This is a genomic window from Staphylococcus durrellii, from assembly GCF_015594545.1.
Classification (GTDB): Bacteria; Bacillota; Bacilli; order Staphylococcales; family Staphylococcaceae; genus Staphylococcus; species Staphylococcus durrellii.
Genome location: NZ_JADIIO010000001.1, coordinates 1,441,787 through 1,557,129, shown reverse-complemented (window position 1 = coordinate 1,557,129; position 115,343 = coordinate 1,441,787). Strand labels below are relative to the sequence as shown.

101 protein-coding genes and 2 pseudogenes (2 of these 103 running past the window's edge) are annotated in these 115,343 nt (G+C 32.5%); 89 read left to right on the top strand and 14 right to left on the bottom strand.

From position 1 onward, the window contains the following. Nucleotides 1–252: the 5' portion of a YfhO family protein gene (locus ISP02_RS07520; RefSeq protein ID WP_195720966.1), read on the bottom strand. Its footprint begins 2,340 nt before the window's first position; 252 of the gene's 2,592 nt are visible here — the first part of the coding sequence; the start codon lies at nt 250–252; its stop codon lies beyond the left edge, outside the window. Between the two features lie 237 nt (nt 253–489). On the opposite strand from ISP02_RS07520, the gene ylqF reads away from it, so the two are divergent. The 26 genes from ylqF to ISP02_RS07390 all read left to right on the top strand — a co-directional run bounded on the left by ylqF (nt 490) and on the right by ISP02_RS07390 (nt 31,757). Beyond that, entirely contained in the window at nt 490–1,362 is an 873-nt protein-coding gene (gene ylqF, locus ISP02_RS07515; protein WP_195720965.1) for a ribosome biogenesis GTPase YlqF, read from the top strand. Next, a complete protein-coding gene (locus ISP02_RS07510; protein WP_195720964.1) occupies nt 1,355–2,134 on the top strand; it encodes a ribonuclease HII in 780 nt (259 codons plus the stop codon). Before ylqF ends, ISP02_RS07510 begins: the two co-directional genes overlap by 8 nt. A 99-nt stretch (nt 2,135–2,233) precedes the next feature. Further along, a complete protein-coding gene (gene sucC, locus ISP02_RS07505) occupies nt 2,234–3,400 on the top strand; it encodes an ADP-forming succinate--CoA ligase subunit beta (RefSeq protein ID WP_195720963.1) in 1,167 nt (388 codons plus the stop codon). Nucleotides 3,401–3,421: 21 nt separating this feature from the next. After that, entirely contained in the window at nt 3,422–4,330 is a 909-nt protein-coding gene (sucD, locus tag ISP02_RS07500; protein WP_195720962.1) for a succinate--CoA ligase subunit alpha, read from the top strand. Between the two features lie 188 nt (nt 4,331–4,518). Beyond that, a complete protein-coding gene (locus ISP02_RS07495) occupies nt 4,519–5,397 on the top strand; it encodes a DNA-processing protein DprA (protein ID WP_195720961.1) in 879 nt (292 codons plus the stop codon). Between the two features lie 174 nt (nt 5,398–5,571). Beyond that, nucleotides 5,572–7,656 carry a type I DNA topoisomerase gene (topA, locus tag ISP02_RS07490; protein ID WP_195720960.1) on the top strand — a complete coding sequence of 695 codons (2,085 nt, stop codon included), beginning with the start codon at nt 5,572–5,574 and terminating at the stop codon, nt 7,654–7,656. Between the two features lie 157 nt (nt 7,657–7,813). Continuing rightward, on the top strand, nt 7,814–9,121 hold the full coding sequence (gene trmFO, locus ISP02_RS07485) for an FADH(2)-oxidizing methylenetetrahydrofolate--tRNA-(uracil(54)-C(5))-methyltransferase TrmFO (RefSeq protein ID WP_195720959.1): 1,308 nt from the start codon (nt 7,814–7,816) through the stop codon (nt 9,119–9,121). A 118-nt stretch (nt 9,122–9,239) separates the two neighbouring features. Next, complete coding sequence (gene xerC, locus ISP02_RS07480; RefSeq protein WP_195720958.1) at nt 9,240–10,130, top strand: tyrosine recombinase XerC; 891 nt, start codon at nt 9,240–9,242, stop codon at nt 10,128–10,130. A 1-nt stretch (nt 10,131) separates the two neighbouring features. Next, a complete protein-coding gene (gene hslV / locus ISP02_RS07475; protein ID WP_195720957.1) occupies nt 10,132–10,674 on the top strand; it encodes an ATP-dependent protease subunit HslV in 543 nt (180 codons plus the stop codon). An 87-nt stretch (nt 10,675–10,761) separates the two neighbouring features. After that, nucleotides 10,762–12,165: an ATP-dependent protease ATPase subunit HslU gene (gene hslU / locus ISP02_RS07470; RefSeq protein ID WP_195720956.1), complete on the top strand. Its 1,404-nt coding sequence runs from the start codon at nt 10,762–10,764 to the stop codon at nt 12,163–12,165. A 24-nt stretch (nt 12,166–12,189) separates the two neighbouring features. Then, a complete protein-coding gene (gene codY / locus ISP02_RS07465) occupies nt 12,190–12,963 on the top strand; it encodes a GTP-sensing pleiotropic transcriptional regulator CodY (RefSeq protein WP_195720955.1) in 774 nt (257 codons plus the stop codon). Between the two features lie 230 nt (nt 12,964–13,193). Further along, nucleotides 13,194–13,988 carry a 30S ribosomal protein S2 gene (gene rpsB, locus ISP02_RS07460; protein ID WP_195720954.1) on the top strand — a complete coding sequence of 265 codons (795 nt, stop codon included), beginning with the start codon at nt 13,194–13,196 and terminating at the stop codon, nt 13,986–13,988. A gap of 90 nt (nt 13,989–14,078) precedes the next feature. After that, complete coding sequence (gene tsf, locus ISP02_RS07455) at nt 14,079–14,957, top strand: translation elongation factor Ts (RefSeq protein WP_195720953.1); 879 nt, start codon at nt 14,079–14,081, stop codon at nt 14,955–14,957. Between the two features lie 136 nt (nt 14,958–15,093). Then, complete coding sequence (gene pyrH, locus ISP02_RS07450; protein WP_195720952.1) at nt 15,094–15,816, top strand: UMP kinase; 723 nt, start codon at nt 15,094–15,096, stop codon at nt 15,814–15,816. Nucleotides 15,817–15,831: 15 nt separating this feature from the next. Beyond that, complete coding sequence (gene frr, locus ISP02_RS07445; protein WP_195720951.1) at nt 15,832–16,386, top strand: ribosome recycling factor; 555 nt, start codon at nt 15,832–15,834, stop codon at nt 16,384–16,386. 259 nt (nt 16,387–16,645) lie between these two features. Further along, nucleotides 16,646–17,410 carry an isoprenyl transferase gene (locus ISP02_RS07440; protein ID WP_195720950.1) on the top strand — a complete coding sequence of 255 codons (765 nt, stop codon included), beginning with the start codon at nt 16,646–16,648 and terminating at the stop codon, nt 17,408–17,410. A gap of 15 nt (nt 17,411–17,425) precedes the next feature. Then, a complete protein-coding gene (locus ISP02_RS07435; RefSeq protein ID WP_195720949.1) occupies nt 17,426–18,208 on the top strand; it encodes a phosphatidate cytidylyltransferase in 783 nt (260 codons plus the stop codon). Nucleotides 18,209–18,517: 309 nt separating this feature from the next. Continuing rightward, nucleotides 18,518–19,801, top strand: coding sequence for an RIP metalloprotease RseP (gene rseP / locus ISP02_RS07430; protein WP_195720948.1), 1,284 nt, complete (start codon nt 18,518–18,520; stop codon nt 19,799–19,801). Nucleotides 19,802–19,821: 20 nt separating this feature from the next. After that, nucleotides 19,822–21,525, top strand: a complete 1,704-nt coding sequence (locus tag ISP02_RS07425) for a proline--tRNA ligase (RefSeq protein ID WP_195720947.1) — start codon at nt 19,822–19,824, stop codon at nt 21,523–21,525. A gap of 193 nt (nt 21,526–21,718) precedes the next feature. Continuing rightward, entirely contained in the window at nt 21,719–26,035 is a 4,317-nt protein-coding gene (locus tag ISP02_RS07420) for a PolC-type DNA polymerase III (RefSeq protein ID WP_195720946.1), read from the top strand. Nucleotides 26,036–26,227: 192 nt separating this feature from the next. Further along, entirely contained in the window at nt 26,228–26,695 is a 468-nt protein-coding gene (gene rimP / locus ISP02_RS07415; protein ID WP_195720945.1) for a ribosome maturation factor RimP, read from the top strand. A gap of 20 nt (nt 26,696–26,715) precedes the next feature. Next, nucleotides 26,716–27,846: a transcription termination factor NusA gene (gene nusA, locus ISP02_RS07410; RefSeq protein WP_195720944.1), complete on the top strand. Its 1,131-nt coding sequence runs from the start codon at nt 26,716–26,718 to the stop codon at nt 27,844–27,846. 23 nt (nt 27,847–27,869) lie between these two features. Further along, nucleotides 27,870–28,154: an RNase P modulator RnpM gene (gene rnpM / locus ISP02_RS07405; RefSeq protein ID WP_195720943.1), complete on the top strand. Its 285-nt coding sequence runs from the start codon at nt 27,870–27,872 to the stop codon at nt 28,152–28,154. Beyond that, nucleotides 28,151–28,468, top strand: a complete 318-nt coding sequence (locus ISP02_RS07400) for a L7Ae/L30e/S12e/Gadd45 family ribosomal protein (RefSeq protein ID WP_195720942.1) — start codon at nt 28,151–28,153, stop codon at nt 28,466–28,468. Before rnpM ends, ISP02_RS07400 begins: the two co-directional genes overlap by 4 nt. Nucleotides 28,469–28,472: 4 nt before the next feature. Beyond that, entirely contained in the window at nt 28,473–30,611 is a 2,139-nt protein-coding gene (gene infB, locus ISP02_RS07395) for a translation initiation factor IF-2 (protein ID WP_195720941.1), read from the top strand. 162 nt (nt 30,612–30,773) lie between these two features. After that, nucleotides 30,774–31,757 carry a hypothetical protein gene (locus ISP02_RS07390; protein ID WP_195720940.1) on the top strand — a complete coding sequence of 328 codons (984 nt, stop codon included), beginning with the start codon at nt 30,774–30,776 and terminating at the stop codon, nt 31,755–31,757. Nucleotides 31,758–31,827: 70 nt separating this feature from the next. Here ISP02_RS07390 and ISP02_RS07385 read toward each other — a convergent pair whose 3' ends face one another. Then, entirely contained in the window at nt 31,828–32,694 is an 867-nt protein-coding gene (locus tag ISP02_RS07385) for a hypothetical protein (protein ID WP_195720939.1), read from the bottom strand. 368 nt (nt 32,695–33,062) lie between these two features. Between ISP02_RS07385 and rbfA the strand changes: the two genes are divergently transcribed. The 18 genes and pseudogenes from rbfA to rny all read left to right on the top strand — a co-directional run bounded on the left by rbfA (nt 33,063) and on the right by rny (nt 53,357). Further along, nucleotides 33,063–33,407 (top strand): 30S ribosome-binding factor RbfA, encoded by a 345-nt coding sequence (rbfA, locus tag ISP02_RS07380; protein ID WP_195720938.1) that lies wholly within the window; start codon nt 33,063–33,065, stop codon nt 33,405–33,407. Between the two features lie 82 nt (nt 33,408–33,489). Continuing rightward, on the top strand, nt 33,490–34,407 hold the full coding sequence (gene truB, locus ISP02_RS07375) for a tRNA pseudouridine(55) synthase TruB (protein ID WP_195720937.1): 918 nt from the start codon (nt 33,490–33,492) through the stop codon (nt 34,405–34,407). A 12-nt stretch (nt 34,408–34,419) separates the two neighbouring features. Beyond that, the gene (locus ISP02_RS07370; protein WP_195720936.1) at nt 34,420–35,391 is read left to right on the top strand and encodes a bifunctional riboflavin kinase/FAD synthetase; all 972 of its coding nucleotides are present in this window, start codon (nt 34,420–34,422) and stop codon (nt 35,389–35,391) included. 109 nt (nt 35,392–35,500) lie between these two features. Further along, nucleotides 35,501–35,770 carry a 30S ribosomal protein S15 gene (gene rpsO / locus ISP02_RS07365; protein WP_195720935.1) on the top strand — a complete coding sequence of 90 codons (270 nt, stop codon included), beginning with the start codon at nt 35,501–35,503 and terminating at the stop codon, nt 35,768–35,770. Between the two features lie 313 nt (nt 35,771–36,083). Continuing rightward, nucleotides 36,084–38,183: a polyribonucleotide nucleotidyltransferase gene (pnp, locus tag ISP02_RS07360; protein WP_195720934.1), complete on the top strand. Its 2,100-nt coding sequence runs from the start codon at nt 36,084–36,086 to the stop codon at nt 38,181–38,183. A 225-nt stretch (nt 38,184–38,408) separates the two neighbouring features. Next, nucleotides 38,409–40,082 carry a ribonuclease J2 gene (rnjB, locus tag ISP02_RS07355; RefSeq protein ID WP_195720933.1) on the top strand — a complete coding sequence of 558 codons (1,674 nt, stop codon included), beginning with the start codon at nt 38,409–38,411 and terminating at the stop codon, nt 40,080–40,082. 242 nt (nt 40,083–40,324) lie between these two features. After that, nucleotides 40,325–41,138, top strand: a pseudogene (locus ISP02_RS13265) (DNA translocase FtsK 4TM domain-containing protein); the annotation flags it as partial. A gap of 140 nt (nt 41,139–41,278) precedes the next feature. Continuing rightward, a pseudogene (locus tag ISP02_RS13260) lies at nt 41,279–42,730 on the top strand (DNA translocase FtsK); the annotation flags it as partial. Nucleotides 42,731–42,732: 2 nt separating this feature from the next. Continuing rightward, nucleotides 42,733–43,446, top strand: coding sequence for a GntR family transcriptional regulator (locus ISP02_RS07345; protein WP_195720931.1), 714 nt, complete (start codon nt 42,733–42,735; stop codon nt 43,444–43,446). 25 nt (nt 43,447–43,471) lie between these two features. Further along, nucleotides 43,472–44,740 (top strand): EF-P 5-aminopentanol modification-associated protein YfmF, encoded by a 1,269-nt coding sequence (gene yfmF, locus ISP02_RS07340; protein WP_235980497.1) that lies wholly within the window; start codon nt 43,472–43,474, stop codon nt 44,738–44,740. Continuing rightward, nucleotides 44,740–46,026 carry an EF-P 5-aminopentanol modification-associated protein YfmH gene (gene yfmH / locus ISP02_RS07335; RefSeq protein ID WP_195720930.1) on the top strand — a complete coding sequence of 429 codons (1,287 nt, stop codon included), beginning with the start codon at nt 44,740–44,742 and terminating at the stop codon, nt 46,024–46,026. Before yfmF ends, yfmH begins: the two co-directional genes overlap by 1 nt. A 2-nt stretch (nt 46,027–46,028) precedes the next feature. Continuing rightward, nucleotides 46,029–46,733 (top strand): elongation factor P 5-aminopentanone reductase, encoded by a 705-nt coding sequence (gene ymfI, locus ISP02_RS07330; protein WP_195720929.1) that lies wholly within the window; start codon nt 46,029–46,031, stop codon nt 46,731–46,733. Nucleotides 46,734–46,880: 147 nt separating this feature from the next. Beyond that, on the top strand, nt 46,881–47,720 hold the full coding sequence (locus ISP02_RS07325; RefSeq protein WP_195720928.1) for a DUF3388 domain-containing protein: 840 nt from the start codon (nt 46,881–46,883) through the stop codon (nt 47,718–47,720). A gap of 30 nt (nt 47,721–47,750) precedes the next feature. Continuing rightward, nucleotides 47,751–48,146 carry a helix-turn-helix domain-containing protein gene (locus tag ISP02_RS07320; RefSeq protein WP_195720927.1) on the top strand — a complete coding sequence of 132 codons (396 nt, stop codon included), beginning with the start codon at nt 47,751–47,753 and terminating at the stop codon, nt 48,144–48,146. 42 nt (nt 48,147–48,188) lie between these two features. Beyond that, the gene (pgsA, locus tag ISP02_RS07315) at nt 48,189–48,767 is read left to right on the top strand and encodes a CDP-diacylglycerol--glycerol-3-phosphate 3-phosphatidyltransferase (RefSeq protein WP_195720926.1); all 579 of its coding nucleotides are present in this window, start codon (nt 48,189–48,191) and stop codon (nt 48,765–48,767) included. 220 nt (nt 48,768–48,987) lie between these two features. Continuing rightward, complete coding sequence (locus ISP02_RS07310; RefSeq protein ID WP_195720925.1) at nt 48,988–50,133, top strand: CinA family nicotinamide mononucleotide deamidase-related protein; 1,146 nt, start codon at nt 48,988–48,990, stop codon at nt 50,131–50,133. A gap of 168 nt (nt 50,134–50,301) precedes the next feature. Further along, entirely contained in the window at nt 50,302–51,354 is a 1,053-nt protein-coding gene (gene recA, locus ISP02_RS07305) for a recombinase RecA (RefSeq protein ID WP_195720924.1), read from the top strand. Between the two features lie 443 nt (nt 51,355–51,797). Continuing rightward, complete coding sequence (gene rny, locus ISP02_RS07300) at nt 51,798–53,357, top strand: ribonuclease Y (RefSeq protein WP_195720923.1); 1,560 nt, start codon at nt 51,798–51,800, stop codon at nt 53,355–53,357. Nucleotides 53,358–53,423: 66 nt separating this feature from the next. Here the strand turns inward: rny and ISP02_RS07295 are convergent, their stop codons facing one another. Further along, a complete protein-coding gene (locus ISP02_RS07295) occupies nt 53,424–53,639 on the bottom strand; it encodes a hypothetical protein (protein ID WP_195720922.1) in 216 nt (71 codons plus the stop codon). A 159-nt stretch (nt 53,640–53,798) separates the two neighbouring features. Between ISP02_RS07295 and ISP02_RS07290 the strand changes: the two genes are divergently transcribed. From ISP02_RS07290 to hfq, 17 genes are all read left to right on the top strand, one after another. Beyond that, on the top strand, nt 53,799–54,590 hold the full coding sequence (locus ISP02_RS07290; protein WP_195720921.1) for a TIGR00282 family metallophosphoesterase: 792 nt from the start codon (nt 53,799–53,801) through the stop codon (nt 54,588–54,590). Nucleotides 54,591–54,701: 111 nt separating this feature from the next. Then, nucleotides 54,702–56,462 carry a 2-oxoacid:acceptor oxidoreductase subunit alpha gene (locus tag ISP02_RS07285; protein WP_195720920.1) on the top strand — a complete coding sequence of 587 codons (1,761 nt, stop codon included), beginning with the start codon at nt 54,702–54,704 and terminating at the stop codon, nt 56,460–56,462. Beyond that, nucleotides 56,463–57,329: a 2-oxoacid:ferredoxin oxidoreductase subunit beta gene (locus tag ISP02_RS07280; RefSeq protein WP_195720919.1), complete on the top strand. Its 867-nt coding sequence runs from the start codon at nt 56,463–56,465 to the stop codon at nt 57,327–57,329. Nucleotides 57,330–57,418: 89 nt separating this feature from the next. Next, nucleotides 57,419–58,045: a poly-gamma-glutamate hydrolase family protein gene (locus ISP02_RS07275; protein ID WP_195720918.1), complete on the top strand. Its 627-nt coding sequence runs from the start codon at nt 57,419–57,421 to the stop codon at nt 58,043–58,045. A gap of 120 nt (nt 58,046–58,165) precedes the next feature. After that, nucleotides 58,166–58,462 carry a thiamine-binding protein gene (locus tag ISP02_RS07270; RefSeq protein WP_195720917.1) on the top strand — a complete coding sequence of 99 codons (297 nt, stop codon included), beginning with the start codon at nt 58,166–58,168 and terminating at the stop codon, nt 58,460–58,462. A 243-nt stretch (nt 58,463–58,705) separates the two neighbouring features. Beyond that, nucleotides 58,706–60,262, top strand: a complete 1,557-nt coding sequence (gene miaB, locus ISP02_RS07265; RefSeq protein ID WP_195720916.1) for a tRNA (N6-isopentenyl adenosine(37)-C2)-methylthiotransferase MiaB — start codon at nt 58,706–58,708, stop codon at nt 60,260–60,262. Then, nucleotides 60,262–60,624: a RicAFT regulatory complex protein RicA family protein gene (locus ISP02_RS07260; RefSeq protein WP_195720915.1), complete on the top strand. Its 363-nt coding sequence runs from the start codon at nt 60,262–60,264 to the stop codon at nt 60,622–60,624. The genes miaB and ISP02_RS07260 overlap by 1 nt, the downstream gene beginning before the upstream one ends. A 38-nt stretch (nt 60,625–60,662) precedes the next feature. Further along, nucleotides 60,663–61,154: an energy coupling factor transporter S component ThiW gene (gene thiW, locus ISP02_RS07255; protein ID WP_195720914.1), complete on the top strand. Its 492-nt coding sequence runs from the start codon at nt 60,663–60,665 to the stop codon at nt 61,152–61,154. A 259-nt stretch (nt 61,155–61,413) separates the two neighbouring features. After that, complete coding sequence (mutS, locus tag ISP02_RS07250) at nt 61,414–64,011, top strand: DNA mismatch repair protein MutS (protein ID WP_195720913.1); 2,598 nt, start codon at nt 61,414–61,416, stop codon at nt 64,009–64,011. 12 nt (nt 64,012–64,023) lie between these two features. Further along, on the top strand, nt 64,024–65,934 hold the full coding sequence (gene mutL / locus ISP02_RS07245) for a DNA mismatch repair endonuclease MutL (protein WP_195720912.1): 1,911 nt from the start codon (nt 64,024–64,026) through the stop codon (nt 65,932–65,934). Nucleotides 65,935–65,946: 12 nt separating this feature from the next. Continuing rightward, nucleotides 65,947–66,480 (top strand): glycerol-3-phosphate responsive antiterminator, encoded by a 534-nt coding sequence (locus ISP02_RS07240; RefSeq protein ID WP_195720911.1) that lies wholly within the window; start codon nt 65,947–65,949, stop codon nt 66,478–66,480. Between the two features lie 580 nt (nt 66,481–67,060). Continuing rightward, entirely contained in the window at nt 67,061–67,879 is an 819-nt protein-coding gene (locus tag ISP02_RS07235; protein WP_195720910.1) for an MIP/aquaporin family protein, read from the top strand. Between the two features lie 150 nt (nt 67,880–68,029). Beyond that, the gene (gene glpK / locus ISP02_RS07230) at nt 68,030–69,532 is read left to right on the top strand and encodes a glycerol kinase GlpK (protein WP_195720909.1); all 1,503 of its coding nucleotides are present in this window, start codon (nt 68,030–68,032) and stop codon (nt 69,530–69,532) included. A 142-nt stretch (nt 69,533–69,674) separates the two neighbouring features. Next, nucleotides 69,675–71,348: a glycerol-3-phosphate dehydrogenase/oxidase gene (locus tag ISP02_RS07225; RefSeq protein WP_195720908.1), complete on the top strand. Its 1,674-nt coding sequence runs from the start codon at nt 69,675–69,677 to the stop codon at nt 71,346–71,348. Nucleotides 71,349–71,640: 292 nt separating this feature from the next. After that, nucleotides 71,641–72,582, top strand: coding sequence for an alpha/beta hydrolase (locus ISP02_RS07220; protein WP_195720907.1), 942 nt, complete (start codon nt 71,641–71,643; stop codon nt 72,580–72,582). Between the two features lie 5 nt (nt 72,583–72,587). Next, nucleotides 72,588–73,532, top strand: a complete 945-nt coding sequence (gene miaA / locus ISP02_RS07215; RefSeq protein ID WP_195720906.1) for a tRNA (adenosine(37)-N6)-dimethylallyltransferase MiaA — start codon at nt 72,588–72,590, stop codon at nt 73,530–73,532. A gap of 4 nt (nt 73,533–73,536) precedes the next feature. Then, entirely contained in the window at nt 73,537–73,746 is a 210-nt protein-coding gene (gene hfq, locus ISP02_RS07210) for an RNA chaperone Hfq (protein ID WP_195720905.1), read from the top strand. 111 nt (nt 73,747–73,857) lie between these two features. Here hfq and ISP02_RS07205 read toward each other — a convergent pair whose 3' ends face one another. Beyond that, the gene (locus tag ISP02_RS07205; protein ID WP_195720904.1) at nt 73,858–74,331 is read right to left on the bottom strand and encodes a glutathione peroxidase; all 474 of its coding nucleotides are present in this window, start codon (nt 74,329–74,331) and stop codon (nt 73,858–73,860) included. 107 nt (nt 74,332–74,438) lie between these two features. Here ISP02_RS07205 and hflX point away from each other — a divergent pair, with 107 nt between their 5' ends. From hflX to ISP02_RS07180, 5 genes are all read left to right on the top strand, one after another. After that, nucleotides 74,439–75,695: a GTPase HflX gene (gene hflX / locus ISP02_RS07200; protein WP_195720903.1), complete on the top strand. Its 1,257-nt coding sequence runs from the start codon at nt 74,439–74,441 to the stop codon at nt 75,693–75,695. Then, entirely contained in the window at nt 75,692–76,930 is a 1,239-nt protein-coding gene (locus ISP02_RS07195; RefSeq protein ID WP_195720902.1) for a methionine gamma-lyase family protein, read from the top strand. Before hflX ends, ISP02_RS07195 begins: the two co-directional genes overlap by 4 nt. 251 nt (nt 76,931–77,181) lie before the next feature. Next, nucleotides 77,182–77,550: a MerR family transcriptional regulator gene (locus ISP02_RS07190; RefSeq protein WP_195720901.1), complete on the top strand. Its 369-nt coding sequence runs from the start codon at nt 77,182–77,184 to the stop codon at nt 77,548–77,550. A 22-nt stretch (nt 77,551–77,572) separates the two neighbouring features. Further along, nucleotides 77,573–78,913 (top strand): type I glutamate--ammonia ligase, encoded by a 1,341-nt coding sequence (glnA, locus tag ISP02_RS07185; protein ID WP_195720900.1) that lies wholly within the window; start codon nt 77,573–77,575, stop codon nt 78,911–78,913. A gap of 1,504 nt (nt 78,914–80,417) precedes the next feature. Beyond that, nucleotides 80,418–83,780, top strand: coding sequence for a YSIRK-type signal peptide-containing protein (locus tag ISP02_RS07180; RefSeq protein WP_195720899.1), 3,363 nt, complete (start codon nt 80,418–80,420; stop codon nt 83,778–83,780). 86 nt (nt 83,781–83,866) lie between these two features. On the opposite strand, the gene ISP02_RS07175 is transcribed toward ISP02_RS07180, so the two are convergent. After that, nucleotides 83,867–84,352 carry a DUF4231 domain-containing protein gene (locus ISP02_RS07175; RefSeq protein ID WP_195720898.1) on the bottom strand — a complete coding sequence of 162 codons (486 nt, stop codon included), beginning with the start codon at nt 84,350–84,352 and terminating at the stop codon, nt 83,867–83,869. A gap of 724 nt (nt 84,353–85,076) precedes the next feature. Here ISP02_RS07175 and ISP02_RS07170 point away from each other — a divergent pair. After that, nucleotides 85,077–85,271, top strand: coding sequence for a hypothetical protein (locus tag ISP02_RS07170; RefSeq protein WP_195720897.1), 195 nt, complete (start codon nt 85,077–85,079; stop codon nt 85,269–85,271). A 724-nt stretch (nt 85,272–85,995) separates the two neighbouring features. Here ISP02_RS07170 and ISP02_RS07165 read toward each other — a convergent pair. Together ISP02_RS07165 and ISP02_RS07160 are read right to left on the bottom strand one after the other, a co-directional pair. Beyond that, on the bottom strand, nt 85,996–86,154 hold the full coding sequence (locus ISP02_RS07165; RefSeq protein WP_195720896.1) for a hypothetical protein: 159 nt from the start codon (nt 86,152–86,154) through the stop codon (nt 85,996–85,998). Nucleotides 86,155–86,347: 193 nt separating this feature from the next. Then, nucleotides 86,348–86,539 (bottom strand): hypothetical protein, encoded by a 192-nt coding sequence (locus ISP02_RS07160; protein WP_048794008.1) that lies wholly within the window; start codon nt 86,537–86,539, stop codon nt 86,348–86,350. Between the two features lie 192 nt (nt 86,540–86,731). Here ISP02_RS07160 and nucI point away from each other — a divergent pair, with 192 nt between their 5' ends. Next, complete coding sequence (gene nucI / locus ISP02_RS07155; RefSeq protein WP_195720895.1) at nt 86,732–87,274, top strand: thermonuclease NucI; 543 nt, start codon at nt 86,732–86,734, stop codon at nt 87,272–87,274. Between the two features lie 92 nt (nt 87,275–87,366). Here the strand turns inward: nucI and ISP02_RS07150 are convergent, their stop codons facing one another. Continuing rightward, nucleotides 87,367–88,236 carry a hypothetical protein gene (locus tag ISP02_RS07150; protein WP_195720894.1) on the bottom strand — a complete coding sequence of 290 codons (870 nt, stop codon included), beginning with the start codon at nt 88,234–88,236 and terminating at the stop codon, nt 87,367–87,369. Nucleotides 88,237–88,530: 294 nt separating this feature from the next. On the opposite strand from ISP02_RS07150, the gene ISP02_RS07145 reads away from it, so the two are divergent. Then, on the top strand, nt 88,531–88,989 hold the full coding sequence (locus ISP02_RS07145; RefSeq protein ID WP_195720893.1) for a sugar phosphate isomerase family: 459 nt from the start codon (nt 88,531–88,533) through the stop codon (nt 88,987–88,989). A gap of 63 nt (nt 88,990–89,052) precedes the next feature. Continuing rightward, nucleotides 89,053–89,685 (top strand): hypothetical protein, encoded by a 633-nt coding sequence (locus ISP02_RS07140; RefSeq protein ID WP_195720892.1) that lies wholly within the window; start codon nt 89,053–89,055, stop codon nt 89,683–89,685. A 62-nt stretch (nt 89,686–89,747) separates the two neighbouring features. Here ISP02_RS07140 and ISP02_RS07135 read toward each other — a convergent pair whose 3' ends face one another. Then, on the bottom strand, nt 89,748–91,115 hold the full coding sequence (locus ISP02_RS07135) for an aspartate kinase (RefSeq protein ID WP_195720891.1): 1,368 nt from the start codon (nt 91,113–91,115) through the stop codon (nt 89,748–89,750). A 191-nt stretch (nt 91,116–91,306) separates the two neighbouring features. Here ISP02_RS07135 and ISP02_RS07130 point away from each other — a divergent pair, with 191 nt between their 5' ends. The 4 genes from ISP02_RS07130 to ISP02_RS07115 are packed head-to-tail and all read left to right on the top strand — an operon-like array spanning nt 91,307 to nt 95,425. Further along, nucleotides 91,307–92,587 (top strand): homoserine dehydrogenase, encoded by a 1,281-nt coding sequence (locus ISP02_RS07130; protein WP_195720890.1) that lies wholly within the window; start codon nt 91,307–91,309, stop codon nt 92,585–92,587. A gap of 5 nt (nt 92,588–92,592) precedes the next feature. Further along, a complete protein-coding gene (gene thrC / locus ISP02_RS07125) occupies nt 92,593–93,654 on the top strand; it encodes a threonine synthase (protein WP_195720889.1) in 1,062 nt (353 codons plus the stop codon). A 1-nt stretch (nt 93,655) separates the two neighbouring features. Beyond that, a complete protein-coding gene (thrB, locus tag ISP02_RS07120; RefSeq protein ID WP_195720888.1) occupies nt 93,656–94,576 on the top strand; it encodes a homoserine kinase in 921 nt (306 codons plus the stop codon). 45 nt (nt 94,577–94,621) lie between these two features. Then, nucleotides 94,622–95,425, top strand: a complete 804-nt coding sequence (locus tag ISP02_RS07115; protein ID WP_195720887.1) for a Cof-type HAD-IIB family hydrolase — start codon at nt 94,622–94,624, stop codon at nt 95,423–95,425. Between the two features lie 44 nt (nt 95,426–95,469). Here ISP02_RS07115 and ISP02_RS07110 read toward each other — a convergent pair whose 3' ends face one another. Beyond that, the gene (locus tag ISP02_RS07110; RefSeq protein WP_195720886.1) at nt 95,470–95,784 is read right to left on the bottom strand and encodes a hypothetical protein; all 315 of its coding nucleotides are present in this window, start codon (nt 95,782–95,784) and stop codon (nt 95,470–95,472) included. Between the two features lie 106 nt (nt 95,785–95,890). Further along, nucleotides 95,891–97,330: an amino acid permease gene (locus tag ISP02_RS07105; RefSeq protein ID WP_195720885.1), complete on the bottom strand. Its 1,440-nt coding sequence runs from the start codon at nt 97,328–97,330 to the stop codon at nt 95,891–95,893. A gap of 217 nt (nt 97,331–97,547) precedes the next feature. Here ISP02_RS07105 and ISP02_RS07100 point away from each other — a divergent pair, with 217 nt between their 5' ends. Next, the gene (locus tag ISP02_RS07100) at nt 97,548–99,035 is read left to right on the top strand and encodes a catalase (protein ID WP_195720884.1); all 1,488 of its coding nucleotides are present in this window, start codon (nt 97,548–97,550) and stop codon (nt 99,033–99,035) included. A 193-nt stretch (nt 99,036–99,228) separates the two neighbouring features. On the opposite strand, the gene rpmG is transcribed toward ISP02_RS07100, so the two are convergent. Then, on the bottom strand, nt 99,229–99,378 hold the full coding sequence (gene rpmG, locus ISP02_RS07095) for a 50S ribosomal protein L33 (protein ID WP_195718211.1): 150 nt from the start codon (nt 99,376–99,378) through the stop codon (nt 99,229–99,231). A 220-nt stretch (nt 99,379–99,598) separates the two neighbouring features. Between rpmG and rpsN the strand changes: the two genes are divergently transcribed. From rpsN to ISP02_RS07080, 3 genes are all read left to right on the top strand, one after another. After that, complete coding sequence (rpsN, locus tag ISP02_RS07090) at nt 99,599–99,868, top strand: 30S ribosomal protein S14 (protein ID WP_195720883.1); 270 nt, start codon at nt 99,599–99,601, stop codon at nt 99,866–99,868. 189 nt (nt 99,869–100,057) lie between these two features. After that, complete coding sequence (guaC, locus tag ISP02_RS07085) at nt 100,058–101,035, top strand: GMP reductase (RefSeq protein ID WP_195720882.1); 978 nt, start codon at nt 100,058–100,060, stop codon at nt 101,033–101,035. A 10-nt stretch (nt 101,036–101,045) separates the two neighbouring features. Then, nucleotides 101,046–102,068, top strand: a complete 1,023-nt coding sequence (locus ISP02_RS07080) for a CAP domain-containing protein (RefSeq protein ID WP_195720881.1) — start codon at nt 101,046–101,048, stop codon at nt 102,066–102,068. A gap of 206 nt (nt 102,069–102,274) precedes the next feature. Here the strand turns inward: ISP02_RS07080 and lexA are convergent, their stop codons facing one another. Then, a complete protein-coding gene (lexA, locus tag ISP02_RS07075) occupies nt 102,275–102,898 on the bottom strand; it encodes a transcriptional repressor LexA (protein WP_195720880.1) in 624 nt (207 codons plus the stop codon). A gap of 141 nt (nt 102,899–103,039) precedes the next feature. On the opposite strand from lexA, the gene sosA reads away from it, so the two are divergent. The 9 genes from sosA to sbcC all read left to right on the top strand — a co-directional run bounded on the left by sosA (nt 103,040) and on the right by sbcC (nt 112,317). Beyond that, on the top strand, nt 103,040–103,285 hold the full coding sequence (gene sosA, locus ISP02_RS07070) for a DNA damage-induced cell division inhibitor SosA (RefSeq protein WP_195720879.1): 246 nt from the start codon (nt 103,040–103,042) through the stop codon (nt 103,283–103,285). Nucleotides 103,286–103,387: 102 nt separating this feature from the next. Beyond that, entirely contained in the window at nt 103,388–103,654 is a 267-nt protein-coding gene (locus tag ISP02_RS07065) for a DUF896 domain-containing protein (protein ID WP_195720878.1), read from the top strand. A gap of 78 nt (nt 103,655–103,732) precedes the next feature. Next, nucleotides 103,733–105,721 (top strand): transketolase, encoded by a 1,989-nt coding sequence (tkt, locus tag ISP02_RS07060; protein ID WP_195720877.1) that lies wholly within the window; start codon nt 103,733–103,735, stop codon nt 105,719–105,721. A 218-nt stretch (nt 105,722–105,939) separates the two neighbouring features. Next, nucleotides 105,940–106,179, top strand: a complete 240-nt coding sequence (locus tag ISP02_RS07055) for a YneF family protein (protein WP_048793989.1) — start codon at nt 105,940–105,942, stop codon at nt 106,177–106,179. Nucleotides 106,180–106,318: 139 nt separating this feature from the next. Then, nucleotides 106,319–106,996, top strand: a complete 678-nt coding sequence (locus tag ISP02_RS07050) for a hypothetical protein (protein WP_195720876.1) — start codon at nt 106,319–106,321, stop codon at nt 106,994–106,996. Between the two features lie 214 nt (nt 106,997–107,210). After that, nucleotides 107,211–107,384, top strand: a complete 174-nt coding sequence (locus ISP02_RS07045; protein ID WP_195720875.1) for a hypothetical protein — start codon at nt 107,211–107,213, stop codon at nt 107,382–107,384. A gap of 194 nt (nt 107,385–107,578) precedes the next feature. After that, a complete protein-coding gene (locus tag ISP02_RS07040) occupies nt 107,579–108,046 on the top strand; it encodes a CcdC family protein (protein WP_195720874.1) in 468 nt (155 codons plus the stop codon). A gap of 110 nt (nt 108,047–108,156) precedes the next feature. Then, the gene (gene sbcD / locus ISP02_RS07035) at nt 108,157–109,287 is read left to right on the top strand and encodes an exonuclease subunit SbcD (RefSeq protein ID WP_195720873.1); all 1,131 of its coding nucleotides are present in this window, start codon (nt 108,157–108,159) and stop codon (nt 109,285–109,287) included. Beyond that, the gene (sbcC, locus tag ISP02_RS07030) at nt 109,288–112,317 is read left to right on the top strand and encodes an exonuclease subunit SbcC (protein ID WP_195720872.1); all 3,030 of its coding nucleotides are present in this window, start codon (nt 109,288–109,290) and stop codon (nt 112,315–112,317) included. A 495-nt stretch (nt 112,318–112,812) separates the two neighbouring features. On the opposite strand, the gene mscL is transcribed toward sbcC, so the two are convergent. After that, nucleotides 112,813–113,166 (bottom strand): large conductance mechanosensitive channel protein MscL, encoded by a 354-nt coding sequence (mscL, locus tag ISP02_RS07025; RefSeq protein ID WP_195720871.1) that lies wholly within the window; start codon nt 113,164–113,166, stop codon nt 112,813–112,815. A gap of 228 nt (nt 113,167–113,394) precedes the next feature. On the opposite strand from mscL, the gene ISP02_RS07020 reads away from it, so the two are divergent. Beyond that, the gene (locus ISP02_RS07020; protein WP_208455778.1) at nt 113,395–115,032 is read left to right on the top strand and encodes a glycine betaine uptake BCCT transporter; all 1,638 of its coding nucleotides are present in this window, start codon (nt 113,395–113,397) and stop codon (nt 115,030–115,032) included. A gap of 248 nt (nt 115,033–115,280) precedes the next feature. After that, nucleotides 115,281–115,343 carry the start of an aconitate hydratase AcnA gene (gene acnA / locus ISP02_RS07015; RefSeq protein ID WP_195720870.1) on the top strand. It continues 2,640 nt past the right edge of the window, so the window shows 63 of its 2,703 coding nt (coding positions 1–63); the start codon lies at nt 115,281–115,283; its stop codon lies beyond the right edge, outside the window.

Genomic DNA, 115,343 nt, shown 5'->3' with positions numbered 1-115,343 from the left:
TAATATATTAGTAGAAAAGTAATAACTTAAGTCTGTGAAAAAATCGCCACCCAAACCAAAATCAGTGGCATAAAACCATGATCCCTGACTCCAATGATCGTATAAAAACATTTGAATAGGGATCATCTGTTCCAAACCGTCGTTTGGTCCTGTAAAAAGTATGCCATCGTGCATGTATCTATATATTATATAACTATGGCCGATAAGTGCTATGGCAATAAATGCAACTAAGTACAGTACTTTTCGTTTCATATTGATACTCCTGACAAAATTTAATAAATACTAGGGATATTGAATGCTGTTAACAATGTCATGCATTAAGTTGATAAAATTAAGACAAGTGCATTTATGGTCTTACTAAACTTAAAATACTTATAGAAATGGTATCATATTATAGTGATACATATTAAAATAAAATAGAAACTTGTAGTATAAAAATTATTTTACAAATAAACAAATGGAAATATAAATTAAGAAAAGGTGAAAGTTATGGTAATTCAATGGTACCCAGGTCATATGGCTAAAGCCAAGAGACAGGTGACTGAACAATTAAAAAAAGTCGATGTCGTTTTTGAGCTTGTAGATGCGCGTATCCCATACAGTTCAAGAAACCCAATGATTGATGAAGTGATACAGCAAAAGCCAAGAGTAGTTATATTAAATAAAAAAGATATGGCAAATTTAGCAGAATTAGAAAAATGGGAAACTTATTTTACAGAACAAGGCTTTTATCCAGTTGCAGTCGATGCAAAGCATGGTAAAAATCTTAAACAAGTAGAACAAGCAGCCATTAAAGCTACTGAAGAAAAATTTGCTAGAGAGCGCAGTAAAGGTTTAAAACCCAGAGCTATTCGAGCAATGATAGTTGGCATACCTAATGTAGGAAAGTCGACATTAATTAATAAATTAGCAAATAGAGCTATAGCTAAAACCGGAAATACGCCTGGTGTAACAAAGCAACAACAATGGATAAAAATAGGCAAATCATTACAATTATTAGACACGCCAGGCATATTATGGCCAAAATTTGAAGATCAATTAGTAGGTAAGAAATTAAGTATTACGGGTGCAATTAAAGATAGTATCGTGCATTTAGATGAAGTAGCAATATATGGCTTAGAATTTTTAAGACAACACGATTATGAAAATTTGGTTAAGCACTACAATGTTGATATAGCACAGGATGGAGACAATATTACTTGGTTTGAAGCAATTGGACGAAGACGTGGTATGTTGCAAAGAGGGAATGAAGTAGACTATGAAGCAGTTATAGAGTTAATTATAAACGAAATTAGAAACGCTAAAATTGGCACTTACACTTTTGATATTTTTGAAGAAATTGAGCGTGATTATCTTGGCTAAAAAAAGTATTGCTGAGATTAAAACACTATTGCATCAATATATGACGGAAGAACAATTAGATCAATGTGAATATGCAAACGATGGACGTAAAGGCGTACAAAATGCAATTGCTTCTCGTAAAAAACAACTTCAAAAAGAACGTACGTTAGTCGCTCAATATGAGACGATGTCGAGGTTTGAAAATGAGATTTTGGCAACTCAACCGCATGCTTTGATCTGTGGTATTGATGAAGTGGGAAGAGGTCCATTGGCAGGGCCAGTCGTTACCTGTGCAGTTATTTTAAATAAAGAACATAATTTTATAGGTTTAAATGATTCAAAAAAATTATCAGCAAGTAAACGTAACGAGATGGAGCATAAACTTAAAGCTGAAGTGCAAGATTATGCTTTCGGTATTGCATCGGTAGAAGAAATTGATCAATTCAACATATATCAAGCCACAAAATTAGCTATGTCTCGTGCAGTCGCAAATTTAACTCAAACCCCTACACATTTACTAGTCGATGCTATGGAACTGGATATCGATATACCACAGCAATCACTAATTAAAGGTGATGCTCGTAGTGTGTCAATTGCAGCTGCTAGTGTGTTGGCTAAGGAATATAGAGATGACTATATGCGCCAACTTGGATCGGTCTATCCAGGTTATGCATTTGATAAAAATGTAGGATACGGTACTAAAGATCATTTAGATGGAATTGAACGATACGGTATTACAAATGAGCATAGAAAAACTTTTGAACCAATTAAATCTATAGTTAACAATTCTTAAAAAATTAAATAAATTATAAATAACGAGCGTCAAACAGTTTACAATAGCGCTTACATTTTTTATAATTGAAATGCACTTAACCTAAGAGGAGGATGGAGAATGAATATCCACGAGTATCAAGGCAAAAATATCTTTCGTTCCATGGGCGTAGCTGTCCCAGAAGGACGCGTAGCATTTACTGCAGATGAAGCAGTGGAGAAAGCTAAAGAATTAAATTCAGATGTATATGTGGTGAAAGCACAAATCCACGCTGGTGGTAGAGGTAAAGCTGGCGGTGTTAAAATTGCTAAATCACTTTCTGAAGTAGAAAGTTACGCAAATGAGTTATTAGGAAAACAGTTAGTAACTCATCAAACTGGCCCAGAAGGGAAAGAAGTAAAACGCCTTTATATTGAAGAAGGCTGCGATATTCAAAAAGAATATTATGTAGGATTTGTTATCGATAGAGCAACAGATCGTATTACGTTGATGGCTTCAGAAGAAGGCGGTACTGAAATTGAAGAAGTAGCTGCTAAAACACCAGAAAAGATCTTTAAAGAAACTATTGATCCGGTAACTGGTTTAGCACCTTATCAAGCGAGAAGAATCGCTTTTAATATTAATATTCCTAAGGAATCTATTAATAAAGCTGCTAAATTTTTAATTTCTTTATATAACGTATTTGTTGAAAAAGATTGCTCAATCGTTGAAATCAACCCACTAGTAACTACTGGTGACGGTGAAGTTTTAGCATTAGATGCTAAACTTAATTTCGATGACAATGCAATGTTTAGACATAAAGATATCCAAGAATTACGCGATTTAGAAGAAGAAGATCCAAAAGAAATTGAAGCTTCTAAATATGATTTATCATACATAGCATTAGATGGTGACATCGGTTGTATGGTAAACGGTGCAGGCTTAGCAATGGCTACAATGGACACAATTAACCATTTTGGCGGAAATCCAGCTAACTTCCTAGACGTAGGGGGCGGTGCTACTAAAGAAAAAGTTACTGAAGCATTTAAAATCATCTTAGGAGATGACAATGTTAAAGGTATCTTTGTAAATATTTTCGGTGGAATCATGAAATGTGATGTTATCGCTGAAGGTATCGTAGCTGCAGTTAAAGAAGTAGAACTAACTTTACCATTAGTTGTGCGTTTAGAAGGTACAAATGTTAAAGAAGGTAAAGCGATTCTTAAAGAATCTGGATTAGCTATCGAACCAGCCGCTACTATGGCTGAAGGTGCACAAAAAATTGTAAAGCTTGTTAAAGAAGCGTAAGGAAAGGATGGGAGCACTAAGATGAGTGTATTTATAGATAAAAATACAAAAGTAATTGTACAAGGTATCACAGGGTCTACTGCCCTTTTTCATACTAAACAAATGTTAGAATATGGCACACAAATTGTTGCTGGTGTAACACCAGGTAAAGGTGGACAAGTTGTAGAAGGTGTACCTGTATTTAACACAGTGGATGAAGCAAAAGAAGAAACAGGTGCAAATGTATCAGTAATATATGTTCCAGCACCATTCGCAGCGGATGCTATTCTAGAATGTGTCGATGCAGAACTAGACATGGCTATCTGCATTACTGAGCATATTCCAGTTGTAGATATGGTGAAAGTAAAACGTTATTCAGAAGGTAAAAAGACTCGTGTAGTTGGACCAAACTGTCCAGGTGTTATTACTGCTGACGAATGTAAGATTGGTATTATGCCAGGTTACATCCACAAAAAGGGTCACGTAGGTGTTGTTTCACGTTCAGGTACATTAACTTACGAAGCGGTTCACCAATTGACTGAAGAAGGCATTGGTCAAACAACTGCTGTAGGTATCGGAGGCGATCCAGTTAACGGTACTAACTTTATCGATGTGTTAAAAGCATTTAATGAAGATGATGAAACGCATGCGGTAGTTATGATTGGTGAAATCGGTGGTACAGCAGAAGAGGAAGCTGCTGAGTGGATTAAAGCCAACATGAACAAACCTGTAGTAGGTTTCGTTGGTGGTCAAACTGCACCTCCAGGAAAACGTATGGGCCACGCTGGCGCTATAATCTCTGGTGGTAAAGGTACTGCTGAAGAAAAAATCAAAACACTTAATGATTGTGGCGTAAAAACTGCTGATACGCCGTCTGAAATTGGAACTACTTTAATTGAAGCGGCTAAAGAAGCAGGTATTTATGAACAATTACTAACTGTAAAACAATAATATATAATGTTGAGCACAAATTCTGGTTTTGCCAGAATTTGTGCATTTTTATATGCATGCACGCTTACTATTTTTTGAAGTTATGCGCTAAATATTACTCCTTACATTTTAATAACAATTAAGATATGGAAATGTAATAAGGTTGCTTCATTTTTCATTTTATAATGGCTATATAAGGAGGTACGCATATGGCGCAATTTACCTATTTAAAATTATTAGCCGCAGGTTTTACAACACTTCAAATATATAAACTTACAGCCTTTTCACCACATTTTTTAGAATCATCAAGACATGAACAATGCGCTATATTAAATCATTTTGTTCAATTTCAAAGCAATAAAGCACTTAGTACTGCTTGTAACCAATTTAGCAAATTATATACAGAAAAAATAATAGATGATTTGTCAAAAGCTAAAGTTAAATTTATAGCTGTAAATCATGTACACTATTCATCGCTATTACGTGAAATTACATATCCACCATTAATTTTATATTATAGAGGTAATATTAAATTGCTTAATCAAAAAGCGATACTTGGTGTTATTGGCTCAAGAAATGCAACATCGTATACTGAGCAATCTTTACACTATTTGTATCCATCATTTAAACAACACAAGCTATGTATTGTCTCGGGGTTAGCGAAAGGAGCAGATCATAGTGCATTAAAATTAGCACTAAAGTATCATCTGCCCACGATTGCAATTTTGGGATTTGGACATTGTAAACATTATCCGAGGGAAACGCATAAAACGAGAAGTCAAATTGAACAAGATGGATTAGTAATCAGTGAATACCCACCATATACCAATATTAAAAAGTACCATTTCCCTCAACGTAATAGATTGATTAGTGGTATTGCTAAAGGGGTATTAATTACAGAATCCGAAGCGCATTCAGGTACTCAAATAACGATAAATTGTGCATTAGATCAAAATAGAGAAGTGTACGTGATTTCTGGTAGAATATTTGATCGCATGACTAAAGGCAATATGTTAGCCGCACAGCAAGGCGCTAAAATTGTAATGAAACCAGAAGACATAACAGAAGATTTTAAGATGACGATATAATTTGATTAAAATGCTATTTTGCCAACTATACATTGTCTATAAAAATATAGATTTATAGTTACTCATATTTAGTTAAACTTGAGTAATATGATATGTTGTAAAAATAAAGATGAAAATTAAAAACATTGACAAAGTCAAATTAGACCGTTTATTATTTATCTTTGTAAATTAGATATGCAAGGGGGAACTACTTTGGCAGAAAACTTAGTCATAGTTGAATCGCCTGCAAAAGCTAAAACTATTGAAAAATATTTAGGTAAAAAATATAAAGTTATTGCCTCAATGGGTCATGTTAGAGACTTACCTAGAAGTCAAATGGGTGTAGATGAGGAAAACGATTATGAACCGAAATATATAACAATTCGCGGCAAAGGGCCTGTAGTCAAAGACTTAAAAAAACATGCTAAGAAAGCAAAGAACATTTACTTAGCTAGTGACCCTGACCGTGAAGGTGAAGCGATTGCTTGGCATTTAGCTAACTTGTTAGACTTGGAAGACACAAGCGAAAATAGAGTAGTATTTAATGAAATAACTAAAGATGCAGTAAAAGATAGCTTTAAACACCCACGTGGTATTGAAATGGAACTTGTTGATGCACAACAAGCTAGACGTGTATTGGACCGATTAGTTGGTTATAACATCTCACCAGTACTGTGGAAGAAAGTAAAAAAAGGTTTGTCAGCAGGACGTGTTCAATCTGTTGCATTAAGACTTGTTATTGATCGTGAAAATGAAATCAGAAATTTCAAACCCGAGGAGTATTGGAAAATTGAAGGGGAATTTAGACATAAAAAATCTAAATTTAATGCCAAGTTTCTTCATTTAAAAAACAAACCATTTAAGTTAACTAATAAAGATGATGTAGAAAAAATTACTACACAATTAGATGGCGATCAGTTTGAAGTAACAAAGGTTACTACTAAAGAAAAAACACGTTATCCATCTAATCCTTTTACAACTTCTACATTACAACAAGAAGCTGCACGTAAATTAAATTTTAAAGCACGTAAAACGATGATGTTAGCGCAACAATTATATGAAGGTATAGATTTGAAAAAACAAGGTACTGTAGGTTTGATAACTTATATGCGTACTGACTCAACTAGAATATCAGACCAGGCTAAAGCTGAAGCAAAAAGTTATATCGAAGAGACTTATGGTAAATCTTATACTTCAAATCGTAAGGCGAAAGGCCAAGGTGACCAAGATGCCCACGAAGCCGTAAGGCCAACAAGTACATTACGTACGCCTAGCCAAATGAAAGATTATTTAACGCGAGACCAATACCGTCTTTATAAATTAATATGGGAACGTTTTGTGGCTAGTCAAATGGCGCCGGCTATTTTGGATACTGTAGCAATGGATCTAACTCAAAATGATTTGAAATTCCGTGCTAATGGTCAAACTATTAAATTTAAAGGTTTTATGACACTTTACGTTGAAGCAAAAGATGACAGTGACGACAGTCAAGATAATAAATTACCTAAAATAAGCGAAGGAGAAATGGTTACAGCGACAAATATTGAACCGTCTCAACATTTTACGCAACCGCCTCCACGTTATACAGAAGCTCGCTTAGTCAAAACCTTAGAGGAATTAAAAATCGGTCGTCCATCAACTTATGCACCAACAATCGATACGATTCAAAAACGTAATTATGTTAAAAATGAAAGTAAACGGTTCGTACCGACTGAACTTGGAGAAATTGTTCACGAACAAGTTAAAGAATATTTCCCTGAAATTATTGACGTCGACTTCACTGCTAATATGGAAACATTATTAGATAAAGTTGCTGAAGGAGAAGTCGCATGGAAAAAAGTTATTAGAGATTTCTTTAGCAGTTTCAAACAGGATGTTGAACGTGCAGAAGAAGAAATGGAAAAAATTGAAATCAAGGATGAACCTGCTGGGGAAGATTGTGAACTCTGTGGCGCACCAATGGTTATTAAAATGGGACGTTACGGTAAGTTTATGGCATGTTCAAATTTTCCTGACTGTAGAAACACGAAAGCAATTGTTAAATCTATTGGTGTGACATGCCCTAAATGTAAAGAGGGAGAAGTCGTAGAACGTAAATCTAAGAAAAATAGATTGTTTTATGGTTGCTCTAAGTATCCAGACTGTGATTTCATTAGTTGGGATAAACCAGTAGGTAGAGATTGTCCAAAATGTAATGAATACTTGGTCGAACGTAAAAAAGGTAAAACAAGCCAAGTGGTTTGTTCAAACTGTGACTATAAAGAAGAAGAGCAAAAATAAATATATATTGTTACAAGCTATCGTTTTAATGTTAAAATAATATTATCACTAATGAAGTAATCGATAACGATATAAATTAAAGCAACTAACGGCAAAAATATAGTGTCTTGCTATTTAACTTGTCGTAGTTGCTATTTTAATGTAATGGAGGAAATAAATGATGCAAACAGTTAACGTGGTAGGCGCAGGATTAGCTGGATCTGAGGCAGCATATCAACTTGCACAAAGAGGCGTAAAAGTGAACTTAATCGAAATGAGACCAGTTAAACAGACGCCTGCGCATCATACAGATAAATTCGCTGAGCTAGTTTGTTCTAATTCGTTAAGAGGTAATGCCTTAACAAATGCTGTTGGTGTTTTAAAAGAAGAAATGAGACGCTTAGACTCTTTAATTATTAAAGCAGCAGATAGTGCAAGGGTACCAGCTGGGGGTGCTTTAGCTGTTGATAGACATGATTTTGCGGGTTATATAACTGAAACTTTAAGAAATCATCCCAATGTATCGGTGCTCAACCAAGAAGTTAACAGTATACCTGAAGGTTATACAATTATTGCAACAGGCCCTCTTACTACTGATAGTTTGGCCAAAGAAATTGTAGACGTAACTGGTAAAGATCAACTTTATTTCTATGATGCAGCTGCACCTATTATAGAAAAAGATACGATTGATATGGATAAAGTTTATTTGAAATCAAGATATGATAAAGGCGAAGCTGCATACTTAAACTGTCCAATGACTGAAGAAGAATTTAATCGTTTTTATGACGCAGTTATAGAGGCGGAAGTAGCTCCTACCAATGACTTTGAAAAAGAAAAATATTTTGAAGGTTGTATGCCATTCGAAGTCATGGCTGAGCGTGGTAGAAAGACATTGTTATTCGGTCCAATGAAACCTGTAGGACTTGAAGATCCCAAAACGGATAAAAGACCATACGCAGTTGTTCAATTAAGGCAAGATGATGCAGCCGGAACTTTATATAATATAGTAGGATTCCAAACACATTTAAAATGGGGCGCACAAAAAGATGTAATTCGTCTTATTCCTGGCTTAGAAAATGTAGAAATCGTACGTTATGGAGTAATGCATAGAAACACATTTATCAATTCGCCAGATGTACTAACTGAAACATACGCATTAAAAAATAGAGAAAATTTATATTTTGCAGGCCAAATGACTGGCGTGGAAGGCTATGTAGAAAGTGCCGCAAGTGGTTTAATTGCTGGGATAAACGTTGCACACAAATTAAAAAACAAAGCAGAAGTGATTTTCCCAAGAGAGACTATGTTAGGCAGTATGGCTTACTATATTTCTCATGCTAAAAATGAAAAAAACTTTCAACCTATGAATGCTAACTTTGGTTTATTGCCAGCTTTAGAACAAAGAATTAAAGATAAAAAAGAGCGTTATGAAATATTAGCTAATAGGGCGTTATCATATTTAGATAACTATAAAAAAACATTATAATTTAAAGGTGAAGTACTATTCTTCGGAAAATTTTGATAATTGAACACAATTTAATAGTTATTTTTAGCAGTCCCCTCCAACAATGTGCTACAATGCAAAATGATGGAGGGGTTTTCTAGTGGAACAAATACAAGAAGCGTATCTATATATGCTCAAAGTTGAACGTCAATTTTCTAATCATACACTAAAGTCTTATTACGATGATATGCATCAATTTAATGACTTTTTACAACAGGAACATTTAGATTTAAAGTCATTTGAGTATAAAGACGCTCGTAACTTTTTAAGTTTTTTATATTCGAAAAGCTTGAAAAGAACGACAGTTTCTCGTAAAATTTCTACGCTGAGAAGTTTTTATGAATATTGGATGACTCAAGATGAAAATGTTGTTAACCCATTTGTTCAGCTAGTTCATCCAAAAAAAGAACAATATTTACCTCACTTTTTTTACGAAGAAGAAATGGAAGCTTTATTTAAAACGGTAACTACAGATCCTAAAAAAGGATTAAGAGATAGAGTGATATTAGAGTTGTTGTATGCAACTGGTATACGTGTTTCTGAATTAGTTCATATCAAAGAACAAGATTTAGACATGAAATCTCCCGGAGTTAAAGTTTTAGGTAAGGGTAATAAAGAAAGATTTATTCCATTTGGAGAATTTTGTAAACAAAGTATCGAAGCGTATTTGTCACAATTTAAACCTAAGTTACAAAGTAATCACAATTTCTTATTAGTTAATATGAAAGGTGCCCCGATTACTGAGAGAGGCGTACGGTTTGTATTAAATGATGTAGTTAAACGTACATCTGGGGTTACTGATATTCATCCCCATAAAATACGGCATACATTTGCTACTCATATGTTAAATGAAGGTGCAGATTTAAGAACGGTTCAATCATTGTTAGGGCATGTGAATTTATCGACTACTGGTCGCTATACACACGTTTCTAATGAACAGTTAAGAAAAGTATATTTAAATGCACACCCACGTGCGAAAAAGGAGAATTAAAATGAGTACATCAATTCATGCAACGACAATATTTGCAGTTCAACATGATGGACATTGTGCGATGGCAGGAGATGGCCAAGTTACCTTGGGCGAACAAGTAATTATGAAACAAACGGCGAGAAAAGTAAGAAGGTTGTATGAGGGTAAAGTATTAGCTGGTTTTGCGGGCAGTGTTGCCGATGCTTTCACGTTGTTTGAAAAATTTGAAACTAAATTACAACAGTTTGGTGGAAATCTAGAACGCGCAGCAGTGGAACTAGCACAAGAATGGCGCGGAGATAAACAACTACGTCAACTGGAAGCAATGTTAATCGTTATGGATCAGTCGTCTATCCTAGTTGTTAGTGGTACGGGTGAAGTTATTGCACCTGACGATAACTTAATAGCTATAGGTTCCGGAGGCAATTACGCCTTGAGTGCGGGCAGAGCATTAAAAAAGCATGCGACAAATCTTAGCGCCAAAGAAATGGCGTACGAAAGTTTAAAAGTTGCGGCAGATATTTGCGTATTTACAAATGATCAAATTATTGTAGAAGAACTATAAAAAGCAAATTAAAAGATAGATTATAATTGTTATAGTAAAAATCAATATGTATAGCTTATTGTATTTGAGATGGAGGGTATAATTACTATGGTTGAAAATGGCATAAAACTCACGCCGAAGGACATAGTTTCAAAATTAAACGAATATATTGTCGGACAAGCAGACGCAAAGCGTAAAGTTGCGATTGCGTTAAGAAACAGATATAGAAGAAGTTTGTTATCTGAAGAAGTAAAACAAGAAATCGCACCAAAGAATATACTGATGATTGGTCCTACAGGCGTTGGTAAAACAGAAATAGCAAGACGTATGGCTAAAATAGTAGGTGCCCCTTTTATTAAAGTAGAAGCTACTAAATTTACCGAAGTAGGTTACGTGGGTCGCGATGTTGAAAGCATGGTTAGAGATTTAGTTGATATAGCAGTAAGATTAGTTAAAGAAGAGAAAAAAGTTTTAGTTAAAGATGACGCTGAGAAAAAAGCAAATGAAAAACTAGTAAAACTATTAGTACCAAGTATGAAGAAAAAAGCAAATCAATCTTCTAACCCATTAGAATCTATACTTGGTGGCAATATGCCAAACTTCGGTCAAAATCAAGATGAGGAAGAGGAAGCACCAACTGAAGAAGTTAAAACTAAACGTTCAGAAATTAAACAACAACTATTAGCTGGTAAATTAGAAGAAGAAAAGGTTCGTATTAAAGTTGAACAAGATCCTGGCGCAATGGGTATGTTAGGTACGAATCAAAATCAACAAATGCAAGATATGATGAATCAATTAATGCCTAAGAAAAAAGTTGAACGTGAGGTTCCAGTTAAAACAGCTCGAAAAATATTAACTGATGAATTTGCAGATGAGTTAATAGACCAAGAGACTGCTAACCAAGAAGCAATTCAACTTGCGGAAGAAATGGGTATTATATTTATCGATGAAATTGATAAAGTAGCAACAAATAATCAAAACTCTGGTCAAGATGTTTCGCGACAAGGGGTACAAAGAGATATTCTACCTATTGTTGAAGGTGGCATGGTTCAAACAAAATATGGTACTGTAAATACTGAACATATGCTGTTTATAGGTGCAGGTGCTTTCCATGTATCTAAACCAAGCGACTTAATCCCAGAACTTCAAGGACGATTCCCAATTCGTGTCGAATTGGAAAGTCTATCAGTAGAAGATTTCGTAAGCATTTTGACAGAACCAAAATTATCACTAATAAAACAGTATGAAGCGCTACTATTAACTGAAGACGTCACAGTTAAATTTACTGATGATGCGGTTAAACGTTTAGCAGAAATTGCATACCAAGTGAACCAAGATACTGATAATATAGGTGCAAGACGTTTACACACAATATTAGAAAAAATGCTAGAAGATTTATCTTACGAAGCTCCTAATATGCCGAGCGCAGTTGTAGACATTACACCACAGTATGTCGATGACAAACTAAAATCAATATCAATGAACAAAGATCTAAGCGCATTTATATTATAAAATCAACTATAAAGGAGAGACAAAATGAGTTTATTATCAAAGACAAGAGAATTAAATATACTGTTACAAAAGCATAAAGGTATTGCTGTAGACTTTAAAGATGTGGCCCAAACTATTAGTAGCGTTACCGTGACTAATGTTTTTATCGTTTCGAGAAAAGGTAAAATTTTAGGCTCTAATTTAAATGAATTATTAAAAAACCAGCGTATTATTCAAATGCTAGAAAATCGTCACATTCCTAGTGAATACACTGAAAAACTTATGGATGTCAAAGAAACACAATCTAACATAGAAATTAGCGACGTTCTTACAGTTTTTCCACCTGAAAATGAAGAACTATTTAAAGATAGCAGAACTACAATTTTCCCTATCTTAGGTGGGGGAGAACGATTAGGTACTCTAGTATTAGGACGCGTTCATGATGATTTTTCCGAAAATGATTTAGTGCTAGGTGAATATGCCGCAACTGTTATTGGAATGGAAATTTTACGTGAAAAACATAATGAAGTTGAACAAGAAGCACGTGATAAAGCAGCAATTAATATGGCTATAAATTCACTTTCATATTCTGAAAGTGAAGCTATTGATCATATCTTTGAAGAACTAGGTGGTAAAGAAGGATTACTTATTGCTTCAAAAGTTGCAGACAGAGTTGGCATTACAAGATCTGTAATCGTTAACGCACTTAGAAAGCTAGAAAGTGCCGGTGTAATTGAATCTCGTTCGTTAGGCATGAAAGGTACATTTATTAAAGTTAAAAAAGAAAAGTTCCTTGATGAATTAAGCAACATTAAATAATCTTTAGATAGTAAAAAAGCGACAGTAGTAAATTTCGACTTGTCGTTTTTTTTATGACAAAATTCACTGAAATTAATTTATTGCGAAGTCACTATAATTGTGGTATATTAGTAAACGGCTATTGAGCCAATACACACACGAAGAGTGGAAGTATAAAGGGTGCGAAATTTTAATTTCGTGTTTATATGAGCTTTTTGTGGAGGTAAAAAAACCATTAGGAGGATTTAATTATGGCAGTAATTTCAATGAAACAATTACTAGAAGCAGGTGTTCACTTCGGTCACCAAACACGCCGTTGGAACCCAAAAATGAAAAGATACATTTTCACTGAAAGAAATGGTATCTATATTATCGACCTACAAAAAACAGTTAAAAAAGTAGAAGAAGCTTATAACTTCATTAAACAAGTTTCTGAAGATGGCGGACGCGTTTTATTTGTTGGTACTAAAAAACAAGCACAAGAATCAGTTAAAGCTGAAGCAGAACGTGCTGGTCAATTTTATGTTAACCAAAGATGGTTAGGTGGAATCTTAACTAACTACAAAACAATCTCTAAACGTATCAAGCGTATCTCTGAAATCGAAAAAATGGAAGAAGATGGCTTATTCGAAGTATTACCTAAAAAAGAAGTTGTAGAACTTAAAAAAGAATACGACCGTTTAATCAAATTCTTAGGCGGTATTCGTGATATGAAAACGATGCCTCAAGCATTATTTGTAGTTGACCCTCGTAAAGAGCGTAACGCAATTGCTGAAGCACGTAAATTAAACATCCCTATCGTAGGTATTGTGGATACAAACTGTGATCCTGATGAAATTGATTACGTTATCCCAGCAAACGATGACGCTATTCGTGCAGTTAAATTGTTAACTGGTAAAATGGCAGACGCAGTCTTAGAAGGTCAACAAGGTGTATCTAATGAAGAAGTAGCAGCAGAACAAAACATTAATCTTGAAGAATCAACTGAAACTGAAGCTACTGAATCAGCATCAACTGAAGAAAACACTTCTGTTGAATCAAACTAAGAATAATGTAAAATGGGTGATAAGATAATGAGGCTTATCACTCTTTTTTAAAATAAATAATAAATTTATGGAATAATGGAGGAATATTAAATGGCAATTTCAGCTAAACTTGTTAAAGAATTACGTGAAAAAACTGGCGCTGGTATGATGGATTGTAAAAAAGCGTTAACTGAGACAGATGGTGACATCGATAAAGCAATCGATTATCTACGTGAAAAAGGTATTTCAAAAGCTGCTAAAAAAGCAGACCGTATTGCAGCAGAAGGTTTAGTACATGCAGAACAAATAGGAAATGACGCAGCAATCGTAGAAATCAACTCAGAAACTGACTTCGTTGCGCGTAACGAAGGTTTCCAAGAATTAGTTAAAGAAATTGCGATTCAGGTTCTTGAAACTAAAGTAAATTCAGTAGAAGAATTATTGGAAACTAAATTAGCTGATGGTAAAACTGTCGATGAACGTATGAAAGAATCAATTGCTACAATTGGTGAAAAATTAAGCATCCGTCGTTTTGCAGTTAGAACTAAAACAGATAACGACGCTTTTGGTATTTATAAACATATGGGTGGACGTATTGGTGTGCTATCTGTTGTTGAAGGTACTACAGATGAAGAAGCAGCTAAAGACGTTGCTATGCATATCGCAGCAATTAACCCTAAATATGTTTCTTCAGACCAAGTAAATGATGAAGAAATTGCTCACGAAAAAGAAGTACTTAAACAACAAGCATTAAATGAAGGTAAACCAGAAAATATCGTTGAAAAAATGGTAGAAGGTCGTTTACGTAAATATTTACAAGAAATTTGTGCAGTTGACCAAAACTTTGTTAAAGATCCAGATCAAACAGTTGAAGCTTATTTAAAATCTAAAGGTGGAAAACTTGTTGACTTCGTACGCTATGAAGTAGGCGAAGGTATGGAGAAACGCGAAGAAAACTTCGCTGATGAAGTTAAAGGACAAATGAAATAATTTTTCATAAGTGTTGAACAAGAAAGAAGACACCTTTTGTGCCTCAGTATAAAAGATAAACTTTTGTATAGGTCCAACTAACGTGTCTTCTTTACTTGTATCATTTACATATATTTTCAATAGAGAGGATAAGACGATGGCTGATACTTCAAAATTCAAACGTGTTGTTTTAAAATTAAGTGGCGAGGCACTTGCAGGAGATAAAGGTAGTGGTATAAACCCTATCATTATTAAAAGTGTTGCTAAACAAGTAGCTGAAGTTGCAAAAATGGATTGTGAAATTGCTGTAATTGTTGGCGGTGGCAATATTTGGAGAGGTAAAACAGGTGCTGATTTAGGTATGGACCGTGGTACTGCTGATTACATGGGTATGTTAGCAACTGTAATGAATGCATTGGCATTACAAGATAGCTTAGAACAACTGGATTGTGATACACGTGTCTTAACTTCAATTGAAATGAAACAAGTGGCAGAACCTTATATAAGACGTCGTGCGATTAGACATTTAGAGAAGAAAAGAGTAGTTATTTTTGCTGCTGGTATTGGTAACCCATATTTCTCTACAGATACTACAGCTGCTTTACGTGCAGCAGAAGTTGAAGCAGATGTTATCTTAATGGGTAAAAACAATGTAGATGGTGTTTATTCTGCCGATCCTAAAGTAGATGAAAATGCAATAAAATATGAACATTTAACACATATTCAAATGTTACAAGAAGGTTTACAAGTAATGGATTCTACTGCATCATCATTCTGTATGGATAATAATATTCCTTTAAATGTATTCTCGATTATGGAAGAAGGAAATATTAAACGTGCAGTGATGGGTGAAAAAATAGGTACGTTAATTACTAAATAATTAGAGGTGTAAAATATGAGTGACATAATTAATGATACGAAGAGTAAAATGAAAAAATCTATCGATAATTTTTCAAGAGAATTAGCAAACATTAGTGCTGGTCGTGCTAATTCAAATCTATTAAATGGAGTTACTGTTGATTACTACGGTGCACCTACTCCTGTGCAACAATTAGCAAGTATCAATGTTCCTGAAGCTCGTTTATTAGTAATATCTCCATACGATAAAAGCTCTGTTGGAAATATTGAAAAAGCAATTAATGCAGCTAACTTAGGTGTAAATCCTTCAAGTGATGGAGAAGTGATTAGAATTGCTGTTCCTGCGCTTACAGAAGAACGTCGTAAAGAACTAGTTAAAGAAGTTAAAAAAATTAGTGAAAATGCTAAAGTAGCAGTAAGAAATGTTCGTCGTGACAGTAATGATGCGTTGAAAAAACAAGAAAAAGACGGAAACATTACTGAAGATGACTTAAGATCACAAACGGATGATATACAAAAACTTACTGACGATTCTATTAAGGAAATCGATAATTTACTTGAGGAAAAAGAACAAGATATTTTATCAGTATAATGATGGTAAGACTGTGCTATAAGTAATTTGTACATTTCATGACGTTTTTATTGAGACTAACATATTTGTTAATATGAGGTATTAAAGCTTGTGTTAAAGTAATTAGTTTTTTATGATGATATGGACTGTATCAAATAAGACTTTGGTACAGTTTTTTCTTTGTTTATGTAATGTACAGATTTAGTATGGTAAAATGGTAGATAATTGTATAATGAACCTATTATAATATACAGAGATGATCATGCTCGGAGGAAATACCATGTTTAAAAACCTTAAAAAGAAGAATAAAACACCTTCTAATCAAGAAAAAAATGATTTGGATATACATAACATACCTCAACATGTTGCAATCATAATGGATGGCAATGGTCGCTGGGCAAAACAAAGAAAACTGCCGAGAATAAAAGGTCATTATCAAGGTATGCAAACCGTAAAAACAATCACTAAAGCTGCGAGCGATATGGGATTAAAATATTTAACACTTTATGCATTTTCTACTGAAAATTGGTCGAGACCTGAAAATGAAGTAAATTATATCATGAGTTTACCGGTTAATTTTTTAAAAACATTTTTACCCGAACTTATTGAAAATAATGTTAAAGTTGAAACGATAGGTATTTTAGATAATTTACCTAAGTCTACACTTAAGGCTATAGCAAAAGCGAAGGCTGATACTCAAAATAATACAGGTATGAAATTAATTTTTGCGATTAATTATGGTGGTCGTGCAGAAATTGTACATAGTGTAAGATCTCTCTATGAAGAGTTATTAGCTGAGGGTGCAAGTTCTGAAAAAATTGATGAAAGTCTAATATCGGAACATTTATTCACTCATAATTATCCTGATCCAGATTTATTGATAAGAACTTCGGGAGAGCAACGCATTAGTAATTTCTTAATTTGGCAAGTTTCATATAGTGAATTTATCTTTAATGAAAAATTTTGGCCTGATTTTGATAAAGATGAACTAACAAAATGTATAAAAATTTATCAGTCACGCCAGCGACGTTTTGGCGGGCTATAAAGTTAGGAGAATAGTATGAAAGTTAGAACTTTAACTGCAATAATAGCTCTGATTATCTTCCTTCCCATATTACTTAAGGGCGGATTAATACTAATGCTATTTTCATATTTGCTTGCCTTTATTGGCTTGAAAGAATTGTTAAATATGAACATGATTAAGTTTATGTCAGTTCCTGGACTTATTTCTGCACTTGGTATATTGATTATCATGTTGCCTCAAGACGCTGGTGCATGGGTAGATGATTTTCAACTTAAATCTCTAATAGCCATTAGCTTTATATTATTAAGTTATACCGTATTATCTAAAAATAGATTTAGTTTTATGGATGCCGCCTTTTGTTTAATGGCTGTTGCTTATGTAGGTATTGGTTTTATGTATTTATATGCAACACGTTCTGAAGGTTTACACTATATCTTATATGCTTTTCTAGTAGTATGGTTAACAGATACAGGAGCGTATATTTTCGGGCGTTTAATAGGAAAACACAAATTATGGCCAGTTATTAGCCCTAATAAAACTATAGAAGGCTTTATTGGTGGACTAATTTGTAGTTTATTAGTACCAATTATTATGTTGTTCTTTGTCGACTTTAATATCGCTGTTTGGTTATTACTAATTTGGACAGTAGTATTAAGTGCATTTGGTCAACTTGGTGATTTGGTGGAGTCAGGTTTTAAACGTCATTTTGGTGTTAAAGACTCTGGCAGAATACTGCCTGGACATGGTGGTATATTGGATCGCTTTGATAGCTTCATGTTTGTATTACCTTTGGTTAATATTTTACTCATTCAAATGTAATTATGTGACCAATTTATTACTACCAGCATGAACATACAAAAATGCTTCACGATTGTATAATGGAATAAAGTTGTCGAGTAGGAGTTAATGAGGTAAAATAACTACATCATTTGAGTGGTTATTTATTTCTTAACTCCTTTTCACAAGCTTAAATAAATTAACCTTAATAACACTAATGGAATGCTGCAAACACATAATAAGATGTAAAAGAAATAAGTGACTCGTTTTAACAATATAACTATTGTTAATCTTAACAACTGACTTTTACATTTTATGCGACTAAATTAATCAAACACGAGGTGTATATAATTGAGCTTCTTAGTAACAATATTTGCTTTTATTATTGTCTTTGGCGTACTAGTATCTGTACATGAGTATGGACATATGTTTTTCGCTAAACGCGCAGGAATCATGTGTCCGGAATTTGCGATAGGTATGGGTCCTAAAATTTTTAGTTTTAGAAAGAATGAGACGCTCTACACAATTCGCTTATTACCTGTAGGTGGATACGTGCGTATGGCTGGCGATGGTTTAGAAGAGCCACCAGTTAAACCAGGCATGCATGTCAAAATTAAATTAAATAATCAAAATGAAATTACGCATATTATTTTAGATGATCAACATAAATTTCAACAAATCGAGGCTATCGAAGTAAAACAATGTGACTTTAAAGAGGGTTTATTTATTGAGGGTGTTGCTTCAGATGAGGAAAGACATCATTATGCTATTGCCCATAAAGCATACTTTGTAGAAAATGGAAGTCTAATTCAAATTGCACCTAAAAATAGACAATTCACTTATAAAAAACCTTACCAAAAGTTTTTAACATTGTTTGCTGGTCCATTATTTAACTTCTTACTGACTTTAGTTCTCTTTATTGGTTTAGCATATTATCAAGGAACACCAACTACGACGATTGGTCAGGTTGCTGATAATTATCCAGCACAGAAAGCTGGACTACAAACAGGAGACAAAATCGTAAAAATCGGTGATCAAAAAATTAATGATAAGCAACAAATCAATGGCGAGTTAAATAAAATTAAAGACAACAAAACAAAAGTGACGATTAAACGTGATGGTAAAACTAAAACAGTTGACGTTACGCCTAAAAAGTATGAACAAAAGCTAACAAAAACAAAGACTCAAACTTCATATATATTAGGTTTTCAACCTAAAAACGAACATAGTGCATTTAAACCATTAGTAAGTGGTTTTGAACAAACGCTTCATGCAGGTAAATTTATATTTACAGCAATTGTTGGTATGATTGCTAGTATTTTCACTGGGCAATTCTCGTTTGATATGTTAAATGGTCCTGTCGGTATTTATCATAATGTCGATGCAGTTGTTAAAACTGGTATTATAAACTTAATTAGTTGGACGGCTTTATTGAGTGTTAACTTAGGATTAATGAACTTATTACCGATTCCTGCATTAGATGGCGGACGTATATTATTTGTTATATATGAGGCAATATTTAGAAAACCAGTAAATAAAAAAGTTGAATCAGCAATTATTGCAGTAGGGGCTATTTTCGTTCTTATTATCATGGTCTTAGTAACATGGAATGATATTCAACGCTATTTCTTATAACTAGAGAGGAGTAAAAGTGTATGAAACAATCTAAGGTCTTTATACCAACAATGAAAGAGGTGCCTGCTGGCGCGGAAGCACTTAGCCATAGATTATTATTAAAAGCAGGGCTTATTAAACAAAGTACCAGTGGTATTTATAGTTATTTACCACTTGCAACACGTGTATTAAATAATATAGAAGTAATTATACGTGAAGAAATGGAAAATATAGATGCAGTAGAAATTTTAATGCCTGCACTGCAACAAGCAGAGTTGTGGGAAGAATCTGGCCGTTGGGGGTCTTACGGTGCTGAATTAATGCGTTTAACTGACCGTCATGGACGTGAATTTGCACTTGGACCTACTCATGAAGAGGTCGTTACATCTATCGTTAGAGACGAACTTAAATCATATAAACAATTGCCATTAACTCTATTCCAAATTCAATCCAAATATCGTGATGAAAAACGCCCTCGATTTGGCTTATTACGTGGTAGAGAGTTTATTATGAAAGATGCTTATTCTTTCCATGTTGATGAAGAATCCCTAGATGCAACATACCAAGATATGTACAATGCCTATAAGAAAATTTTTGAACGTACTGGTATTAATGCACGGCCAGTTTTAGCTGATTCAGGGGCTATTGGTGGTAATCATACGCATGAATTTATGGCATTAAGTGAAATTGGGGAAGACACTATTGTGTATAGTGAGAACAGCGACTACGCGGCAAATATTGAGAAAGCTGAAGTGGTTTACGAACCAAATGAAAACCATCAACCAATTGAAGCGTTAGCAAAAATTGAAACGCCTAACGTACATACGGCACAAGAATTAGCTGATTTCTTAAATAGACCATTAGATGAAATAACTAAATCTATGATATTTAAAGTTGATGGCGAATTTATTATGATTTTAGTACGCGGTCATCACGAAATAAATGACGTAAAATTAAAATCTTACTTTGAAACGGATAACATCGATCTTGCTACGCAATCAGAGATCATCAATTTATTAGGTGCAAATCCTGGATCTTTAGGTCCAATCTTTGATAAAGATATTAAAATATACGCAGACAACGCATTACAAGATTTAAATAATATTGTTGTCGGTGCCAATGAAGATGGTTACCATTTAGTAAATGCTAACGTAGATAGAGACTTTAACATTGATGCTTATGGAGATTTTAGATTTATTTTAGAAGGTGAACCACTTGCAGATGGTTCTGGTGAAGCACACTTTGCAGAAGGTATTGAAGTTGGACAAGTATTTAAACTAGGCACAAAATATTCAGAAGCTATGAATGCGACGATTTTAGATAATCAAGGTAAAGCCAAACCATTACTTATGGGTTGTTACGGTATAGGTGTATCTAGAACTTTAAGTGCAGTAGTTGAACAAAACAATGACGAAAATGGTATTATATGGCCAAAAGCAATCGCACCATTTGACTTACATATCATTACATTAAATCCTAAAAAAGATGAACAACGTGAATTAGGAGACCAACTATATGCATTATTAAACAAATCTTTTGATGTGTTATACGATGACCGTAAAGAACGCGCAGGTGTTAAATTTAATGACGCTGATTTAATTGGTTTACCAGTGAGAATTGTGATCGGTAAAAATGCAGCGGAAGGTATTGTAGAAGTTAAAAGAAGAGATACAGGAGAAAGTGAAGACGTTCGCGTAGATGATTTAGTAGATTATACTAAGGCATTGTATGAAAAAGTTAAATAACAAGGCAAGCATGACTATTAATATTTTGTTATAATATGATAGTATTTTATCTGCTGCTGACAAATGCATCATTGTTTATAGGCAATGATGCATTTATTATAGATATTGATATGATTAGTATACGAAATTACATAATTGAATCGTTAAGCACTTCAATTAAATCAGTGCATTATAAAGTAAGGTGGTTATCGTCATGGCAATGACAAATCAAGAAAAATTTAAAATACTAGCTGATCAGATAAAAATTGCGAATCAGTTAGACCAAGATATTTTAGGACAAGGGGAACTAACACGTATAGATGTCTCTTCTAAAAATAGATCTTGGATGCTTCAAATTAAATTACCGCGCTTTTTATCATATGAAGATTACTTACTTTTTACTAACGCCGTGACTGAAGAATTTAAAACAATTGCCCACGTAGAATGGCAGTTTGAAATAGAAGATACTTCTAATCAAGATGAGCTAGCTTTGAAATATTTTAACTATTGTATTGATCAAACAAATTTATCACCAAAAGTTAAAGGTCAGTTAAAGCAAAAGAAACTGATTATGTCTGGCGATGTTATTAAGGTTGTTTGTCAAAATGAAGTTGAAGGTAACCATTTTGATAAAGTATGTAATGGTAGTTTAGTTAAGGCATTTAAACAATGTGGTTTTAAAATAAATAAAGTAGTATTCGAGACAAATAACGATTACACAGATGATGATTTGGCCTCTTTAGAAGCGCATATTCAAGAAGAAGATGAAAAGAGTGCACGTGAAGCTACTGAAAAAATAGAAAAAATGAAGGCTGAAAAAATTAAACAACAAGATAATAATGAAAGTGCAGTGAGTAAATGTCAGATTGGTAAGCCAATTCAAGTTGAAAGCGTACGCCCAATAGAAAATATAATCGAAGAAGAATTTAAAGTAGCGGTTGAAGGAGTTATTTTTGACATAAATCTTAAGGAATTAAAAAGTGGACGCCACATCGTAGAATTAAAAGTGACTGATTATACTGATTCACTTGTACTTAAAATGTTCACGCGTAAAAATAAAGATGATTTAGCTCATTTTAAAGCTTTAAGCGTTGGTAAATGGGTACGTGCTCAAGGACGTATTGAAGAAGATACTTTCGTCAGGGATTTAGTTATGATGATGTCTGATATTGAAGAAATTAAAAAAGTATCGAAACAAGATAAGGCAGATGAGAAGAGAGTTGAATTTCATTTGCACACTTCTATGAGTCAAATGGATGGTATACCAAATATTAGTGCTTATGTTGAACAAGCTGCCAAATGGGGTCATAAGGCTATAGCTGTTACTGACCATAACGTAGTGCAAGCATTCCCAGATGCACACGCTGCCGCTGAAAAAAATGATATTAAAATGATATATGGTATGGAAGGTATGCTCGTAGATGATGGTGTACCGATTGCTTATAAACCAACTGATAGAAACTTGAAAGATGCTACCTATGTAGTTTTTGACGTTGAGACAACGGGTTTATCAAATCAATATGACAAAATTATTGAATTAGCCGCAGTTAAAGTAAAAGAAGGAGAAATCATTGATAAATTTGAGCGTTTCAGTAATCCACATGAACGACTTTCCGAAACGATTAAAAATTTAACCCATATATCAGATGATATGTTAGTGGATGCTCCTGAAATTAATGATGTACTAAAAGAATTTAAAGAATGGGTAGGCGACGCAATATTTGTAGCACATAATGCATCTTTCGACATGGGCTTTATTGATACGGGCTATGAGCGTGCAGGATTTGGCTCATCTGAGAATGGTGTCATCGATACATTAGAACTTTCTAGAACAGTTAACACCGAATACGGTAAACATGGATTGAATTTCTTAGCAAAAAAATATGGCGTTGAACTAACGCAACATCATAGAGCGATTTATGATACTGAAGCAACTGCTTATATTTTTATTAAGATGTTAAAGCAATTAGAAGAACTAAACGTAGAAAATCATCAAGATATTAATAAATCTTTAACTAATGAGGACGCGTATAAACGTGCAAGACCTAATCATGTGACACTTATCGTACAAAATCAAGAAGGTCTAAAAAACTTATTCAAAATCGTCAGTGCATCGTTAGTAAATTATTATTATCGAACACCTAGGATTCCTCGCTCATTATTAAATGAACATCGTGAAGGTTTATTAGTGGGTACTGCGTGTGACGAAGGTGAATTATTCACTGCAGTAATGCAAAAAGATCAAATACAAGTAGAAAAAATAGCTAAATACTATGATTATATTGAGATGCAACCACCAGCACTATATCAAGATTTGATAGATAGAGAATTAATTAGAGACAATGAGACACTTTATGAAATTTATGATCGTCTTATTAAGGCTGGCGAATCAGCAGATATTCCAGTAATTGCAACTGGTAACGCCCATTATTTATATGAACATGATGCGATTGCTCGAAAAATTTTAATTGCATCACAACCGGGTAACCCTTTAAATCGATCAACATTACCAGAAGCTCATTTTAGAACAACTGACGAAATGTTAGACGAGTTCCATTTCTTAGGCAAAGAGTTGGCAAAAGAACTCGTTGTGACAAATACAAATAAGCTAGCTGATCGTATTGAACGTGTAGTACCAATTAAAGATGAATTATATACACCACGTATGGAAGGTGCTAACGATGAAATTCGTGAATTAAGTTATTCAAATGCTAAGAAATTATATGGCGAAGATTTACCTCAAATTGTTATCGACAGACTCGAAAAGGAATTAGAAAGTATTATTGGTAACGGATTTTCAGTTATTTATTTAATTTCTCAACGTCTTGTTAAAAAATCACTAGATGATGGTTATCTTGTTGGTTCACGTGGTTCTGTAGGATCAAGTTTTGTAGCGACGATGACCGAAATAACAGAGGTCAATCCGTTACCGCCACATTACATTTGTCCTGAGTGTAAAAAGAGTGAATTCTTCGATGATGGCTCAGTCGGTTCGGGATTCGATTTACCTGATAAAAATTGTGAAACTTGTGGTAGCGAACTAATTAAAGAAGGACAAGATATACCTTTCGAAACTTTCTTAGGATTTAAAGGGGATAAAGTACCCGATATCGACTTAAACTTTAGTGGTGAGTATCAACCTGAAGCACATAATTATACTAAAGAATTATTTGGTGATGACAAGGTCTTCCGTGCGGGAACAATTGGTACAGTAGCTGAGAAAACTGCATTCGGTTTTGTGAAAGGATTTTTAAATGACCAAGGGATCCATAAGCGAGGCGCAGAAGTAGATCGTCTGGTTAAAGGTTGTACTGGCGTTAAGCGTACGACAGGACAACACCCTGGTGGTATTATCGTTGTACCAGATTACATGGATATTTATGATTTTACACCCGTCCAATTCCCAGCTGACGACCAATCGGCTTCATGGATGACAACACACTTTGATTTCCATTCCATTCATGACAATGTTTTGAAACTAGATATATTAGGACATGATGACCCTACAATGATACGTATGTTACAAGACTTATCAGGTATTGACCCAAAAACAATACCAGTCGATGATAAAGAAACAATGGGGATATTTAGTTCACCGCAATCATTAGGAGTTACTGAAGATGAGATTTTGTGTAAAACAGGAACTTTTGGCGTGCCGGAGTTTGGTACTGGTTTCGTTAGACAAATGTTAGAAGATACAAAACCGACTACATTCTCAGAACTCGTTAGAATTTCTGGTTTATCACATGGTACAGATGTATGGCTTGGTAATGCTCAAGATTTAATTAGATCAGGTACTTGTGACTTATCTAGCGTAATCTGTTGTCGTGACGATATTATGGTTTACTTAATGTATAACGGTTTAGAGCCATCACTTGCCTTCAAGACAATGGAATTTGTTCGTAAAGGTAAAGGTTTAACCGATGATATGGTTGAAGCTATGGTTGAAAACGAAGTGCCAGACTGGTATTTAGATTCATGCAGAAAAATTAAATACATGTTCCCTAAAGCCCACGCCGCAGCTTATGTATTAATGGCGGTAAGAATCGCCTACTTTAAAGTGCATCATCCATTATTTTATTATGCAAGTTACTTTACAGTAAGAGCATCTGATTTTGATTTAATTTCAATGATTAAAGATAAAGAAAGCATACGCAACACAGTTAAAGACATGTATTCAAAATATATGGATTTAGGCAAAAAAGAAAAAGACACATTAACAGTTTTAGAGATTATGAATGAAATGGCGCATAGAGGCTATCGTATGCAACCGGTAAATTTAGAAAAAAGTAAATCCTTTGAATTTATAATTGAAGGTGACTCTTTGATACCCCCATTCATAGCTGTGCCAGGATTGGGCGAAAACGTTGCAAAACGTATCGTTGATGCAAGAGAAGAAGGTCCATTCTTATCTAAAGAAGATTTGAATAAAAAAGCTGGTTTATCACAAAAAGTAATTGATTACTTGGATGAATTAGGTTCGCTGCCTAACTTACCTGACAAAGCACAATTATCAATATTTGATATGTAACATATTAGTCGTCTAAGTTATTAATAAAGCTTACAATGTCATTAAAAGTATTTTTAGAATATTTTTAATAACTAGTGCCGTTTGTGCGCATCATGAACATATGGTATAATGTTATTGTTAAAAGATTAAACTCAAGCAGGAAGAGTGGGCACATTACCCACTCTTTTCTATTTGTCAAAAAAGGAGGCCAGCATGAGTAAAATAGATCAACAAGTTGAAGCGCTTATTAAACCCGTTATGGATGACTTGAATTTTGAATTGGTAGATGTTGAATTTACTAAAGAAGGTAAAGACCATTTTTTACGAATTTCTATTGATAAAGAGGGTGGCGTTGACTTAAATGACTGTACTTTAGCATCTGAAAAAATAAGTGAAGTAATGGATGCCAATGATCCTATTGAACAAATGTATTATTTAGATGTTGCTTCACCTGGTGCTGAAAGACCGATAAAAAAAGAACAAGATTTCCAAAATGCAATAACGAAACCTATCTTTGTATCACTTTATGCGCCTATTGAAGGTGAAAAAGAATGGCTAGGTACATTACAATCGGTTAATGAACATACTATTGTCATGGAAGTTAAAGAAAAAGCTAAAACAAAAACAATCGAAATACCAAGAAATAAAATAGCTAAAGCACGTCATTCTGTGATGCTTTAAGTTGATTAGGAGGGTTAATAGTGTCAAGTAACGAACTATTATTAGCTACTGAATATTTAGAAAAAGAAAAGAAAATACCAAGAGAAGTATTGATTGATGCTATCGAAGCGGCATTAATTACTGCATATAAGAAAAATTATGACAGTGCGCGTAATGTACGTGTCGAGTTGAACATGGATGAAGGCATTTTCAAAGTAATAGCAAGAAAGAATGTTGTAGAAGAGGTCTTTGATGACAGAGATGAGATTGACTTAAGTACTGCATTGGTTAAAAATCCAGCATATGAAATCGGTGACATATACGAAGAAGATGTGACACCGAGTGATTTCGGTCGAGTAGGTGCTCAAGCAGCAAAGCAAGCAGTTATGCAACGTCTTAGAGATGCTGAAAGAGAAATCTTATACGATGAGTTTATCGACAAAGAAGAAGATATTGTAACAGGATTAATCGATAGAGTTGATCACCGTTACGTTTATGTTAATTTAGGACGTACTGAAGCCGTTTTATCTGAAGCTGAAAGAAGTCCAAACGAAAAATACATTCCTAATGAACGTATTAAAGTTTTCGTAAACAAAGTAGAACAAACAACTAAAGGTCCTCAAATTTACGTTTCAAGAAGTCACCCTGGTCTATTAAAACGACTATTTGAACAAGAAGTTCCTGAAATCTTTGACGGTACAGTAATTGTAAAATCAGTTGCACGTGAAGCTGGCGACCGTTCTAAAATTAGTGTTCATTCAGATAACTTAGACATTGATGCAGTAGGTGCATGTGTTGGTTCAAAAGGTGCTCGTGTTGAAGCAGTTGTAGAAGAACTTGGTGGAGAAAAAATAGATATCGTACAGTGGGATGAAGATCCAAAAGTGTTTGTACGTAACGCATTGAGTCCATCACAAGTGCTTGAAGTTATCGTCGATGAAGAAAATCAATCTACTATTGTAGTAGTACCTGATTATCAACTATCGTTAGCTATTGGTAAGCGTGGTCAAAACGCCCGTTTAGCAGCTAAACTTACAGGTTGGAAGATAGACATTAAATCAGAAAGTGACGCACGTGAAGCTGGTGTATATCCTAGTAATTCATTAGACGACGTTACATCAGATTCAAGTGAACTTAATGAAAATAACGAAGAAAATAATCTTGATGCCTAATAAATAATTGGAGTGATTACTTTATGAAAAAGAAAAAAATTCCAATGCGTAAATGTATCCTTTCTAATGAAATGCACCCTAAAAAAGATATGATTAGAGTAGTTATTAATAAAGATGGAGAAATATTTGCAGATGCGACAGGCAAAAAGCCAGGGCGTGGTGCTTATGTTTCTAAAGATGTTAATGAAGTTGAGAAAGCACAACAAAAAGGCGTACTTGAAAAATATTTTAAATCAGATGCTGAAACTTTAGATTCAGTGTATAAAGAAATTATACGTCTGATATATCGTGAAGAGATACCTAAATGATGAAAGAGAAAATCGTAAATTTTTTGGGATTAGCTATGCGAGCTGGAAAAGTTAAAACAGGTGAATCAGTCATCATTAACGAGATTAAGAAACATAAAATTCAACTCGTTATCATAGCTGAGGACGCTTCAGAAAATACAAAAAAAGTAATACAGAATAAATGTGAAAGTTACCATATATCATTTCGTATATTTGGAACTAGATCAGAACTAGGACAAGCTTTAGGTAAGGCTGAACGTGTAAACGTAGGTGTAACAGATCAAGGCTTTGCCAAAAAATTATTGTCAATGATAGAAGAATATCGTAAGGAGTGACTATATGAGTAAAAAAAGAATTTACGAATATGCCAAAGAATTAAACTTAAAAAGTAAAGATGTTATAAATGAATTGAAAAAAATGGATGTTGAGGTTTCTAACCACATGCAAGCGTTAGAAGATAACCAAATTGCTGCTTTAGATAAAATTTATAAAAGCCAACAAAGCGACAAAGGACAAGGTCAACAATCTAAAGAACAGGGTCAACAATCTAAAGAACAAGGTCAAAAACAAGACACAAATAAACAACAAAGTGCTCAAAAACCTAACCAAGGCAATAAAAAAGATGCTAAAAATAATAAAAAGCCAAATAATAAAAAGCAGAATAATAAAAATAACAAGAAGCAAAATAAGCAACACAATAAAGAACAACAAGCTGCTAAAGAAACACCTTCAAAAATTACGTATCAAGATGGTATTACAGTAGGAGAACTTTCGGATAAGCTAAATGTTGAATCTTCTGAAGTTATTAAAAAACTTTTCTTATTAGGTATTATGGCTAATATCAATCAATCTCTAGATGATGAAACTCTAGAAGTTATCGTTGATGAGTACGGTGTAGAACTAGAAAAAGAAGAAATAGTTAATGAAGAAGATTTAGCAATTTACTTTGAAGATGAAACAGATGATCCAGAAGCAATCGAAAGACCTGCGGTAGTTACTATTATGGGGCACGTTGACCATGGTAAAACGACATTATTAGATTCTATTCGTCATACTAAAGTAACTGCAGGAGAAGCTGGTGGAATTACGCAGCATATTGGTGCGTATCAAATAGAAAATGATGGAAAAATGATTACTTTCTTAGATACCCCTGGACACGCAGCTTTCACAACAATGCGTGCTCGTGGTGCACAAGTTACTGACATTACTATTTTAGTTGTAGCAGCTGACGATGGTGTTATGCCACAGACTATTGAAGCTATCAATCACGCTAAGGAAGCAAATGTTCCTACAATTGTTGCAGTTAATAAAATTGATAAACCAACTTCTAATCCTGACCGCGTTATGCAAGAATTAACTGAATACGGTCTTGTTCCTGAAGATTGGGGTGGCGATACAATTTTCGTACCACTTTCAGCGTTAAGTGGTGATGGTATTGAAAGTTTATTAGAAATGATTGTACTTGTTTCTGAAGTACAAGAATTAAAAGCTAATCCAAAAAACCGTGCTGTAGGTACAGTTATTGAGGCAGAATTAGATAAATCTCGTGGGCCATCAGCATCTTTATTAGTACAAAATGGTACTTTAAATGTTGGAGATTCACTAGTTGTTGGTAATACTTACGGACGTATACGTGCAATGGTTAATGATCTCGGACAAAGAATTAAAACTGCTGGACCATCAACACCTGTTGAAATAACAGGTATCAATGACGTGCCTCAAGCAGGTGATCGTTTTGTTGTCTTCTCAGACGAAAAACAAGCGAGAAGAATCGGTGAATCACGTCATGAAGAAAACATTTTACAACAACGTCAAGAAAGTAAAAATGTTTCACTAGATAATTTATTCGAACAAATGAAACAAGGCGAAATGAAAGACCTAAATGTCATTATTAAAGGTGACGTGCAAGGTTCAGTCGAAGCTTTAGCTGCATCATTAATGAAAATAGATGTTGAAGGTGTTAACGTTAGAATTATTCATACTGCAGTAGGTGCAATTAATGAATCAGACGTTACGTTAGCAAATGCTTCTAATGGTATTATTATTGGTTTCAACGTAAGACCAGATAGTGGTGCTAAACGGGCTGCAGAAGCAGAAAATGTAGATATGCGTTTACATCGTGTAATATACAATGTTATCGAAGAAATTGAAGCTGCGATGAAAGGTCTACTTGATCCAGAATTTGAAGAAAGAGTTATCGGTCAAGCAGAAGTACGTCAAACATTTAAAGTGTCTAAAGTTGGTACTATCGCAGGTAGTTATGTAACGGACGGTAAAATTACGCGTAATGCAGGTGTACGTATTATCAGAGATGGTGTTGTACAATTCGAAGGTGAATTAGATACTTTAAAACGTTATAAAGATGACGTTAAAGAAGTTGCTCAAGGGTATGAATGTGGTATTACAGTTGAGAAATTTAATGACCTAAAAGAAGGCGACATTATAGAGGCATATGAAATGGTTGAAGTTGAAAGATAAATAATTTAATATATCTATAAATTACACTGTAAAAAAGTTACACTTCTTAAATATATTAGAAGTGTAACTTTTTGTTGTAATTACTATAATTTTAAATAAATGACATTATTTGTCTAGGTATCTTTATATAATAATACGTAAATTAGCGTTGGAGGAGTATTTATGACTAATAGTTATTTAGCAGATATTGAACAATTTTGGAGTAAATACTTATCACAATATAATGCCGAATATAGTGAAAACACATTAAATGCTATTGCTGAAAATAATGATGAAACAGCTTTTCTACATTTAGATGATCTCGTTCATTGTAGAGAACGATTCGGTCAGAACTTTACAGAGATACCTAAATTTAAAAAATTACTTAACTTCGCAAATGGCATGGTAATGGTTGATAAGAATAGAAAGAAAATAATGTTAGAAAATAGTACAATCAATCCTATGATACCGCAACCTTATTTTGGTAACCCAGAAACTGCAGATATTATTATTTTAAATAAGCAACCAGAAAATGATTATAGAACAGATAACCCTAAAATTGATGGACAGAGAAAGATTCATTTAAGAAATAGAATATTACAAGATTTTAGAGGAGATTTAAAGTTTGATGGCAAAAAAGGATTTTTACCATATGAAGACAGTCATATATGGTTTATGAAATATTTTGGTGGAGACTCTTCAATCCTGAAACAATTTAATATTAAACCTAGTCGTTTAATGATTTTTAATTATTTTCCTTATCAAACTACATATCAAGCTGGAGTACCTAAAGACTTTTTATATACTTTAGCAGTATTACCTTCACAACAAAAAAATTCGGATTTATTTAAGATGATGTTTCATGACAACAAACGTCGTATTTATATAGTAAGAGAGGAAGAACTATGGGGCTCGTATTTTAGCAAAGCGTTCACTAAAGAGGAGATGCAGGTGTTGTTGAAGCACACATTTGTTTATGCTTCTAAACAAAATAAATATTTTACTGTGGGAAATATTTTAAGTTATCGCGAGCACCGTGAAAAATTAAAACAAAAAAGGCAATTAAATAAATGTGATTATTACAAATGGAATCAACATTTAAAAGAGAATCGTTTAAATGGTAAATCAGATTTTTATAAAATGATGTCGCAACTAACTAATATTTAAGCAAGATGTGAAAAGTAAATCAAAATAAAAGAGGTGGAGCTGAAATGATAATAAGTTCTGCCTCTTCAGGTTATAAATACAGTTCAATTATAGTTTTTAAGTCGTTAATAAGTTCGTTTCTATATGTTTCTGGCTCTATTAATTTAATATGTTTATAGTATTTTTTTATTAGTGCAAAACATTCAACTTTAGATATTAATAATTGAGCAATTATTTTATTGTTTTTATTGTAAGATGAGATAATATTATATTCTGTAGATACATATTGCCAAAAACTAACGCTAATAGCTAATGTAATCATATTTGTGACTGTCATATCTGCAAAAGCATAATTTGTAGTTGTTTCATATAGATGTGAAATATCTCCAAATTTTATAGCATCGATATAGTTTTCATTGATATACGTCATCCAAAATTCATCATCAATTACATGAATATTGATAGGGCTAATATAAAGACTTTCTCCAGAAACAGTTTGGATTGTCATGTTGTATTTAGCATCTATACAACGGGCTACTAGTATAAATGAAGCGTAATTGTAATCTTTTTCTTTGATGTGAAATTTTTTGAGTAAATTATGAATTAATATTTTATGATTCGGGCTAGAAAAAGTATATTGTTTAATAAATTTGTAAATATCTTCATGAACAATCGGCAGTGTTCCCTTTATTTGATAAAGTAATGTAATTAACATTTGCTGTCTGATTTTTAATGGGAAAGTTTGTAAACTATGTGTTTCCATAATGTTGTCATAGACGATTTTTGCATTTAGTCCTCTCCATTCCTCATCTTCGTATAAGAAATTATTGATATCACTAAAATCGCGTTGTACAGAGCGTAGGTTGATGTTTAATGTTTGAGCTAAAGTAGACTTTTTTAAATGTTTACCATTAAGTAAACGTGTATAAATGTATAAAAGCCTTTCGGGTTTATTCAAACAACTACCTCCTAATCACATGATATTTTTAAGTTTGAACACTCTAATTGGATATAATACCACATTTATGTTGACTAGAGTATTATTATTTTAAAATTAATTTAAAAAGCAAAATAATTAAGTATCCGCTATTAGTTACATTTCAACAATGCAATCAATAAGGTATAATTATAATACAGTTAGGCATTTTATTAGCGCCGAACTATTAGCTTGAATTCCCAAATGATTTAATAAAAATTAAATAAACAATGTGTAATATTAAAGTTTAAATTTAATGGTGGTTGTAATGAAAGGTTTGACGATAATAATCTAACTGTCTTATAATTTGTTAGTAAGATAGCTCATAAACAATTGTGAGGTGAAAAAAGATGAACATGAGAGCAGAACGCGTAGGCGAACAAATGAAACAAGAAATTATGGATATTGTTAATAATAAAGTGAAAGATCCAAGAATTGGATTTTTAACAATTACAGATGTAGAACTTACAAATGATTTATCTATTGCTAAAGTATATTTAACGGTATTAGGAGAACAGAAGCAAATTGATGACACGTTTAAAGGTTTAGAAAAGGCTAAAGGTTTTATTAAAACTGAATTAGCTTCGCGTATGAGATTACGTATCGTACCTGAATTAAACTTTGAGTATGATGAATCAATCGATTATGGTAATAAAATCGAACGTATGATTCAAGATTTGCATAAAAAGGATTAAAGAGGAGCTGGAGCGTAAATCATTGATGGTTTAAGTTCCAGCTTTTTACAGCTTGAATAATTTAAAAAAGGACGTTTTCATTATGTATAATGGCATCTTACCAGTATATAAAACGAGAGGCATGACAAGTCATGATGTCGTGTTCAAATTAAGAAAAATCTTAGGTACAAAGAAAATTGGGCACACCGGGACACTTGATCCTGAAGTTGATGGGGTATTACCTATTTGCATTGGACCTGCTACTAAAGTCAGTGATTATATAATGGATATGGGTAAAACTTATCATGCCACAGTTTCTATAGGTACAAGCACTACGACTGAAGACCAAACTGGCGAAATAATAGCAACCCAACGAATAAGTGAAAGCGAGTTAAATAATGTGCAGATCGATAATGTAGTAGCATCATTTCAAGGTATCATCACTCAAATTCCACCGATGTATTCTTCAGTTAAAGTTAATGGTAAAAAACTTTACGAATATGCAAGAAACAATGAAACTGTCGAGCGTCCTGAGCGTCAAGTTAATATATATCAAATTGAACGAACTTCTGACGTGAGTTATGAAAATAACACATGTCAATTCAATTTAATGATAAAGTGTGGTAAAGGGACTTACATAAGAACTATAGCGACAGATATAGGTAAAGCGCTAGGATTGCCCGCACATATGTCTAAATTAACACGTACGAGTAGTGGTGGATTTCATATAAATGAAAGCTTATCATTGGAAGACATATCTCAATTGCATGAGCAAGAAGCATTACAAGAAAAATTATTTGCTATAGAATATGGATTGAAAGGTTTGCCATCTATATATATTGAAAACAATGATATAAAGAACAAAATCTTAAATGGACAAAAATTTAATATAAATGACTTTAACACATCTATATCTGGCAAAGTAATTATGATTGATGTACAGTCTGAAAAAATATTAGCGATATATGAACCTCATCCGACTAAAACTGATGAAATTAAGCCTAAGAGGGTTTTTAACTAAAGGAGTATATGTATGAAAGTTATAGAAGTTACACATCCAATTCAAGAAAATCAATTTATTAAAGAGCATGTAGCTATGGCTTTCGGTTTTTTTGATGGAATGCATAAAGGGCATGCAAAAGTATTCGATACCTTAATTCAAAAAGCTGAAGAAGATAATTTAAAAAAAGCGGTCATGACATTTGATCCACATCCTTCCGTTGTCTTAAACCCTGAACGTAAGAGAACAGACTATTTAACACCAATCGAAGATAAATTGGACATCATCGAACAATATGGCATTGATTATTGTATCGTTATTAATTTTTCTTCTAAATTTGCTGATGTTTCGGCTGAAGAATTTGTAAATGATTACATATTAAAAAATAATGTAGAGAAAATAATAGCGGGTTTTGACTTTACTTTTGGTAAGTATGGTAAAGGTAATATGATGACTTTAAGTGAATTAAAAGAATGTGAAACGACTATCGTAAGTAAGTTAGAAATCGAATCTGAAAAAATTTCTACGACTGAAATAAGACGCGCCTTAAAAGAAGGCGATTTAACTAAAGCAAATGATGAGTTAGGTTATCGTTATCAAATTAAAGGAACAGTTGTGCAAGGTGAAAAAAGAGGGAGGACTATTGGTTTCCCGACTGCCAATGTTCAGCCTAGTGGAGATTATGTATTACCGAAAAAAGGCGTTTATGCAGTGAGTATGAAAATTGGCGCAGAAGATAAGATTTATAGAGGCGTTGCAAATGTAGGCGTCAAACCTACATTTCATGATCCATCACAAGCGCAAGTTGTAATCGAAGTGAATTTATTTGATTTTAAAGAAGATATCTATGGTGAACGAGTAATCGTTTATTGGCATCATTTTTTGCGCCCTGAAGTTAAATTTGACGGTATTGACCCTTTAGTAGAACAAATGCATAAAGATAAAGAACAGGCCAAATATTTATTATCGGTTGATTTTGGTGACAATGTATCATATAATATTTAAGTCGAATGTATAAACTTTACATTTTAAACACCTTTACCTTGGCAAGTTGAATCTCCGACGCTTTGCTCGGATAAAGGAAACTTTTTAATTAAATAGGAGGAAATTGATTATGGCAATTTCACAAGAACGTAAAAACGAAATTATTCAAGAATACCGTACGCATGAAGCAGACACTGGTTCACCAGAAGTTCAAGTAGCTGTTTTAACTGCAGAAATTACTGCACTAAACACTCACTTACGTACGCACAAAAAAGACCACCATTCACGTCGTGGTTTATTAAAAATGGTAGGTCGTCGTAGACACTTACTTAACTATTTACGTGCTAAAGACATCCAACGTTACCGTGAATTAATTAAATCATTAGGTATCCGTCGTTAATCTTTAGACATTTATTTTTAGGCCGAGGCAAAATTATGTCTCGGCCTCGAATTTTTTATTGGTAGTAGCGATTAGTATAAAAAATGTACTTCAAGTATGATTTTTTAATACTAGTCAGCTTTGCCCGGGGTGGGACTACGTAATCTAATTTTAAATTAGATTTCTATCCCACTCCCTTTTTTATAGTTTAAGAAAATTATAACCAATATAAAACTAACAGAAATTTAACATTAAATAAGACAATTATACTAATATAAAATTACTTAAATAAATGATATGATAGAAATATTAGATATAGGAGAGGAGATTCATAATGTCTCAAGAGAAAAAAGTTTTTAAGACCGAATGGGCGAACCGTTCATTAACGATCGAGACTGGACAATTAGCTAAACAAGCTAATGGTGCTGCGCTTGTACGTTACGGGGATACGGTAGTACTTTCTACTGCTGTGGCTTCAAAAGAACCACGTGATGTGGACTTTTTCCCATTGATGGTTAACTTTGAAGAAAAAATGTACGCTGCCGGTAAAATCCCAGGTGGTTTTAAAAAACGCGAGGGTCGTCCAAGCGATGACGCTACTCTAACTGCTCGTTTAATAGATAGACCGATTCGACCACTATTTCCAAAAGGTTACAAGCATGATGTTCAAATTATGAATACGGTACTAAGTGCCGATCCAGATTGTTCACCTGAAATGGCAGCGATGATTGGTTCATCTGTTGCGCTTAGTGTGTCAGATATACCATTCCAAGGACCAATTGCCGGAGTGAATGTCGGTTTTGTAGATGGACAATATATTATTAATCCAACTGTAGAACAACGTGAAGTTTCTAGATTAGATTTAGAAGTTGCTGGGCATCGTGATGCAGTAAATATGGTTGAAGCTGGAGCAAGTGAAATTACAGAACAAGAAATGCTCGAAGCAATCTTTTTCGGGCACGAAGAAATTCAACGTTTAGTCGACTTCCAACAACAAATCATTGATCATTTGCAACCTGAAAAACAAGAATTCACACCGGTAGAACAAGATGAACAATTAGTAGACAAAGTAACGCGTTTAACTGAAGAGCAAGGCTTGAAAAAAGCTGTGTTAACTTTTGATAAACAACAACGTGACGATAATTTAGATGCTTTAAAAGATGCGGTAATTGAACAATTTGTCGATGAAGAAGATCCTGACAATGAAACACTGATTAAAGAAGTTAAAGGTATCTTAAATGATTTAGTTAAAGCAGAAGTAAGAAGACTTATTGCTGAAGAAAAAATTAGACCAGATGGCCGTAAAACTGATGAGATTCGACCATTAGCATCTGAAGTAGGTCTATTACCTAGAACACATGGTTCAGGTTTGTTTACGCGAGGACAAACTCAAGCGTTATCTGTAGTAACATTAGGTTCATTAAGTGAGTATCAAATTATTGATGGTTTAGGTGAAGAGCAAGAAAAACGCTTTATGCATCATTACAATTTTCCTAATTACTCAGTTGGGGAAACCGGCCCAGTTCGCTCTCCTGGTAGAAGAGAAATTGGACACGGTGCATTAGGTGAACGTGCATTAAAACAAATTATTCCAGATATTAAAGACTTCCCTTATACAGTTAGAATCGTAAGTGAAGTACTTGAATCTAACGGTTCTTCATCGCAAGCATCAATTTGTGGTTCAACATTAGCTTTAATGGATGCTGGTGTACCTATTAAAGCGCCAGTAGCTGGTATTGCAATGGGCTTAGTTACTAGAGATGACAGTTATACAATTTTAACTGACATTCAAGGTATGGAAGATGCTTTAGGTGATATGGACTTTAAAGTTGCAGGTACTTCAGAAGGTATTACAGCAATTCAAATGGACATCAAAATTGATGGCCTAACTAAAGAAATTATCGAAGAAGCATTAGAGCAAGCACGTGAAGGTAGAATGGCAATATTAAATCATATGCTTGAAACAATTGATGTGCCTCGAAACAATTTAAGTGCTTATGCGCCTAAAGTAGTAACGATGAACATTAAACCAGAAAAAATCAGAGACGTAATTGGACCTGGCGGTAAGAAAATTAATGAAATTATCGATGAGACTGGGGTTAAATTAGATATCGAACAAGACGGTACTATATTTATCGGAGCAGTTGATCAAAATGCTATTAATGAAGCTAAGTCAATTATTGAAGACATTACACGTGAAGCTGAAGTAGGGCAAATTTATGATGCAAAAGTAAAACGTATCGAAAAATATGGTGCTTTTGTTGAATTGTTCGCAGGTAAAGATGCATTAGTACACATATCTCAAATAGCTAACGAACGTATAAATAAAGTTGAAGATGTTCTTGCCATTGGTGATACATTAAAAGTAAAAGTGACCGAAATAGACAAACAAGGTCGTGTAAATGCATCTCATAAAGCGTTAGAAAATAAATAATAATCATTATCAATTTATGAAGCTAGTTTAACAATCATTTCACACAATAGGTTTAAAGGAAGTGTGTAATTGAATGAACTAGTTTCTTTTTGTTTATAAAGATGATTTACATACAAAAAATGAATGATATGTAAATTACTTTAATAGTGTACATAGAGCCTAAGATAACTTATAATATAGTATGAGATTATATATGGTCGGGGATTAAAATTAGGAGGTACAATTTTGAGTTTAATTAAGAAAAAAAATAAAAATATTCGCATAATCCCCCTTGGTGGAGTCGGAGAAATTGCGAAAAATATGTATATCGTTGAAGTTGACGATGAAATGTTTATGTTAGATGCCGGTTTAATGTTCCCAGAGGATGAAATGCTAGGTGTCGACATTGTTATACCAGATATTCAATACGTTATAGAAAATAAGCATAAATTAAAAGGCATCTTCTTATCACATGGGCATGAGCACGCAATTGGTGCTGTAACTTATGTATTAGAACAAGTAGACGCACCAGTTTATGGTTCTAAATTAACTATTGCATTAGTTAAAGAAAACATGAAATCACGTAATATTAATAAAAAGGTTAGATATTATACAGTGAACAATGAATCTGTTATGCGTTTCAAAGGCGTAAATGTAACGTTCTTTAGTACAGCGCATAGTATTCCAGATAGTTTAGGCGTTTGTATTCATACTTCATATGGTTCAATCGTTTATACAGGTGAGTTTAAGTTCGATCAAAGTCTACAAGGTCATTATGCGCCAGATTTAAAACATATGACAGAGATTGGTGCGGATGGTGTATTCGCGTTAATAAGTGATTCTACAGAGGCAGAAAAACCCGGCTACAATACGCCTGAAAATGTAATAGAATCCCATATGTATGATGCTTTTACAAAAGTTAAAGGTCGTTTGATTGTTTCTTGTTATGCCTCTAACTTTATTAGAATTCAACAAGTGTTGAACGTTGCAAGCAAATTAAATAGAAAAGTTTCATTCTTAGGTAGATCACTTGAAAGCTCATTTAGTATTGCTCGTAAAATGGGTTATTTTGATATTCCTAAAGACTTGCTAATTCCAATTAATGAAGTTGAAAATTATCCTAAAAATGAAGTCATTATTATTGCTACGGGCATGCAAGGTGAACCTATTGAAGCATTAAGTCAAATGGCTCAACAAAAACATAAGATAATGAATATACAAGAGGGCGATTCAGTTTTCTTAGCTATAACTGCGTCTGCTAATATGGAAGTTATTATTGGTGATACTTTAAATGAACTAGTGAGAGCAGGAGCGGAAGTGTTACCAAATAACAAAAAAATTCATGCATCAAGTCACGGTTGTATGGAAGAATTAAAAATGATGATTAACATTATGAAGCCAGAATATTTTATTCCTGTTAATGGTGAATTTAAAATGCAAATAGCCCATGCTAAATTAGCTAACGAAGCAGATGTACAACCTGAAAAGATCTTTTTAGTAGAAAAAGGCGACGTTGTTAATTATGACGGTGAAGAAATGATTCTAAATGAAAAAGTAAATTCAGGTAATGTGTTGATTGATGGTATTGGCGTAGGCGATGTTGGTAATATCGTTTTAAGAGATCGTCATTTGTTAGCAGAAGATGGCATATTTATTGCAGTAGTGACATTAGATCCAAAAAATAGACGTATTGCTGCCGGACCAGAAATTCAATCACGTGGATTTGTTTATGTACGTGAAAGTGAAGATCTCTTAAAAGAAGCAGAAGAAAAAGTGCGTGAAATTGTAGAGCAAGGTTTGTTAGAAAAACGAATCGAATGGTCTGAAATCAAACAAAATATGCGTGATCAAATAAGTAAGCTATTATTTGAAAGTACAAAACGTCGTCCAATGATAATTCCAGTGATTTCGGAAATCTAATATTAACACATAGTTAAAGAGGTTGAGACTTGAGCTTTATTCTTATAGCGCCAAGTTTCTACCTCTTTGTGTCATTATTAGCAATTTATAAAAATTTAAGTATAGTATAAAATCCATTTTTTAAATTACCCTTAGAACAAAGCATATTAAATATATACTTTCACATTAGCAAGGTTGTTTAAATGTAGGTTAGTGGATTAAACTATGCAATTACATAGAATTACTAAAAGAAGGTGTGAATTTTGCCACAAACGAAAAAAAGAACAACGGCTAAGAAAAAACCAACTAATACTAGAAAGAAGACAACAAGTCGCAAAAATAAACAAGGCGATAATGCTTTAAAATATATTTTTGCGGTCATTGCCATTATTTTGATTGTGTTAGGTGTTTTTCAATTAGGTATTGTCGGTGTCATGATAGATAGTTTTTTCAATTATTTATTTGGCATGAGTAGATATTTAACATATATTTTAATATTAATAGCAACTATATTTATCACTTTTTATAGAGGTGTTCCAAAAACAAGAAGGACTGTTGGTGCAATTGTATTACAAATAACTTTACTGTTGTTAACTCAGCTTGTATTTCATATTTCACATGCAAATCAATCTAAGCGAGAACCGGTGCTCTCATTCGTATATAAATCTTATGAACATTCACATTTTCCAAATTTTGGTGGAGGTTTAATAGGTTATTATTTAACAGAAATATTAACACCTCTTATATCTTTTGTCGGTGTCATCATTATTACGATGTTACTTATCATTTCCAGCATCGTATTGATTTTGAAACAACGTCATAGGGATGTAGCTAAAAGTTTCTTTGATAATGCTAAGGTTAAAAGCGAGTCTGCTTCTAACAAATTAAGTGAAAAGAGACAGCAAAATAAAGTAAAAAAAGAGGCTAAGGCTAGAGTTAGAGCACAGAAGAAAGCAGAGCAAGAAGCTGAAGCAAAAGATGTTAAAGATGTTAGTGATTTACCAGAAGTGACAGAAGGAGAGCAATCAGCTATTCCAATTTATGGTCACAATGAGGCTCAAGACAAATCTAAAAATGATGTACAACAAGCTGAAAATGGTACGAATTTAGATCATCAAGCAACTACATCATCAACTAATAACTTGCGTAAAGATCTTCAGAACAATAAAGATATTGAAGACAATCCTGATTCAGAAACATTACCAGATTATGATAATTCGGGTTCGATATCAGATGCAGGAGAAGTAGAGAATGAAGCATATAAGATACCACCATTAACGTTGCTTAAGCAACCAGCTAAAAAACAATCAACATCTAAAACTGAAGTTCAAAAAAAAGGACGTCTACTAGAGACAACATTAAAAAACTTTGGTGTAAATGCAAGAGTTACCCAAATTAAAATCGGTCCAGCTGTTACGCAATACGAAATTCAACCTGCTCAAGGCGTAAAGGTAAGTAAAATAGTTAACTTAAACAATGATTTAGCATTAGCACTTGCAGCGAAAGACATTAGAATCGAGGCTCCTATTCCTGGACGTTCTGCAGTTGGGATTGAAGTACCTAACGATAAAATATCACTTGTGGCATTAAAAGAAGTACTAGACGAAAAGTTTCCTGCTGAAAATAAATTAGAAGTAGGTTTAGGTAGAGACATATCTGGAGACCCTATTACAGTTGAATTAAATAAAATGCCTCATTTATTAGTAGCTGGTTCAACAGGTAGTGGTAAATCTGTTTGCATTAATGGCATAATTACGAGTATTTTATTAAATGCGAAACCACATGAAGTGAAATTAATGTTAATTGATCCCAAAATGGTCGAACTAAATGTTTATAATGGGATACCGCATTTATTAACGCCTGTTGTTACCAATCCTCATAAAGCTGCGCAAGCACTAGAAAAAGTAGTAGCCGAGATGGAACGCCGTTATGATTTATTCCAACATTCTTCCACAAAAAATATTGAAGGCTATAATCAATATATTCGTAGACAAAACGAAGAACTCGATGAAAAACAGGCCGAATTACCATATATAGTTGCAATCGTAGATGAGTTAGCGGATTTAATGATGGTCGCAGGTAAAGATGTTGAAAATGCGATTCAACGTATAACTCAAATGGCACGTGCTGCTGGAATACATTTAATCATTGCTACACAACGACCTTCTGTAGATGTTATTACGGGAATTATTAAAAACAACATACCTTCAAGAATAGCGTTTGCCGTAAGTTCTCAAACTGATTCAAGAACGATTATAGACAGTGGTGGCGCAGATAAGCTATTGGGTAAAGGCGATATGTTATATGTAGCCAATGGCGGATCAATACGTACACGTGTACAAGGCGCATTTTTAAGTGAACAAGAAGTACAAGACGTTGTTAATTATGTAGTAGATCAACAAAAAGCGAACTATGTTAAAGAGATGGAACCGGATGAGCCAGTAGAAAAATCTGAAATGAAAAGTGAAGATCCACTTTATGATGAAGCATACCTATTTGTTATCGAACAACAAAAGGCGAGTACATCATTATTACAACGTCAATTTAGAATAGGTTATAATAGAGCTTCAAGATTAATGGATGATTTAGAAAGCAACCAGGTAATCGGACCACAAAAAGGGAGCAAGCCAAGACAAATACTAGTTGATTTAAATAGCGATGAGGTGTAAATATGGAATTAACTTCAGTTTATAGAGTTAAAGAGTGGATTTTAAATCAAATTAAAGCTGGTAAATTAAATAACGGTGACAAATTACCGAGTTATTTAAGTATTGCTAGGGACTTAAAAGTTAAAACTGATGACGTTTATGATGGTGTAGATGAATTAATAACGGAACAAATTTTAACAAATAATTTAGAGGAAGGTGTTAGTGTTAAACCACTACATCCTTTCCTTTATCCTTTAGGGGAGTTAGTTAGTATCAGCAAGATGATAGAAGAACAGGGATACAGTGCAGGCACCGAATTTATTAGTTTGGATGAAAAACCTGCCACTTCATTAGATGCGTTTACTTTAGGGATAGAAGACAAAACACTTGTGACAATAATTGAACGTATTCGTACGGCAGATCAGTTTCCAGTTGTTTATTGTTTAGATAAAATCCCGAATGATGATTTAACGTGTTTCCAATATCAAGAAAATAGACAATCTATTTTAAAAGCTATTGAACAAAATTCTAACAAAGAAATCTGGTATGCTGAAACCGAAGTTGAGGCCATAAGTTATGAACCACACATATCTGATTTATTAAACGCTTCACCCCATGAGGGTCTTATGCTCTTGAAATTAGTTCATTATGATCAACATGACAAACCTATATTTTATTCATTTAATTACTTTAAAAGTAGTTTAGTGAAGTTTAAAACGGTAAGAAATAGACTATAACCTAAAATGAAAGTGGGGAAAATTATTGAAAAACATAAAACCACAAGACAATTTTCATGTAAGCGTATTACCAACAACTAAATTTAAAACGACGATGATAACATTGAAGTTTATGGCTCCATTAGACAGTAGGACGATAACTTCTAGATCCTTGTTAAGTAAAATGCTTATGAGGGCCACCAAAAATTATCCAACTGATAAAGATTTAAACAGAAGGTTATCACAACTTTATGGTGCTTATGTAAATAGTTATGTTTCAAAATTTAAAGATAAACACGTTATTACAATATCTTTAGAATTAGTGAATGAAAAATATTTAAAAGATACTACGCCTTTATTTGAACAAGGTATGGAATTATTAAAAGAAATTATTTGGAATCCACTAATAACTAATGGATTATTTGATGAAACACTACTAACTCAAGAAAAAGCATTATTAACAAAAAAATTAGAAGGTATCGAAGATAACAAGTCGCAATTAGCCTTTTTAAAATTACTACAACACATGTTTGGTGATCAGTCTTATAGCCAGCTTTCTACGGGCCAAGTAGATAAAATAGAACATATTACGAATGAATCTTTATATAATACATATCAATCTATGATTGAAAACGACTATTGCGCAGTTTATGTTGTTGGAAATGTAGATGAATCCGGAGTTACTTCTAACATAAATAAATACTTTAAATTAAAACCATTTGAGTTTGAATCCTTTAATGATGTTCAAGTGAAGCCTAAAAACCATTTGCCCAATATAGTGGTTGAATATGATGAAATTGATCAAGCCAAATTAAATATGGGCTTTAAATTCCCATGCCGATTTGGAGATAAGGATTATTTTACATTTGTGGTGTTGAACATGATGTTTGGTGGCGATCCATCATCGGTATTATTCAATGAAGTACGAGAAAAGCAAAGTTTAGCATATTCCATACATTCCCAAATCGATAGTAAAAATGGTTATATGTTTGTCTTGAGTGGTGTATCTTCTGATAAATATGAAATTGCAAAAGATACAATTATTCAAGAGTTTGAAAACTTCCAACAAGGTAATTTTAGTGATGACAAAATAGACTTAGCGAAAAAAGTGATTATTTCACAACGTAGAGAAGCGGAAGATAGACCTAAAAGTATTATTGAACGTTTAAATAATAATTTGTTACTCCAGTCTGATTTGACTGAGTCTGCATACATAGAAGGTATTATGAATGTTTCTCGTGACCAGATTATCGCTTTAGCCAAAGAAACTGTCTTAGATACGATTTACATTTTGACTAAGGGAGGAGAAGCATAATGCAGGAACAATATTACGAACAAATAGATGAATATGTTTATAAAGAAACATTAGATAATGGTTTAGACGTCTTTATCATCCCTAAAAAAGGTTTTCAAAAAACATTTGTTACTTATACGACTCAATTTGGTTCGTTGGATAGTAAATTCAAACCTTATAATCAAGACGCATACATCACAGTTCCTGATGGTGTTGCCCATTTTTTAGAACATAAATTATTCGAAAACGAAGAAGATGACTTGTTTACCGCTTTCGCTGAGGACAACGCGCAAGTTAATGCATTTACGAGTTTTGATCGCACGAGTTATTTGTTTAGTGCGACTGACCAAGTCGAAAGAAATATAAAGCGATTATTAACTATGGTTGAGACACCATATTTTACGAAAGAAACGGTAGATAAAGAAAAAGGAATTATTGCAGAAGAAATTAAAATGTATCAAGAACAGCCAGGCTATAAAATAATGTTCAATACATTGAGGGCAATGTATGAAACACATCCAATTAAAGTAGATATTGCTGGTACCGTCGACAGTATATATGACATTACTAAAGATGATTTATATTTATGTTATGAAACGTTCTATCATCCATCTAATATGGTGCTATTCGTTGTGGGTGATGTTGAACCACAGCAAATTCTAAATATAGTCACTGAACATGAAGACAAAAGAGATAAAGTAGCACAGCCAGAAATTCAAAGAGACCCATTAGTTGAAAAAGAAGAAGTTAATCAAAAATTCGTCTCTGAGAAAATGAAATTACAATCTCCAAGGTTAATGTTGGGCTTTAAAAATAAACCATTAACGAACGCATCAGCTGATCAATTTATAAGAAAAGATTTAGAAATGACATTATTTTTTGAGCTCGTATTTGGAGAAGAAACTGACTTTTATCAGTCTTTACTTAATAGTGAACTGATAGATGATACTTTTGGTTATCAATTTATACTTGAACCAACGTACAGTTTTTCAATTATTTCAAGTGCAACACAGCAACCTGATGAATTAAAAAATTTATTACTAGCAGAACTAGAAAAAGCGCAAGGTAAATTAGCTGATAAAGAAGCCTTTGAGTTGCTAAAAAAACAATTTATAGGTGAATTTATTTCTGGGTTAAACTCTCCTGAATATATCGCAAATCAATATACGAAATTACATTTTGAAGGCGTAAGCCTATTTGATATGTTAGAAATAGTAGAAGATATAACTTTAGAAAGTGTTAATGAAACAGCTTTACAGTGTCTAAATTTAGAGCAAATGGTAGATAGCCGTTTGGAGATGAAATAAATATGAAAGCCTTAGTTATAGGTGGATCTGGTTCAATAGGTACAGCAATCGTTAATCGTTTATTAGTAGATGGTTATGAGGTTATAGGGCATTATAATTCAGCAGATTCAGCTTTGTTAACAGAGCAATTTAAAAATGAAGCTGTGCAATTTATTCAATGTGATTTAACAGCAACCACAGATTATGATAAAATTTTTGGCTTTATACAAAATTTAGACTGTTTAATCTATTCAGCTGGCAACGCACTTTATGGTCAAATTCAAGATGTGAGTGATAGCCAAATTGATGAATCGTATCAACTTCATTTGCGTGAATTCATACGACTGACGCAATATTTTGTAAATCAATTACGCCGCAGTGAAAATGGAAGAATTATCGTCATTTCATCTATATGGGGTGAAACGGGTGCAAGTTTAGAGTCAATTTACTCAGCTATGAAAAGTGCACAAATTGGTTTTGTTAAAGCGTTAAGCAAGGAATTAGCATTAACGTCAATCACAGTAAATGCAATTACTCCTGGCATAGTTCGTGGCCATATGTCAGACATATGGAGTGATGAAGAGTTAAGCGAAATACTAGATGAATTGCCACAGCAGCGTTTAGTTGAGCCAGAAGAAATTGCACATACGTGTGCATACTTATGCCATCCTCTTGCTCAAAGTGTAACTGGAACAATCCAAAAGATTAATGGGGCATGGTATTTATAGTAGCTAGGTAATAATTTGTTCCACGAATTTAATATTCAGTGTTATAATGTCCATATAATTAAATGCAAACGATAACAAATAGAATTTAAAATACGTTTGTACTATTGTTTAAAGTTGTCACTGCTCGAAAACTAAGGGGTGTAAAACATGACAGTTACTACAAAAAAAGAATGGTATTTAGAATACGAAATCACGATGAATCGCGCAGGTTTGTTAGGTGATATTTCTAGTCTCCTAGGTATGATGGGTATCAGTATTGTTACAATTAATGGCGTTGAACAAGCACGTAGAGGTTTACTTATTAAATCAGATAACTTAGAAAAGGTAAGTCGATTTGAAGGTATAGTTAGCGAGATAGATGATATTTCAATTACTAAATTAAGAAAGCCTGAACTGCGTGACCGATTAGCCGTTAGACATGGTCGTTACATAGAACAAGATGCTGATGATAAAAAGACTTTTCGCTTTGAACGTGAAGATTTAGGGTTACTAGTTGATTTTATGGCTGAACTTTTCAAAGAGGATGGTCATAAATTAATCGGTATTAGAGGAATGCCACGTGTTGGTAAAACAGAATCAATCGTAGCTGGTAGTGTATGTGCACATAAACGTTGGTTATTTATTAGTTCGACACTTATTAAACAAACAGTACGTAGTTCATTGATTAAAGGTGAATATGATTCTGATCACGTTTATATTATTGATGGTGCAGTTACTTCTAGAGAGGCGGATTCAAAACACCAAGATTTAGTTAAAGAAGTTATGAATTTACCAGCGATTAAAGTCGTTGAGCATCCAGACTTATTTGTCGAAACAAGTGATTACGAAATGAATGATTTTGATTATATAATTGAGTTGAGAGAAAATAAAAACCAAGAAATTCACTATGAAGAAATGAAGAAAAATACTGTTAAAAGAAAAAATAATTTAGATTTTGGAGAAAACGGATTTGGTGATTTCGGTGATGGTTTTGGTTTCTTTCAATAATATCGTTGTTAAGTAAGGAGAAATCTTGCCGTGAATACTATTGGTCAAACATTGAAGGGACGTCGTGAACGTCTAGGCATGACGCTAAACGAATTAGAAGGCAAAACACATATTAAACGTGAGACTTTAAAGTTAATCGAAAATAATGATTTTAATGGTTTGAAAAAAGTTGATTACGCTGAAGGATTTATAATTAAATATGCCAAAGCAGTTAATATAGACCCAGAGCAATTGATTGAGTCACATAGAGAGGAAATACCTAATCGAAGAGACAGTGACATCAATGAGGCAATTCACGCTTTTTCAAGTGGTGAAGCACCATCTTATAGAAGAGCAGACAAAGAACCACTTCAATTAGCAGTAGTCATTAGTGCCGTTATTCTTATTACGATAGTATTATGGATTTTAGCGGTAATCATATTATAAAAAGTTACTGATATAAGATATAAATAGAAAAGAGGATTTTATATGAATATACCGAATTGGATAACGGTTTTTAGGGTTATACTAATTCCAGTATTTTTAATTTTTGCTTTGGTAAATTTTGGATTTGGAACAGTTTCATTTATAGGCGGTTACAATGTAAGAATTGAATTACTTATTAGTGGTGTCATTTTTATAGTAGCATCATTAAGTGATTTCGCAGACGGGTACTTAGCAAGGAAATGGCAATTAGTCACTAACATGGGCAAATTTTTAGATCCATTAGCTGATAAATTATTAGTATCTGCTGCCCTTATTGCCTTGGTACAAATAGATTTAACCAATTCTGTTGTTGCAATCATTATTATAGCTAGAGAATTTGCAGTTACGGGTTTACGCCTATTACAAATTGAACAAGGTTTTGTAAGTGCTGCAGGGCAACTTGGGAAAATTAAAACGGCCGTAACTATGATTGCTTTAATTTGGATATTACTAGGTGATCCTCTAGCAACGTGGATTGGTTTCCCAATTGGTCAAGTATTATTGTACATAGGGGTATTCTTTACTATCCTATCTGGTATTGAATATTTTTATAAAGGTAGAGACGTATTTAAAGCAAAATAATTATATATTTAGAAGAGAGATGGCAGAAATTATAATGGTTTCTGTCATCTTAACTTTTGAATTGAGTAAGTAAGGTTAAGATATAATAAAGTCGTGTAGTTTAGAAATAGTATACTTGGCTATTTCAATTTTATTCTTAGATTTTTAAGGAAATTTCGTTTTATAATGAGTGGTATAATCAATACTGGAATTATATACATATTAAAGGAGGTCAAATATTGTGAAAATTTCAATTATTGCAGTGGGTTCAGAGTTATTATTAGGCCAAATTGCCAATACAAATGGACAATATTTATCAAAAATACTGAACGGTATTGGTCACAGTGTGCTGGAACATGTCGTAGTCGGAGACAATCCAGAACGGTTAGAACGTGTGGTGGCTAATGCACTAAATAATAATGATACAGTAATTTTAACCGGTGGTTTAGGGCCGACTAAAGATGATTTGACTAAGCACACAGTGGCAAACGTTCTTGGAAGATCATTAGTTACTGATCAACAAGCTTTAACATATATAGAAGATTACTTTAAACAACAAGATCAAAAAATGACGCCCAATAATAAACAACAAGCATTAGTCATAGAAGGATCACACGTATTAGAGAACAAAGTTGGTATGGCACCAGGTATGCTTGTTGAAGTGGAAGGTAAACGTATAGCTTTACTTCCTGGACCTCCTAAGGAAATGCAACCAATGGCTAAAAATGAATTATTACCTTATTTATTAGAAGGGGAACAGGTTATTTTCTCAGAATTATTAAGATTTGCTGGGATTGGTGAATCTCGTGTAGAAACAGAACTTATAGATTTAATTGATAATCAATCCAATCCAACAATTGCGCCTCTTGCTGGTACACATGAAGTGAATATTCGCTTAACTGCAAATGGGAAAACAACAAGTGAATGTCACAAGTTAATAGCGCCTATAAAACAAGAAATATTAGCGAGAATTGGTAGTTATTATTATGGTTCTGATGATATAAAGCTAGAACAAGCCGTAATGAACAAGGTAACCAAATCTTTTGCGTTATATGATGGCGTAACGGATGGAAAGTTGTATAGTAGACTTCAAGATTATAATGATGCTGAAATGCTGAAAGGTATGTTACCGCATTCCTCCAAATTTATAGCGGAAAGTAAAACAATTCAGGATCAGTTATCATTAGGAGCAACTATAGTGAAAAATTTATATGAAGTAGATATAGGTATAGCGTTATTGTACAATGACAATAAAGTTTATTTGGGCATATTGTCAGACGGCGAATTAAACATACAGTCATTTAATATTTCACAAACAAGAAATTTAATTAAAAATAGAACACCAAATTATGCACTCATAAGATTATTAAATTTTGTTAATCATTAAAAAGTAGCTCAAAATTGCAATTATAGAGTACGCATGTTCGATTATATGCAATTTAAACTATTTTAATAGCGAACAAATATTCGCAAAATGCTTGATAAATTTTATTAATCCATGTATGATGTGGTTAAGATAATAAATAGAGATTAAACTAATTTAGGAGGTTCATCATTGGATAATGATCGTCAAAAAGCTTTAGATACAGTAATAAAAAATATGGAAAAATCATTCGGTAAAGGTTCAGTCATGAAACTGGGCGATAATAAAGGACGCAGAGTTTCAAGTGTTTCAAGTGGCTCTGTTACACTAGATAATGCATTAGGTGTAGGTGGCTATCCAAAAGGAAGAATAGTTGAAATTTATGGGCCAGAAAGTTCTGGTAAAACTACTGTGGCATTACATGCCATTGCTGAAGTGCAAAGACAAGGTGGCATTGCAGCATTCATTGATGCTGAACATGCACTTGATCCAGAATATGCAGAAGCTTTAGGCGTAGATATCGATAATTTATATTTATCTCAACCGGACCATGGTGAACAAGGTCTTGAAATTGCAGAAGCTTTCGTTAGAAGTGGGGCAGTAGATATCGTTGTTATCGACTCAGTTGCAGCCTTAACACCAAAAGCTGAAATTGAAGGTGAAATGGGAGATACTCACGTAGGTTTACAAGCTCGTTTAATGTCTCAAGCGTTACGTAAATTATCAGGCGCTATCTCTAAATCAAATACGACAGCTGTATTTATTAACCAAATTAGAGAAAAAGTCGGCGTTATGTTCGGAAATCCAGAAACAACTCCGGGTGGACGTGCACTTAAATTCTATAGCTCAGTGAGATTAGAAGTACGTCGTGCAGAACAATTAAAACAAGGTCAAGATATTGTTGGTAATAGAACAAAAATTAAAGTAGTTAAAAACAAAGTCGCACCTCCATTCAGAGTTGCTGAAGTAGATGTCATGTATGGTAAAGGTATATCTAAAGAGGGCGAATTAATCGATTTGGGTGTCGAACATGAAATTGTAGACAAATCAGGTGCTTGGTATTCCTATAATGGAGAACGTATGGGTCAAGGTAAGGAAAATGTTAAGATGTTCCTGAAAGAAAATCCGGAAATCCAAAAGGATATTAATCATAAATTACGTGAAAAATTAGGCATATTTGATGGTGACGTTGAAGAATCAGAGAATGACGACAATGATCCAAAAACACTATTTGAAGAAGAATAAATAAAATATGGCTTATTAATGTAAGGAGAAGTTTTATCGTTTAGCGATAAAACTTCTCTTTTTTTAGTTATTTATATCCATCATATATCATCATACGTTGAAAGTATTTTTAGAGTTATTTACAATATTTTTTGCCGAATTGTTAAAAGCCTTAATAACATTTAAACAAAGTTATAGACTGTTATGAAAGTCATTTTAGCCTAATAAAGACAATAATTAGCACCTTAAATGATTCATTTATTAGTTATAATAAAAAGTAAATTAGATATTTTTAATTACTATTAAAACACTATTTAAAATGAAATTATATAATTATAGGTTGATACCTTGACACTTCTTAGTTTTTAAACGTACAATTACATTGTATGATTATTATATAGTTCAATAAAATCATATTTATTTTTATATAAAGCGCAAATCCTAGAAAAAAGGGGGGTGTTTATGTGAATTTATTAGGCCTCCTACTCATTTTGCTAGGAATTATTCTGGGCGTTGTTGTAGGGTATTTTATTGCCCGTAATTTGTTGCAACAAAAACAAATCCAAGCAAGACAAACTGCTGAAGATATCATCGATCAGGCGAATAAAGAAGCAGATAATGTAAAAAAAGAAAAGCTACTTGAAGCGAAAGAAGAAAACCAAATCTTAAAAGAGCAAGTTGAAAATGAACTTCGTGAGAGACGAGGAGAACTTCAAAGGCAAGAATCTCGCCTACTTCAAAAAGAAGAAAATTTGGAACGTAAATCTGATTTGCTTGATAAAAAAGATGAAATTTTAGAGCAAAAAGAATCTAAACTTGAAGAAAGACAACAACAAGTAGATGCAAAAGAGAGTAGTGTTCAATCATTAATAAATAAACATGAACAAGAATTAGAACGCATCTCTGGTCTCAGTCAAGAAGAAGCAGCTAATGAGCAACTTCAAAGAGTTGAGGAAGAACTGTCACAAGATATTGCAATACTTGTTAAGGAAAAAGAGAAAGAAGCAAAAGAAAAAGTCGATAAAAATGCAAAAGAGTTATTAGCAACGACTGTACAAAGATTGGCAGCTGAACATACGTCAGAGTCAACAGTATCAGTTGTTAATTTACCTAACGATGAAATGAAGGGTCGTATTATTGGTAGAGAGGGTAGAAATATTAGAACCCTCGAAACGCTTACTGGTATCGACTTAATTATAGACGATACGCCTGAAGCGGTTATTCTATCAGGATTTGACCCAATCAGACGTGAAATTGCTAGAACAGCATTAGTCAATCTTGTTTCTGATGGTAGAATACATCCAGGACGAATTGAAGACATGGTAGATAAAGCTCGAAAAGAAGTAGACGATATTATAAGAGATGCAGGGGAACAAGCAACATTTGAAATTAATGTGCACAATATGCATCCTGATTTAGTAAAAATATTAGGTCGTTTACAATATCGTACAAGCTACGGCCAAAATGTGCTAAAACACTCAATTGAAGTAGCATATTTAAGTGGCATGCTTGCTGCTGAATTAGGAGAAGATGTTTCATTAGCTAAACGTGCTGGACTACTTCACGATGTTGGTAAAGCAATTGACCATGAAGTTGAAGGTAGCCATGTTGAAATCGGTGTAGAATTAGCGAAAAAATATAATGAAAACGACACAGTTATAAACGCGATTCATTCACACCACGGTGATGTAGAACCTACATCTATTATATCTATTTTAGTAGCAGCTGCAGATGCATTATCCGCTGCACGACCTGGCGCTCGTAAAGAAACGTTAGAGAATTATATTAGAAGATTAGAGCGCTTAGAAACTTTATCAGAAAGTTACGAAGGTGTAGATAAAGCATTTGCAATACAAGCTGGTAGAGAAATTCGAGTAATCGTATCACCAGATGCTATAGACGACTTAAAATCACATCGCTTAGCAAGAGACATAAAAAGTCAAATTGAAGATGAACTTCAATACCCTGGCCATATCAAAGTGACCGTTGTCCGTGAGACTAGGGCAGTTGAATATGCAAAATAAAAAGGTTGCCATTAAGGCAACCTTTTTTATATCTTATTTAAGTAAATGCTTAATATTAAATCAAGATTAAGTGAGTTCTAAATCAGTATTCTTTACTTCTTTAATAATTTCGGCAGTATCATAACAGCTTGTAGAAATGTTAGAGTAACGTTCCGCTAAACGATAAGCATTGATATAAAGTTCTAAACTGTCTTTAGCTACTTCTTCAGCATCTTTGCTTTTTGACGGATTAGCTGAAACTACTAAATTCGCAAAATTTTCGGGATCAATATTAATTGACATGAATTATTTACATCTCCTAATTAATTATTTTAACCTTACGTTATTTCAATTACCACGTGAACATAAGTTAAAACAATATTAAAGACACAAATTTTTATATTAATACTTTCCATAATTACTAATATGGATTAAACTAGCACTGAGAAAGGATGACTCGCAGTGAGAATATTATTTATAGGTGACTTGGTTGGCAAGATAGGTAGAGATGCTATAAGTACTTATATAACTAAGTTAAAACAACATTACCGTCCAACTGTCACAATTGTTAACGCCGAAAACGCCGCTCACGGTAAAGGCTTAACTGAAAAAATTTATAAACAATTATTAAGAGAAGGCGTCGATTTTATGACTATGGGGAATCATACTTATGGTCAACGCCAAATATACGATTTTATAGACGATGCTAAAAGGATGGTACGACCTGCTAATTTTCCAGATGAAGCGCCTGGTATAGGCATGCGCTTTATACGAATTAATGACATAAAATTAGCAGTGATTAACTTGCAAGGACGTGCTTTTATGCAAGATATCGACGATCCATTTAAAAAAGCTGATGCTTTAATTGAAGAAGCAAGAAAAGAGACTGATTACATTTTTGTAGACTTTCATGCCGAAACGACGTCAGAAAAAAATGCAATGGGGTGGTATTTAGATGGCCGCGTGAGTGCTATGGTAGGGACACATACGCATATTCAAACTGCGGATGAAAGAATATTACCTCAAGGGACAGGATACATTACAGACGTAGGTATGACCGGTTATTATGATGGCATATTAGGCATCAACAGAGACGAAGTTATTAATAGGTTTATTACGAGTCTACCGCAAAGACATGTATTACCGGAAGAAGGTAGAAGTGTATTGTCTGGTGTCATAATTGATTTAGATAAAAATGGACAGACAAAACATATTGAACGTGTGTTAATTAATGACGATCATCCGTTTAATTAGTATCGTCCATTAGTATGAAAATAAATTTTAACCACGCTATACATAGTAATAGGGTGGTTTTATTTGGTATTATTAAAGGTGAACTATTTTACCACTAGGAGGCAAGTTGATATGAAATCACAAGTATCATGGAAAGTGGGCGGCCAACAAGGTGAAGGCATTGAGTCAACGGGAGAGATCTTTGCTACGGCGATGAACCGAAAAGGCTATTATTTATATGGATATAGACATTTTTCTAGTCGTATTAAAGGTGGCCATACAAATAATAAAATTAGAGTATCAACAAAGCCAGTCCATGCGATTAGCGATGATTTAGATATATTGGTAGCTTTTGACCAAGAAACGATTGAAGTTAATCATCATGAAATGAGAGAAGATAGTGTTATTCTTGCAGATAGTAAAGCTAAACCTGAAAAACCTGAAAATTGTAAAGCTCAATTAGTTGACTTACCTTTTACTGCTACTGCAAAAGAGTTAGGCACTGCTTTAATGAAAAATATGGTGGCAGTTGGCGCCACATGTTCACTTATGAATTTAGATACTGCAACTTTTGAAACACTAATTGTCAACATGTTTCAAAAGAAAGGCGAGAAAGTTGTAGAAATGAATATACAAGCATTAAATGAGGGATATCGTTTAATGCAAGAACAATTACAAACAGTAAGTGCCGACTTTGAATTAGAAAATACTCACGAAAAGCCTCATCTGTATATGATTGGAAACGACGCTATTGGTTTAGGTGCTCTATCAGCAGGTTCAAGATTTATGGCAGCGTATCCTATTACGCCAGCGTCAGAGATTATGGAATATATGATAGAAAACTTGCCTAAAGTTGGTGGCACGGTCGTACAAACTGAAGACGAAATTGCAGCAGCAAACATGTCCATTGGCTCTAATTATGCAGGCGTGCGTTCTTTTACAGCTAGTGCTGGGCCAGGCCTTTCATTAATGATGGAGGCCATAGGCTTATCTGGTATGACTGAAACGCCATTTGTAGTTATTAACACACAACGTGGTGGGCCTTCTACAGGATTACCGACGAAACAAGAGCAATCGGATTTAATGCAAATGATTTATGGCACACATGGTGATATTCCTAAAATTGTAGTAGCACCTACAGATGCTGAAGACGCATTTTACCTAACGATGGAAGCATTTAACTTAGCCGAAGAATATCAATGTCCTGTAATTGTGCTTAGTGATTTACAACTTTCACTAGGCAAACAAACAGTTGAACAATTAGATTACAATAAAATCGAAATTAATCGTGGAGCATTACTACAAAGTGATATTGAACGTGACGAAGATGATAAAGCGTACTTTAAACGTTATGCCTTAACTGAAAGTGGCGTATCTCCTAGACCTATTCCAGGACTAAAAGGCGGTATTCATCACGTTACAGGAGTTGAACATAACGAAGAAGGTAAAACGAGTGAAGCTGCTGACAATCGCCAACAGCAAATGGAAAAACGTATGCGTAAAACACAGCATTTATTAATTAACAAACCTGTTGAGTTGGATGAACAACATACGGAAGCAGACATTTTATATATTGGTTTTATTTCTACTAAAGGTGCGATACAAGAGGGAAAATTACGGTTAGAAGATAAAGGTATTACGGTTAATCATTTACAAATTAGACAACTACATCCCTTCCCAAACAAAATCGTTCAAGAGGCAGTTGATAAAGCTTCAAGAGTAGTAATCGTAGAACATAATTATCAAGGTCAACTTGCCAATATTATAAAAATGAACGTTAATTTAGGAGATAAATTAGTTAATCAAACTAAATATGATGGTACACCTTTCTTGCCATATGAGATAGAAGAAAAAGGAATTGAAATTGCTAAAGAAATTAAGGAGCTGGTATAAGTGGCAACGTTCAAAGATTTTAGAAATAATGTGAAGCCCAACTGGTGTCCAGGTTGTGGTGACTTTTCAGTACAAGCCGCAATCCAAAAAGCTGCAGCCAATGTAGGACTGGAACCAGAAGAAGTTGCGATAATAACAGGTATTGGTTGTTCTGGCCGTTTGTCAGGTTATATTAACGCATATGGCGTGCACGGTATTCACGGTCGTTCATTACCTTTAGCACAAGGCGTGAAGATGGCTAACAAAGATTTGACTGTTATTGCTTCTGGTGGTGACGGTGATGGTTATGCTATAGGTATGGGACATACGATTCATGCGCTTCGTAGAAATATGAATATGACTTACATCGTTATGGATAATCAAATATATGGTTTAACAAAAGGTCAAACATCGCCTTCATCTGCGCCAGGCTTCATTACAAAGTCAACGCCAAAAGGTAATATCGAACAAAATGTTGCCCCATTAGAGATAGCGATATCTTCCGGCGCAACTTTTGTAGCCCAAGGCTTTTCTAGTGATATAAAAGGATTAACAAAAATGATTGAAGACGCGATTAATCATGATGGGTTCTCCTTCGTTAATGTATTTTCACCATGCGTTACTTATAATAAAGTTAACACTTATGACTGGTTCAAAGAGAACTTAACAAGCATTGATGACATTGAAAATTATGATGCTACTGATAAACAAAAAGCAATGCAAAACGTATTAGAATATGAGTCCTTATTAAAAGGTATTGTTTATCAAGATACCAAAACACCTTCATATGAGTCTCAAATTGCAGAATTAGATAACACGCCTTTAGCTAAAAAAGACATCAAAATTAATGAAAACCAATTTAATGAATTAATTGGTCAATTTGTATAAATTAGGTAAGCTAGTAAGCCTAGAACAAGTTTGTTACTAAAACGGTTCTAGGTTTTACTATGTGGAATAAAATATAAGGATGATTAGTTATGGTAGATAAGTATAATTCGATGACCGAACTTCTTCGTCATAATAAAGAAAATGAAGAATGGGATATAGAAATAAACGATAATGCAAGTCCAATTGTCATTACGGCTATACACGGTGGAGCTATAGAACGAGGTACTTCTGAATTAGCCCAACTTACGTCACGTAAAGGCAATTTTTCATTTTATACTTTTAAGGGTATCAAAAAAAATAACAATAATGAATTACATGTAACGTCTAGGAATTTCGATGAACCGCAGTTGCAACAATTAGTAGCACGAAAAAAAAGAGTGTTATCAATTCACGGTTGTAATGGAACTAGAGAAATTATTTATATTGGTGGACGTGATAATGATACCAAAGCTAGATTGGCACAAGCATTTAATAATATAGGTATTGATACAGCACCAGCACCTAGCTATATGTCAGGTATACATAAAGATAATTTTGTTAATCAAGGTACAACATTACAGGGCGTCCAATTAGAAATAACAATCGCATTGCGTAAAAAATTATTTATCAATCATAAATTCAACTTATATGATAGAGAAAATGAAGATAATTGGTCTACACGCATGCATGAAATTGCACAGGCATGTGTAGAAGTGCTTGACCAAGAGGAAAGATAAGCGATACTTTAAAGGTAAGAATTACGCAATGTTTAATTTAAATTAATAATGCATGATTATAACTATCTCTAAAGCGCTTTATTTGTTAAACTTAAATTAAAAGTCGAGGAGGCGAACTTCATGGATGATACTTTAATGAGCGTACAAATTATTCCTAAAACGCCTAATAACGAGGATGTAATACCATACGTGGATGAAGCAATAAAAATTATAGATGATTCGGGTTTGCAGTATAGAGTGGGGCCATTAGAAACCACTGTCCAAGGGGATATGAATGAGTGCTTGATTTTAATTCAAAAACTTAATGATCGTATGGCTGAATTAGAAGTACCGAGTACGATTAGTCAAATAAAATTTTACCATGTGCCAGAAGGCATTACGATCGAGACACTAACTAGTAAATATGACGAAATATAATTTAATTGCATTATCTCGCAACTTAAATTTTTAAATATAAGGTCATTTAATAGATGCTTCCACTTTAACATTTTGATTATAACTACACTTCAATTTATATTCATTTTGCACTTTGATACCAAATTTAATATAATATAATAATGATTTACGGCATATAACTAGCACAATTATACTAGGATTTCATATAGCTATTGCTATGATTGAAATTGTGTATGTGCTTTGACATAGAAAGGGTTTTGTAAAGTGAATGAAGAGCAAAGAAAGCATACTTCAATTAACATATTAGATGAACGTGACAAAAAAGCTGCTAAGAAAGAAACCAAGGATTACAGTAAATATTTTGAACACGTTTATCAACCACCAAGTTTAAAAGAAGCAAAAAAACGTGGCAAAGAAACGATTAAATATAATGATGACTTCCAAATAGACGAAAAATATAGAAGTATGGGAAAAGGCAAAACTTTTCTTATAAAAACATATGGTTGTCAAATGAACGCTCACGATACAGAAGTAATGGGTGGCATATTATCTGCATTAGGTTTTGAAGCTACAGATGATATTAACACGGCCGACGTTATATTGATAAATACTTGCGCAATCAGAGAAAATGCTGAAAATAAAGTGTTCAGTGAAATAGGTAATTTAAAACACCTTAAGAAAGAACGTCCCGAAACTTTAATTGGTGTTTGTGGCTGTATGTCACAAGAAGAGTCTGTCGTTAATAAAATTTTAAAATCATATCAAAATGTCGATATGATTTTTGGTACACATAACATTCATCGTTTGCCTCAAATTTTAGAAGAAGCCTATTTAGCTAAAGCAATGGTTGTCGAAGTGTGGTCTAAAGAGGGTGACGTCATTGAAAACTTACCTAAAGTTAGAGCTGGCAATATTAAAGCGTGGGTAAACATTATGTATGGCTGTGACAAATTTTGTACGTATTGTATCGTGCCATTTACAAGAGGTAAAGAACGAAGTAGACGACCGGAAGATATTATTGATGAAGTGAGAGATTTAGCTCGTCAAGGGTATCAAGAAATTACGCTACTTGGTCAAAACGTAAATTCATATGGGAAAGATATAGATGGTCTTGAGTATGGTTTAGGTGATTTACTAGAAGATATTTCAAAAATCGATATCCCTCGTGTAAGGTTTACAACGAGTCATCCATGGGACTTCACAGATAGAATGATAGAAGTGATTGCCAATGGAGGTAATATAGTTCCGCATATTCATTTACCAGTACAATCTGGTAATAATCAGGTGCTTAAAATTATGGGACGTAAATATACGAGAGAAAGTTATTTAGAGTTGGTTAATAGTATAAAAGAAGCTATTCCAAACGTCGCTTTAACGACTGACATTATTGTTGGTTATCCTAATGAAACAGCAGAACAATTTGAAGAAACGCTAACGTTATACGATGAAGTCGAATTTGAACATGCTTATACTTATATTTATTCACAGCGTGACGGTACCCCAGCTGCTAAAATGAAAGATAATGTGCCTCAAGATGTGAAGAAAGCGCGTTTACAAACTTTAAACCAAAAAGTTGGCTATTACTCTGAAAAAGCAATGAGCCAATATGAAGGTGTTACAGTTAACGTATTATGTGAGGGTACAAGTAAAAAAGACGAAACAGTATTATCTGGATATACAGAGAAAAATAAACTTGTAAACTTTAGAGCTCCTAAATCTATGATTGGTAAAATTGTAAAAGTGAAAATAGATGAAGCGAAACAATATTCATTAAATGGTACTTTTATTGAAGAAACTAATAAAGCTGTGGTGACCCATTAATGTATAGTAAAGAAGATATTTTGGCTGAAGCCGACGAAATTGTCTCTAAAATTCAATCGCTAGATACTGTTCGTGATTATCATGATGTTGAACAACAAATTCATAACAATGTCAGTATCGAAGCACGAATGAAAGAGTTAAAACAAAACCAAAAGCAATCTGTCAATTTGCAAAATTATGGTAAAACAGAAGCATTAAAGCAATCTGAAGGTAAAATAAGTGGCATTGAGCAAGACATTAATGCTGTTCCTATCGTTGAAGAATTCAGAACTTTACAATATGAAGCAAATGATTTATTACAAATGATGATTAGTACGATGGCTAATCAATTGAATCGATTACATGATAATGAAAAAAACTAATTAGTTGCTAAAGACATTAAGGAAGGGTGAAGCTTAAGTTGAACACAAAAAAATTAACGTTAACCGCTATGTTTATAGCCATAAACGTTGTGTTAAGTAGTATTGTAGTTATTCCGTTAGGACCAATTAAAGCTGCTCCAGTTCAGCATTTAATCAATGTATTATGTGCCGTTTTTGTTGGGCCTTGGTTCGGACTGGCACAAGCTGTTATATCATCAGTGTTACGATTAATTTTTGGTACGGGTAGTGCTTTTGCCTTTCCTGGAAGTGTAATCGGTGTATTACTTGCTAGTGGCTTTTATTATTACCGTAAACACGTCTTTATGGCTGCGGTAGGTGAAGTTATTGGTACTGGTATTATTGGCAGTTTAATGTGTATACCTGTAGCTTGGATAATTGGTTTAGATAATTTTGTAGTTAAGCCATTAATGCTAGCATTCATCGTTTCTAGTGTTATCGGTTCCGTAATAAGTTATATCATTTTAATGATTTTAAAACGTAAAGGATTATTAACAAAATTCTTATCATAAATTAAACAAGACACGAGATTTTATCATTTAATTATGAGGTTCCTAGTATTGTAAAGGTTAACCCATAAGTTAATTTAAAGTCTCGTGTTTTATACGTATAAAATGATGCGTATTAAATTAACATAAATAGGTTTCAAGAAATATATATGTTAAAATTTAAGAGTTAAATATATAGAGAATAATTAAAATTGTCGTGTATACATAACTGTATCAATATTATTCTATTACATATAGAAAAAAAGGATTGTGAACTATAAAGATGGCTAATGAAACTCCTATGATGCAACAATATTTAAAAATCAAAGCTCAATATCAAGACTGCCTATTATTTTTTAGACTAGGTGACTTTTATGAAATGTTTTTTGAAGATGCTCAAGAAGCTTCTAGAGTGTTAGAAATTACTTTAACCAAAAGAGATGCCAAAAAAGAAAATCCAATACCTATGTGTGGTGTACCGTATCATTCAGCAGATAGCTATATTGAAACGCTGATTAATAATGGATATAAAGTTGCTATATGTGAACAAATGGAAGACGCCAAACTGACAAAGAGTATGGTTAAAAGAGAAGTAGTGAGAGTTGTAACTCCGGGAACTGTAATGGAACACGGTGGAGTAGAAGATACTCAAAACAATTATATTTTAAGTTTTATTAATCATGGTAACCAATATGCTTTAAGCTACTGTGATGTGTCAACTGGAGAACTAAAAGTTACACATTTTGATGACCAGGCCACTTTAATTAATGAAATTACAACAATCAATCCCAATGAAATAGTTGTCCATGAGCCGGTAGAAGCACAATTACAAAGACAAATCAGTTTGACGACTGAAACAATTACTGTTTCTGAAACAATTTCGGATATGAAATATGGTGTTAATAATTTAGAAGATCAAGCAATGTACACAGCTACCCAATTGTTGTTAGATTATATCCATCATACACAAAAAAGAGACTTATCACATATTGAAGCCGTAGTTACTTATGAAGCGGTAGACTTTATGAAGATGGATTTTTACGCTAAGCGCAATTTAGAGCTAACAGAAAGTATAAGGTTAAAATCTAAAAAAGGCACTCTATTGTGGTTAATGGATGAAACAAAAACGCCTATGGGTGCTAGAAGATTAAAACAATGGATAGATCGCCCATTAATTCATCGACAACAAATAGAAGCGCGTTTGGATACTGTAGAACAATTTATTACGCATTTTATTGAACGAGATACGTTACGTAGTTATTTAAACCAAGTATATGATATTGAACGTTTAGTAGGTCGAGTTAGCTATGGAAACGTTAATGCACGTGATTTAATTCAGTTAAAATACTCCATAATGGAAATTCCAAATATTAAAGCATTACTAAATGATTTTAATGAAAAGATGCCTGCACATTTTGAAGCTTTAGAACCATTAGATGATTTATTAGCAGTGCTTGAGAATAGTATAGTTGAAGAGCCACCAATTTCTGTTAAAGACGGAGGTTTATTCAAAAAAGGATTTAACAAACAACTCGATGAATATTTAGAAGCTTCTCAAAATGGAAAGTCTTGGCTTGCTGAACTCCAAAGTAAGGAGCGTAAGCGTACAGGAATAAAATCATTAAAAATTAGTTTTAACAAAGTGTTTGGTTATTTTATTGAAATTACGAGAGCTAATTTGCAAGGATTTGACCCCAACGCTTTTGGTTATAGTCGCAAACAAACTTTATCTAATGCCGAAAGATTTATAACCGATGAACTGAAAGAAAAAGAAGATATTATTTTAGGTGCTGAAGATAAAGCAATCGAACTAGAATATCAATTATTTAGTGAGTTGCGTGAACATATTAAAACTTATACAGAGAGGCTACAGCAACAAGCTAAAATTATTTCGGAACTAGATTGTTTACAAAGTTTTGCTGAAATTGCTCAAAAGTATAATTATGTACGACCATCATTTAGTAATGATAAGACATTACAATTAGAAGATTCGCGACATCCAGTCGTAGAACGTGTGATGGACCATAATGATTATGTTCCAAATAGCTGTAAGTTAGATCAAGAAACTTTTATTTATCTTATCACTGGTCCTAATATGTCTGGTAAATCAACTTATATGCGTCAAGTGGCGATCATAAGTATAATGGCTCAAATGGGCGCTTATGTTCCTTGTAGTTCGGCCATTGTTCCGTTATTTGACCAAATTTTCACGCGTATCGGAGCAGCCGATGATTTAGTATCAGGCAAAAGTACGTTTATGGTGGAAATGCTGGAAGCGCAAAAAGCTTTAGCTAATGCTACAGAAAATAGTTTAATTATTTTTGATGAAATCGGGCGAGGGACTTCTACTTATGATGGTTTAGCATTAGCGCAGTCCATGATTGAGTATGTAGCAAATACATCAAACGCCAAAACGCTGTTCTCTACGCATTATCATGAATTAACTACGTTAGATCAATCCTTACCTAGTTTGAAAAATGTCCATGTAGCAGCTAATGAATATAATGGAGAACTTATATTTTTACACAAGGTAAAAGACGGTGCTGTAGATGATAGCTATGGTATTCAAGTCGCGAAATTAGCACATTTACCTGAAGCAGTAATCGACCGAGCGCAAATTATTTTAGAGCAATTTGAGCAATATAATACTTATCAATTAGCGAACAAGCAATCCCTGCATAACGACACTGTAGAACAATATAATGTCGAAAATGAAGTGGCAAATAATAGCAAACAGTATGAGCAAACATCATTTGACTTGTTTGCACAACAGCCAGCAGAGAGCGAAATAGAATTAGCTATAAAAAGTATGAATTTATCGAATATGACACCTATTGAAGCATTGGTTAAATTAAATGAACTACAAAATCAATTGAAATAGAGGTGAGCTTTATTGGGCAAAATTAAAGAATTACAAACTTCGCTGGCTAACAAAATCGCAGCGGGTGAAGTTGTAGAAAGACCCGGATCAGTAGTGAAAGAATTGTTAGAGAATGCTATAGATGCTAAAGCAACCGAAATTAATATAGAAGTTGAAGAATCAGGCGTATCATCTATTAGAGTAGTAGATAATGGTACAGGCATAAGCGAAGATGATTTAGATTTAGTTTTTCATCGTCATGCAACGAGTAAATTAGACAATGATGATGATTTATTTCATATAAGAACATTAGGGTTTCGTGGGGAAGCTTTAGCAAGTATTTCTTCAGTTGCTAAGGTCACGTTAAAAACTTGCACCGATAATGCTGAAGGTCATGAAATTTATGCTGAGAATGGTGCTATTATAAATAAAAAACCAGCAAAAGCTAAAAGAGGCACAGACATCAGAGTTGAATCATTATTTTATAATACGCCAGCAAGACTAAAATATATTAAAAGTTTATATACCGAATTAGGTAAAATTAGCGATATTATAAATCGTATGGCAATGAGCCATCCTGATATACGTATTTCATTAGTGGCTGATGGAAAGACGATTATTCATACTAATGGTTCGGGCAAAACAAATGAAGTAATGGCAGAAATATACGGTATGAAGGTTGCTAAAGACTTAGTGCATATCTCCGGAGATACAAGTGATTATCACTTAGAAGGATTTGTCGCTAAACCAGAACATTCACGTAGTAATAAGCATTATATGTCGATTTTTATTAACGGCCGTTATATTAAAAACTTTGTGTTGAATAAGGCTATTTTGGAAGGATACCATACATTATTAACGATAGGACGTTACCCTATTTGCTATATAAATATTACGATGGATCCTATTTTAGTAGATGTGAATGTACACCCAACTAAGTTAGAAGTACGTTTATCTAAAGAAGAACAACTGTATAAACTAATTGTTGAAAAAATCCAAGATGCATTTAAAGATAAAATTTTGATACCGCATAATGATATTGATAAAATCAATAAAAAGAATAAGGTTCTAGAACAATTTGAACAACAAAAAATTCAATTTGATCAAAGAGCGAAAGATAGACTTCAGAAAGAACAAGAACGACAAGAAGAACAACAGAATGAAGCTATAGAAGATACTTCAATACAGCAGGAAGATTATACAGAAAAGAGTCAATCGCAAGACTATATTAAAGAAGATAATGATAGTTATCAGGCACAACAAAGACAAGCTTTAACAGAGCTTGAATCTAGTGAAGAATTAGATTTAAAGGTTGACTACAATGATGTCGTTAAGGACAAAGTTTCTAATAACCCATCAAGACGAGTACCTTATATGGAAGTGGTTGGCCAAGTACATGGTACTTATATTATAGCTCAAAATGAAAATGGTATGTTTATGATAGACCAACATGCTGCCCAAGAACGTATTAAATACGAACACTTTAGAGATAAGATAGGCGAAGTATCTAATGAGGTACAAAACTTATTAATTCCACTTACATTTCATTTTTCTAAAGATGAATTAATAATAATAGAACAATATAAAGATGAATTGGCCAAAGTAGGCGTTAAATTAGAACCATTTGGCGGCCATGATTATATTGTAGATAGTTATCCTGTCTGGTTTCCGAAGGCAGAAGCGGAAGAAATCATAAAAGATATGATTGAATATGTGTTAGAACATAAAAAAGTTAATATTAGCAAGATTCGTGAAGAAGCCGCTATTATGATGAGTTGCAAAAAATCAATTAAGGCTAATCATTATTTAAAAAATAATGAAATGGCTGATTTAGTAAATCAATTAAGAGAAACTGAAGATCCCTTCACTTGTCCTCATGGCAGACCAATTATTATTAACTTTAGTAATTATGAATTAGAGCGACTTTTTAAACGAATAATGTAGGGGGCAAAATTTATGCAACAACATATTTTACCTGCAATTAGAACAATGAAGGATTTAGAAAAATTAATAAACACTGACTATAAAGAATGTGTTTTATTAGATACACATATTGGTCATCTGAAAAGTATAATGGAATTATTAGAAAAACATAATTTGGAAACTTATATCCATATTGATTTAATTAAAGGCATGAGTCACGATGAATTTGCATGCGAATATATTATTCAAAATTATAAGCCTAAAGGTATCGTATCAACAAAAACTAAAGTAATAAAAAAAGCTAAAGTACTAAACACAACATCAATTTTAAGAGTGTTCGTCATAGATAGTCATGCACTAACACGTAGTATTGAACTTATTAATCGTATTGAGCCTGACTTTGTTGAAGTGCTTCCCGGTATTGCAAGTAAAGCAATTAAAGTTATTGGCGAAGAAACGAATGCCAAAGTAATTGCAGGTGGGTTAATTAAAGAGCAGGAAGAAGTAGACCAAGCGATTAAATGCGGGGCAAAATATATAACTTCAAGCGATCGAAGTTTATGGTAATAATTATTATGATTAGAATATAAATATCTCTGACTAAAGTAAAAACGTCAATTGCTATCAAAATAATATAGCAATTGACGTTTTTCTATTTTTTATGTTTGATGTGATTTAGACAAATCCAAGTTCACACTTAACTATATTTATTTCTTTCTTGAATAGATATTTGATTTAAACCTAAAATAGTCATGGTATATTGCTTAAGAAAAAGAGCTATAAAATGCGAAATATTTACATACAAGTAGCCCCTAAGTAATTTTAAATTAGAAATTGTTTAAGGGCTATTAATATGAGATTTAAGCGGTTTTTAGTAGGCTAACTTCGAATTGAATACGATGTATAAACTTAATATTTAGTAAACTAATGTAGAAGTTGAAAAATAATAATATTAAAAATTTCTTTTTTTAAATATTAAATGTGACAAAAATTTTACGAAAATGTTGACAACGCTTACAATTTAAGTGTAAGATTAAATCAAGTTAATATTAGAACAGAGAAGAGAGATTTCTACAAGTGAGAAAACCGGTGGTTCAACTGGCTTTAATTTGTAGAAGTCTCTTTATCTTTATTAGGAGGAATCTCTATGAGTGTATACTTTGCTGAATTTTTGGGAACAGCAATATTAGTATTATTTGGTGGGGGCGTTTGTGCAAATGTCAATTTGAAAAGGACTGGAGGTTTTGGGGCTGACTGGATAGTTATTGCTGCTGGTTGGGGTCTTGCGGTATCGATGGGCGCATATGCAGTTGGTGATATTTCAGGAGCACACATGAATCCAGCAGTTACGTTAGCGATGGCAATGGATGGTCAACTAGCTTGGGGTATGGTGCCAGGTTACATAATTTGCCAAATTTTAGGTGGTATTTTAGGCGGTATGTTTGTATGGTTAATGTATTTACCACATTGGAAGGCAACAGAAGATCAAGATGCGAAGTTAGGTGTATTCTCAACTGCACCAGCAATTAAAAATTACTTTGCAAACTTCATCAGTGAAATTATTGGTACTATGATTCTTACATTAGGTTTATTATATATCGGGACTAACAAAATAGCAGACGGTTTAAACCCACTTATTGTCGGTGGTTTAATCGTAGCAATTGGTTTAAGTCTAGGTGGTCCAACAGGTTATGCAATTAACCCTGCTCGTGACTTAGGACCACGTATTGCACATGCTATTTTCCCAATCGCTGGTAAAGGGAAATCAAATTGGGGATATGCAATTGTTCCAGTTTTAGGACCTATTGCAGGTGGTATGCTTGGTGCTGTATTTTATAGATTATTCTACAAAGGTAATTTCGATGTTGCATCAGTAATAGGGCTTATCGTAGTCATTTTGACATTAATACTGGGCCTTGTATTGAACAAAAGCAAAAAAAATAAAGATATTGAAACGATTTACTAATTTATAAATAAATATGTTACTACAAATGAAAAACACTTAAATTTAATTGTAAAAAAAGAATTTATAGCAAAAATCTTTAATATTGATTTATTTAACATTAAAATGGTTATTGAAACTATAAGAGAAGATAATGAGAGAGGGAGTTAATTTATGGAAAAATATATTCTGTCTATAGACCAAGGAACTACAAGTTCTAGAGCAATTTTATTCAATCAGGACGGTACTATTAAAGGAGTGGCACAACGAGAGTTTAAACAATTCTTCCCTAAATCAGGGTGGGTTGAGCATGATGCGAATGAAATTTGGACTTCAGTACTAGCTGTTATCGCCGAAGTATTTAATGAAAATGATATTAGTCCTGAACAAATCGCCGGTATTGGTATTACAAACCAACGTGAAACTACTGTAGTATGGGATAAGAAAACAAACAGACCCATTTATCATGCAATTGTATGGCAATCTCGTCAAACACAAGGTATTTGTCAAGAGCTTAAAGATAAAGGCTTAGAAGACAAATTCCGTGAAAAAACTGGTTTATTATTAGATCCTTACTTTGCAGGTACAAAAGTAAAATGGATTCTAGATAATGTGGATGGCGCTAGAGAAAAAGCAGAAAATGGAGATTTATTATTTGGTACGATTGATTCATGGTTAGTATGGAAATTATCTGGTGGACAAGCGCATATTACCGATTATACAAATGCGAGTCGTACATTAGTTTATAATATCCACGATTTAGAATGGGATAAAGAATTGCTAGATATTTTAGAGATTCCAGAAAATATGTTGCCAGAAGTTAAAGAATCAAGTGAAGTTTATGCAAATACAATTGATTATCATTTCTTTGGACATGAAGTACCAATTGCTGGTATCGCCGGTGACCAACAAGCAGCATTGTTTGGCCAAGCTTGTTTCGACCGCGGCGATGTTAAAAACACATACGGTACAGGTGGCTTCATGTTAATGAATACTGGTGAAGAAGCGGTAGCTTCTAAAAATGGTTTATTAACTACGATTGCTTATGGTTTAGATGGCAAGGTGAATTATGCTTTAGAAGGTTCTATCTTCGTTTCTGGATCTGCAATCCAATGGTTAAGAGACGGGCTACGCATGATTAACTCTGCACCACAAACTGAAAATTATGCTGAACGCGTTGAATCTTCTGAAGGTGTATATGTAGTACCAGCATTTGTTGGTCTAGGTACGCCATATTGGGATGCAGAGGCTCGTGGGGCTATTTTCGGCTTAACACGTGGTACAGAAAAAGAACACTTTATTAGAGCAACATTAGAATCATTATGTTACCAAACTCGCGATGTGCTAGAAGCAATGAATAGTGACTCTTCAATTGAAGTGAATAATTTACGCGTTGATGGTGGTGCAGTTAAAAATAATTTTATTATGCAATTCCAAGCTGACTTATTAAACGTTGGCGTTGAAAGACCAGAAATTAATGAAACAACAGCTTTAGGTGCTGCATACCTAGCTGGATTAGCTGTTGGTTTCTGGAGTAGTAAAGACGAAATTGCAGATCGTTGGAAACTTGAAGAAAAATTCGAACCAAAAATGGAAGAAAAACAACGTGAGAAATTATATAAAGGCTGGCAAAAAGCAGTAGAAGCAACACAAGTTTTTAAATTAGACGAAGAATAATTTTAATTAGACTTTTAATAATTAACTATGCTACAATATGGGTAAGTTAATAAAACACATGAGAAGTAGAGACTCTGTTCGTACAAAAATATATGTATAGGATGGGTCTCTGCTTTTTTAATTTATAGGAGGCGCTCAGTTTATGAGTTTATCTACACTAAAAAGAGAACAGATTAAGAAAGGTTTAAAAGAAGATAGTTACGATGTTGTAATTATCGGTGGTGGTATCACAGGTGCTGGTATTGCTTTAGATGCTAGTAACCGTGGCATGAAAGTAGCATTAGTAGAAATGCAAGACTTTGCCCAAGGCACAAGTTCACGTTCTACTAAATTAGTTCACGGTGGATTACGTTACCTTAAACAACTACAAGTTGGTGTCGTAGCAGAAACTGGTCGTGAACGTGCAATCGTTTATGAAAATGGTCCACACGTAACAACACCTGAACGCATGTTGTTACCAATGCATAAAGGTGGTAGTATGGGTAAATTTACTACTGCTATAGGTTTAACAATGTATGACCGTTTAGCTGGTGTAAAAAAAGCAGAACGTAAAACGATGTTAAACAAAAAGCAAACTTTAGAAAAAGAACCATTAGTTAAAAAAGAGGGCTTAAAAGGTGGCGGATCTTATGTTGAATACCGTACTGATGACGCTCGTCTAACAATTGAAGTTATGAAACGTGCTGAAGAAAAAGGTGCAACTATTATTAACCATACTAAGTCAGTGCATTTCACATATGATAACAATGAAAAAGTTAACGGTATTCATGTTGAAGATCAACTTGATGGTGAAACTTATCCAATTAAAGCAAAAAAAGTCATTAACGCTAGTGGTCCATGGGTAGATGAAGTACGTAGTGGAGACTATGCGCGTAATAATAAAAAATTACGTTTAACTAAAGGTATCCATGTAGTAATTGATCAATCTAAATTCCCATTAGGACAAGCTGTATACTTTGACACTGAAAAAGACGGTCGTATGATCTTTGCCATTCCTCGTGAAGGTAAGGCTTATGTTGGTACTACAGATACATTTTATGACAACGATAAAACTTCACCTTTAGCAACACAAGAAGATAGAGATTATTTAATCAACGCAATAAACTATATGTTCCCAGATGTAAATGTATCAGATAGTGATATTGAATCATCATGGGCAGGTGTTAGACCACTTATTTTAGAAGAAGGTAAAGATCCTTCTGAAATTTCACGTAAAGACGAAGTTTGGGAAGGTAAATCAGGCTTATTAACTATCGCAGGTGGTAAGCTTACTGGTTACCGTCACATGGCGTTAGAAATTGTAGACCTTTTAGCTAAACGCTTAAAAGAAGAATACAAACTTAAATTCAAACCATGTGCTACTAAAGAATTGAAAATCTCTGGTGGTGACGTAGGTGGTAGTGCTAACTTTGAAAACTTTATCGAACAAAAAGTAGAAGATGCTAAAGCTTACCAAATCGATGCGACTAATGCTCGTCACTTTGCATCTAAATATGGTTCAAACGCTGAAGACTTATTTAAAATTGCGCAAACAGCACAAAACCAAGACACTGGCTTACCGCTTGATATTTATACAGAACTTATTTACTCAATTCAAAATGAAATGGTATTTAAACCAACAGACTTCTTAATCCGTCGTACTGGTAAACTATATTTCAACATCAAAGACGTATTAAACTACAAAGAAAAAGTTATCGACGTAATGGCTGAACTATTAGGCTACAATGAAGTACAAAAAGACCTATATACTAAAGAACTTGAAAAATCGATTGACGAAGCACAAACTGGTAACAATCAACCAGCGGTTAAAGAATAAATTTAATATTTTAGATTTATTTCAAAATGAAAATTAATTTGCATAAGTTACTCTAGATGGAATGAATGCTATCTAGAGTAACTTTTTTATTACATAGTGAATGTGATTCTTAGGTATTTAGTTGTTGTATGAATGTTACAAATTTTATAAAATATATCATTATAAACACATGGTTACAAAATAGTGCTGTTCTAAAATTATGTTATAGTGACTACAATATTATAATTTGTGGTAAATACATTGTGTATAGAATAATGATTAGTATAAGAAGTCATGAATGGAGGCAAACTACATGGGACAAAGTAATTTAAAGATAACAGTTGCAGATGGCGCGACGTTAGAAGTTAAATTAAATAAGGCTAATAAGTCTACCATCGGTGTAGTGCATATTTTTCATGGCATGGCAGAACATATGGGACGTTATCAAGAGTTGGTAGCAGCATTAAATCAACAAGGATATGACGTTATAAGACACAATCATAGAGGCCATAATCAAGAGGAACTTGAAAAAAATATTGGACATATCGATGATTTTGATCAAGTAGCAACAGATGCATTTGAAGTAGCACAAACCTTATGTGCAAATTATAAAGACTTACCATACATTGTTATAGGACATTCAATGGGCTCGATTATTGCTCGTGTATTTGCACAAAAGTATCCAAAATCTATAAACGGATTAATCTTAACTGGTACGGGTTACTATCCTAAAATTTTAGGATTAATATTACAATTTGTATTAAAATGTATTACTATATTGTTTGGTAAACGTAAACGTTTGAGTTGGGTAAATAATTTAATGTATAAATCATTAAACAAACGAATTGAACACTTAAAAACAAAAAGTGATTGGTTGTCATCAGACGATGAGCAAGTACAAGCCTTTATTAAAGACGATAGAACAGGATTTTTAGTTTCTAATCAATTGATTTATCAAACTGTAAAACACATAGTCAAAACAAGCAAACAAAAATTTATAACACAAATGAATCCATCAATGCCAATATTAATGATTTCAGGTAAAGAAGATCCTCTTGGAAATTATGGGAAAGGTATCCACAAACTCGGCAAATTATTTAAACGTGGTAATGTTAAGCACATAACGGTGCATTTATATAAAAATAAACGGCATGAAATATTATTGGAAAAAGAACATGAAATGATATGGCACCATATGTTTGAATGGATTAATAAGCAAATATTAAGAGCGCAGAGAATACAGAAAAGTGAGTGATAAAAGTGCAACATCAGAAACCTTTCATCGTTGTTATTGTGGGGCCAACAGCTGTGGGTAAAACTGAGTTTAGTATTGAATTAGCGAAGAGAATTAATGGTGAAATTATTAGTGGTGATTCTATGCAAGTATACAAAGGCATGGATATTGGTACTGCTAAAGTATCTAACGAAGAAATGGATGGCGTAGCTCACTATATGATTGATATTTTAGAACCAGATGATAATTTTTCAGCTTATGATTTCAAAAAGAGAGCACAGACATTAATAGAGACAATTACTGCAAAAGGGAAAGTGCCTATAGTTGTCGGAGGCACTGGTCTTTATATACAATCACTTATTTATAATTATGCTTTTGAAGATGAGACGATTAGTCATGCACAAGAAAAAGAAATCGAGACGAAAATGCAGCAATATGAAACATATTCTAATAATGAGCTACATAATTACTTAAAGTCGTTTGATCCCGAATCTGCACAAGCAATTCATCCAAATAATCGAAAAAGAGTATTACGTGCAATTCAATTTTACTTAAAAACAAAAAAACTTTTAAGTTCTCGCAAGAAAATGCAACAATTCACAGAAAATTATGATACATTATTATTAGGGATGGAAATGTCGCGTGACCTATTATATGACAGAATAAATAAACGCGTAGATATAATGTTGGAGAACGGATTATTAAGTGAAGTAGAACAACTCGTTGAACATGGATATGAATCATGTCAAAGCATGCAAGCTATTGGATATAAAGAGATAGTTCCAGTAGTGAAAGGGAGTGTTTCGATAACACAAGCTTCAGAAAAGCTTAAGCAACACTCACGAAATTATGCAAAACGCCAAATGACTTGGTTTAAGAATAAACTGGACGTGATTTGGTTAAATAAAGAGACGAAGTCACTTTCATTAATCTTAGATGAGGTTTCCGCCCAAATAAACAAAAGGAGTTAGTAAGATGACTACACAGAACAACAACCAAGACCAATTCCTAGGGCACTTTAAAGCCGAGAAGACAAAAGCTGTTGTCTTTTTAATTAATGGCTTTCAAATCAAAGGTGTAATCGAAGATTTTGATGAGTCAACTGTTTGCTTGTTTTCACAAGAAAAGCCACACCTAATTTACAAGCACGCAATCAGTACTTTTACAATCGATGATAGCGAGTAACCCAATATAAGTTCAAGTAAAAAAGGTTATAACTTATCTGATATGCAACGTTATTACAACGCGTATAATCAGGTCTGTTATAACCTTTTTCGATGTTTTAATACCTTCAAATTATAGTAATGCTTTAATATCTTCTTCTAATTGTTCAGGTTTTTTTTGAGGAGAGAAACGTTTAATAACGTTGCCTTCTCTATCTACTAAAAATTTTGTGAAATTCCATTTAATTTTTTCGTTAAGGAAACCATTTTGAGACTCGGTTAAAAATTCAAATAAAGGGTGTTGATTTGGACCTTTAACGTCAATCTTTTCATGTATAGGGAATGAAACGCCATAATTAATTTTACAATTTTGTGTAGCTTCTTCGCCTGTACCAGGTTCTTGATTTCCAAATTGATTACAAGGGAATCCAAGCACCATTAAACCTTGATCTTTGTATTGTTCATATAAATACTGTAAACCTTCAAATTGTGGTGTAAAGCCACACTCGCTTGCTGTGTTAACGATCAGGAGTACATCGCCTTTATATGATTCTAATTGATATTGTTCTCCATTTGATTTTTGTACTGAAATATCATAAATACTCATTGTTATCACCTCTGTTAACAATAATTTAACATAAATTCCTATGATAGTCTTTATATTCACACTGTGATAAAATGACTTAGATAAAACTAAGAAATGGGGTGCATGACATGGGCCAACATAAAACATATGATACAAAAATAAAACTTGAAAGCGCAATAATAGTTGGAGTGCATGCGCAAGAGGAAGAAAACTTTGATTTTGATTCAACTATGGAAGAATTAGAAGCACTTTCTACAACTTGTAAACTAGATGTTAAAGAGCAATTTACACAAAATAGAACGCACTTTGACAATAAGTATTATGTAGGTAAAGGCAAACTAGATGAAATAAAAGCATATATCTCATTTAACGATATAGACGTTGTGGTTACAAATGATGAATTAACGACAGCACAGTCAAAATCATTAAATGGCCAACTGAACATTAAAGTTATCGATCGTACGCAGTTAATACTAGAAATATTCGCATTACGTGCGCGTAGTAAAGAAGGTAAACTGCAAGTGGAGCTAGCACAGTTAGATTATTTAATGCCACGTTTGCAAGGACACGGCAGAAGTTTATCTAGATTAGGTGGAGGTATTGGTACTAGAGGTCCAGGGGAAACTAAATTAGAAATGGATCGTCGTCATATTCGTACACGTATGAATGACATTAAACATCAATTACAAACTGTGGTAGACCATCGGGAACGCTATAGGGCTAAAAGAGAGCAAAACAATGTTTTTCAAGTCGCATTAATCGGATATACTAATGCTGGAAAGTCGTCCTGGTTTAATGCCTTAGCTCAGGAGACTACTTATGAACAAAATTTACTTTTTGCTACATTAGACCCTAAGACGCGTCAAATTCAAGTTAATGAAGGCTTTAATTTTATCTTGTCCGATACGGTAGGTTTTATTCAAAAATTACCGACGACTTTGATCGCGGCGTTTAAATCCACCTTAGAAGAAGCGAAAGATGCAGATTTATTATTGCATGTTGTGGATAGCAGTCATCCTGAATATAAAACGCAATATGACACGGTAAATCAAATCATTAACGATCTAGATATGGCGCATATACCACAGGCCATTATCTTTAATAAAAAAGATTTACATGAAGGAGTACAGCCTTCAACTAATAAACCGCATGTGTTTGTGTCTAGTCAAGATGAGCATGATATTCATGTGGTTAATGATTTGCTTATACAAGAAATTAAAAGAACATTGACTTATTACGAGGAAACTTTAGCTAGTAGTGAAGCTGACAAACTTTATTATTTAAAACAACATACACTCGTTACTGAATTAAATTTTAATGAAAAAGAAGAAACATACGAAATAAAAGGCTACCAAAAAGTAAACGAAGGAAGTAAAAATGAATGACATCTATAAAGCAACTAGTAAGAAAATCTGAAGAAACGTTAAGACCATATTTTGACGACATTGAAGCAATTGCATTAAGCAATCAAGAAAAAGTCCTCAATGCATTTCATTCTGTCAAAGTAACTGAAAATGATTTACAGGGTACTACAGGTTATGGTTACGATGACTTCGGCAGAGATCATTTAGAACAAATATATGCGCATACGTTCAAAGCAGAGGATGCCTTAGTACGTCCGCAAATTATTTCAGGAACGCATGCGATAACTATAGCATTACAAAGCACATTGAAATACAATGATGAATTGTTATATATCACAGGAAACCCATACGATACTTTATTAGAAGTTATCGGTATTAATGGCAATGGGATAGAAAGTTTACAAGAACACGGGGTTGTTTATAATAAGATAGACTTGAAAAATGGTGCCATAGACACACAGTCTGTATTAGCACATATGAGTAAGCAAACAAAAGTTGTGGCAATACAACGTTCAAAAGGTTACGATCAACGTCCTTCAATTAACATAGATGAAATTGAAAGAGCTATCCAATTAATTAAAGCTCAATTTCCTGAAGTCATTGTTTTTGTAGACAATTGCTATGGTGAGTTTGTCGAATTACGTGAGCCAATTGAATGTGGCGCTGATATCATTGCGGGTTCTTTAATCAAAAATCCGGGGGGCGGTTTAGCTAAAATAGGTGGCTATATTGCTGGGAGGAATGATTTAATTCAACGCTGTGGTTATCGTTTAACTGCTCCAGGTATTGGTAAGGAAGCGGGTGCCTCACTAGATACACTACAAGATATGTATCAAGGTTTCTTTTTAGCACCGCATGTTGTTAGTCAAAGTTTAAAAGGCGCTATATTTACAAGTTTATTATTGGATAAGTTAGGTATGACAACAACACCGAAATATAATGTGCCGAGAACAGATTTGATTCAAACTGTGACGTTTACAGATAAAGAGCAAATGATACAATTTTGTCAAAGTATACAACATGCTTCGCCAGTAAATGCACACTTCAGCCCTGAACCTGCGTATATGCCAGGTTACGAAGATGATGTGATAATGGCGGCTGGTACTTTTATACAAGGATCGTCAATTGAATTATCTGCAGATGGTCCCATACGTCCACCTTATGAAGCTTATATTCAAGGTGGTTTAACATACGAACATGTGAAAATTGCTGTTACTAGAGCTGTAGAGCAATTAAGAGAAAACAACTTAGTTTAATATCATGGGAATAGTAGTGGTTAAAAACATCAATTCATTTTATTGAATTGATGTTTTTTAAGCTAAATTATGTGAATTTCAGACTAAATATTGTAGGAATTTTCTAAAAATTTATTTAAAGAATTTTAGCATAGTGCTGAAAGTATTGAAATATCAGCTTTTATAAAGATGTAAGGAAACATGACATATCTTTGAATTACTGTCTTGAATGTGCTAAATTATCTATAAGTTCAAATATAGAGGTGATGGAAATGAAGTCAAAAGATGCATTGCGACGAAATATGCCCGTCTTCTCTATGAGTGTTGTTAGTAAATTAAGTGAATTATCACCAAGACAAATACGTTATTACGAAACACATGAACTCATTTCGCCTTCAAGAACACAAGGTAACAAACGCATGTTTTCATTAAATGATTTGGAAAAATTATTAGAAATTAAAAACTTAATTGAAAAAGGTTTTAATGTCAAAGGTATTAAGCAAATATTTAACGATGATCATGCGCATTTATCAACTGAAGAACAAGAAATTAGAAAAAGAATGATTGTGGATACAACACAAAAACCACAAAGCGAAGCTCTACCGATAAATCGCGGAGACTTATCACGATTTATTAAATAAAATTACTGGAGGACATTACATAATGCCAAAACGTACATTTACAAAAGAAGATATTCACAAGTTTGCCAAAGAGGAAAATGTAAGATACTTAAGATTACAATTCACAGATATTTTAGGAACTATCAAAAACGTAGAAGTTCCTGTTAGCCAATTAGAAAAAGTTTTAGATAATGAAATGATGTTTGATGGTTCTTCTATCGAAGGATTTGTTCGTATCGAAGAATCAGACATGTATCTTTATCCGGACTTAGATACTTGGGTGATTTTCCCATGGACTGCAGGTCAGGGTAAGGTTGCTCGTTTAATTTGTGATATTTATAAAACAGATGGAACACCATTCGAAGGCGATCCTCGTGCAAATTTAAAACGTACGCTTAAAGAAATGCAAGAATTAGGCTTTACTGACTTAAACTTAGGGCCTGAGCCAGAATTCTTCTTATTCAAATTAGATGAAAAAGGTGAACCAACATTAGAATTAAATGATGATGGTGGTTACTTCGACTTAGCACCAACAGACTTAGGTGAAAACTGTCGTCGTGACATCGTACTAGAATTAGAAGATATGGGCTTTGATATCGAAGCAAGTCACCATGAGGTTGCACCAGGTCAACACGAAATTGACTTTAAATATGCCGACGCAGTAACAGCTTGTGATAATATCCAAACATTTAAATTAGTTGTTAAAACTATTGCGCGTCAACATAACCTACATGCGACATTTATGCCTAAACCACTATTTGGTGTTAATGGTAGTGGTATGCACTTTAACGTATCATTATTTAATGGTAAAGAAAATGCATTCTTTGATCCAAATGGTGATATGCAATTAACTAAAGATGCTTATCACTTTATTGCTGGTATTCTTAAAAATGCTCGTGGTTTCACAGCAGTATGTAATCCATTAGTAAACTCATACAAACGTTTAGTTCCAGGTTATGAAGCACCATGTTACATTGCTTGGAGTGGTAAAAACCGTTCACCACTTATTCGTGTTCCATCTTCTCGTGGGCTATCAACAAGAGTTGAAATCCGCTCAGTAGATCCTGCAGCAAACCCATACATGGCATTAGCTGCAATTTTACAAGCTGGTTTAGATGGTATTAAAAACAAATTAGAAGTACCAGAACCAGTAAACCAAAACATCTACGAAATGAATCGTGACGAACGTGAAGCTATTGGTATCGAAGACTTACCTTCACAGTTATACACAGCGATTAAATCGATGCGCGAAAACAAAGTCATCAAAGAAGCACTTGGTAATCACATTTACAATCAATTTATTAATTCTAAATCAATTGAATGGGATTACTATAGAACGCAAGTGTCCGAATGGGAAAGAGAACAATATATGAAACAATACTAGGTGCTAAGTAAAGGGGACTAGTGCTAGGTATATAAACAACTCGGGTCATTCCTAATAGAATGATTTCGGGTTGTTTTTTTGCATACATTATTATAATGAATCACGTTTTGAGTGTAATTTGAGTGTAAACTTTTAAAAGTATATGCTTTCCTTGGATAAATTTCTCAAAAACTTATATCGTTCTGTGTTGTACATTTTCCGTAACATATTTTATTTAATAGATTAATCAATTCATTAATATTTTTTATTAGGACAATGAATATATTTAATTTTATCTCGAAAGTATTTGAAGTAATCTTTTCGCAAATGATAAGTTGAAGCGTATGTCAATTTTTTACAGCGTTTACTTTTAGAAGGTCATCCTTAGTCGCAACATGAATAAACTGAATAAAAGATAATTAAAGCATTTTTACACACTATTATCACAATACCAATTAATAAAGTATAGCAAAACTTAAATGAAAGCTATGCTTAATCTTTAAAGCTATGAATTATTAGATAAAAAGTAAGCAAAATAAAAAGTTTAAGCACATGTTAGTGATAGCTGATATGAAAGTTATAATTAAAGTGACGTATTAAGTTAATCTACGTTAGAACAAGAAATTGTCGGTGAGCCAGAAATTATAAAAGTAACTTGTAGAATTGGTAGAAACTTTTTATATAAAGACCCTGAAATAAAAGGAACTTTGGTGTAGATTAGCATCTAAGAAGAAGTATTTTTTTCTAACTAATATCTGTTTTTTTACTAAAGTACAAAAGAGTATATACAAAAGGATAGATTTATCAATATATTATATTTAGAAGTTAATTGAATTAACTTCTAAATAAGGATATATAGCGTTCGAAGTAGTAAAATTCTACTTAGGTAGGATAGAATAGCCTTTCCCAATAAGTCTAGTTAAGTTACGGGCAAGTACTTTTAGTACTTGCCTCTTTTTTTATATTAGTGATATTTTACTTTGTTAATTTTTTATTATTCATATATAGATATTGTTAAATTAAAAATTAATTTTTAAAAAGATATCAACTGTTTTATGGAAATAATGTAAATAAAACTAATAGTGATCATGTAAATATATAATTTTTTACTAAATAAATACTACTATTTTACTATATGATTAAAATTTCTTCACAATTATAATAAAATATAATAATCTTTTCTTGTATAACTTACATAGCTAATTAGCGGAATTATAATACCTACTTCCCAGTAATTGTAAAATAGTAAGTTGTACATAAGTTGTTTAAATAACTAACTCGTAAGCGTAGCCCGTAAGTTCTCACTTACGGGTTTTTTATTTATATAAAAAGCATGAGAAAAGTTTGATTTTCAGTAATATATTATTGTTTTTTACATTATAATGCTTTTAATTTTACCATATAAGGTTATAGTCTTTTTTAAATATAATTGAATAAATTATAATTGTTTTATAACAAATTTGTATTAAATTAAATTATTTATACGAATTTGGTAAAATAAAATTTAGTAAAGTGGGTAAGAAAATTGGAATTTTATAAATCATGTTTAGGTAAAAAAGATAATAAGTACTCAATACGTAAGTTTAGCGTAGGTATTGCTTCAATCTTAGTAGGGAGTGCATTTATTTATGGTAATAGTAATGAAGCAAAGGCTTCTGAAGAATCAGTAAATAATCAAAACACTCAGCAAAATGAAATACAAAATGGGAATCAAGAAAGTAGAAATTCAGAAGGAACTCAAAATCAAGCACTCCAACAAAATGTTTCAAGTAATACGCATATGTCTACAAATGATGTGCAAGATCAAACAACACAGCCAACAAATCAACCGAATGAATCATTAACAACAAGAAGTGCACAACCACAAAGAGTTCAAGCGCCTGTACAAAACAATAGTGATAATATACAATCTGAGGCGCAAAAAGAAAAAGCGCCTTTAAAATCAACTAATGTAGAAAGTAAAGTAGTTGATAAAAATACAAAAAAATTAGATGTAGTTAAATATGTTGAAGATAATAGTAATCAATTGACGGATGTAGAAAGAAAATTCTATTTAAGAGCAGTAGCAAGAGAAACAAGTATAAGTAATAACAGTTGGAAAAACGTATACGATAAAGAATACTCTAAAGTGAGTGAGTTAAACGGACAAAACGTTGCAGAAAACAAAGTAGAAAATGTTAATGCTATTACAAAAGCAGTGAGTGATTTAATTAAAAATAGAGATAGCGACTCATACTACACTAATTTAAGAAGCGATAATACTGGAAATCAAGCAAATAAATTTACTTTAAATAATAATATCCAACGCACACAAGAAGGCAATCAAATAATTAACCTTGGATTAAGTAAAGATATTATACCAATCACGTATCCACATAATGGTAAATGGTTACCTTGGGATCACAGATTTGATATTTGGGGTTTACGAACAAATAACTCATTGAATAGCAAGATTGAAGAAGTGCGTATAAAATATAAGTGGAAAGGTCAAAGTGTAGATGAAGTTCTAACTCGAGATAAAGATGGTTTCTATTGGTTAAAAGAAAACGAAAAATATAAAGCAAAAGCACATATAGGTGGAGGTGTAAACTTTCATTTAAAATTAAAGAAAGATGCAATTTTGGATAAAGCAAGGGACGCAGCTTGGGGATATATATTTAGTGATGCAGAACATTTCTTTCCGCAATCAGCAGTTACATTTGGTTTCCAAAAATTCAATTTTTCACAGTCAGGCTTTGACAAAAACTTTAATAATAATAATTTAAATGGTGTGAAACAAAAATTAACAACTAAATTGAATAATATACAAAGTGGTTTATTTACTCAACCTGGTGGAAATAAGGACTACTATTTACAACTTGTTACAAAAGCAACGAGTAATTTACAAGACTACAATGACTATAAACGTGCAAAATTAACTTTAGAAAACATAAATAAACGTATAGATGTAGCATTAAAAGAGGTTAAACCTGTTAAAATAAGCGGCCTGACTGTCGACTCAAATAGCAAAATGAAAGACATCCTTGATTATATTAATAATCAAAAAGCACACTTATCGCAACCTGAACTAGAATTATTTTTAAGAAATGCCTCACGCATTACAAATACGCCAAATCTGTGGAAATCATACAATGAAAATGGAAATTCAACACAAACAACTAGTATATCTGGCAAAAGTGAAGATATTAATTATATAAATAAGTTACTTAAAGACATGCAAAGTTTTATTGAAAGTCGTAATAGTGATAACTTATATAAAGAATTTGCTAAAGATACTGCTGTTAAAACTTTAGCAAATCATTTTGGACTAACTAGTATAACTCAAGAAAATGGTAAACAAGTAGCTAATATAGAAATTAAAAGAGATGGATTAGAATTAGATAAATTTGAGGGTGGAAAATATAATGATGGGTTAACTCGTTTTGAACAAAGAGCCCTAAGAACAAATGAATCAATTAATAATAAAATTGAGAAAGTAACAGCTACTTATCGATGGCAAGGTAAAAATTACGAAGATGTATTAACTAGAGATGATAAAGGTTTTTATTGGTTTAGAGAAGATGTAAAATTTCCTAACGGTAAAAAGTCTGTAGGTGGAACAGTTAATTTAAAAGTTACTTTCAAGAAAGATACGCTATTGAATAAAGATACTGATAAAATGTGGGGTTATAATATTAGTGATGCCAATGAGGCATTAACTGTTTTCGGGTCTAATATTGGTTTTAGTAGAATTAATCTCGATAATTCTGAAACTAATTTTAATGTCAAAACACTATCGAATTTAAAAGAAAGTGTATTAAACAACGTTCAGTCATTAGCACCTGTATTCTTAAATGATGATACTACTGTTAACGAGTTTAACCAAAGAATTAATAATATAAATACTTCAGCAAGTACGCAAAATGAATTTGAAAATGCAAAAGATCAATTAGTTATGATTAACCATCAACTTGCTAAAACTGCGTTAAAAAATAACTTAATTGTCGTACCAGAAGAAAAACAGCATTTAGGTCAATATGCACAAGAAGTAGAAGATAGCCATTTCTCAAGTTTCCAATCACTAAATACTGATCCTAACAATTCATTAAATTCAGATAGTTCAATAGTTATTAAACCTAAAGGGTACTTTTTCTATAATTTTAAAGCAGAAAATGAATTAGCTCCTGGTAAGAAAATTAATATAAAACTAGTAGCTAGTAAAGTGGATCCTAAAACAAAATTCCAATATTCTGTTCAAAATGGTCAAAATGTTTACCTTGCTGGTATTTCAGAAATACCTAAAGTAAGTGAAGGTAACTATACATTAGATGACTATGTAATTCCTGAAGGCGCAAAAAAATTCACATTGCGTATAGATAATAGAGAAGGTACTACTAATACTAACGTAAAAGGATTTAAATTAGTACCAGCAGAGGGTAATGATAGTAATTCTAAAGTACCAAATTTAGTAGTGATTCCTGAAGATGGTCAAAATATAAAAACTTATGCTGCAAACCATAAGGATTCATATTTTTCAAGTTTTCAATCTTTAAACACAAATCCTGTTAATACATTTAATTCAGATGGATCATTAACATTGAAACCGAATGGCTACTTTTTCTATAATTTTAAAGCAGAAAACGAATTAGCTCCAAATAAAAAGTTTAATATCAAAGTAATGTCTAATTCTGTAGATCCTAAAACAAAGTTTGAATATGGCTTCCAAATTGCCGGTGTTAAATTTGGAAATACAATTAAAGCTATCGTTAAATCAGAAGAAGGAATATATAGCGTAGAAGATGTAGTAGTTCCTGAAAATGCTACTTCAGTAGCATTAAGACTTGATAATCGTTTAGGAAAACAAAATGCTGAAATACAAGGTGTTTTCGTTTTACCGTCAAATGCATAATAAAAAACCTGCCTAACTGGGCAGGTTTTTATTATTCGTTATATGACGATTTGAAGCTGATCTAATTGAATAGGTCAACTATGTATTTAATTTAGAATTTTAGTTGCATTTGACGATAATAAATTATCCAAATCTTCGAATTCTTTTTGAATCGTTTTCCAGTCTCTATTTTCTTCTATGATTATACTCTCACTACTTAACACAAGTAACTTTAACGCATTTGTTTTATTATAAGGTTCTACTCTTTCTAAATATAAATACTTCTCCCGTTTTAATGCTTCGCAAGTGATTTTAAATCGAATGTAATTCTCATTATACTTTTTGTAGGCATTAATCGATTGTGAAACAACTAAAAATAAACAAATAATAGTACAAGAAGTTGATAATATAATAGAATTATACATAAAAGAATTAGTAGTTAAAACTGTAGCACTGGCAGCTGAGATAATTTGAATAGTTTTAAAAATATTATCGCTATGTTTTGCATGGTTACTTTGGATATAATAATAGTTTATTTGTTTATCAAGTCTATCTTCAATATAGTTAAATTCCAATTCCGAATCCGATTTCAATACATTCACTCCTACTTTAAAATTCCGACAAAAATAAGTATATACTTTTTTAAAATTCGAATTTTTACTATTAAATAGAATATATTTTACTTATTAAGTACATGAAATGTATAGATGAATATAAACATAGAAGTAAGGATATAATTCAACAAATAAGAATAATAAAATAATAAAGTTATTTCAAAGTCACTAAAAAGTAATGGGGAAAGTCATCCTAATACATGAAATTATAATAAGGACTACTGAATAGTAATCAACATTGGAGTGCAATAATGGGCATTAAGTTATTTCCAAGGGATTAACAAATAAGTGGTTTTTAGAACCAGTGAAAACAATTGTTTTCTTGTCTTGATACTATCCTCCTCCCAAATGTTTCATTGGGAAAGAGTTATTTAGTAAGCTTTGTCATAATAATATGATAACATGGGTTGTTCTGTGAAACGTCTTAGTGATTGACACGGATTGTGTCTCAAATGAGGGAAGTTAGAGTGATGCCGATAACTAAACCTACTTATTATTGAATAGGCGTCTAAGTATCCGTGGTTTTATTGAGGCGGTTATTTTTTACTTATACGAACGCAATTTCTGTAGGTGTGTGAAAAGCTTAAGTGGCAGTTTTTCACAATACGAGAACAGACCATCCGATATTATCTGACTTTAAATAGAGTATTTTAATATTTATTGGGTATATATAGGATAACCATATTTTAAGGAAGTGACGAACATGCAAGAAGTTAAATTAGAAATTTTAGAAGCAGATTCATTAAAAGATTTAGAAGCAAAAATTAATGAATATCTTAAAAGTGATGAAGTATCAGATTATAAATTATTAAACTCGACAGTTCGTGAATTTGAGGAACAGAGATATCCAGCAACTGAAGAAAAATTCACTACATTTTTAACATTAATTAAAAGTTAATTATACTGCATATTAATATTGAAAGTACCAATAAAGTTAAAAATACTTTGTTGGTACTTTTTATTGTAGAAAATAACGACAATAATTATATTATGTAAATTAATGACGCTGTAACATGTGCCATTTTTCTTTCATGAAATTACTCACTACATACGTAAGTATTCATTTTTATATTTATACAAATTAAGCGTAAGTAGAATAACGTGATAAAGATAATACAGTAGTTACTAATGCGATATTTAATATTAGAATGTATACAATATTATCGGCCTGAACGGATCAGGAGAGAGATTTTAATGGGTACGATTATCGGTAATTGCATCCTACAATGAGTTCAACAGACGATAAGCAATTTTATTAAATGAAGGTAATTTAGACATTATGTTGCAAAATACTATTTTTGCAGAACTAATCAAAGTAAAAGAATGATATAGTATTTTTCAAATATATAAATCCTTTGGCTGTGAAAGAACAATTGCTTTTAATAGACATTGGAAAAGATTTGACTAGCAATGAAATTTTACGTATCTTATTTTTGTCAGATGAAAATATAAAAATTACACTAATTATGTTATCTATAAACTAGAAAGACGTGAGGTCCAATTTGTAAAAGGTCAACATATAGCTATAACAATAATAGAGATTTAAAAAGCTAGCTATAATTAAAAAAGTATAAACAATAAATAAAAGATACAAGCTACAAATAATAGCGTGTATCTTTTATTTATTGTTTATCATTATACTGTTCCACTAGGGATAAAATTTTGTTTACTTGTTCACTAGGTGTATGAATAGGTATTCGATGTTGAAATAAGTTTCCTTTAGAAGTTTGTACTGTGTATTTAATATCATTTGACTCTTTTAATAGATTAATAATTTTCATTAATGCCATCCTGCCCCTTCGCAATATCATTACTTACTAAATGAGAATTTACTATAAAATAAATATTACCCGATAAATATTAATTAAAACTTAAGAAGTGCAAAATATTAAATGAGCGATTAAAAAAAGAGCAAACGCATATTTAAGCACCATTAAGAACGTTACAATGATGTTAAAATGCAGAGACTCTTAGCTATTTTTTATTCTTTTTGGATACAATGGATTGTATCAATACAATAATAAAACCTACGAATATGCCCAAGAAAATGGCTAGCATAGCAGACACTATAAGTGGTAGCTGAAATTGATATTGTAATATTAAACCAACTATAATTGCGATAACAACAGCTATAATTGAAATCATGTTTTCTTTAAAAATACTCAAGTTTATTCAACTCCTATCGTAAGTCATTATAACATGTTGTCTTAATACAAGGATATAAAAAATAATATTGTCATTAATTTGCTAAAATTAGAAGAACTAGTCCTTATTATTTAATTAATGAATTATATATTGACGGTCTTTATTTTATTATATATGATAAATCGGTACGTAATTAGCAAAGTAGGTGCAATAATGAAATCATCAAAGCAAATGACCTTATTAATTTGTTGCGTTGTCGTAGTTGGTGTGTTGACTTTTCAATATATAAATCATGCAGGACCATTCGCCAATAATGACAATAAAACCACTGAAAACGGGCTTAAAAACGCAAGTAAAGTCCATGTAGAAAGAGTAGTAGATGGAGACACTTTTATTGCAAAAGATAGTAATAATAAAGAAATTAAAGTTAGACTTATTGGTATAGATACACCTGAAACAGTTAAGCCAAATACGCCTGTACAACCATATGGTAAAGCTGCTTCAAATTTCACTAAAGAACATTTAACAAACAAAGATGTATATTTGGAATATGATAAAGAACCAAAGGATAGATATAGTCGTACGTTAGCATACGTATGGTTAGATAAAAAGACGATGTTGAACGAACTATTAGTGAAAAAAGGACTAGCTAGAGAAAAATATTTTGCCCCAAATGGTAAATATCGTGATGTTTTTAAAAAGGGTCAAGCAGAGGCTCAATCCAAACACTTAAATATTTGGAATAGCAATAATTAATTTTATTCTATTGCCATTGTTTAAAGCAATGTCATTATGGATAAAAAAAGAGCACTGTTATCTTTTATTGATAGCAGTGCTCTTTTGAAGTCTTAGTCAGTAAAACGTTCAACTAATCTGTCGAATTGTTCTTTAGATAATGATTCTTCGGCAGTAGTAACAGTTTCTTCAATAATATCTTTTAAACTTGATTTAGAAGAAACAGTTTCAACATATTTTTCACGCTCAGTTGGTCCATCTATTAAATTAACAGATCCATCGGTAAAGTATACTAAACCAATATTCTTGATGCTGTGGTTAACGCGCTCTTTAATTTTTTCTTGTAAAATTTTAGTATTATAAGCAGCTTCTTTATAAGGGTCTTGACTGTAAAAATCAAAGATAACAGTATCATTTTTAATACGCTCAATAAATGTATAACTCGTCATGCGTGTTGAATTAAATTGGCTATGAAACTTATTAGCAATATAGCGACCAACGATTTGATCTTCTGTTTTATCGATTATGTCGTTATTTTTGTCTTGTTCTGGATCAACGTTAAAGTGATAAAAAGTTTTTTGTCTCCAATTTTTAACATCAATATTGAAAAGTCCTTTTTCAGTAATGACAATATAGTCAAATGGACGTGCATATTCAAAAAATGGATGCTTTACAGCTAAATTACTAGTCGAAATAATTTCAAAATTATTTAATTTATTACTATCGACAAGTTTATTCATAATTTCATTTAAATCTTGCTTTGCTTTTCTAATGCCATGATGATGTTTATCATTGTTAGCATCGAAATTAAGCATTTGGTTTCTTAAATTTGTATTTTCGGTAGATACTGTGCTAATTTTTCTAACTAATTGTGTCTTAGCGTATATTTCGGTATCTAATTTATTTTGCATGAAACGGTGGTCAAGATATAAAGCAATAATCAATAAAAAGATGATTATTAGCAATATTATAGAAAGAAACATCTTTATCATCCTAATCTACTTAAAATTTAAAATATAAATGAACAGTAGTTAAATACTAACATACTATTAGTTCAACGGCATATCTACTCTTATTAATTATATAAAAAATACAACTAATTAATCAATAATAATAACTAAGTTTATTATCTACATAGAAAAATTAAAAAAATAAATATCACAAAATTTATTATATAAATTGCTTTTTTTGGCAATGCTTTGTTTTTTAGTTGAACTAACATTAATAATTGAATTATGCTAAAAGTAATAACAAGAATTGAACAGGGAGGAAATCAAATGCGTGCTTCTGATAAAGTATTACAAGAGAGAATATCCGCAATAGTCGACAATGATATTATTGCATTTGATAATCATCCTGTGTCTTATAGAGTTATAGATACTTTGTATAGTAACAATACAAAAATTGCTCTAATAAGTTACTCAACAGATATCATACATTATGCTGCTAAAAACACTAATTTTAATATTATTATACCTACAGGTCAGGTGAATAGTACTTTTCATGTAGTTATAGGTGAAACTGTGTGTGACACTTTTAAAAAATATCACATCAAACAATATTTTATGTCAGCACCCTATCGGCTCAATAGAGAATTATTTCAAACTTATGAGGAGGTAGCACAAATACAACAAACATTATTTAAAAGAACGGAATCCATATATTTGATGAATTATCCCGAAATCATTACTTCATATGATGAAGATCAATATTATAAAGTCGGAGAAATGTCATAAATTCCTACAAAATAAGTAGTAATTTTGCTATAACAATTGAAAAAACATAGGACAGCTTATATAATGAAATTATTGAAAACGCTTACTTTAGGAGGTGGCAGTCGTTTGAATGAAGAATTTAAGAACGTAAAAACTGTTGTATACGAATTAATTAATAAAGTAGGTAATTATTTTAAATTTAACGGAGAAATAGCAAAACAACTTTTTCTACATGATGCCTTTGACTTAGATAAAAAAATTGATATTAGCGTACAACGTACATATTTTTCCGAAGTAATTAAATATATACCTGAAGGGTTTACTATTAAATTGTATGATGAACAACATGAAAGCATAGATTTTACTAAAATTAATTTTAAATCGCTTACGCATGCAAATATATATGATGGAGATACGATGATAATGACAATTATCATATACGATGTTAAAAATGATGAATGGATGTTTCGTTTAGATAATAATATAAGATTACCTGAAAAGCATATCTATTTCCATTCAATTAAATGGGATGTTGATTATGTTAAGCCCGAAATAGTGTTGATGTATGAATTGTTAGATCCTATTGATTATCATCAATTACCTAATTATCGTAATGTCATCGATGCGTTAAGTTATTATCAATTTGTGATTTTACGTTTAGTAGTAGGAGATGAACGCATCAATCAGGCTCTTATATCAGAAAAAAATGTAATATAAAATCCTTTGAATCATTAAGTATAAACATAATGTTTATACTAAGATTTAAAGGATTTTTGTGTTTATGAGAGGATACATTTCCCGTTATAACAATACTCATAAGTAGCTTTTACTGCTTTTTCAGCATCGTTCACATCGATGCCGAACATTATAGATATTTCTGAAGCACCTTGATTCATCATTCTAAGGTTAATCTTTGATTCTGCTAAGGCATGTGTAATGCGGCTAGCAGTACCAATAATACGATGCATGCCTTCACCAACAATCATTAAAATAGCTAAATCGTGTTCGATACTTAATTCATCTACGTCACAATGTTTTCTAATGTCACTTAATACTTGTTCTTCTTTGTTTTCAATTTCTTTGGAACGCATAATGATACTAATACTATCAATACCTGATGGCATATGATCAAAAGAAATATTATAATCTTCTAACACGCCTAAAACTTTACGCGTAAAGCCAACTTGTCTATTCATTAAATATTTCTTGATGTTTATAACTGTGAATCCTTTATCACAGCTAATACCACTTACAACATTGTTAGTATTAATTTCTCTATCGTGACGTATGTATGTACCTAATTCATGCGGTTTGTTTGTGTTTTTTATTAACACAGGAATACGGTCTTTATGTAATGGTTGTAAAGCCTCATCATGAAAAACACCAAATCCTGCATAAGATAGTTCTCGCATTTCACGATAAGTTATTTCATCGATAACTTGTGGTTGTTTTACGATCATAGGGTTAGCTCTGAAAATACCTGAAACATCTGTAAAGTTTTCATATAAATCAGCTCTTACACCTCTTGCAACAATTGCTCCAGTAATATCTGATCCCCCTCTAGGGAATGTAACGACGTAATTTTGTCTTGATATACCAAAGAAGCCCGGGATGATTAATTTTTCTTTATAATTACGTAAGTTGAACAATGCTTCGTAGGATTGATCTAATATTTGTGCATTTTGTGGTAAATCACTTACTGTAATACCAGCTTCGCCAGGTGAGACATAACGGGTAGGTATGCCTTGACTATTATTGTATTCAGCTATGATTCGTGCATTAAAATCTTCACCACAAGAAAGCAGTGCATCTAGTAAACGAGGAGGTTTATTTTTCAATGTAGTAATATATCGCTCTAAAGTTTCATCGATAGATTTTAAAATATGCTCATCCATTTGAAGTTCATCAACAATATCTGCATAACGTTGAACGATTTCCTCCTTTTTTGAAGAATAGTTCAAGTTACCAATTACTTTTTCATATAACCTAATTAATAAATCAGTCGTTTTAACATCTGATTTATGTCTTTTACCTGGAGCAGATACAATTGTTATCTTTCTGTCAGCATCAGAATTGACAATCTGTAATACTTTTTTTATTTGTTCTGCATTAGAAACAGAACTTCCACCGAATTTAGCTACTTTCATAATTTTACAACCTTTCAAAAAAATCAGAATATTTTATTTAGTTTTGTTAATAACAATGATAGGATATTAATATAATTCAAAACTAGCAAACTTTACAAATTTTGGGAATGAATTTATACTATATCATATTCTAGTATTTTTCAAGAATACAATTGTATTTTTTAGAAGAACAACAACGGAGGAATGAAGTTATGAAGGAATTGAACGTAGCATTACTTGGTTTAGGTACTGTGGGATCAGGTGTTGTAAAAATTATTGAAGAGAATAGACAACAAATCATTGAAACAATTAATAAAGAAATTAATATAAAACACATTTTAGTAAATGATATTACTAAAAAGAGACCCATTAACGTTAGCAAATATCATTTAACTGAAGATGTAAATGACATATTAGAGGACGAATCTATCGATATTGTAGTCGAGGTTATGGGAGGCATTGAGCCAACAGTCGATTGGTTGAAGAGTGCTTTAAGCCAAAAAAAACATGTTATTACTGCAAATAAAGACTTACTTGCTGTTCATTTAAATGTTCTTGAAGATCTAGCTCAAAGCAATAGTGTTGCATTGAAATATGAAGCAAGTGTTGCGGGAGGCATTCCAATTGTTAACGCTATAAATAATGGTTTAAATGCTAATAATATTAGTAAATTTATGGGGATTTTAAATGGTACGTCTAACTTCATATTAAGTAAAATGACGCGCGAACAAACTTCATTTACAGATGCATTAGATGAAGCGCAACGTTTAGGTTTTGCCGAAGCAGATCCGACTGATGACGTTGAAGGTATTGATGCCGCTAGAAAAGTAGTTATTACTTCTTACTTATCATTTAACCAAGTTATTAATTTAACTGACGTTGAACGTAAAGGAATTAGTGATGTTACATTAGAAGATATTCAAATTGCCGATGATTTAGGTTACAAAATTAAATTAGTAGGTAAAGGCACATATGAAAAAGGTAAAGTGAATGCATCCGTAGCACCTACTTTAATTAGTAAAGAACATCAATTGTCAGCGGTTGAAGATGAATATAATGCGATTTATGTGATAGGTGATGCTGTAGGAGAAACAATGTTCTATGGTAAAGGTGCCGGCAGCTTAGCTACAGGAAGTGCGGTTGTAAGTGACTTATTAAATGTTGCTTTGCAATTTGAATATGATTTACACACGCTGCCACCTCATTTCGAATTAAAAACTGAAGAAACAAAAGAAATGATGGATGATGAAGATACTGTCACTATTAAAGAAAAATCAAACTTCTATATTGTTATAAATACAAATAGTGAAGATATAAATAAAATAGAGTCTGATATCAAACAGGCACTACCTCTGCATAAAAACCTAGAAGTAACTAAAAGAAATAACGATACTATTAGTGTCGTAATATTAGGTATTGATGAGTCACCTGAGCAATTAATAGCTAATGAAGGTTTTGACGTAAATAAAGTATATCCAGTAGAAGGAGTTTAATAATTATGAAAAGATGGCAAGGTTTAGTAGAAGAGTTTAAATCGTATTTACCTGTAAGTGAGGACACTCCTAAAATTACATTAAATGAGGGGCAAACACCTTTAGTGCACTGTCAAAACTTGTCAGATATGTTGGATATTGAGTTATATGTTAAATATGAGGGGGCAAATCCTACCGGCTCATTTAAAGATAGAGGAATGGTAATGGCAATGGCTAAAGCCAAAGAAGAAGGCAAAAAAATTGTTATCTGTGCTTCTACCGGTAATACATCTGCATCAGCGGCTGCTTATGCTGCTAGAGCAGGACTTAAAGCCATTGTAGTCATTCCTGAAGGAAAAATAGCATTGGGGAAATTATCGCAAGCCGTTATGTATGGTGCTGAAATAGTTTCAATCGAAGGTAATTTTGATGAAGCTTTAGAAATCGTTAAAGAAGTTGCTGAAAATGGTGAAATCGCATTAGTAAATTCAGTTAACCCATATCGTATTGAAGGGCAAAAAACAGGTGCTTTCGAAGTTGTACATCAATTAGATGGTGTAGCACCAGATATTTTAGCGATACCCGTGGGTAACGCTGGTAATATTACTGCTTATTGGAAAGGTTTCAAGGAGTTTCATGACCAATTAGATACACAATTGCCTAATATGTATGGTTTCCAAGCTGAAGGCGCCTCTCCAATTGTACAGAATAAAATAGTGAAAAATCCTGATACTGTAGCAACAGCTATTCGCATTGGGAATCCAGCTAGTTGGAAAAAAGCTACAAGCGCAATTAATGAATCAAACGGTCTAATCGATAGTGTTACGGATGAAGAAATTTTAGAAGCATATAAATTAATGGCTTCTAAAGAAGGTATATTTAGCGAACCTGCAAGTAATGCTTCAATTGCTGGTTTAATAAAATTACATAGAGCTAATAAATTACCTAAAGGAAAAAAAGTTGTGGCTGTATTAACAGGAAATGGCTTAAAAGATCCTGATACAGCTATATCGTTATTAGATGATCCAATCCAACCACTACCAAATGATAGAGAAAGTATTTTGAAGTATATTAAAGGAGCACTTTAATATGAAACATGTATTAAATTTAAAAGTACCGGCATCTACAGCTAACTTAGGTGTCGGTTTTGATTCTATTGGAATGGCCTTAAATAAATTTTTATATTTAGAAGTTAAAATCAATGATAAATCTCATTGGCGCTTCAATCATATTGGACCTAATGTTGATGATTTACCAACAGACGAAACACACTATATTTATCACATTGCACAGCAAGTTGCGGCTAAATATGACGTTATTTTACCTAATCTAGACATTGAAATGAGAAGTGAAATCCCATTAGCTAGAGGTTTAGGCTCATCTGCATCAGCTTTAGTAGGAGCATTATACATAGCAAATTATTTTGGAGACATTGAATTATCTAAATATGAGTTATTACAACTAGCTACCGAGTTTGAAGGACATCCAGATAATGTGGCACCAACTATTTATGGCGGATTAGTCTTAGGATATTATAATGCTGATTCCAACGTTACTGATGTATCATATATTGACACTCCAAAGGTTGATGTTATTGTAACAATTCCTCCATATAAATTGAAAACTGAGGATTCACGCAATGTACTTCCAGATACCTTCTCATATAAAAAAGCAGTTCAAAATAGTGCGATTAGTAATACTATGATAAGTGCGCTTATCCAACACAATTACGCATTAGCTGGAAAAATGATGGAACAAGACGGTTTTCATGAACCATTTAGACAATTTTTAATTCCAGAGTTTGAAAAAGTGAAAGCAATTGCTAAAACTCACCAAGCATATGCGACGGTAATTAGTGGCGCTGGACCAACCATTATGACATTAATAAGTCGCGAACAAAGCGGCGAATTAGTGAGGGAATTAAAAAAGCAATTTCATGATTGTAAGTCAGAACTTTTATCAATAAATGAGTCAGGGGTTATTGCCGAAGAGGTATACCAAAAACATTAAATTAGTGTATGATAGTGTTAAGAAGTTGAAAGGAGCAATAACCACATGAATAACTATAAATTGATAGTAATGGATATGGACGATACGCTAATGAATCATGAGAATGAGGTAAGTGAAGAAACTAAAAATTACTTGATCCGCATTCAAGAAGAGGGCTATAAGGTTGTCTTAGCTTCCGGTAGACCTACTGAAGGTATGTTACCAACTGCTCGTCTACTAAATCTAGATAAAAACCAGAGTTATGCTATCAGTTACAATGGTGGTAAAACGGTAAACGTTGCTACTGAAGAAGTAGAAGTTAATAGACCAGTAACTAAAGAAAATTTTGATCTAATTGTAGATTATTGTCGCAGAAACGAATTTTTCGTCCTGACTTATCATAATGGACATATTATTTATGAAGGCGAACATGAGTATATGAACATTGAATCGGAGTTAACCGGCTTACCGATGAAAAAAGTAGATGACCTTAAATCATATATTCAAGAAGATGTTCCAAAAGTGATGGGGGTAGATTATGTCGCTAACATTGTTAAAGCATTGGACTCATTAAATGGTTACTTTAATGAAGAAATAGATGTTACTACAAGTAAACCTTATTTCCTTGAATTTATGGCTACAGGAGTTTCGAAAGGGAATGCTATAACTTTATTATGCAATAAATTAAATATTGAGTTATCACAAGTCATTGCTTTTGGAGACAGCCCTAACGATATTTCTATGCTTGAAATAGTAGGTCGCTCATATGCAATGGATAATGCGAGTGATAGAGTAAAAGCTGTTGCTGACAAAGTAACATTAAGTAATGCTAACAATGGTATTCCTTATGCCTTGAAAGATATATTATAAATAGAAAAAGTCGAATGATTAATTAATCATTCGACTTTTTCTATTTATTTTGCTGTGTGAGTCCACTCGTGTTTGCCTCTATGTCTTTTAACGTGGGCATAAACTTGGTCAGCGGCATAATCTAAGTTGGTATAAACAGTGATTGAAAAGGCAGATTGATTGTCTGTAAAAGGTTCTTCTATAAATAAATCCTTTAAATGATCAAATAAGCTTTCCATCTGTTCGTGAGTTAGACTGCTATATTCTCTTAACGTACGTTTAATTAATTTATCATCTAAATTTTCTAATGCTTGAACTACGATAACAAAACGTTCTTCAGGTTTCATAACATCATCAAATAAGTTAGTTTGTCCAACCATAATTTTCCACCTCATAATACGTATATAATTAATTTCATTATACTATACATTAGGATAACTTAAAATAATTGAGACATACAAAATAAATTTGCATGTCTCAATTATTTTAATATTTATTAGTTAAATCGATATCTTCTAATTTAACAACTTTAGTTTTAAAAACAAACTTATGAACAAGGTAAACAATAGCTAATATAATGACCGGAATAATATTCCTAAATAAGCTAGCAATATCACCTGCAATTATTGCTCCAATAGTATTACCTAAAAATAAAAACAATAAAGCCACTATTACAATGATAGGTCCTACAGGATAAAAAGGTGCCTTATAAGGTAACACTTCATCTGGATTTTTATTTTGTTTCTTAATTGCGCCTCGTAATCTAATTTGTGCTAAAATACTTGAACCCCAAACAAAAATAACTAAAGATCCTATAATGTTTAATAATGTGAATACGATATTTGACTGTATTTGAGCCAACAAGATAATCGCAAAGACTATAACAAATGTTGTTAAAATTGCAGGTACAGGCAATTTTGTACCTTTATTTAAACTTGATAAAAATTTAGGTGCTTGTTTATCTTGTCCCATTGCGAATAACATACGACTTGAAGTATAAAGTCCAGAGTTAGCTGCTGATAATAATGATGTTAAAATAACCGCATTAATTACCGAAGCTGCAAATGCAATACCTACACGGTCGAACACAATAGTGAATGGGCTTTGGTTTGCGGACTCACTCTTATTTAATAACAATGGGTCTGTATATGGAATGATTGCTGCAATAACTGCAATCGATAATACATAGAATAATAATATTCTCCAAAATACTTGTTTAATTGCTTTAGGCATAGAGCGATGTGGATTATTAGATTCTCCGGCGGTCACTGCAACCACTTCTGTACCACCAACGGAAAAACCAGCGATTAATAATACGCCTAAAAATCCTGAAATGCCACCGACAAATGGTGCTTCCCCGATAGAATAATTAGATATACCATATGTTTTACCACCAAGTATACCTACAATAGTTAAAATTCCGACTATAATAAATATTATAATAGTAAGAACTTTAATTAAAGATAACCAAAATTCGGCTTCACCAAAAGCTTTCACAGAGAATATATTCAGTAAAAATAAAATTACTAAAAATATAATGCTCCATGTTATTGATGAAAAGAAATGAAAAACTTCCCAATAATTTAAAACGCTTGAAGCTATAATGATATCTACACTAGCAACCATAACCCAAATGATCCAATATAACCATCCAACGGTAAATCCTAATGAACTATCAATAAAACGTGCAGAATATGAACTAAATGATCCTGAAACTGGATAAATTGTAGCTAATTCCCCGATAGATGACATTAAAAAATATAACATTATTCCGATAATTAAATAAGCAAGTATGGCGCCGCCTGGTCCAGCTTGAGAAATGACACTGCCTGTTGCTACAAACAGGCCAGTCCCAATCGCACCACCAATAGCTATCATTGAAATATGCCTTGAACTAAGGCCGCGACTTAATTTATTTTGTGCCATAATTAGTCTCCTAATTTTATTTATTTACTGACTATTGTAATTGTTTTGGAGACTATAAGCAATTACTTTTTTATAACTTTAAAGCAATAAAGAGTATTTTTCTGAAAAATCAGATATTTCCTAATATTTTTATAGTTTTCTTGCTTTAAAAAAGGGTATAGATTAAAATAACTTGTAGATAATAATTATTATTATCTATAAAGAAGGGGGAATACATATGGCTAATAATAAAAAATTAACAAGTCTTTTTGGAGCTCCGGTATCAGATAGAGAAAATTCGATGACAGCAGGTCCTCGTGGTCCATTATTAATGCAAGATTGGTACTTTTTAGAACAAATGGCTCATTTTGATAGAGAAGTTATACCAGAAAGACGTATGCATGCAAAAGGCTCAGGTGCGTTTGGTACTTTTACTGTCACAAATGACATTACTAAATATACAAATGCAAGTATTTTTTCAGAAGTAGGTAAACAGACTGAAATGTTTGCACGTTTTTCTACCGTAGCAGGTGAACGTGGGGCTGCTGATGCGGAACGTGATATAAGAGGTTTTGCTTTAAAATTTTATACAGATGAAGGCAACTGGGATTTAGTAGGTAATAATACACCCGTTTTCTTCTTTAGAGACCCTAAATTATTTGCGAGTCTAAATCATGCAGTAAAAAGAGATCCAAGAACTAACATGCGAAGTGCTCAAAATAATTGGGATTTTTGGACTTCATTACCTGAAGCATTACATCAAGTAACTATCTTAATGACAGATAGGGGGATTCCAAAAGGTTTCCGTAATATGCACGGGTTTGGGTCACATACGTATTCAATGTATAATGACAAAGGGGAACGTGTTTGGGTGAAATTCCATCATAGAACGCAACAAGGCATTGAAAATTTACAACCTGAGGAAGCTGCTCAAACGATTGCATACGACAGAGAATCATCGCAAAGAGATTTATTTGATTCGATTGAGAACAAAGATTATCCGAAATGGAAAATGTATATTCAAGTTATGACTGAAGAACAAGCGCGCAATCATAAAGATAATCCTTTTGATTTAACTAAAGTATGGTATAAAGGAGATTATCCTTTAATAGAAGTTGGTGAATTCGAATTAAATCGAAATCCTGACAACTATTTCCAAGACGTAGAACAAGTGGCATTTGCACCAACGAATATTGTGCCAGGTATTGATTTTTCACCTGACAAGATGTTACAAGGGCGTCTTTTCTCTTATGGAGACGCTCAGCGTTACAGATTAGGTGTTAACCATTGGCAAATTCCAGTTAACCAACCTCGAGGTGTAGGAGTTGAAAATATTTGCCCGTTTAGTAGAGATGGTCAAATGAGAATTTTAGATAATAACCAAGGTGGCGGAACTCATTATTATCCAAATAGCGAAGGTGCTTATGAAAGTCAACCTGAATATAAAAAACCAGGCCTTGAAATAGAAGGTGAAGCATATGAATATGATTTTAGACAAGATGATGATAATTACTTTGAACAACCTGGGAAATTATTTAGATTGCAATCGAAAGAACAACAAGAGCGTATTTTTGAAAATACTGCAAATGAAATGCAAGGTACTACTTTACAAGTACAACATAGACATATTCGTCATTGCTACAAAGCAGATGAAAACTATGGTAGAGGTGTAGCCAAAGCATTAGGAATAGATATAAACGACGTAGACTTAAAAGTTGCTGATTAAAATCATATATTTATTATAAAAAGCGTTGCCTCTCATAAATTTGTGAGAGGCAACGCTTTTTAACAGGTGATTTTAAAATTGATTTATTATTATTAAATATAGGACAAATCATTTTATATTACAAAATAAGATAAAAAAATCACCACCCAAGTGATGATTTTGTCGTATTAAAAGATAAGTTTGAATTTTACTTTTACTTTGTTTCGCGATGTAACGTATATTTGTTCAATCTAGGACAGAATTTTTTCAATTCAATTCTTTCAGGATTAGTACGCTTATTTTTTGTAGTTATATAGTTACGATCGCCGCATTCAGTGCAAGCTAAAGTTATGTTTACGCGCAAAATATAACATCCTTTCTCTAATTAGTAATGCTTACGATTTAAGATTGTATCACATGCTCATACATAGCGCAATAATTCAGTTGTAAATTTTGATGAAAACAGAGAAGTTATAGCTAATCAAAACAGTATAATGGATAATTTAATAATTTATAGTTGATAAATTAAAATTATGTGATAATATTTAAAACGTAATCGTTACGATTTGATAGGAGGAATTATAATGGCTAAAAAATCAAAAATAGCTAAAGAACAAAAACGAGAAGCACTCGTTAATCAATATTATGAATTACGTAAAGAGCTTAAAGCTAAGGGTGATTATGAAGCTTTACGCAAATTACCAAGAGATTCTTCACCAACTAGGTTAACACGTCGTTGTAAAGTAACAGGTAGACCGAGAGGCGTATTAAGAAAATTTGAAATGTCTAGAATTGCTTTTCGAGAACATGCTCATAAAGGTCAAATTCCAGGTGTTAAAAAATCAAGTTGGTAAATTAGTACTAAAGCCCGTTTACATTTGATATAAAACAATGTATATTATCTATTGGTAATAAAGCCGAATAAATGATTGTTCGTAAATAACTATATATTTAATTATTTGTGACTATATTTGTTCATTATTTGGCGATAATGCTTACCATTTAATAGTTGTTTTAATAAAAATGTTAGGAGTATATATATTATGAAAATTTTTGATTATGAAGATATCCAACTTATACCTAATAAATGTATAGTTAATAGCAGGTCAGAATGTGATACGACGATAAAATTTGGGCCTAAATCATTCAAATTACCAGTTGTTCCAGCTAATATGCAAACAGTAATGAATGAATCTTTAGCAGAATGGTTCGCTCAAAATGATTATTTCTATATTATGCATCGTTTTGATGAGGAAGCTCGAATTCCTTTCATAAGTAAAATGCAAGATCAAGGTTTATTTGCCTCTATCTCTGTCGGGGTTAAAGAACGTGAATTTGGTTTTGTAGAACAACTTAAAGCAGAAAATGTAATTCCTGAATATATAACAATTGATATAGCACATGGTCACTCTGACTCAGTAATTAATATGATTAAACATATTAAAAAACATATACCAGATACATTTATTATCGCAGGTAATGTTGGTACACCAGAAGGGGTTCGTGAGTTAGAAAATGCAGGTGCAGATGCTACTAAAGTTGGTATTGGTCCAGGACGTGTTTGTATAACTAAAATTAAGACAGGTTTCGGTACTGGTGGCTGGCAATTATCAGCACTAAATCATTGTAGTAAAGCGGCTCGTAAACCAATTATTGCTGATGGTGGTATAAGAACACATGGTGATATTGCGAAATCTATTCGTTTTGGGGCATCTATGGTTATGGTTGGATCATTATTTGCTGCTCACGAAGAATCGCCTGGTGAAACAGTTGAATTAGAAGGTAAGCTATACAAAGAATATTTTGGTAGTGCTTCTGAATTCCAAAAAGGTGAACACAAAAACGTCGAAGGTAAAAAAATGTTTGTAGAACATAAAGGGTCTTTAAAAGATACTTTAGTAGAAATGCAACAAGATTTACAAAGTTCAATTTCATATGCAGGTGGTAATGATTTAACTTCATTAAGAAAAGTAGATTATGTAATTGTACGTAACTCTATTTTTAACGGTGATAGAGACTAACTTATAGTAGGTGTTTAACATCCGAAAACTATTATTTTATATTATTATATTTCTAGGGTTAATAATTGTTTTACCTATTAAAGAACCTGATTTTATGATGCATGTCCAACAACAAGCTAGAACTAAAGTAGATGCTTGGACGAACAATGATAATATCGCAAATAAAGAGTTGAAGATACCTAGTAAACAAGAATTTGCATTGAATAATGTTCAAATGAATATGACTAAAGCTCAGGTTGAAAATAAATTAGGCAAAGCACAAAGGATAACAACGAATGAATATGGTACAAAATGGTATAGTTACTATACGAAAGATTATCAAGATTTTATAATGGTCAGTTATATTGATAGTAAAGTTAATGGCTTATATACTAACCAAAACGTAATTTCTTCACAATCGAAAATAAAATATGGCACGCCTAAGGAATTAGTGCGTCAACGTTTAGGTAAGCCAATAACTGAAAAACGTAAAGATAACGTGCGTTATGAAATTGATAATAAAGAATACGATACTTTCCATAAACATAATATATATACAACTGCATTTTATGATAAACACAGTAAAAATAATCTAACATCAATCTTATTGGTAAGTAATCAAATGGAAAATCGCTTGCGTGGACAATACGGACCACCTTCAGATGAATTGAAAAAAAGCTTTGAATTGCAAAATTTTGATCTTGTTAATGCTGAACGAGTTCAACACAATCTATCAACGCTATCTTATAGTGATGAAGCATCTAATACAGCACGTAAGCATAGTGACGATATGGCGCAACATCATTATTTTGACCATACAGATTTAAAAGGTAATTCGCCATTTGATAGACTTAAGGCAGATAATATTAATTTTAATGCTGCTGGTGAAAATTTAGCTTATGGGCAAGTTGATAGCATATATGCTCATGAAGGCTTAATGAACTCTCTAGGCCATAGAAAAAACATTTTACGTACAAGTTATCACAAACTTGGAGTAGGTGTATCATTTAATTCGAATAAACAACCTTACTGGACTGAAAATTACACAAATTAATGTTTAACAAAATGTTTTCAGGGTATCTTTAGTGTGTAAGGATGAGATATTTATGAAGGCTAAAAAACAAAAGAAAAAAGCCGATATATTAGAAAAAATTAAAGACGTTTTAGAGAAAAAATAAGCGATTGAGTCTTAGACTCAATCGCTTATTTTTATTGTATTAACCACAAGTCGTTTAATTTTATGAGAGTGTCTAGTGTAAATTACATTTCTCTAAAAAGACCGACAACTTTACCAAGAACTGTCACTTGCTCTAAATATATAGGTTCCATTGTGCTATTTTCAGGTTGAAGTCTATAACGTGTTTTTTCTTTATAAAATCTTTTTACTGTAGCTTCATTTTCTTCTGTCATAGCTACAATAATATCTCCGTTCTCAGCAATAGTTTGGCTCCTAACGATTACTTTATCCCCATCTAAAATTCCAGCTTCAATCATACTATCCCCAACAACATTTAATATGAAAATATCGCTGTTATGAGTAGAAGTGAAATGTTCCGGTAATGGAAAGTATTCTTCGACATTTTCAACAGCAGTAATAGGTATACCAGCTGTAACTTTACCAATTACTGGGACGTGAATTGTTTCTTCATTATTTACAGGTTCACTTAATAGTTCAGAAACAATTTCTATGGCGCGTGGTTTTGTAGGGTCACGACGAATGTAACCTTTTTCTTCTAGTCTAGATAAATGACCGTGAACCGTAGAACTAGATGCTAAACCAACAGCTTCTCCTATTTCACGAACACTTGGTGGATATCCTTTAGATTGAACGATTTGCTTAATATAATCGAAAATTTCTGTTTGACGTTTAGTTAATTCTCTCATAATAGGCACTCCCTAAATTAATTTGTCTCAATTATAGCATGAGTTATATTTGTTTACAAACGTTTGTTCGTTTTTGCATTGACATAGAACGCGTGTTCTGATAAATTAGTAATACAAACAAACGTTCTGGGAGTGAATATAATGACTAAACAATATATAAAACAATACAAAACTTATTTAATCGTCCTTTTAGCTACTATGGTACTATGTGTGATTTTTTTAATATCTGCAGATTTTGATACTAAATCAGAACAAACGTACGAAATGACGGACCATCAGATTACAAATCTTTCAAAGGGAACAATGGCAAACACCATGAAATCTAATGAGAATTCCAATGAAAATGACGAACATACACCGAACCAAACATTTGCGATTATTCGGTAGTAATACTGTATCAATAGATATGTTGAAGTGAGCGAAAACATTTAGTTTCGCTCACTTTTTTGATACTATTTGTATTGAGTAAATAACCATGGAGGTATTGCTATGAGTAGTAATGAAGTTAATATTGATAGAATTAATGAATTAGCTAAAAAGAAAAAAGAATCAGGTTTAACTGAAACTGAGGCAAAAGAACAGTCTAAGCTTAGAGAAGCCTATTTACAGTCATTTAGAAAAGGTTTCAAACAGCAAATTGAAAATACAAGAGTTATTGACCCTGAAGGTAATGATGTAACACCTGATAAAGTTAAAAAGATATTAGATGAAAAAGATAACGAAGATAAAAATGAGCAAGATAATAACAAAAACTAATCTTATTTTTTTAAATTAATAGATAAATAAGTTATAATAGTAGTTGTGTTATGCTACTTAAGAAAGGAAGTTGTTTAGATGTTTAATAAAAAAGACCAATTAGCTGTTGATACTATTAGAGCTTTGAGTATCGATGCTGTTGAACAAGCAAACTCAGGGCATCCAGGTTTACCTATGGGTGCGGCACCAATGGCGTATACTTTATGGACTCGCCACTTGAATTTTAATCCCCAATCAAAAGATTACTTTAACAGAGACCGTTTTGTTTTATCTGCGGGACATGGTTCTGCTTTACTTTACAGTTTATTACATGTTTCAGGAAGCTTAGAACTTGAAGAATTAAAACAATTTAGACAGTGGGGTTCTAAAACACCAGGTCACCCTGAATTTAGACACACTGATGGCGTTGAAGTAACTACAGGTCCACTTGGGCAAGGTTTAGCAATGTCAGTTGGTTTAGCTTTAGCTGAAAAACATTTAGCAGGTAAATTCAATAAAGAAGATGCTAAAGTTGTAGACCATTACACTTATGTAATTGCATCTGATGGTGACTTAATGGAAGGAATTTCACATGAAGCAGCTTCATTCGCTGGTCACAATAAATTAGATAAATTAATCGTATTATATGATTCTAATGATATTTCACTAGATGGTGATTTAAATAAAGCTTTTTCTGAAGACGTTAAAAAACGCTTTGAATCATATGGATGGCATCATATTTTAGTTAAAGATGGCAATGATTTAAATGCTATTGACAAAGCAATTGAAAAAGCTAAAACTCAAGATGCTCCAACTATGATTGAAGTCAAAACTGTTATTGGTTTTGGTGCTCCGAATAAAGCAGGCACTCATGGCGTACATGGCGCACCTTTAGGTGAAGATGAAAGAAAGCTTGCACTTGAAAATTACGGTCTAGATCCAGAACAACGTTTCAACGTGCCAGATGAGGTTTATGAAATCTTCTCAGAAAATATGTTGAAGCGTGCTAATGAAAATGAAGAAGCATGGAATAAATTAGTTGAAGAATATGTTTCTAAATATCCTGAATTAGGTTCAGATTTTAAATTAGCTATTAGTGGTAAATTACCAGAAAATTATCAAGATGCTTTACCTGAATTTGAAGCAGGACACAGTGGTGCTTCTCGTGCTGATTCAGGAGAAGTTATTCAAGCAATCAGCAAAACTGTTCCTTCGTTCTTTGGCGGTTCAGCCGATTTAGCTGGTTCAAACAAATCAAATGTTAAAGATTCTAATGACTTTAATGCTACTACTCCAGAAGGTAAAAACATTTGGTTCGGTGTTCGTGAATTTGCAATGGGTGCTGCTGTTAATGGTATGGCTGCTCACGGTGGTTTACATCCATACGGTGCAACATTCTTTGTATTTAGCGACTACCTAAAACCAGCATTAAGATTATCAGCAATCATGGGACTTAACTCTACATTTATCTTTACACATGATTCAATAGCTGTTGGTGAAGATGGTCCTACACATGAACCAGTTGAGCAATTAGCTGGATTACGTGCTATTCCTAATATGAATGTTATTCGTCCTGCTGATGGTAATGAAACTCGTGTTGCTTGGGAAGTAGCGTTAGAATCAGAAAACACACCAACTTCATTAGTATTGACTCGTCAAAACTTAACAGCTTTAGACTTACCTAAAGAAGTAGTTGAAGAAGGCGTACGTAAAGGTGCTTACGTTGTATATGAATCTGAAAAAGATGCAGAATTCTTATTATTAGCTACTGGTTCAGAAGTCAATTTAGCAGTTGATGCTGCTAAAGATTTAGATGCTCAAGGTAAAGGTGTGCGTGTTGTATCTATGCCTAACTGGAACGCATTTGATCAACAATCAGATGAATATAAAGAATCAGTAATCCCATCATCAATTACTAAACGTGTAGCTATCGAAATGGCTTCATCACTAGGTTGGCATAAATATGTAGGTACTGAAGGTAAAGTAATCGGTATCGATACATTTGGCGCTAGTGCTCCTGGTGACTTAGTAGTTGAAAAATATGGTTTCACTAAAGAAAACGTATTAAATCAAATTCAAACATTTTAATTAATCTCTTATAATTAAAATTATTAAAGACATAAGAGCATGGCTCTTATGTCTTTTTTCTTTAATAGTAAAATGTTAATACTTAAACCAATGTATGTTTACAAATCTAAATTAAAATTGATATAATACTTAAGGTTAAATATATTTAAGGCGAAACTTCCTTGAAATAAAATATATATTTTAGTAAAATGCATTAGGATAGGAAAGTGGGTGAAACAATGGCAATTTGGTTAGCAGTTATTTTAATCGTAATAGCACTAATCATAGGTTTAGTAGGTGGCTTCTTCCTTGCAAGAAAGTATATGATGGATTACTTTAAAAAGAACCCACCAATTAATGAAGAAATGTTACGTATGATGATGATGCAAATGGGTCAAAAACCATCTCAAAAGAAAATTAATCAAATGATGACAATGATGAATAAAAATATGGACAGTAATATGAAAAAATCTAAATAATATGTCATTTATAGACTGGTACATCCTCATAGGAGTGATTGCCAGTCTTTTTGTATTGAATGATATATACGAGAATTTAAGGCAAATAAATGTTAAAGTAAATAGACATATCACTAAAATGTAGTGGGAGGCATAGGAAATGAAATTAAATAAAATAATCATTTATACAGATAAATTAGCAGAAATTCAAACTTTTTATGTTAATCATTTAGGTTTACCATTAAACCAAGACGAAGAAGATTTTTTCTCGATATTAGTTGGTTATAGTGAATTAATATTCAAATATAGTGAGACGATTACAAATCCTTATTATCATTTTGCATTTGATATCCCCCCGCAAATGTTTAGTGAAGTTAAAGACTGGCTACAACAACGTGTTGAATTATTGACAGAGAAAGGGCAAGACGAAATCTATTTTAGTGGTTTTGATGCTAAGTCAGTGTATTTTTATGATTCCGCACACAATATAGTTGAATTTATGGCGAGAAATGAATATCGAAATAAAACTCAAGCTAATCATTTTACTATAGATGAAATAATAGGTATTAGTGAAATAGGGTTAGTCATTGATGACCTAGAACAATCAATGGAAACTTTAAAAAAATATAATTATAGTAATATATCAAATTATATCGACGAGGATAGTTTAAATTTTATTTTCAAAGATAATGACTCTACATATTTATTACTAACAAAAGCTGAAAGACGATGGTTATTTTCAGATAAATTAGCGAAGGTTTTACCTATTACAGTAGAAACAGATAGTGAGCAAATTGAAGTTGTTAATGGAGAATTAATTATTAATAAATTAAAATAGCATACTTATAATAATTGGTTTTGTAACATTTAAATATTGAAAAAGTAACGCCAATTTTCCAAATTTAATAAAAAATTTAAATTTCTTGGATCTATAGTCACTGCAAGACCCAAGCTGTTTTAATGATTATCAAATCGTTTGATTTTTCAGAAAATTATTTGAATGCTTTTTCGATATGTTATATAATCAAGAACATAGAGGAGGCTAATAATTTATGAAAGATGCTTTTGATATGGAAGACAAGGAAGTTTTGGATCGATTATCTTGTGCTCACATCAATTTTAGTAATGATGTTGAGTTTAAAGAATATAATAAAGCTATCCAAACTCATGACATGAATTATCTTAGACAAACACTTAATAACATGAATTCAACAGCTACAATGTAAAAGTTTAGAAATATAAAAATAAGCCTTGTGAAAGGCTTATTTTTTATGTGCTTGAAAGGTTTAATATTATGACATTTTTATGTATATTACTTTATAAAGGCTAATCTGAATTATAATTACTGGTCATTTATATATATAGTGTTATAATATCGTTTGTGAATATAAGCTGTAGACTATTAAAGAAGGTGTAATTGTTGGCGTATTTAGTGTTTTCGATTTTATTCGCCTTTCTGATGGGCGTCGTTGTAATTATCGTAAGAATGAAAGCTCAAAACTTTCCTGTTAATGAAAAGAAAATAATTTTACCACCATTTTTTATGGCTACGGGTGCATTAATGTATGTAGTACCTTACTTTAGATTATCAGGCATGGAAATGCTTGAATGTCTTATATTAGGTTTACTATTTTCAACAGTATTAATATGGACTTCTAGATTTGAAGTTAAAGGTAGCGAAATATTTATGAAACGTTCAAAAGCCTTTCCGGTAATTTTAATTTCATTATTATTAATAAGAACATTAATAAAAATATTTATTAGTAATAAAATCGATCCCGGTGAATTAGCAGGTATGTTTTTCTTGCTTGCATTTTGTATGATAGTGCCATGGAGACTTGCAATGCTTTATAAATATAAAAAAGTAAAAAGTGAATTACTAAATTAAGCATTAAACCGTCTGTCAATCGTGATAGGCGGCGTTTTTCATTTTATAATCAATGTGATAAAATATTGAATAAAACACGGAACGTGCGTTCTGTTATATGAGGTGAAATTATGAAAATTATACATACTGCAGATTGGCATTTAGGACGCATGCTAAACGGAAAATCTTTACTTAAAGATCAAGCGTATATATTAGAACAATTTGTAACTGCAATGAAAGAAGAGCAACCTGACGTAATTGTATTAGCAGGCGATGTTTATGATACAAGCTATCCTAGTAAAGAGGCTATTCAATTACTAGAACGCACAATTGACACTTTGAACTTGTCGCTAAACATTTCGTTAATTATCACAAGCGGGAACCATGACGGCAAAGAACGATTAAATTATGGTGCTAGATGGTTTGAGAAATCTAATATTTATATCCGTACTCAATTGAATGATATGACATCTCCTATAACAATTAAGGATGTTAATTTTTATACATTACCTTTTGCAACGATTAGTGAAGTGCAACAATTCTTCCAACAAGATAAAATCGAAACTCATCAACAAGCAATTGATTTATGTATGAAACATATGTCACAACATATGAATCATTACGCTAGAAATTTATTAATAGGACATATGACCGTGCAGGGGGGGAAACGATCTGATTCCGAAAGACCACTGACAATTGGAACGGTTGAATCAGTTGATAGAAAGTCATTTGAAGACTTTAAACACGTAATGTTAGGTCATCTACATCATCCATTTAGTATAGACTCTGATTATATAAGTTATAGCGGTTCCTTGTTGCAATATTCTTTTTCTGAAGTATCACAACCTAAAGGATATCGTAGAGTGATAGTAGAAAATGAAGATATCAAAGATACTTTTGTACCTTTAGAACCCAAACGTGTGTTGGAAATTGTAGAAGGAAATTATGAAGACGCTATTCAAGAAAAGCTAAATATTAAAAGTAAAGATAATTATTTACATTTCAAACTTAAAAATATGTCACATGTAACAGACCCGATGATGCATTTAAAACAAATATATCCGAATACATTGGCACTCACTAATATATCTTTCGAATTTGAAAATGCTTATTTAGAAAAGTATGAAGCAATCGAACAGCTTGATGATAAAACAATTATCAATAATTTTTATGAAGATATTACTAGTACTGAATTAACAGCTACTCAAAAAAGTAAAATAACTACGATACTTAATACTTTGACAGAAGAGAGTGATAAATAGATGCGACCAATTGCATTAAACCTTAAGAACTTTGGTCCTTTTTTAGACGAACAAATTGATTTTACCAGAGTTGAAAACAATGAATTATTTTTAATAAGCGGCAAAACAGGTTCTGGCAAGACAATGATTTTTGATGCGATTGTATACGCATTATTTGGGGAGTCGTCAACAAAAGATCGTAAAGAAGGTGATTTAAGAAGTCACTTTGCTGAAAATCAGCAGCCTATGTCAGTCGTGTTTGAATTTAGATTGGGCAATGAGCAATTTTATGTAGAAAGAAAGGGAGCCTACTTTAAAGAGGGTAATACATCCAAAACAAATGGTAGTTTAGATGTTTTTGAATTCACAAATGGTAAATATGAATTAAGAGAGAGTAAAATTAATGCGGGTAACCAATTATTAAAGTCATTGTTAGGTGTTAATGCTGAACAATTTCGCCAATTATTTATATTACCACAAGGCGAATTTAAAAGATTTTTATTATCAAATAGTAAAGATAAACAAGAAATATTAAGAACTTTATTCGATAGTGAGAGGTTCGAAGAAATACAAAAAATATTAGCTGAAGATGTTAAAGAAATTAGAGTCAATATTGAAAAAAATTTTACGCAGTTAGAAAATTATTGGCAAGATTTAAATAGTTACGAAGATAGTCATTTAAAAGAGATAAAAGATATGAATGTAAGGCAAACCGACATGATTGTTAATGTTTTGCCTGTATTTGAACAAATTGGCGAGGAATTACAATATAAATTACAAGAAAAGCAACAAGTTAGTGCGACTCAAGTTAAAAATACACAAGTACAGGTAGAAAAAAATGAACAATTACAAGAAAATCTTAAAAAATTAAAAGAACAACGCAATAAATTAAAAGAATTAAATCAACAAGATGCGCATATCAATCAATTACGTGGCACGTTAAATGAAATTAATGAAGTTAAAACGTTAGCAACTTTAATAGATTCACAAAAATCACTATTAACAAAACAACATAAAAATAACGCTAAAATTACTCAAGTAAAATCTAATAAAGACGATTTAACAACAAAAATTGATGAGCTAAAAGAGCAACTAGCGAATGAACTAGATTCCAAAGAGATGATTGATGAAGCAAGAAAATTTGTCGATGAAACGGCTTTATTTTATCAACAACTTAATAAATACGAACAAGCATATAACGAGTATCAAGAATTGCTAGAGACTCTTGAAAAATATAACGCAAAATTAGATGAAGAACTTACTAAAAAAAATGAAATAAAACAAAAATTATCTGATGATAAACCTAATTATGATAATTTAGAAGCTATAGATAACCAAATTCACAAATTGGAAAACAAAGTAAACGACAATAAAGTTAAACAACAAAATAAAAACAAATATGACAACATAATAACTAAAATCACTTCTAAAAAAGAAGAATTAGAAGTGACAAATAAACAATTAGCAAATTTAAATTCTGAACATGACCCTATCAGTAAAAAACAATTACAATTAAATAATATGGAAGAGATGATTGCACAAATACAATCAGCGTTAGCTATTGGCGATACATGCCCGATTTGTGGTCATAAAGTCGATAGTTTGCAACAACATGTTAATTTAGATACTTTAACTAAGCACCAACAAAAGTTAACTAAGTTCGAAGAGCAATTACAATATTATAAAACGCAAAAAGTGCAAATTGAAACAGTGTTAGAACAACTTGATGAACAACTAAACAGTTTTAGTGAGGAAGATATACATGTGGAAAACGTTGCTCAAATTGAAGCTCAGTTAATCGAACAACAACAATCTAGAAAAGAAATAAAAGCTCAGATTGATTATATTAATAAACTAAATGAGCAATATCAAAAATTAGTAGATTGTGTGCATAAGTTAGAAATTGAGATCAAGTCCCATCAAGTTTCAATTAAACAAAATGAAATATTAATGAATGATTTCGAGTCTGCAACGCTATATAACAATACTGCTAATTTTCAAAATGATTTTGAAGCAAAAAATAACAATATAAAAGCATTTGATAAGCAAATAGAATCTATTGAAAAAAAAATTGACGCTAATAATAATCAATATTCTATCGAAGAAAATAGTTATCAATATTTAATTGAACAGGCAAATGATTTAAACAGTGAATTTAAAGAAGTAGAAGCAAAAATAAAGAATGAAATGTCACGTATCGGCTTTAATGATATGAAACAAGTAGAACAAGCAATAGCAAAAGTAGATGCTAAGCCAGAAATTGAAAATCAAATACAACATCATGATAAAAGTAAGCAAGCAGTAGAAACGTTGATAAAGGAATTAGAATCAATGACCCGTGATAAAGCGTTAATTGATCTTGAAATGCTGAAAAATCAACTAAAACAGCAACAACATGAGTTGGACAAAGTAACGTCAGAGGTTAATCAACATAGTTATAAAGTTAAAATGAATAAACAAAAAATAGCTGATATCACAGCGATTATTCATACTTTGAATAACGAATTGAAAACACAACAAGAAGTTTTCCAATTAGCTGAAATAGTTTCAGGTAAAAACCCTCAGAAATTAACACTGGAAAATTTTGTGCTTATTTACTATTTGGAACGTATACTGGGTCAAGCTAATCAACGTTTATCTATGATGACCGGTCAACGTTACCAATTAAAAAGAAGAACTCAAGTTTCGAAGGGGTATAGTGGATTAGAAATAGATGTTTATGATGCGTATGCTAATCAAGCGCGTCATATAACTTCATTGTCTGGAGGAGAATCATTCCAAGCATCATTAGCTCTAGCGTTAGGGTTAAGTGAGGTTGTACAACAAGAAGCAGGTGGCATAGTGCTCGAATCTATGTTTATAGATGAAGGTTTTGGAACGTTAGATCAAGAAACATTAGAAACTGCTTTAGATACCTTACTTAGTTTAAAATCATCAGGAAGAATGGTCGGTATTATTTCGCATGTCAGTGAATTGAAGCAACGTATACCGCTCATATTAGAAGTGAAGACGGATCAATATCAAAGTCATACAAATTTTAAACAACAGTAAATTTGATATTAGTGATGAATAACAATTTAATCATCAGAATATAATAGGCTTGTACATAAATATTTCTAACTAAAAAAACGTCAATTGCTATCGAAATAACATGGTAATTGACGTTCTCATTGTATGAAATTTTGCAACTTACCGTAAATTTAGTTATTAGAGTTTATTAAATCATACGAAATGTCTTGTTTTTAGTAACAAACGATGATAATTGTTTGAAAACTTAAATTTTTTAGAGGTTGTGTTACGTCTGTGTCAGCAGATATAAGCTATGTCTGTAACAGGTGAGACAATCAAATTAGTATAATATAAATGGTGATAAGCGTGAGGTTACAAGATGGGGATCGCAACTAGGAAAGCAAGATATATCATATGTAGTATTGATATAAAACAACCCTTAAATGATTTCAAATCAGAAATCATTTAAGGGTTGTTTATTTGGGATTTATATCCCAAATTATCTTTTCTAGAAATTTTCACTCAAATTTTAATGTATTAATTTTTCTCACGTAAAAGATCTCTGATTTCAGTAAGTAATACAGTGTTTTCTTCAAGTTCTTCTTCTTCTTCTTTTTTCATTAATGTATTAGCTATTTTAACGAATACGAATAATGCAAACGCGATAATTAAGAAGTCGATAATTGATTGAATAAACATACCATATTGAATACCCATGAATGACCAACTTTTAGCAAAGTCAACAGTACCAAAGATTAAACCAATTAGTGGCATGATAATATATGTAACTAACGCAGTGATTATTTTGTTAAAAGCTGCGCCCATAACTACTGCAACTGCTAAGTCAAGTACGTTACCTTTTAAAGCGAACTCTTTAAATTCTCTAAACATAAATTTTTACCTCACTTTTAATTATTTTTTATGAATTATATTGTATTATAAATTATTCGATAATACAATATAATTTCAGTATATAATATAACTAAGTACAATTAAATGCTATTTTAAGCTAATTTGATAATTAATTTTACTTTTGATATTCTTAGATATGGCGCTTCATTTATTTTATTATGAAGATTTATACTTTAATACAATTTAATTAGAAGGGAGTTAATAATTATGAAGTCTTCTGAACAATTTAGTAGTGGTAATAAACGTTCTCCCGTCTTTATTTATAGTGCTATTATAGTCGCAATAGTAGTACTTATCGGCGCAATTTTCCCGGCGCAATTTGGGAATGTAACCAATACTATCAAACTTTGGATTACAGATAAGCTAGGCTGGTATTATCTGATTTTAACAACAGTCATAGTCTTCTTCTGTATTTTCTTAATCTTTAGTCCAATTGGGAAATTAAAATTGGGGAAACCAAATGATAAACCTGAGTTTAATTCAATCTCATGGTTTGCAATGTTATTTAGTGCCGGTATGGGTATTGGATTGGTATTCTACGGTGCAGCAGAACCTATGGCTGACTTTGCGGCCCCGCCATCTGCTAATCCAGAAACTAAGGCTGCATACACTGAAGCTTTACGTTCAACTTTCTTCCACTGGGGCTTCCATGCATGGGCTATTTATGGTGTGGTTGCGCTAGCATTGGCTTACGCACAGTTTAGAAAAGGTGAGCCTGGGTTGATTTCTAGAACATTACGTCCATTATTAGGAGATAAAGTAGAAGGTCCTATTGGTACAGTCATCGACGTTCTAGCAGTATTTGCTACTGTTGTTGGTGTTGCCGTGTCATTAGGTATGGGTGCTCTACAAATTAATGGTGGTCTTAATTACTTATTTGGTGTACCAAATAATGTTTGGGTCCAAGCAATAATCATTGTTGTTGTAACGATTTTATTTATCATAAGTGCATGGTCAGGAATTAGTAAAGGTATTCAGTATCTTAGTAACTTAAATATTAGTTTAGGCTTAATATTAATGGTTATAGTTCTTATTCTTGGTCCAACGGTATTAATTCTAAATATGATGACAAGTTCAGTAGGTAACTTGCTTAATTCATTCTTACTTAATACTTTTGATACTGCTGCACAAAACCCACAAAAACGTGAATGGATGTCTCAATGGACACTTTACTATTGGGGTTGGTGGCTAAGCTGGAGTCCATTCGTTGGTATCTTCATCGCTCGTGTATCAAAAGGACGTTCAATCCGTGAATTTATCGGTGGTGTATTATTAGTACCTGCTATCGTTAGTTTCGTTTGGTTCAGTGTTTTCGGTGTACTTGGTATTGAAACTGGTAAAAAACATCCAGAGTTATTCAAAATGTCAGCTGAAACGCAATTATTTGGTGTATTCAACCATTTACCAATAGGTATCGTATTATCTATTATTGCGTTAATACTTATTGCTTCATTCTTTATCACTTCAGCCGATTCAGCAACATTTGTCTTAGGTATGCAAACCTCATACGGCTCATTAGAACCGTCAAATGTTGTGAAAGTAACTTGGGGTGTAGCGCAATCACTTATTGCATTTGTCTTATTATTTGCTGGTGGAGGCAATGGTGCAGAAGCACTTAACGCAATACAAAGTGCCGCCATTATAAGTGCATTACCGTTCTCATTCGTGGTTATAATGATGATGATTTCGTTCTATAAAGATGCAAATAATGAACGAAAATTCTTAGGCTTAACTTTAACGCCTAACAAACATAGAATGAGAGATTACGTAGAACTACAAAGCGAAGAATACGAAGATGATATTATCGAACGTAGAGAAGCTTATAGAAATTCTGAACAACAATAAAAATTAGACTGGGAATAGTATTATTCCCAGTTTTTTTATATCCAAAATGAAATGATAATGATTATCAATTAATAAAGATAACTTATTGCACTTTGGTACTGTGATAAGAAATACTTATGACTGCTTATTGAAAAATCAAATCTAATTTTGCCAGGATTATGCATATATGTAGTTGTTTTAACTGTTATATAATAATACAATTTAATTAACGGCATATTATATATATAAATATATCAGGGGGGATTAATATGGCTTCTAATCTTAAGTTACAATCGAAAAAATCGTTTGATCTTAATGGTAAATCATATACT

Excerpts from the sequence above, each read along its gene's own strand:
- ISP02_RS07285 (WP_195720920.1), top strand. The coding sequence starts at position 54,702 with ATGAAATCACAAGTATCATGGAAAGTGGGCGGCCAACAAGGTGAAGGC.
- ISP02_RS07170 (WP_195720897.1), top strand. The coding sequence starts at position 85,077 with ATGCAAGAAGTTAAATTAGAAATTTTAGAAGCAGATTCATTAAAAGAT.
- yfmH (WP_195720930.1), top strand. The coding sequence starts at position 44,740 with ATGCAGGAACAATATTACGAACAAATAGATGAATATGTTTATAAAGAA.
- pyrH (WP_195720952.1), top strand. The coding sequence starts at position 15,094 with ATGGCTGATACTTCAAAATTCAAACGTGTTGTTTTAAAATTAAGTGGC.
- ISP02_RS07145 (WP_195720893.1), top strand. The coding sequence starts at position 88,531 with ATGCGTGCTTCTGATAAAGTATTACAAGAGAGAATATCCGCAATAGTC.
- nucI (WP_195720895.1), top strand. The coding sequence starts at position 86,732 with ATGAAATCATCAAAGCAAATGACCTTATTAATTTGTTGCGTTGTCGTA.
- hflX (WP_195720903.1), top strand. The coding sequence starts at position 74,439 with ATGGGCCAACATAAAACATATGATACAAAAATAAAACTTGAAAGCGCA.
- ISP02_RS07425 (WP_195720947.1), top strand. The coding sequence starts at position 19,822 with ATGAAACAATCTAAGGTCTTTATACCAACAATGAAAGAGGTGCCTGCT.
- ISP02_RS07055 (WP_048793989.1), top strand. The coding sequence starts at position 105,940 with ATGGCAATTTGGTTAGCAGTTATTTTAATCGTAATAGCACTAATCATA.
- ymfI (WP_195720929.1), top strand. The coding sequence starts at position 46,029 with ATGAAAGCCTTAGTTATAGGTGGATCTGGTTCAATAGGTACAGCAATC.
- ISP02_RS07195 (WP_195720902.1), top strand. The coding sequence starts at position 75,692 with ATGACATCTATAAAGCAACTAGTAAGAAAATCTGAAGAAACGTTAAGA.
- rimP (WP_195720945.1), top strand. The coding sequence starts at position 26,228 with ATGAGTAAAATAGATCAACAAGTTGAAGCGCTTATTAAACCCGTTATG.
- sucD (WP_195720962.1), top strand. The coding sequence starts at position 3,422 with ATGAGTGTATTTATAGATAAAAATACAAAAGTAATTGTACAAGGTATC.
- ISP02_RS07270 (WP_195720917.1), top strand. The coding sequence starts at position 58,166 with ATGGATGATACTTTAATGAGCGTACAAATTATTCCTAAAACGCCTAAT.
- glpK (WP_195720909.1), top strand. The coding sequence starts at position 68,030 with ATGGAAAAATATATTCTGTCTATAGACCAAGGAACTACAAGTTCTAGA.
- ISP02_RS07130 (WP_195720890.1), top strand. The coding sequence starts at position 91,307 with ATGAAGGAATTGAACGTAGCATTACTTGGTTTAGGTACTGTGGGATCA.
- ISP02_RS07420 (WP_195720946.1), top strand. The coding sequence starts at position 21,719 with ATGGCAATGACAAATCAAGAAAAATTTAAAATACTAGCTGATCAGATA.
- ISP02_RS07020 (WP_208455778.1), top strand. The coding sequence starts at position 113,395 with ATGAAGTCTTCTGAACAATTTAGTAGTGGTAATAAACGTTCTCCCGTC.
- topA (WP_195720960.1), top strand. The coding sequence starts at position 5,572 with ATGCAAGGGGGAACTACTTTGGCAGAAAACTTAGTCATAGTTGAATCG.
- codY (WP_195720955.1), top strand. The coding sequence starts at position 12,190 with ATGAGTTTATTATCAAAGACAAGAGAATTAAATATACTGTTACAAAAG.
- ISP02_RS07190 (WP_195720901.1), top strand. The coding sequence starts at position 77,182 with ATGAAGTCAAAAGATGCATTGCGACGAAATATGCCCGTCTTCTCTATG.
- rpsB (WP_195720954.1), top strand. The coding sequence starts at position 13,194 with ATGGCAGTAATTTCAATGAAACAATTACTAGAAGCAGGTGTTCACTTC.
- ISP02_RS07110 (WP_195720886.1), bottom strand. The coding sequence starts at position 95,784 with ATGGTTGGACAAACTAACTTATTTGATGATGTTATGAAACCTGAAGAA.
- ISP02_RS07165 (WP_195720896.1), bottom strand. The coding sequence starts at position 86,154 with ATGAAAATTATTAATCTATTAAAAGAGTCAAATGATATTAAATACACA.
- ISP02_RS07100 (WP_195720884.1), top strand. The coding sequence starts at position 97,548 with ATGGCTAATAATAAAAAATTAACAAGTCTTTTTGGAGCTCCGGTATCA.
- frr (WP_195720951.1), top strand. The coding sequence starts at position 15,832 with ATGAGTGACATAATTAATGATACGAAGAGTAAAATGAAAAAATCTATC.
- hslU (WP_195720956.1), top strand. The coding sequence starts at position 10,762 with ATGGTTGAAAATGGCATAAAACTCACGCCGAAGGACATAGTTTCAAAA.
- ISP02_RS07140 (WP_195720892.1), top strand. The coding sequence starts at position 89,053 with ATGAAATTATTGAAAACGCTTACTTTAGGAGGTGGCAGTCGTTTGAAT.
- tkt (WP_195720877.1), top strand. The coding sequence starts at position 103,733 with ATGTTTAATAAAAAAGACCAATTAGCTGTTGATACTATTAGAGCTTTG.
- ISP02_RS07240 (WP_195720911.1), top strand. The coding sequence starts at position 65,947 with ATGCAACAACATATTTTACCTGCAATTAGAACAATGAAGGATTTAGAA.
- ISP02_RS07495 (WP_195720961.1), top strand. The coding sequence starts at position 4,519 with ATGGCGCAATTTACCTATTTAAAATTATTAGCCGCAGGTTTTACAACA.
- ISP02_RS07050 (WP_195720876.1), top strand. The coding sequence starts at position 106,319 with ATGAAATTAAATAAAATAATCATTTATACAGATAAATTAGCAGAAATT.
- ISP02_RS07225 (WP_195720908.1), top strand. The coding sequence starts at position 69,675 with ATGAGTTTATCTACACTAAAAAGAGAACAGATTAAGAAAGGTTTAAAA.
- guaC (WP_195720882.1), top strand. The coding sequence starts at position 100,058 with ATGAAAATTTTTGATTATGAAGATATCCAACTTATACCTAATAAATGT.
- trmFO (WP_195720959.1), top strand. The coding sequence starts at position 7,814 with ATGATGCAAACAGTTAACGTGGTAGGCGCAGGATTAGCTGGATCTGAG.
- sbcD (WP_195720873.1), top strand. The coding sequence starts at position 108,157 with ATGAAAATTATACATACTGCAGATTGGCATTTAGGACGCATGCTAAAC.
- rbfA (WP_195720938.1), top strand. The coding sequence starts at position 33,063 with ATGAACATGAGAGCAGAACGCGTAGGCGAACAAATGAAACAAGAAATT.
- ISP02_RS07370 (WP_195720936.1), top strand. The coding sequence starts at position 34,420 with ATGAAAGTTATAGAAGTTACACATCCAATTCAAGAAAATCAATTTATT.
- thrB (WP_195720888.1), top strand. The coding sequence starts at position 93,656 with ATGAAACATGTATTAAATTTAAAAGTACCGGCATCTACAGCTAACTTA.
- ISP02_RS07220 (WP_195720907.1), top strand. The coding sequence starts at position 71,641 with ATGGGACAAAGTAATTTAAAGATAACAGTTGCAGATGGCGCGACGTTA.
- ISP02_RS07345 (WP_195720931.1), top strand. The coding sequence starts at position 42,733 with ATGGAATTAACTTCAGTTTATAGAGTTAAAGAGTGGATTTTAAATCAA.
- ISP02_RS07105 (WP_195720885.1), bottom strand. The coding sequence starts at position 97,330 with ATGGCACAAAATAAATTAAGTCGCGGCCTTAGTTCAAGGCATATTTCA.
- ISP02_RS07235 (WP_195720910.1), top strand. The coding sequence starts at position 67,061 with ATGAGTGTATACTTTGCTGAATTTTTGGGAACAGCAATATTAGTATTA.
- ISP02_RS07115 (WP_195720887.1), top strand. The coding sequence starts at position 94,622 with ATGAATAACTATAAATTGATAGTAATGGATATGGACGATACGCTAATG.
- sucC (WP_195720963.1), top strand. The coding sequence starts at position 2,234 with ATGAATATCCACGAGTATCAAGGCAAAAATATCTTTCGTTCCATGGGC.
- ISP02_RS07400 (WP_195720942.1), top strand. The coding sequence starts at position 28,151 with ATGATGAAAGAGAAAATCGTAAATTTTTTGGGATTAGCTATGCGAGCT.
- thrC (WP_195720889.1), top strand. The coding sequence starts at position 92,593 with ATGAAAAGATGGCAAGGTTTAGTAGAAGAGTTTAAATCGTATTTACCT.
- ISP02_RS07135 (WP_195720891.1), bottom strand. The coding sequence starts at position 91,115 with ATGAAAGTAGCTAAATTCGGTGGAAGTTCTGTTTCTAATGCAGAACAA.
- ISP02_RS07260 (WP_195720915.1), top strand. The coding sequence starts at position 60,262 with ATGTATAGTAAAGAAGATATTTTGGCTGAAGCCGACGAAATTGTCTCT.
- ISP02_RS07325 (WP_195720928.1), top strand. The coding sequence starts at position 46,881 with ATGACAGTTACTACAAAAAAAGAATGGTATTTAGAATACGAAATCACG.
- tsf (WP_195720953.1), top strand. The coding sequence starts at position 14,079 with ATGGCAATTTCAGCTAAACTTGTTAAAGAATTACGTGAAAAAACTGGC.
- ISP02_RS07435 (WP_195720949.1), top strand. The coding sequence starts at position 17,426 with ATGAAAGTTAGAACTTTAACTGCAATAATAGCTCTGATTATCTTCCTT.
- mutS (WP_195720913.1), top strand. The coding sequence starts at position 61,414 with ATGGCTAATGAAACTCCTATGATGCAACAATATTTAAAAATCAAAGCT.
- ISP02_RS07440 (WP_195720950.1), top strand. The coding sequence starts at position 16,646 with ATGTTTAAAAACCTTAAAAAGAAGAATAAAACACCTTCTAATCAAGAA.
- ISP02_RS07390 (WP_195720940.1), top strand. The coding sequence starts at position 30,774 with ATGACTAATAGTTATTTAGCAGATATTGAACAATTTTGGAGTAAATAC.
- ISP02_RS07295 (WP_195720922.1), bottom strand. The coding sequence starts at position 53,639 with ATGTCAATTAATATTGATCCCGAAAATTTTGCGAATTTAGTAGTTTCA.
- pnp (WP_195720934.1), top strand. The coding sequence starts at position 36,084 with ATGTCTCAAGAGAAAAAAGTTTTTAAGACCGAATGGGCGAACCGTTCA.
- infB (WP_195720941.1), top strand. The coding sequence starts at position 28,473 with ATGAGTAAAAAAAGAATTTACGAATATGCCAAAGAATTAAACTTAAAA.
- hfq (WP_195720905.1), top strand. The coding sequence starts at position 73,537 with ATGACTACACAGAACAACAACCAAGACCAATTCCTAGGGCACTTTAAA.
- rpsO (WP_195720935.1), top strand. The coding sequence starts at position 35,501 with ATGGCAATTTCACAAGAACGTAAAAACGAAATTATTCAAGAATACCGT.
- ISP02_RS07205 (WP_195720904.1), bottom strand. The coding sequence starts at position 74,331 with ATGAGTATTTATGATATTTCAGTACAAAAATCAAATGGAGAACAATAT.
- glnA (WP_195720900.1), top strand. The coding sequence starts at position 77,573 with ATGCCAAAACGTACATTTACAAAAGAAGATATTCACAAGTTTGCCAAA.
- ISP02_RS07065 (WP_195720878.1), top strand. The coding sequence starts at position 103,388 with ATGAGTAGTAATGAAGTTAATATTGATAGAATTAATGAATTAGCTAAA.
- pgsA (WP_195720926.1), top strand. The coding sequence starts at position 48,189 with ATGAATATACCGAATTGGATAACGGTTTTTAGGGTTATACTAATTCCA.
- rnpM (WP_195720943.1), top strand. The coding sequence starts at position 27,870 with ATGAAAAAGAAAAAAATTCCAATGCGTAAATGTATCCTTTCTAATGAA.
- ISP02_RS07150 (WP_195720894.1), bottom strand. The coding sequence starts at position 88,236 with ATGTTTCTTTCTATAATATTGCTAATAATCATCTTTTTATTGATTATT.
- sosA (WP_195720879.1), top strand. The coding sequence starts at position 103,040 with ATGACTAAACAATATATAAAACAATACAAAACTTATTTAATCGTCCTT.
- ylqF (WP_195720965.1), top strand. The coding sequence starts at position 490 with ATGGTAATTCAATGGTACCCAGGTCATATGGCTAAAGCCAAGAGACAG.
- lexA (WP_195720880.1), bottom strand. The coding sequence starts at position 102,898 with ATGAGAGAATTAACTAAACGTCAAACAGAAATTTTCGATTATATTAAG.
- sbcC (WP_195720872.1), top strand. The coding sequence starts at position 109,288 with ATGCGACCAATTGCATTAAACCTTAAGAACTTTGGTCCTTTTTTAGAC.
- truB (WP_195720937.1), top strand. The coding sequence starts at position 33,490 with ATGTATAATGGCATCTTACCAGTATATAAAACGAGAGGCATGACAAGT.
- ISP02_RS07275 (WP_195720918.1), top strand. The coding sequence starts at position 57,419 with ATGGTAGATAAGTATAATTCGATGACCGAACTTCTTCGTCATAATAAA.
- hslV (WP_195720957.1), top strand. The coding sequence starts at position 10,132 with ATGAGTACATCAATTCATGCAACGACAATATTTGCAGTTCAACATGAT.
- rpsN (WP_195720883.1), top strand. The coding sequence starts at position 99,599 with ATGGCTAAAAAATCAAAAATAGCTAAAGAACAAAAACGAGAAGCACTC.
- mscL (WP_195720871.1), bottom strand. The coding sequence starts at position 113,166 with ATGTTTAGAGAATTTAAAGAGTTCGCTTTAAAAGGTAACGTACTTGAC.
- ISP02_RS07045 (WP_195720875.1), top strand. The coding sequence starts at position 107,211 with ATGAAAGATGCTTTTGATATGGAAGACAAGGAAGTTTTGGATCGATTA.